This window comes from Syntrophotaleaceae bacterium, assembly GCA_041390365.1.
Lineage (GTDB): Bacteria > Desulfobacterota > Desulfuromonadia > Desulfuromonadales > Syntrophotaleaceae > JAWKQB01.
In genome coordinates this window covers 672,162-787,504 of record JAWKQB010000002.1, presented here as the reverse complement: position 1 = coordinate 787,504, position 115,343 = coordinate 672,162, and the positions used below count along the sequence as shown (strand labels likewise).

Sequence of the window (115,343 nt, the reverse complement as noted above, 5' to 3'; positions counted from 1 at the left end):
CCTTGGCAAAATCAATATTTCTATGATCGCTTGAAGACATGCAATCTTAATACGCACAAAGATATTAGCAAGGCTCATACCAAACCCCATTTCACCGTTCCTCCGGGGGGTTTTCTATTGGCGAGCTAAAATATTTCGCCTCGAAACAGGGGAAAGTGTTTCCAATAGATACATAAGGGCCTTCAATGGTGTTTCCAAAGGATACAGTTGGAATAAGATGGCTAATTTCCGGATGAAGATTGTTTCCGATGGGGACAGAGCAAGGTGTGAGGAATTAAGGTCGGTAACGAGTTGCTATGGTAAGCAGGGGGTTATGCTTCAACCACATCAACCAGCAACAAGCCCCTAACATCCACCCTTAAGGCGTTTGTAGAGGGCTTTGCGGGACATGCCCAGCATGCGGGCAGCCATGGATTTGTTGCCGTTGCAGTTTTCGAGGGCGTCGCGGACCGCCTGGGCTTCGATTTCCTTCAAAGAGGAAAAACTTGCCCTCTTTTTGAGAGGTATTTTCCGGGCACCCAACTCCTCGGGGAGTTCCCGTTCGGAGATTTCCTTGCCCCGTGCGAGAACCACGGCACGCTCAAGAACGTTGCGCAACTGACGGACATTGCCGGGCCAGTCATATCCCTCCAGAATTCTCAGCACTTCCGGCGAAAGGGACAGTATTTTGTTTTCCCGGGCACAAAACTCCCGTAGAAAAGCATGGGCGAGCAGGGAAATATCGGACTTCCGTTCCCGCAGGGGAGGCACCACAATGCAAAAAACATTGATTCGGTAAAAGAGGTCCTCCCGAAAATGTCCCTTTCCGACCTCCGCAGGCAAATCCCGGTTGGTGGATGCGACCAGCCGGAAATCGACGCGGATCTTTCGGTTGCCGCCCAAACGCTCAAATTCTTTTTCCTGCAGCACCCTGAGCAGTTTGGCCTGCACGCCGATATCAAGTTCACCTATTTCATCCAGGAACAGCGTTCCCCCGGCGGTCTGTTCGACCTTGCCGATGCGCTGCTCACCGGCCCCGGTAAAGGCACCTTTTTCATAGCCGAACAGCTCGGACTCAATCAACTCCTTGGGCAGGGCAGCACAATTGACGGCCACGAACGGCCGGTCTTTCCGCACGCTCTCGAAATGCAGCGCCCGCGCTATGAGTTCCTTGCCCGTGCCGGTTTCTCCACAGATCAGGACGCTGCTTCCGGTATCCTTGACCGCCTCGACATTCTCCATGATCTTGCGGCTGGCCGTCGAGCCACCGACAAACGCCGGCTGTCCTTGGTCGTTGTGCCGATTGGAGATCTGCGCTTTGAGCAGACACACTTCCCGTTTGAGACGACGCTGCTCGACGGCACGGCAGAGAATCCCTTTGAGGCTGGCATAATCAGGCGGTTTGACAAAAAAATAGAAGGCCCCCCGGGTCATGGCTTTTACAGCCGATTCGACTGAACCGAAGGCCGTGAGAAAAATCACCGGGATGTCAGGGAATTCAAGACAGATATCCTCAAAGAGTTGCAATCCGTCTTCCCCAGGCATGCGGACATCTGTAATCACGGCATCGAGATCATGATCCTGCAAAAGCCGCTTGGCTTCGGCCGCACTGTAGGCCTTTTCCACCAGAAAACCATCTTCCTCGAGAATGGCGGAAAGGACCCTGACGGCATTTGGTTCATCGTCCACCAGCAAAATATTTCCTTTGCTCATCTGTCCGAATCTCCAATGCCTGAATCTGCGGCAGGCAGCATTAGACGGATGCGGGTTCCACTGCCTTCCTTGCTGTCGACTTCGAGAAAACCCCCGCAGGAATAGACAACTTCTCGGGTAATAAAGAGGCCAAAGCCACGATCCCGACTCCTATCGGGTTCGCTTTGGGGATTATACAGTGCTTCTATCTTTTCCTGGGGCATGCCGGGGCCGTTGTCGGCCACCTCCACGAAAATAAAATCCCGTTCATTCCTGCGGACCTTCCCACTCGAAAGCCTGATCCAGCCCCCTGGTTCAAGAACAGCAATAGCGTTGTTAAGAAGATTGAGAATCGCCTGTTCCATCTGGAAGGCATTGAACCGAAGAGGTACAACAGAGGCGCATTCGAGTGTAATTTCTACTCCTGCGGCCTGAGCCTGCAAGGAGGTGTAGACAACAATTTTTTTCAGCAGGTCGTTAATGTTGAGAAGAACCGGGGAATGGTCATGAAAGGAGGTAGCGAGAAAACCACTGATGAACCGCTCGAGCCGAGCAATCTCCTCCGTCATGATACCTGTGAATTCATCAAGTTCCGGATCGGAATGGTACCGGCTGCGAAGGTAGGTTACCGCTCCCTTGATGGCATTGAGAGGGTTGCGAACCCCGTGGCTAAGCATGATGACAAGTTTGTCCATCTCCTCCGACCGATGCAGTCGGCAGGGCTGCCCAGAGGATTTGCTGCCGTCATAGGCCAACATGCGGATACGGGCTCCGGCAAGGATGCCTTCCTTTTCAAATGGTTCAATTGCCAGATCCGCACACAAGGTCGAATCCGGCCATTCCAGGCGGACCCTTTCTAGGCATAATGCTGTCCGATGTGCCAGAGCCCAGCCGACAGCGTCCTGACTATGATAGATCAGCTGGGGAATAAACCGGGTGTAGGGGGCGCCTAACAAATCCTTTGAATCACCTGCATGAGCTTGACCCGCATGCTCTTGGCAACTGGTGATGCAAAGATTTTTGTCAACGCAGAATTCCAGAACGAGCATTTCGTATAATCAACTCAACCTGCCGGGGTTGGAAAAACCTGCAATTAATCCCTGCCATAAAATTGAACCGCAGAAAATGCGGCTGTCAAAGGTAAAAAAGTCAAAATTATGACTATTTAGAAATAACAAATACGGCTCTCAAAAGCAAATAGTTTCCAAAAATAGCACAAACCTGGACAAAAGCTGAAGTGCAGGCAATTGCGGGGTGGGCGCCCTCAGAGATAACTTCAAAAGGCGTGCCGAAGCTTGTGTGGGGAAGTTCCCGTATGATCCCAGAGCTGAAGCGGGTTGAGGAGGATTGAAGAAGAAGAGAACCCCAAAAACTCTTTTGAACAGGTTTGATCGAGTAGGGTGAGGCGAACTGATCAGGTTCGCCTCATCCCTCTCACAGAACCGTGCGTACGGGCCTCGTACACGGCTCCTGTCTTTTCTTTCTCTCAGTAGTCCTGAGGCAGGTATCCGGTTTGTACCGAAGCCATCTCAAAAAGACCCAATTCCCTTAAATAGCTGTTGGGAATGGCGTAGTTAGCCAGATTGCTGGCGGCATTGCACCAAGAGTTCATCTTTATTGCCTTGAACTCCCCCTGATAGCCAAGCTGTCTCAATCTGCGGTGCAGCCTTTGGGGCTTTTTCCACTGTCTCAACTGCTTGGCTCGCAGGCGCCTTCTGATCCACTGCATCAGCGCTCCAAACTCTTTGCGGCAGTTGGCCACTCGGAAGTAGTTGGCAAACCCGCGTATCACCGGATTCAGGTCGGCAATGACCTTGGCCAGGTTGACTGGCGAGTTGCGCTGGGTGATTTTCTTCACCTTGTCCTTGAACTCGCGCACCTTCTCTCGCTTGATCCGGGTGTACTTGGTGTGGATCGTGACGCCAAGATAGCTGACGCCCTCGAAGCTGGAGACGATGCGACTTTTTTGTTCATTGACGGTAAGGCGAAGCTCCTTTCCAGGTATTCTCTTGCCACCTTGAGGGCATGGTGTGCCGCGCTTTTCGAGCGGGTGAGGATCAGAATATCGTCCGCATAGCGGACGATTCGATACCCCGACTCTTCATGAACTGGTCGAAAGCATCGAGGTAGACGTTGGCGATGAAGGGGCTGATGACCCCGCCTTGGGACTGCCTTCTTCGCTCGCCTGCCACCCTTCCATGGTCATCACCCCACTTTGCAGAAACATCCGCAGCAGCCCCAGAATACTGCCATCGGCGATCTTCCGGCGAAAGCTCCGAAGGATGAGATCATGGTCCAGGGTGTCAAAGCACCGCGAAAGGTCCATGTCCGCCACCCACTTGAACTCATACCGCCGGATGAACAGGCTGGCCTTGGCGATCGCCTGGTGTGGGCTTCGCCCGGGCCGATAGCCGTAGCTCGATGGATGAAATTCCGGATCGAATAGCGGCTGCAGAATGTTCAGCAAGGCTTGCTGGACAACCCGGTCGCGAACCGCGGGAATGCCGAGCAACCGCTTCCTCCACCGGCTTTGGGGATTTCGACCCGCTTGACCGGTAAGGGGCGGTAGCTCTTCTGCCGCAGTTCGCGTACAAGCAGGGCGATCTCTTCGGGCAGATGCGCGGCAAAATCCTCCACGGACTGCCCGTCGATGCCGGGCTTGCCCTTGTTGGATTTGACCTTGGCATATGCCTGAAGCAGTCCCTTCTCATGCACCATGCGGTCATAGAGACTGTAGTATTTCTTCGCCATGCTTGTTCCTGCGTCTCCTTGCCCTGCCCCTTCCGCCGTGCCTCGCGCTCTTGGCCGGAAGACCGTCGCCTTTTATCCCTCATGGGCAATCTACGACAGCGTATCCCGGTTACTTCGCTGGACGACCATTACCGGCAGACCCTGTCACGGGCTACCGCCGTTAGCGTGTCCCACCCCGTCGGGCGGCTTGTGTCCGGCGTGACGTGAAAATGCAGTTTCCGAAGACCTTCGAGTAGACGTCATCCCTTCGCATTCCGCTCATGGCTTTTGGCACATGGCGGCCCCCGCCGACCAAGCAGCGGATCATCCCGGTTTTACCCTCCAGTCTGTTACCAGCTTTCACAGGCCGGGACTTCATCACTACTACGGAATCTTCTGCCACCTCGCACCGCATCGCTTGGCCTTGAGTCTCCTCTTGTGCCGCCCTTTTCCGGAAATCGACCGCCGATTTTCGGAACGATACGAGCTTCCCCAGTTACTACGAGTTCCCTGTGAGCTACGCCATCCTCAACCACGCCACGGGTCTGACCAGGTATCGGGCTTCGCGCTATTTAAGACGCTTGCCCACCCGCAGCGCCGAATCAGGTTCGCTTGCGCTATGTGCAGATCACTTCCTATCGCTTCCTTCAGACCCTGCCGTTGCCAGCAACGCCCTTGCGATTCGGATTGTCTTCCCCCTGGTCGGGGTGACGCCTGTTTCTTTCAACAGGCCGGGTTTGCCCGCTTCGCTGGGCAAACTAAAAAAGCCCCGCCGGAATGGCGGGGCTTGTCGATATTCTATTTGTCCGGCTAGGCAATATTCGCCCGGACTTGTTTCCAACAAGCCGTCATGCTTTTTTGCGGCACCGGATATAGCCCAAACCGGTCAAACCAGCTCCGAGCAGCAACAGGGTGCCCGGTTCGGGAACGGGAGCGGCAGCTTCAAACTGACGCTGCCTGCCATTGGAACCAGCGAAGTCAGCCACGCTATCGACATTATCGAGGACAAATTCGTAGTCTGCGCCCAAATAAATTCCCCTGTCCAAATTGGAAAGGTCGAACAGGGTGCTCCCCAACATAAAGGTCAGGTAATCGCCGCCTTGTCCCGAAACCGTAAAATCAAAACCGTCCCAATGCGGCCCCGCTTTAGCTTGGCCAAAGGTAATCATGTCTGAAAACATAATGGATGCACTGCCATCATTACCTTCCCAAAGGACCATATCGAGAGAATCAATGCCATCCACAGAGTAGGCGACATATCCCCTCCAGTCATAACGACCGTAGCTGCCGTCGATCTCCCTTCCGGTCCACCGCACAGACCAACTGGTGCGCGCAGCATTATTCGCCCAGATATAGTAGCCCGCCCCCTTGAAGTTGGGGTCATTAAAATCAGGGAAAGCCGAATTTCCGGTACCAAGGGGTGCATAAGGATTTCCCTGATAAATGGGCGTCGCCCATGCACTTCCTGCTATAAACAACAAGGCCAAGACAACGAAAGCAAACTTTTTCATATCCCTCTCCTTTTCAACGAATAATGGCCTTCTTCATTATTTGGATAGTAGTAAAAACCAAGTCTTTATCTACTCCCTTGCATCTCACATGCCAATCGTTAAAGCCATTGAATTTAAATGTTTTTTCTGCAAGGAACGCCCTGAAAACATACGCATGTAAATTATCTCGACAGCTGATACCTGATTGTACCTCTGATGGCATGCAACCATCTGTAATCATGCCCTTAAAAAGAAAAAACACCTCCAAGCACGGAGTAGGTGGGCACAAAAAATGAGATTGAAGTGGGTTTTGCACCAATGCACGAGTTACCCCAAAAAAAAGGCAGTAGACAAGCTACTGCCTTTTCCATATTGAAGACATCTCTGTAAAATTATTCGACAGTCAACCCCTGCTCTGAAAATTGGCCTGCACCCTTTCCAGAGCTGCCACAACCCGCGGGTCGTACTGGGAGCCCGCCCCCTGGCGAATTTGGGACAAGGCTTCTTTTGAGGTGAAGGCCTTCCGGTAGGGCCGGTCTTCGATCATGGCGCAGTAGCTGTCCACCACGGCCAGAACCCGGGAGATGAGAGGGATCTCATCGCCTTTCAGGCCATTGGGGTAGCCGCTGCCGTCGAAGTGTTCGTGATGGTGGAGAATGATACGCTTGACGTCTTCGCAGGGTTCGAAATCCTGCAGCAGTTCGAGCGTGCAGTAAGGATGGTTTTGCAGGGCGGTCATTTCCAGGCCGGAAAGATTGCGTTTCTTTTCCATCAGGCGGCGGTCCAGCAGGACCAGGCCTAGATCATAGATCAGGGCAATATAAAGGGCCTGTTCCCGATCCTTTTCCTCGGCCCTCAATTCCTTCATCAGGTTGCCGACCAGTTCCGGATAGCAGCTGCCCCGTTTTTCGTACCGGCTCCTGGCTGCAATCAGGCTGTCGAGAGAGGCTATGATGCCTCGATAGTCCTTTTGAACCTTGCCGGCCTGCCCCTTGAGATTTTCAATGAATTTGGAGATACGCTCGACCATGACCTGAGCTACATGAAGGTCAGTTTCTGTGAAAGGCTCATCCGTGTTCTTGTCGGTCAGATTCAGCACTCCGATCACTGCTCCCCGAATCTTCAGAGGAAGGGACAGCAGGGACCTCGAGCTGTACTGGTGGCTGAAATAGGAACTGCCGAACCGGGGATCACCCTCGATATCCTTCACAAGCAGTGGCTCTCCCTCGGCTGCAACCCAGCCGGCGAGCCGGTCGCCTAAGCGAAGCCGGGTACCGCGGACCACATCTTCGTCGAGCCCGCGAGCGGAGCGGATAACGAGGTCTCCGTTCAGGCGGTCGCAGAGCATCAGAGAGGAGGTATTGACACCGAGGGTTTCGGAAACGAATTCCAGCATTCGCCCCATGGTCATATCGAGAGCCGCATCTTCCATCTCGAGAACCAACCGGGGAATGAGGAGACGGCAGAAAAAACCATTGTCCCCATTAGCGGTTTCCAGCTTCCAGCCGTTTGCCTCAACGGCCTTTCTTGCCAGAAAAAGCTTGAGCTTCGGCGTTGATTCCTGGCGCCCAAAATCCTCATTGGCTTGAAACAGGGTGCGCAACCGCGCTGCCGGCAACTTCTCCCCGGCCGAAAGAATCAGCTCAATGACCTCGTTTTCATGGACCGAAATGTGTAAGACAGCCCCCCTGCTCACCTGTCCGGCCAGCCCCTGAATAAGGTTGACCAACATCTGGCCAAACTGTATCCGATCGGCGACGAGATCGGGCCTGTCGCTCTCCGGATCGAGCTCCAGCCTGATCTGGTACTGGTTTAGGGATGCTTTGACCAGATGACTTTCCTGAATGTCGGCCAACAGCTCACCCAGAGAGATAATGGTCTTGCGGCCGACGCGGTTTTCATTTTCAAGCCGGAGGTAATCGAACTGTTTTTCCAGAATGGCGGTCATTCGTTCCGCTTCGCTGCTGATGATCCCCAGGAACTCCTCTTTGCTGGTGCTGACCCGGGCCGGGGTATTCTTCAAATAATACACGGCACCCATGATGGAATTGAGGGGTGTGCGCAGTTCGTGGGAGAGGCGGGTCAGAAAATCGGTCTTGGCGAGATCGGATTCGATGAGTTTGCGGTTCAATTCTTCTGCATGTGCAGTCTTTTCCTTGTATTTCCCTAGAAGATAGGCGTTTTTCAGAGCCAGGGCGGCCTGGCTGGCCAAAACCCGGACAAGGGAAAATTCCTCCTCACTGAAGGGACCTCCGCCCTTTTTGTCGTTGATGTTGAGCACCCCTAACAGTTCGTCCTGGCCGATGATCGGGCAGGAAATAAAGGAACGTGTCTTGTAGCGATCGCGGCCGGTTCCCTTGAATCTTTCATCATGTTCGATATCGATCACCAGCACCGGCTCCTGGTCCCGGGCGACCCTGCCGGCAATGCCTTCGCCGATCCTGACGCGGTAACTGCGGCCGAAAGCGGCCTGGAAACCTCGGCAACTGTGGATATACAGCTCTCCCCGGTTGTCCAGCAGCATCAGAGTGCCTTTTTCGGCACCGGTGTAACCGATGGCCAGATCGAGAATATGCCCGGAAATAGTCGGCAGGTCATCGGCACGGATGATCGCACGGCATATTTCGTCGATGACCTCCATGCCGGAGCGATAGTTATCCTGCAGTTTCCTGACGCTTTTCATCTGCTCACCGTTGACCGAACATCTGCCATGCCTATGACTCATAATGCAAAAAACAAGCCCCCGGATCGGAAGCATAAAACCGGACTCCCCGCAACCCTTAATGCAAAAATCCGTCCTTTTTCAATTCATTAAAGAAATCGGAACTTTAACAGGGGCCACTGCGTCCTATCCCGCGACCTGTAAAAAAACCCGACAGATTTGAGCATGAATTATAGTTAATTCTATCATGAAATTCGGAGAAGATGACCTGTCCCTTATAAAAGCTCAGTAAACCTTCACTTGGCAGGGGATCGAAAGGATGGACATTCAAGCATGACCGCTGTCGCTCCAGCGTATTTCGTCGTCGATAAACGACACTACGAAAAAGGCCGGTCCCCCTTTTCGGAAGACCGGCCTTTTTCCCCTTTCATGCTCGGAACTCAGTGCTTGCCGCAACCGGTGCATTTGTGGCCGCCGCCGGTATCGCCGCATTCAGGGGGGTCGGATTTCAAGCCGGTGGCCGCGATTTCGATGTCGAAGATCAATGTTTTGCCGGCCATTGGGTGGTTGGCGTCCATCTTGACCGCCTCGTCGTTGATTTCGCTGACCACGGCCGGGACAGGATTGCCGTTGGGATCGCGGAGATGCAGGCGCATTCCGACCTCGATTTTCATGTCCTCAGGAATTTGGGCGCGGGGGATATCGATGACCATCCCTTCCTGGCGAACACCGTAGGCCTGCTCGGGAGGAAGGGTGACGGTGGTCTTGTCCCCCTCTTTCATACCGACTACCGCTTCATCGAAACCCTTGATCAACTGGCCCGATCCTACAGTGAATTTAAGGGGCTGTTTCCCCTCGGAGCTGTCGAAGACCGTGCCATCCTCGAATTTACCGGTGTAATTGACGGCAATGGTATCGCCTGCTTTGATTGCTTCAGACATGTCTACTCCTTTGTTTGGCCGACAGCTGATTTTTCAGCGCCGGGCGCCGGATGTCAATTCTTGCTCCGGCAGGGATTATAGGATCCGCAATACGCAAATCGTAATGCTTTGGAGGCAAACCCTGGATTTACCAGAGACATCTTAAGCATTTTGCCCTCAGGTCTTACATTCTTACTACCCTCTATCGAATAACTGTTGAGGAGTCAAATCGGTCTCGACGATTTCGATGTCGAAAACAAGTGTCTTGCCGGCCATGGGATGATTGGCATCCAGGCGGATCTTGTTATCGAAGACCTCAACGACGGTGGCAGGGACGGCCCTTCCCCCTTCCAGAGGCAGTTTGAGCTGCATTCCTTTGGTAATGGTCATCATATGGGGCATGCTTGCCTTCGGCAGGTCGATGACGTACTCCTTCTGACGAACGCCATAAGCCCGGGCCGGTGACAGGGTGATAGTTTTTTTGTCCCCGGCTTTCATCCCCACAACGGCTTCATCAAACCCCTTGACCACGTGCCCGGCACCAACAATGAATTTAAACGGTTCGCGTTCCCGGGTGGAATCGAACTCGACCCCGTCCTGGAACCGGCCGGAATAGTGCACACTGATGATATCGCCACCTTTTATTGATTCGGACATTCGAAGTCTCCTTTTGCTCCCCAAGTCAGTCAGCGGCATTTAGCCACTAAATTTTTCAATGCTATTTGGACGCTGATCAATTCTGCTGCTTCGCATACGCGGTTCAATCAAAAAACGTCATTTCCGAGAGGTTTTTATCGGGAATCCAGCCTGTAAAATCCAACATGGATGCCCGATAGAATCATTCGGGCATGACGAATCGGCCTTATACGCATTCATCAGTGTTTATCCGCGTCCCAAAATGTCTTTTGCCCTTTTCAATGCTGTTAAAGCCATCGCAAAATCCCTCCGGGCTGTCAACAGATCGAAAACCAGCCCGGGGTTCCGGAGCAATTCTTTCACCAGCACCGGGATTTTGAGACGACCCTCTTCATTCAGCATCCGAAACAGGGCCGGGTGCACCCGCCGACATGGTCCGTCGCAGACAGCGCGCAGGACCAGACAATTCAATCCTGCGTCGGCGGCAACCCGGGCGACTGCGGCGCTTTCCATATCCACCGCCAAGGCACCGGTTGTTTCATGCAGCCGCCGCTTTTCTTCCGTGTCCAGGACCGGTTCAGACACGGTCATGACCGGTCCGGTGACAGGGACCAGTCCGAGGCCGCGTAATGATTTCAGAAGCTCCCCGGTCCCCGTACAGGTGGCAACAGCGGAGCCCAATTCGTTCAAAACCGTATCAGCGACTATCAACTGTCCGCAATTCAATCCCGGAGCAAGGCCTCCGGAAACACCCAAGACGGCCAGGGAGGTGACCTTCTGCCTGATTAACCAGCGCGCGGCTTCCAAAGCGCGCTTTGCACCTACCCCGCTTTGAACCCAAAGCAGTTCCCGCCTCCCCTTCGTGGTCGATCGGCATACGGGGCGTCCGTCCTCCATCTGCCAGCGACGTCCGGCCAAGGCCTTGGCTTCCTGTGGCAGGGCCACCACCAGGCCGGGCCTGTTACCAACAGCAGCTTTCAACGAGGATACCCCATATATTCAATACAATGCAAATCTGGTTGCTGGTTGCTGAGTTAAAAAATCCAAGGATCGACCCGATACCGATACCGATACCGATACCGATACCGATACCGATTTTACTCCTCACTCCTCACTCCTCACCCCCTAACCATCTGCCGCATAAACACTGTCAGCCCTTTCCAGGGATGGAGGGCGGTGTCGAGGACTGCGGTTGGTTCGAAACCGGAGTGAACCATGCAGTCCCGGCAGCGGGTATCGGCTTCGGTGCCATACCGGGACCAGTCGGTCTCTTCCATCAGCTCACGGTAACTGGCCGCATAGCCGTCGTTGAGCAAGTAGCAAGGGCGCTGCCATCCGAAAATGTTGACCGTCGGATTCCCCCAGGGAGCGCAGGGGTACTTCTGATTGCCTGCCAGAAAATCGAGATAGAGGCCGCTGTGGTTGAAACACCAGCCCCGGCCCTTCCCCATTGCAAAGATTTTGCGGAACAGGGAGTAAGTGCCGTCCCGGCCAAGAAAATTGTCTTTCTCTTCGGCGGATTCATAGTTAAAGGCCGGTGCTACGGTCATTCCCTCGACGCCGAGGGAGGTGAGAAAATCGAGGAAGCGGGAAGCGCTTTCGGGCGTTTCGTCTCCGAAAAAGGTGGTGTTGGTGGTCACCCGGAAGCCGCGGGCCACGAGCAGACGGATGGCTTCAACAGCGCTTCGGAACACGCCTTTCCGGCAGACCAGGGCGTCGTGCTTCTCGCCGAATCCGTCAAGGTGGATATTGAAGGTCAGATAGGGGGAAGGAGCGAACTGGTCGATTCTTTTCTTGACCAGCAGCGCGTTGGTGCAGAGGTAGACAAAACGTTTGCGCTTGATCAACTCCATAGCGATCAGGTGAATCTCCGGATGCATCAGCGGCTCGCCTCCCGGAATGGAGACGATCGGCGCCCCGCATTCGTCGGAAGCCGCCACGCACTGCTCCACCGTCATCCGCTTGCGCATGATTTCAGGCGGATGGGCGATCTTGCCGCACCCCCTGCAGCGCAGATTGCACTGAAAAAGGGGCTCGAGCATGAGTACCAGAGGGAAACGACGATTACCTGACAGCAGTTGCTTGAAGATGTAGGCGCCAAGACGCGCCTTCTGAATAGCAGGAACCCCCAAAACTTACTCCTTCTCAAATAAATCGTGAGGGGAGAGGGGTAAGGGGTTAAAGGGCAATTGCGCCTCACTCCTCACTCCTCACTCCTCACTCCTCACTCCTCACTCCTCACTCCTCACTCCTCACCGAATCCGCCCGCACAAATCATGCTGCAGTTCCAGCGCCTTCAGCCAGTCGCCTTCCTTTTCAACTTGAGAAAAGCCTTGACGAAACAGTTCGTGCAATTCCCGGCAGGCTTCTGCCGGCTGTTCATCGGCCAGCAGGGCTTCCACCAACCCCAGGCGGTTGGGATTGTATGCCGGGGCAAGCTTGACTGCCCGGCGATAATGCTCGGTGGCCTGGGCAGGATCGCCAATACTGACCGGAAAACCCGGGGCTCGCAGATAGAGTTCACCGAGCATCCGTTCCGGCCCCCCCTGGTCGATGCCGGGATCCAGACGGGCGGCGAGCAGCGCCTCCCGCTCGATGACCGGCACCAGTTCGAGCCCCTGCAAAGGGGACCCCTCGGCGACCAGGCCAGTCAGATAGGCCAGCAGATAATGAGCGAGGCCGCTTTTCGGCCAGGCGTCCACGGCTGCGACAGCCAGCTGCCGACCTTTTCGGGCTGCAGCAAGCCTGTCCGGAGTATCCTTCTGCTCCTGCTCGGCGAGATAGATCCAGCAGGCCGCGCCGCGAAATGCGGCCGCGGGGTCATCGCCGGCCTGTTGCAGAAAATCCTTGGCTTCGGCAGGGGTACAGGCACGACCGAACTGCACGTCCGGCGCAGCTCCGATGCCTTTTTCGGGAACGCCGGCAGGTTCGCCTGCCGGTTTCACGGGGGCGCAGGCCCCGAGCCAGAAAGCCGCCAGCAGCATGTATCCGACGACCCTTTTCATAGCCGGTCCTCGATGCCTATTTTTTACCGTTGCCGACATAACTCCCCAGTCCCGGGTCGGGAGGTCCGAACCCGTCTGTCTGCAGCAGTTGCAGCAGGTTTTGGGCTGCGGGGTCCTGTTTCATCTGCTGAAGAATCTCGGATATCCTCCGCTCCCTTTCGCCCGGGGGCCCGAAAGAAACGACAGGAGCGGTCGGCAGGGGCTCAGACCGGGTGATGACTTCCAGATCCTTGAACAGAGGCAATGCCTGCAAGGCCTGGTATTGGGAATAGTCCAAAATAACTCCGGCTGCTTGTCCCCGGGCCACGTCACGCAGAGCCCGCAATGGGCTGGAGGTCCCTTCAAGGGCAAAGGGGAGTTTGTCCGGCTCGACCGCGAACATCAGGCGCGCGGCGCTTTGCGGCTGGTACAGCATGGTTCCCAGGACAGTTCCCGCCACCTGCTGCCAGGATTGCGGTCCTCCCCTGGCAACCAGCAGGTACCAGCGTTCATGGGATTTGCCTCCCGGACGGGTGGAGGCGATGGGGTACATGTCGAGGCGGGCTCCGTACTCGATGAAAAACCCGAGACTGACGATTCCCCAGGTCGGCACCTTGGGTTTCAGGGCTTCGAGGGCCTCCTCGGTCATGTTGAAGTAGGCGCCTTCCACCGCCGTTTCGCCTTTAAGCTGCCGTTCCAGGTAATCGGCCAGTGCGCTCATCACCGGCCGGGCCTCCTCGGCGCTCCCCGGCTGGCCGGGCTGAATAACGAAGAAATCGAGATCTCCGGGCGTGGCCGGGGACCATGCGGGCATCAGGAGCAGCAGAACGATCATGGTGATTTTCAGCATTCCCATGCGCGAAAACCCCCTTTCCAGGTTATTCAAGATAGCTTAATAGATTGAAGAAAAAATTCAAAGTATCCGAAAACGACTGAAAGTCCGTTATATCTCACAGGTTCGCAAAGAAGCTGTGGTTAAAATCCCATTTCGTTGTCGTAATCGTAGTCGTCACCAAGGGCCATTCGGGGTTTGGTCTCGATGACGATTACGACAACGACAACCGTTCCGCTAACGCTTCACTGACAACGAGGAAAACCTTTTCGAACGATTTATGAATCGCCCCTCCGATTCAGTTTGAGCACCGCAGGCAGCACCAGCAGACAGCTGAGCATGCAGCTCAGGGACCCGATCACCAGGATTCCGCCGAGACTCGCCAGTCCTCGATGGTGAGCCAGCAGCAGACCGCCGAAGCCGATGGCCGTGGTGGCAAAGCTCAGACTGACGGCCATCGGGGTGCTGGTGGAAAAAAGCCTGCCCCCGGGGAGTTCTTTCCAGCGAGCGAGAAAATGGACTCCTCCATCGACGCCGATGGCGATCAGGATCGGAATCCCGAAGAAATTGGCCAGATTGAACTCCAGTCCCAGCCAGCCCATCAGAGACAGCAGCCAGACCAGCCCTACCCCCAGCGGAAGCAGAGTCAGCAGAACCTCCCGCAGGGAGCGCGTGTTGACGGCAAGCAGGATCGTGACCAGCACCAGGGTCATTGCGGCCGCGTACAGGAAGGTTCGCCGCATCAGCTGCGCCGATTCAAGCACATTGATCGGCACTCCGCTGACCTCCGGATCGACCCGGCGCAGATCCTGAACGAACTCTTTCAGATTTTCAAACCCCCACACGTTTTCCTTGGGGATTATCTTGACCTGCATTCTGCCGTTCCGGCCGATATAAAGGTCCCTCAACGAGGCCGGCAAATCCCCGGGTTCAACCGGTGGGGTGGACAGCCATGAATGCAGGTCATCGAGCAGTTCTCCGACTTCCCTGCGGGTATTCTGCTGCAGTGAAGCCAGCCGGGCTGCGGAAGCGGGTTCGGCCGCCAGATTTTCGGCTATCTCGTCGATCGTGGCGAGGATATCCCCCAAAGCCGCCAGTTCATCCCCTGCCCCGGCTGCAAACAGCTTTTCTTCCAGATCTTCCAGAGCCGTTTCCAGCCGCCTGAGGGAGCCGGTCAGCGCATCGGCCCCGGGAGGAGGAATTTCCCCGATTTCGGCGGGAAGAGGCTGGATCGAATCCGCGGCCGCGGCAAACAGTTCCTGCTTTCGTGACTGGTCATCCGGCAGCAGATCGAGCAGGCTTTCGACCTCGCCGACAGTCGGCAGACTCAGATACCTCTGCCGCAGTTCAGCAGTCTTTTCGAGACTATCGGCAACCGAGACCGCAAACCAGGTCGATTCTCCGGAAGCCTCGATCAGCCGTTTTTCGTAATCCACCGACTCCAGGCCCTCAGCCTGAAGCTCCAGCAGGTTGTAGCTGAAACGGGTTTTGGTCAGACCGGGCGCCAAAGCCAGGGTGATTACCGCCAGCACGGCCAGCAGAAAAACCGGCCGGTCGGAAACTTTCTCCAGCCAGGGCAGGGCCGACAGGCGGGGGGCGGATTCCGGAAACAGTTTTTTGCGTCCCGCCATCAGCAGCAGGGCGGGAAGCACTGTCAGCATGACGAGCAGACAGTGCAGAATCCCGGTTCCCCCGATCAGACCCAGTTCGGCAAGCCCCGTGAAGTCGGACCCTAGGACAGCATAAAAGGCGCAGACAGATGTGACGGCGCCGACAATCACCCCTGGCCCGGTCTGAAGCAGCGCCGTACGCACGGATGATTCGACATCGTGGCCCTCCTTGCGTTCCTCCACATAGCGCAAAACAATGTGGACGCCGAAATCGACCCCGATACCGACCAGCACCAGGGCGAAGACGATGGAGAGCAGGTTGAGCGATCCCACTGTGACGGTGGTGAAACCGAATGTCCAGGCGATGGCCATACCGAGGCAGGCCATGACCAGTACAGGGCGGAGAATGCCGTGGAGCACGGCCACGAACAGAAGACCGACCACAACCGCGGAAATCAGGGAGGCCCGGGTCATATCGGTATTGGTGGTACGCATCTCATCCGCCTGCAGAACGGGACGTCCGGTGAGCCCGGCCTGGATCGAGGGAAACTCCTTGCGGGTTTCGTTCAGTGCCTCGCGAACCAGGGCCAGGGGCGCGGCGATCACGTCCATGGTGCCGAAGTCCTTGGCCGGCAACAGCTGCATGATCAGAAACCGGTTGTTCTCTGAAAAGAAATACCGGGTCCCCTCATCCGTGAGATCGAACCGCGGCCCTTCAGTCTCCTGACCGGAGCGAGCCTTTTCAACCTGCCGCAGAAAATCTCCCAGCTTGTCCAGTGTCGGGCCGAAAAGCGCCGGGTCCATTCCCCCGGCAGACTGTCCCTCCCCGCCGAACAGGCCGGCCATCAGCCCGAAAAGATCGGCGAGATCGCCCTCCTGGAGCCAGCCGGCAGCGGACGGTCCCAGCAGCCTGACGGCTTCCGCCAGCTCTTCCGCCTCCTTCACGCTCGTATAATAAAGAAGCTGGCGACCCAGATCTTCCGGTGTGATGCGATAATAAATGCTGCGAATCAGATCCCCATGGACCTGCAGGCGCTGCGCCAATCGGTCCGCGAACTGTTTCGCCAAATCATGTTGCTGCTCGGTCCCGTCGACCTCGATGACCACATACAGAAATTCCTGGTCGCCGAAATTCCGCAGGTTTTCCAGATAACGCCGTTGGAAGGGGAGTTCCGCCGAAACCAGTTTGTCCTGGTCGGCATCCAGATGAAGGAAAAATACGGCGGCCAGAGTGGCTACCAGGGTGAGCAGCAGCGCAGCCGCCACCAGGGAGCGGGGTCGCCCATGCACCAGCCGCCAGATGCCCTCGAGACATCTGTTCTGTAAGCGGGACAGGAAAGTCATGAGCGTTTGAAGGAGCGTACGGCGAGTTTGCTGGTGGTTTCCCAGGCGGAACCCGGGAACCGGTGAACGTCCTTGAGCACCGCCTCCATGGCGTCGAGAAAACAGTCGGCATCCGCCCGATCGATCATCAGCGGCGGCAGAATCTTGACCGTATCCAGCCCATGTCCGGCCACCTGGGACAGGATGTGATGCTTTTCCAGCAGAGGCATGGTAATCATCTGGCCGAAGAGATCCTCATTCATCTTATGCACCAGTTTCCAGCCGGTCTTCAGGGCCAGGGATTTGGGTTCGCCGAACTGCATGCCGATCATCAGCCCCTTACCGCGCACTTCTTGGAACAATTCGTAGCGGCCGACCTTTTCCCTCAGGCCGTCGATGATGTACTGGCCCAACTCTGCGGCACGGGCGGCCAGGTTTTCCTGCTCGAGAACGTGGAGGGTGGCCAGGCCCGCGGCCATGGCCAGATCGTTCTGACCGAAGGTGTTGGAATGGGCAAAGCAGCGATCCATGCTGTCGAATACCCTGGAATGGATCTCGCGACGGGCGATGACGGCTCCAACAGGGATAAACCCGCCCGACAGGGCCTTGGACAGGGTCATGATGTCGGGCACCACCCCCCAGTGATCGACGGCGAACATCCGTCCGGTGCGGCCGAAGCCGGTCTGCACCTCGTCGGCGATCATCAGGGTGCCGTACTTGTCGCACAGTTTCCGAGCCCCGGGCAGGTAATCGTCGTCCGGGACAAAAACCCCCTTGCCCTGGATCGGCTCGAAGATGAAGGCCGCCACGTCGCCACCGGAGAGGGCCTTCTCCAGGGCCGGCAGATCATTGAAAGGGATCTGGATGCAGCCGGGCAGGAGCGGCTCGTTCCGCTCCCGGAACTCGCGATTGCCGTTGACGGAGAGAGCTCCCAGGGTCAGCCCGTGGAAGGCGTGATCACAGTGGACCATCTTGTAGCGACGGGTCGCCTGGCGGGCGAACTTGAGAGCCCCTTCGACGCTCTCGGCTCCCGAGTTGGTGAAGAAAACCGCCTCCAGGTCTCCGGGGGTGATCTTCGCCAGCGCCTCGGCCAGCAACCCCGAGATGCCCCCGAGATCCATCTGCACCAGATTGGCAGGATTGCTGTCCAGCATCTCATGCAGCACCTGGGCGACGAAGGGATGATTGCGGCCGATGTTGAAAACGCCGAATCCGGCGAGAAAGTCGAGCACGTCCCGGCCATGGGCGTCGGTCAAACGCGCTCCCTTGGCGGTAGTGTAGTTACGGTTGAAACCGATGACTTCGAGTACGCGGACAAACTGGGGATTGATGTAGCGGCGATGCAGCTCGTAGGTTTCATTAAGCCGGGCTCTGACCAATGATTGGATGTCCATGGCAAGAAAACACTGCTCCATTGAGAGGGATTTGTTGGTCACGGCGGTCCAAATCTGTCGATTATACCTCCTGGTAGATCCGGTCACCGAGTCGGCCGCATTTTAGGCCACCCGGTCCCTTCTGTCTATTGAAAAGCGGTTGCACGTTGCTGGTTGCTCGTTGCTAGTAAAGAATTTATGCGCCACAAGCCACAAGCCACAAGCCACGAGCTACGAGCGTCTATCTCACCACCACCATTTTCTGCAGTGAAGCGGGAAGCAGATTCTTCATCTCCTGAGTGGGAACCCAGGCCGGGATGAACGGCGGCTGACCGTGTTTGTCGAGGATGGCTAGCCCCCCCTGGGGATCGATCAGGTAGGCCAGGAAGGCTTCCGCAGCTTCACGATTCGGCGCATTTTCAAGAAGGGCGATGCCGTAGGCGCAATATTCACCGATGCGATCCAGGTAGGTGCCCGGTTTTTCCCCGGTCACCCGGACAGTCGCCTGCCGATAAAAGGAATTGTTTTCGGGCACGGCCAGGTTGAGATGCTCATCGATGGAAATGAATTTCAGATTATGCTGGAGGGCGAGGGACCGGTAGGTCCAGATATAATCCATCTCTCCGTTCTGAAGCAGGGAGGTCAGACTGACCGCCTTGTCCCGCAGGTTTTGCTTGGGACGGTTGGCGAGAAGCTTTTCGTAGAGACCCGGCCGCCGGTAATATTTTTCGGCGAGCTGCATGGCCATGAGGGCCCGGTATCCGCCGGGATCGACATTGGGGTCGGAGTGCCCCCACACGACCCCCTTTCGGCCCAGGATGTCATACCAGGTGTCGGAACTGAATTCGCTGGCGTGGCGGCTCCGATCGTTATAGGCCAGCACCACCTCGTTTGTAGCAAAGCGGATGTTGATTCTGGCATGGCTGGGAATGAGGCTTTTGTCGATGACCTGATAGTCGGCCGCCGCCATCAGATCGGCCGGTTTGCCGACCTCTGAAATCAACCGGGCGATCCGTGTGCTTCCCCCCATCTCCCGCTGAATGTCGACCTTGGGAAAACGGGCCTCGAACTCCTTCTCCATTTCGGCGAAGGGGACGGTAAGACTGCCGGCGTGAAAGATAATCAGCTTCCCTGCCGGCTCGGCAAGAAGGGAGCCGGGAAAAAGAAAACCGATCAGCAGCAGGAAACAGATGAAAGACAAGCACCGATACATTGCAGAAGCCTCCCTTTTTAAAAATGGTTATCCACCAAGAAACTGGTTCTTTTCGTTGTCAGTCACGCGCTAGCGGAACGGTTGTCGTTGTCGTAATCGTAGTCGATGGTTTTGGGGACGATTACGATTACGACAACGACAACGATAAAAACAAGGGCCGCGAATACTTCTTAAAACAGATGCAGGTCCCCGGGATCGAAGCCGAGGTAAACCTTCTGTCCTTCAAGGAAACCCGATTGGAGCAGGTTCTTCCGATCGAGATAGGTTCTGAACTCACCCTCACCGCAACGCACGCTGACTTCGTGGACAAACCCCAGGTTGACGATCCGGCTGATCACTCCGGGGCAGGCCAGGTGATCGCTGGAAAAATCTTCGCCGATCCCGAGGGAAATGGCTTCCGGACGCAGGGCGGCGTGCCGGAATGCGGTAAGAGGGCCTGAAGGCATCGGAAAGCTGAGACCGCAGAATTCGATACGCTCCCCTGACATGCTGGCCGGGAAGATATTCTTCATGCCGACAAATCCTGCGGCGAAGGGGGTTTGGGGGCGATGGAAAATTTCCTCGGCGGTGCCGACCTGTTCCAGTTGTCCCTGGCGGATCAGGGCGACCCGGTCGGCCAGACAGAGGGTTTCTTCAAAATCATGGGTGACCATCAGAAAGGTCATTCCCAACTCCTGATGGAGTTTTTTCAGCATCTGGCGCAAGTCCTCCCGAAAACCCGGGTCCAGTGCCGAAAGGGGCTCGTCCAGCAGCACCACCGAAGGGTTGACGCTCAGGGCGCGGGCCAGGGCTACCCGCTGTTTTTCCCCCCCGCTGAGATGCAGGGGTTTACGCTGTCTGATCCGCTCCAGATCCAGCATCCCGATCAGCCGTTCCACTCTGGCCTCGCTGTCCTTCTCATCCTGTTGAAAGTAGCGCAATCCGAAACGGATATTGTCGATCACCGACAGATGGGGGAAAAGAGAGTAATCCTGGTAGACGATACCGATACGCCGCTTTTCGGGGGGCAGATGGGTCACCTCCCGGCCGGCCACCTGAACACGTCCGCTGGTCACCCGCACCAGTCCGGCAATCGCTTCAAGGATGATGCTCTTGCCGGCGCCGGTAGGTCCCAGCAGCGCGAAAAACTCGCCGGTCGCGATATGCAGAGAGATGTTCCGCACTGCGAACCCCGGAAAAACCACCGATACGTCCTCCAACCGGATCATGATCGATGCCTTTGCAGGAAAACCAGAAGGTCAGGGTGCGACGCGCTCATGATTCGGTCTCCCGTCGGGAAAGCGATACAAGCCTGAGTGACAGAAAAAGGGCCAGGCAGGCCAGGATCAGCCAGAACGCCACCGGCTGGGCGTACTTGAGTCCATAAGCGGTGAATCGCTCGAACATCAGGACCGGAGCGATCATGGGATGGTAGGCCACAATCACCACCGCTCCAAACTCGCTCACCGCCCGGGCGGCACACATGATCACGCCGCTGAGAATGTGCCGCCAGGTCAGCGGCAGGGTCACCCGGAAGAAGGTGGCGGCCCGGCCGGCACCGAGACTCCTGGACACATGCTCCAGGCGCACCGGCACGCTCTCGAAACCCGCCTTGGCGGCGTTGATATAAAATGGCAGACCGACAAAGGTCAGGACGGCGATGATTCCGGTCACGCTGCCCATGATCCGCAAACCCAGAGCGCCCATCAGCTGACCCAGGGGACGCTCCCGTCCCAGCAGGCTCAGGATGGCAATGCCGACCACGGGATGGGGTATCATGATAGGCAGATCGATGATGCTTTCCACCAGCTTCTTTCCGTAAAACCGGTGCCGGGCCAGGAGGTAAGCCAGGGGGGTGCCGAAAACAACGGAAATCAGCGCGGCGGCGGCGGCCGTATAGACGGAAAGCCAGATGGAGGCCAGCACTTCCGGATCGCGGATGGTCTCGATCAGACTGGCCAGGGAAGGCTGGGAGACCATCTGGTAGAGAGGCAGAACGATGAAAAGGAGGACCAGGGAGCTGGAGAAAAAAAGGAGGTAAAGAAAGGGGCTGCCGAAAGTAAATTTACCCTCACCACTCTTTCTCTCAGAATTTCCAAGACTTGAAGACGTTTCCGGCATAAGGTTCAAGACACTTAAGGCATGCGGATCCAGGGATCCTTTGCTGTCCATGGGGTCGGTATATCCTGGCGAATATAGCGAAGGAAAAGGATGATTGTCAAGCCGGGGAGGTTGCGAAAACCCTCGTATTCAACCCGGCAATGCTGAGCGTTCAGGGGTAGAATCTCCTTGCAAACGGAACGATTTGCTTTAAAATGTAGCGGTCATTTTTTCATTTGATTTCAAAACTCTCTATGAAAGGAAAAACTATGAAATCCGGACTGTTGGCCCTTATGTGCCTTGCCTTGGTGGCTACCGGCGCTCAGGCTCAGGAGGGTGCCGCTCCGAAAACCGAACAGCAAAAAGGCAGCTATAGCCTCGGCTACAAAATCGGACTCGATTTCCGCAATCAGATCGGCGACCTCGATGCCGACAATCTCGTCAACGGGATGAAGGCGGCGCTTGGGGGCAAAAAACCGGCCATGTCGGAAGATGAGATGCGTCAGGCGCTGACGAACCTGCAACAGAAGGTGGTGGCACGGCAGCAGGAACAGATCAAACAGTTGTCCGATAAGAACCTCCAGGAGGGCAAAACTTTTCTGCAGAAAAACCGCCAGGCAGCAGGCGTGAAAACAACCGCAAGCGGTCTGCAGTACAAGGTGCTGGAAAAAGGCACCGGCAAGAAGCCCGGTCCCGAGGATATGGTGACCGTGCACTACCGGGGCACCTTTATTAACGGCACCGAATTCGACAGCTCCTATAAGCGGAATGAACCGGCCACCTTCAAGGTCAACGGGGTGATTCCCGGCTGGACCCAGGCGCTGCAGATGATGCAGGAAGGCGCCAAGTGGAAGCTCTTCATCCCCTCGGATCTGGCCTACGGCGAACGGGGAGCCCCGGGCATCCCCCCCAATTCCACCCTGGTTTTCGACGTGGAACTGCAGAAGGTTGAGAAGAAGAAGTAAAGGTTCAAAAGCGTGAGGAGTGAGGGGTGAGGGGTGAGGAGTTAAACCTTGCTTCACCCCTCACGCCCTGCTGCCTTGGCTCTGCGGCGTCTGCCTTACGCCTTACGCCTTACGCCTTCTGCCCTCGGCCTTCTGCCTTCCGCCCCACCGCCTTAACCCCTCACTCCTCACTCCTCACTCCTCACTCCTCACCCCTCACCGCCTTTGCCCCACGGACACTCCTCCCCCGCACACTCCCGGTTGAGCTGCTGCTGGCTGCAGCGGGGAATCCCTTCCGCCTTTAAAGATATCGGCAGAAGTTCGCCGGACAGTTCGGCCGCCTTTTTCAGGGCCAGCCAGCAGTCCCGCTGACAGCAGCGGGCGCCGTGCAGGGCGGCGATCCCTTCCAGGACCTTCCAGGTGATCTGCTGCACCTGCCGGCGAACCTCTCCTTTGAGGGGATTGGCATCGAGCAGGAGGCTGAAGGCCACTCCGACCCCCGTTGCGGCTCCGCAAACTCCCCAGAAGGCGCAGCTGCCGCCCCCGACCCGGGATCCTCTCCGGATGGCGTTGCGGATGAGTTCGGCAGAGACTTCACCGCCAAGATTGCGATAGACGGCCAGGATCACCCCCGGAACCAGGGCGTGATATTCGGGGCCGTTGAGAGGGATCACGGGGTGGCGGCGAATGCGGTCGAAAAGGGCCAGCAGGTCTTTCTCCCGACTGGCGAGACAGAGGGTCTCGATCACCGCCAGAGCTTCTCCTGCATGGCAAGCATCACAGACGAAGTGTCCTTTTTCGCAAACGGCGTTGCCGTTGCAGGTTTTCTGGCAGTAGCTGCACACCTGAACCTCGTCTTGCGGCAGATAACGCAATGGCGCTCCGCAGACCATGCAGCCTGAATTGAAACGTTTTCCGGAGGAAGCCCTTCGATCCGATTCCCCTTTGGCCTCGGGAGGTAGGGCGCAGCAGCTTCCGGCGCCGAGGTCGAGGTTCGTGACGGCTCCATCCTCGTCCAGCAGGAACACCGCCTCGGCCAGCGATTCCGCGTCCTGACGATCTATCCGGTATATGGGGCCGGGCGCCAGCAAACCGCCCTCGTTGGTCATCAGACAGGCCGGACCACGGTTGACAACCGGAACTCGCGAACCCGGACAAGGTTTGAAGGCCTCGAAAGTCAGGGAGAAAAAGGGATGACCCCGGACGACCCTGTAGGGAAACCGTTTGATCAGGCGGATGTTGACAAACCCGGCCTCTTCGAGAATTCCTACCAGGTCCTTCTGCGACAGGGCCCCGGCGATGCACTCGCCCCGCAGCTGCTCGTCGTTGCGGATCGCCGCCCCCGGCTCCGAATCGCAAACCACATCGGAAATGACCAGTCGGCCTCCCCGGTCCAGAATCCGGAAAATTTCCCCGTAAGCCTTCCGTTTATGCGAGGAGAGGTTCATGACGCAATTGGACAGAACGACATCCACCGATCCGTCCTCCAGCGTCAGATCTTCCAAATAGGCGTGCTGAAAGCTGAGATTGTCATAGCCGAGCCGGGTCCGGACAGCTTCGGCCCCCTCCCCCGCCAGGGCCAGCATGTTGTCGAGCATGTCCACTCCCACGACGCGCCCGCCCGGCCCCACCTGTCTCGCGGCAATGAAACATTCGATACCCCGGCCGCACCCCAGGTCGACCACCCGCTCCCCGGCCCGCAAACGGGCATCCAGCACCGGACTGCCGCAGCCGTATCCCCGAAACCGGTACTTTTCGGGAATGTGGTCGACCAGCTCATCGTCATAACAGACCGGGTTGAGAATATCTTCCTGCACGGTTTCGGCAGCCGCCCGATAAAAATCCCCCACCACCGTGCGGCTGTCCCTGTGAGTCAGGGCGAGCAGACAGTTGGAATGAACCAGGGCGACAGAGCCGTGAGCGCCGCAGCTTTCCAGAATATCACCCATCTTCAGACGCAGCCGGGGCGGCCCGACCTCTTTCTGCCGGGACGCCTCCCGCAGGATCTGCCAGAGGGCTATTTTTTCATGGAGGGGCTGATAGGGATCGGCCCCGATGAACTCTTTGCTGGAGAGGTAACTGTGATCGAGGTCGCCTCCCCCGATCAGAAATCGCCAGGGGGAATCGAGCCCGCGGGCCGAGGTCTTGCGGATCTGCTGCAGAACCGGGCTGAATCTCCAGGCGGCGGTCAGTCCGCCTTCCAGAGCCGTCGCCAGGTCGGGGATTCCGACCAGAGCGGCCGACGGATAGAGTTTGCCGTCCGGACCGACCGCTGCCGATTCCCAGCCGCTGCTGCTGCCGTCGTGGATGGTTCCGCCCGGGGCGAAGATCCGGCTCCTCAGCGCATCGAGGTTGTCGATCTCCAGGCCGACACGCTCGGCCTTTTCACTCGTCTTCACCAGGGACTGGAATATGTCCGATGGATCGGCAAAAAGATCCCTCCCTCCCCGGCCCCGGACAAAATACCACATGAAATGCAGATTGCCCGCCCCTGTTTCAACAGCATAATCGACCAGTCCCGGCATATCGGTCAGATTGGAACTGGTGACGCACATGGACAGGGTGAAAGGGATCTTGCGGTCTTTGAGCCAGGCAAGCTCGGAGGTCAGCCGGTCGAAAGTTCCCCCGCCCCGAATGGCATCGTGGCGGAGTCCAAGTCCGTCGACGCTGATCTGCAGATGCAGCCGTTCGAAATCCCAATCCCCCCGGGAAAAGGTCTGTTTCAGCTGCATGCCGTTAGTCAGAACGACCAGCCGGGTTTCGGGAAACGCCAGCAATCCCCGGACCACGGCTGCAAACTCGCCATGCACCATCGGCTCCCCTCCGGTCAGCGCGAAGACACGGCAGCCGAGTTCCACCGCCTCCGCGGCCAGACTCAGCACGCGGTCCGCAGGCATTTCCAGAGCATCCCCGGGACCGGAAGCGAACATACAGTGGCGGCAGTGCAGATTACAGGCATTGGTCAGGTGAAACCAGAGTTCCCGCAGATGTTGGGCCTCGAGGATTGCCGACCGACCTGGATAATCCGACGGAAAGGTATCGGGAAGCCGGGCGAGAAACCTGGCCGCTGCCGGTGTCTGACAGATGTCGCGACCTTCGGCCAGGTCCCGCAGAATCCTGTCGCCAGCCTGATTGGGTACAAACCAGAGGGGCAGGTCACCCCGCAGATAGAGGGGAATGCCGCCTTCTTCAAAACGTTGCCAGTAATGGGGTTGAAAATTCATCCGTTTTAAATCCTGGAATCTGCTTGTACACTTTACTCAAGTTCAAGATATTCTCTGTCAAGGCAACCAGATCCTGCAACAGTTTAATCCGGCACTTCAGCCCGGTTCATTATACCCGAAATTCAACCATCTGGAATTTTGCCGTATAATGGACCAATCAGCCATGATTCGCCGATCACGTACAGGAAAACAGTATGATTGAAGTTATTGACATCCGCAGCCTTCATCTTCTGATGGAAGGGCTGTACAAGGCTTCGGGGATCCCCGTGGCCGTTTTCGATCTCGATGGAAACATGCTGGCTGGGGCAGGAAATCAGGAACTCTGCCAAATGTTCAAATTCAAAAAGGAGCATCCCGCCATCGTCCGCCTTTGTCCGGAGGGTTATTCCTCCTGCAGTTTCTCTGCAAAAACGAAGGTTCTGCAAGGCCGTGAAATTGTTGAACAACGCTGCCTGCATGGAGTTGCCGACATTTTCATGCCCATTATAATCGGGGAAAGGCACCAGGCAAACTTGTACCTCGGCAAATTTCTCTACGAAAAACCCGATGAAAGTTATCTTCGCGGTCAAGCCGGGCGGATCGGCATCGATGAAGAGGAATATATCCGGGCGATTGGTAAAATTCCGGTCCTGCCCCGGGAGCGGATCGAAAAGATCCTTGAGTTTCATGTCCATCTTATCGATCTGCTGGTTGAAATGGGAATAAAGACCCAGGAACAGAGGGCCTCCGAACAAAGGATGCGGGAAGCCATGGAGGATGCGGAAAAAGCCAGGGACCGAATTCAGGCCATCCTCCGCTCCGTGGCCGACGGGCTGATCGTGACCGGTATGAACCATAAGGTGATTCTGATCAACCCTTTGGCAGAACAGCTTCTTGGGCTCAGGTCCGAAGAAGTTATGGGGCTAAACCTGGAGGAGATCTGCCAGTGTGATACCCTGGCGAAGCATCTGGACAACCTGAGTCGGGGGGTTGCTGAAACAGCCATCGCAAATCTGGGCAATTGCCCAAGGTGCATCAGCTTGGGAAGAGCGGTTCAGGCACGCATCTCCACGATTCATACTCGGGAAGGGCAGAGAACTGGCTTGATCCTGCTACTGCGGGATGTCACCAGGGAACGGGATCTCGACCGCATGAAGAATGAATTTATTTCGACGGCCGCCCACGAGCTGCGTACCCCTCTGACATCGATTCTGGGCTTTTCCGAACTGCTGTTGCAGAAGAACGACTTTTCTCCCGAACTGTGTGAAGAATGCCTACAGCATATTCATAATAATGCCGAGGGCCTCCATGAGATCGTCGAAAACCTTTTCATTCTCACTCGTTTTCAAATCGGTGAAAAGGTCCCCATGGATAAGGCCCCCTGCGATCTGGCCGAAAACATCCATGCAATGATAGAGAGTTACCAGGAAAAATTCCCAAACCATCAGTTCGTTCTGGACCTTCCCAATCCAGTGCCCCAAATGGTCATCGATTGCGTCAAAGTCAATCAGGTTCTGGAAAATCTTCTCAGCAATGCCGTCAAATTTTCACCGGAAGGGGGGTTGGTACGGGTGGAAGGAGCTCTCGAAGACAATTGCCTGCGGATCTCCATAATTGACAAAGGCATCGGCATGACCGAGGAACAACTCGAGAGGGTTTTTGACAAATTTTACCGGGCCGACGCTTCCGATACCGCCGTCCCCGGGCTGGGATTGGGAATGGCCCTGGCCAAAAACATCATCGAAGCGCATGGAGGAGACATTCAGGCCATCAGCCGGAAAGGTGAAGGCACAAACATCACTTTTACCCTCCCCTGCAAATCATCGGGTTGATTCGTTACGATTACGATTACGATTACGATTACGACAACGACAACGACAATGGCAATGGCAATGGCAATGGCTGCTGTTATCCGCGAACCTCAGCAGCCGAAGGAACAATGGATGCATTTTTTCCTTTTTTCACCCTGGTTCCATTCAGGCAGCACCATGTCCCGCCCGATCAGTTCGACAATCTGCTGGACGTCCATCGGTCTGGCGAAGTAGTAACCCTGCATTTCACGGCAATCGAGGCTGCGCAGAAACTCCATCTGCTCCCGGCTCTCCACCCCTTCGGCAATGATCTGCAGCCTCAAGCTTTTGGCCATGGCGATGGTCGCCTCGACTATCGCCCTGTCGTTGGGGTCGGCCATAACATCCCGCACGAATACCTGTGCGATCTTGAGCCGGTCTATTGGAAAATTCTTCAGGTAGCTGAGCGAGGAATAACCGGTGCCGAAATCGTCGATGGCGATCTTTATGCCCCGCGCCTTCAGGTCGACCAGCACTTCGATGGCCTGGTCCAGGTTTTCCATGAACACGCTTTCGGTCAGTTCCAGTTCGAGAAGCTGAGGATCCAGCCCTGTCTCCTGGAGTACCTCCTCAATCTGGTCCACAAGGTCAGGCTGCTGAAATTGGCAGGCCGAAATATTGACCGCAACCCGGCAGGGGCCATTCCCCAACTGCTGCCACTGAGAGGCGTGAGAGCAGGCAGTGCGCAAAATCCAGTTTCCCAGCGGGCGGATCATACCGGTTTCCTCAGCGATAGGAATGAACTGGGCCGGAGATATCACCCCCTTATCCGGGTGCTGCCAGCGGACCAGTGCCTCCATCCCCACGATTCGGCCGCATTCGAGGTCGACCTGGGGCTGGTAGACCAGTGAAAACTGGTCCTCACGAAGCGCCTGTCGCAGACTCCCTTCCAAAGTGTGCCGCTCGATGATTTTTTGATGGAGGTTTTCGGAAAAAAAGTGATGGCTGTTGCCGCCGGTCCTCTTGGCCTCATACATGGCCGTATCGGCATGCTGCAGCAGAGTGTCCACATCCTGGCCGTCTCGGGGGTACATCGCGATGCCGATACTTCCGGTAACGAAAAATTGCCGTTCATTCAGTTTGAAAGACTGCTCGGTCAGTTGCTCAAGGATAAGTTTGGCGAAAGTGGCGGCATCCTCCTCCATCCTGGTGTTGGCCAGGATAAACACGAACTCGTCGCCGGCCCATCGGGAAAAGGTGTCCCCTCGACGGACCCGGGAGTTCAATCGCGCCGCAACAGCCTGGATGACTGCGTCCCCCTTGGCATGGCCGAGCGAATCGTTGACCTGTTTGAAATTGTCCAGATCCAGCAGCAGAACAGCCAGGCTTTCCTGTGACCGTCGGGCATGACCAATCGCTTGTTCCAGTTGATCGGCAAGCAGGATACGGTTGGGCAGCCCGGTCAGGGCATCGTAGTAGGCGAGTCTGCTGATCTGCTGTTCGGTTCTCTTTTTCTCCGTCACATCGGCGAAGTAGGCCGTCAGGCACACCGGCTCCCCTTCCGGGTTGCGGGTGAGATAGGCATGTGCCTCGACATCAAAGAGAGTCCCGTCCTTTTTTCTTCCGGCCAGGATGCCGCGCCAGCCGCCCTTGCTTCTGAGTTCCTCGATAACAGCCAGGGCATTCAGCGGGTTTCTCACAAATTGGAAAAGTTCTTTTCCCAGAATCTCCTCTCTGGTGGAAAACCCCCAAAGATCGAGACAGGCCTGGTTGACGTAGGTCAAACGGCCCTGAAGGTCCGCCATGCCGATAGGATTGATGGAGGAGTCGTTGGCCATTTTGGCAAGATGCAGTTCCTGCTGAGCTTTTCGCATTGCGGTGATTTCGCGGGATGTCTCCACCACGGCTGTTGCTCTCCCCTCAGCATCGGTTAGAGCCACCTTGGAAGAACAGAGAAAATAACGGGTGACTCCATTGGAGATGACCCGACGCTCGCCATGACGGGGCTGACCGTCGAAAAAGGACTGAACGGTCAGGCAAGGCTGAGGGTTGCAGGGTTTTGACCGCCCATGCAGGACTTCATAACATTTTCGGCCAAATGCATTTTCTCCGATCAAATTTTTGACGGTGTCGTTGCCCCAGATTATGTTCAGGTCCTTGTCTACCATGAAAATCGGGTCCTCGATGCCCTGCAGTATGGCATTGAGGGTATTCAGCGCTTTTCCCCGGCTTTCAGCCAATTTGCGGCGCCGGCGCAGCGAAATGCCCAGCCAGATGGAGAGCAACCCTTCCAGCCCTGCAAGACTGCCGACCATCCAGAGCGCCCCTGATCGCAGATACCCCTGCTCTGTTACACCGCCTGTTTCCGATGCCGGCACGATTCCTGGAACATGCAGCAGAAACATCAGAAAAAGTATCGCGACAAGGATCCTGTTATCCTTCATCGTTTGTCCCCCTCCCTCTCTTTTGTCGGCCTTTCTGCAAATACCACACCTAAGAACTGGCTTAATTTTTAGCTTTTCGAGGCGAATTTTACAGGGATTGAATTATAAATATCGCGGCATTTAAACCAAAAAACGAAAAAATGCTGCTACATAACTCTAATTTCCCGTCAATTCGGGTTAGGCGGTCGTCAACATTTTGTCTTTCGGGGCGGGGCGGGGTTGCCCCTGTTGCCGGTCGGACGATATAATTTTACTTGCATGCGTGGAGTAGTCGAAAATACCGTCTACAGCATTAAAAGAGGGGATTTGTTAAGGACAAAGGCAACCATGGAAGAGACCGCAACACTTCGCAAATTCGTAGCACCCGAGTATATTTTCGGTTCGGGCGCCCGGCATTACGCCGGAACCTACGCCAGGAATCTTGGAGGGCAGCGCGCTCTTCTGGTTTCCGATCCCGGCGTAGTCGCCGCGGGCTGGGCTCAACAGGTAAAGGAAGACCTTGAAAAAGCCGGATTGGCGGTTACGACCTTCACCGGCGTGTCCCCCAATCCCCGCGTTGAAGAGGTCATGGCCGGAGCCGAGGTCTTCAATTCAAACAATTGCAACATCCTGGTTGCCGTTGGAGGGGGAAGCCCCATGGATTGCGCCAAGGGGATCGGCATCGTCACCTCGAACCGGTTGCCGATTCTGAGCTTCGAAGGTGTGGACAAAGTGGTGGTGCCGATGCCTCCTTTGATCTGTATCCCAACGACCGGGGGGACATCGGCTGACGTCAGCCAATTCGCGATCATCACCGATCTTTTGGAACGGCGCAAGTTTGCCATTATCAGCAAATCGGTGGTGCCCGACCTTTCTCTGATCGATCCGGAAACGCTGACCACCATGGATCCTTTTTTGACCGCCTGCGCCGGACTTGACGCATTGACCCACGGCATTGAAGCCTTCGTTTCCAATGCCAGCTCGCCGATGACCGACCTCCACGCTCTGGAAGCGATTCGCCTGATCAATACCCATCTGGTCGATTCGATACGGAACCCCGACGATGTCGAGCTGCGGGCCAAGATCATGCTCGGCAGTCTCCAGGCGGGTCTGGCCTTTTCCAACGCTATTCTCGGCGCCAACCATGCCATGGCCCACAGCTTGGGAGGCGAGCGGGACGCCCCTCACGGTCAGTGCAACGCGATCCTTCTCGACCACGTCATGGCCTTCAATCTCCCCGCCTCGCCTGAGCGCTTCGACCGGATCGCCGCGGCCATGGACATCGATTTGCGCGGCTTGGATGAAAAAGCCAGGCGCCGCGCCCTGCTGCAGCACGTGAGAAAACTCAAGGTGGAGGCTGGTCTGAACCGAATTCTCAGTGATCTCGGGGTGACCCGCAGCGACCTTCCCGTCCTCAGTCGGAAGGCCTTGCGCGATCCCTGCCTGATCACCAATCCCCGCAAAGCGAGCCAGCGGGACCTTGAGGTCATTTATGAAGAATCGCTCTGATCCAGTCGAGGAGTCGGAAGAGCTCTGGGAGAAACTGATCGGGCTGGGGGAAACCTCGCATCACAAGTGCTACTATCCAGAGCTGCAGAAACGCCTGGAAGAGCTGGAGCGGTTCAAGGCTTTTCTGGATTACGCCAATGATGCCATTTTTCTGGTGGAAGTCCCCTCCGGCCTGATCGTCGATTTCAACCAGACCTCGATCAGCCAGTGCGGTTTCACTTCAGACGAACTGCGGCAGCTGTCGATTTTCGAGGTGACCGATATCGAGGACCATCAGGAAGCCTGTGTGCTGATCAGCGAAACAGGGAAGTCGAAACGACGGGAGATGGTGGAGACCCCGCTGCGCTGCAAGGACGGCAGCCGGATTCCCAGTGAACTGACGCTTGCCAGGATGCGGTTTCAGGACAAGGATTACGTCATTGTCGTTGCCAGGAACATCAGCAAACGCAAGGAGGCCGAGGAGGCCCTGCTGAAAAGCGAAAAGCGCCGGGTGCGACTCCAGACCCAGTTGGACTTCGCCGCAAAAGTCCAGGCCAGGCTGCTGCCCGACAGCCTGCCCGATCTCCCCGGATTCGAAGTGGCCGCGCGTTGTCAGCCTGCCTGGCAGGTGGGGGGGGACTTTTACGACCTCCAGCAGACCGGACCCGGCCGCTATGCCCTGACCCTGGGCGATGTCATGGGCAAGGGGTTGCCGGCCGCCATGCTGATGGCCACGGTCCGGGCTTCGCTGCGGGCGGTGGCCCGCATCCCCGAACCGGACGAAGCGCTACGTCAGGCGGAACCGGCTCTGCGCCAGGATCTGGACAATTCGGAGAGCTTCGTCACTCTTTTCCATGCCCGCCTCGAGCTTCCGACCCGGCGGCTGACCTACGTGGATTGCGGCCATGGACTGGTCTACATGCTGCGAGCCAACGGCAAGGTCGAGGAGCTGCTGCCCCGGGGACTGCCCCTTGGCGTCCCCTCCCCGGAACCCTTCCAGGCCGGATCCAAGGACTTTTACCCCGGGGATGCGCTGGTTCTGTTCAGCGACGGCCTGCTGGAAGTCATCCTGCAGCGGGAAATCGACGACGGCGCTCTCGGCAAAAAGCTGTGGTCCTGCCATGCACGGGAGATGGTCAATCGCCTGGTTCCCGAAAAACCTCCGGAAAACATCGAGGACGACATGACCCTGGTGGTCATCAAATGCACCGGGCCGGAAACCATCCCCCTCTTCAGGCACTGACCTCCTTCACCTTTTGGGCATCCACTGCAGATAAGCCCGGCCGCCAGCATCAGGACGATCGTTGAGCAGCAACAGCGCTCCGGTGACCTGATCCCCCTTTTCCACCAGGGCGAAATCGAGGATAAAGGCCTCTACTGCCGGGAAGGGTTCGGCCAGAACCAGACTCCGGCCATTCCAGCCAATGCCGGCCAGCGTGTCGCTTCCGCTCGGCTTGCTGACCAGCGGCAATCCCATGGTACGGCCCCGGCGCACGGTGTAAGCCGTGCCGTCCGCTCCCACCGAGACTCGTGGAGGCAGAGCAGTCCAGGTTTCCCGAACCACATCCTCTTTCGAGAAACCGGAGCGGAATTCGGGGACTTTCAGGGGAGCGGCGACGGAGACTCCCTGGAATTCACCCAGGTCGTGCAGCAAGGCGCCTCCCGGCACCTCCTTTCCGCTGGCGAGATCAACACCCTGCAGGCGGTTTTCCTCGGACCATTTCAGACCGATCTCTGCGTTCAGCGGCGTGACCTGAAACAGGTCGCCCTTGCCCCAGGCCACCGGTTTTCCTTCCTTCTTCCAGCCCTCCAGGGACAGCACCGGCCCGCTCCAGGGCTCGTAAATACCCTTTTTCTGCAACAGCACCCGCCCGCCGCTCAGACGTAGGAAGGCCTCGGGCCCCGCGACCGCCTCAAATCCGCCGCCAGACGGCTTCATCAGCCGCGTGATCGGCCGCGATTCGGTGCCCTGATAGATCCCCTTGACGTCTTCGGCCCAGACCGCAACCATTTTCCGTAGGCCGTCACCCTCCAGGTTGTCGCTGTCCAAATAAAGAGCTCGCAGGCCGGACCCCGCAGAAAAAGCCCCCTGCGGCTCGAGTACGTTCTCCCGCAGCAGGTATCGCTGCACCCCGGCATCGTCCTGCAGCGCAACGTCGAAGGTGTGGCCCTCGGACATTGTGACCAGCGCCAGACTGCGCGGCTTCAAAGGGAGGGGGATCGGCGCAGGCAACGCCGATGCCGGCAGCACATCTCTTCTGACCGGGGCAGCACTGGCCGTTTCCGGCTTGACGGCAACGGCCGGCGGAGGCTCGACCGCTGCTGCAGGCGGCGGAACCACCGTCTTGGCGGCCGGCCGCTGTTCGAACCCGATAATGGCGCCATCGGCCTGCCGCCGCAACAGCACCGTGGTGGCTCCTGTCTCCGAGGAACGCAGTTCGAGCAGCAGACCGGTTCCCGACTTGGGTGGAGCCTTCACGGGCAGTACGGCATAGCCCTGCTCGAGGGCCGCTGTCAACAGTTCCTGCGAAACGGGTGATGCGAGGGGATCATCCAGGTCCGTGACAAGGACCATCTCCTTCGGTCCCTGCCATTTTTCCAGAGCCGCCTCGATTTTCGGCCAGGCTCCCGCCCAGGCGGAAATGGCTGCCAGGGTGAGGATAAGAATGGAAACAACAGATGCAGATCTTTTCATCGCATGACTCCGGGTCACAGCAAAAAGGCCCGGCAGGCCGCGCCTTAAACGCAACCTGCCGGTACAATCGCTTGCCGAATCAGTAGGTCCATGACAGGGTTATGGCGTGGACGTAAGCATTGTCGTCGCCAAACTGATCCTCGATCCCCTCACCAGGAATGAAGGTCGAGAAGATGTAGTCGATGGCAAAGTTCTTGTTGAAGGCATAGGCCAGCTGCATATCGACGGTCGTTCCTGCGTAGTCGTCGACCTTTTGTCCGGGATTGGCCACATTCGTCAGGTTGTCGGTCTCATCGTACCAGATGAAAAAGGCCTGGGTCTTGTACATGAGGCCGGGCAGCAGGGCGGAAAGATCGCCGCGGCTGCCGACTGCGATCAGCTTCTGTCCGGGATTGTCACCGCTGCCGCGGTTGCTTATGCCGCCGTAAAGATTGGAACCGACAGCACGTTCGGGCGAATAGGAATAGAGAGTGGCTCCATAGCTCTGGCCCAGATCTTCCCCGAGAATATTGCCGTCCATGCCCATCAGAGGTGTAAAACGGCCGATATCGGTAATTCCGACCCAGCCCTCGACATCATCATCGCTCGCATCGTCGTCGCCCTGGGTGTAGCGAAAAGCAACATAGGGATTGAAAACCTTGCTCACAGTCATTTCGAGACCGCCAAACATGGCCCAGGATGAAATATCGTTACCGCTGTCGAAATCGCCGTCAGCGCCGACAATTTCAAAGGAGGGCTTGAACCAGCCTGCCTGTCCGGTCACTTCCAGGCCGAAGTAATGGACCTTCGCCTGCCGCGAATCGTTGTCGCTGTACGCATAGAACGGGCTGACCGAAAACTTCAGAATATCCCTCTCGGCTGCCGAGTTGCCGAAAAAAGAGGTTTTCGGTGCAACACCCTCACCGCCAAAATCCTGAATGAGCTTCAGGCTGTAGACTCGCCAGTCGTCCGCACTGGACCCCCGCCATTCTGGAGGACTGGCTGTGCTGAGCGGATAACGGTTCTGAACGGGGATGTAAAGAGCTTCGTACCGGGTTCCTTCGACAATTTTGCCGCGAAAACCCAGGAAGGGGTGATCATCACCGTACAAAAGACCGCCTGTTTGAATATCGAGAGCGCGGATATCCCATCCCGTCTCCAGTTCAAGACAGGGGAGAAAGCTGTACAACAGTTCGGCCCGCTCAATGCCAAACTCCGCGCCGGAATTCGGCAGACCTTCTTTTGAAGTCGTGTTATAGAACGAACGATCGACATTATCCTTTTCATAGATAATGTCGGCCTCGGCAATCATTTTCACCGACCACTTGTCTCCCTTGGCGCTCCAACCGAGCCGCAACTCCCCCCGGATATGCTCTCCGGCGGTAACACCGCCTTCATTGACGATGGGGCCATCGTTCTTAGAACTCTGAAAATCGAAATCATCATAAAAAGTCGGCTTGATCTTGGCCGTGCCGAAAAATTCGATCTCCGCCTGGGACGGGGCCGCCGGCAGCATCATCGCCGCGACCGCAAGCAAAACACCTAACCATCGCATTTTCATTTCCTCCTCCTCACTGATCATTAAGACATATGACAGGCTCTGCCGCTGGCCCCCCATTGGGCCAACCACCTCCTCTATCGAAAACGGCTGCGCCGCTCGATCTTCAAACCGGGTCCTGCCGCCTCAGTCGGATGAACGGGCTGGGTGCAAAAAAACCGGACAATCCTGATGATGAAGGAGCCGGACAGGGGGAAAGGGGAGCGGGCCTCGAAGGGTGGTAAGGTCAGCGGCTTATCGACTCGAAAGAGAATCAAACCCCGTATTACATTGCACTGCAAAGCAACCTTCTCGTTTCAGGAGAACGCATCATAACCCAGGATTAAATTCACGTCCAGCATCAAGAATGCTGAATATTTCATGACAGGGCGAAGATTGAAATCATAGCAAAACATTGTTTCGTAAAACCAAAATTTATTCACTGCCCTTTCAACTGCTTCAGCCGACTGCTCAACGCCTGGGGTGTGATACCGAGCAGGCTGGAGGCTTCCCGCTGGTTGCCCTTTGAGCGCCGCAGGGCCTCCTCGATCAGGATCCGGCCGGCTTCCTTGAGGGTAGGCAATCGATTCAGGTTTCGCAACAGATCCGGGAACACGTCCTGTTTGTTCTCCTGAAAAACTTCCGCAGGGCCGTTTGAATCGGTCCAGGTCAACTTTTCGGGGTCCAGAATATTCCCCTCTGCGGCTGCCACCATATCGAATACCAGAGCCCGCAACTCCCGAATATTGCCAGGAAAAGCGTAGCGGCTGAGTTTTTCCAGCAGCGACGGCGGCAACAAAGGGGAGGCTTTATCGCCGCCCTTGGCAGCCTGATTGAGGAAAAAGTCGATCAGCAGGGGCAGATCCTGTTTCCTCTCGCGCAGGGGGGGCAGATGGATATGGTGGGTTTTGATGCGAAAATAGAAATCCGGCCGGAAGAGTGCCGGATTCCGCAGGTGAGCAAGATCGCGGTTGGTCGCCACAACCAGTCGCGCCTTCAACGGTTTGGCGACATCGGAACCGAGGGGGAAAAATTCCCGTTCCTGCAGGACCCGCAGCAGGCGGATCTGGCTGGCCAGACTCATGTCGCCGATCTCGTCCAGGAAAAGCGTGCCGCCGGCGGCTTTCTCCAAAAAACCGGACCGGGGACGTTCAGCGCCGGTAAAGGCCCCCCGAACATGGCCGAACAGAGTGTCGGAAAAGGCCTGATCGTCGAGGGCGGCAATATTCAAGGCGACGAACTCCCCTGTCCTGCCGCTCAGGGCATGGGCGGCCCGGGCCATGAGCTCCTTGCCGGTGCCTGTTTCGCCGGTAATCAAAATCGGCTCCTGGCTCGAGGCAACGGCTTCGCAATAGCGAAACAGATTGAGCATCGCCGGATCGCGGGTGATGAGGTCCGCAAAGACTTCTGGATGGTCCAGGTGACCGGAAAGGAGCTTTTCCGTCAGTCGGGTATTTTCCCGCCGCAGCCGGCTGGTTTCCAGAGCGCGGCACAGGCAGGCCGCGAGATCCTCGTTCCGCACCGGCTTCAGCAGGTAGTCGTAGGCCCCCTTGCGGATGCAGGAGACCGCCATCTTCACGTCATCCACTCCGGTCACCATAATCACCGGTATGTCCGGCCGCCGCTCCTTGATCCGGATCAGCAGATTATCCCCGGAGAGGCCGGGCATGTGGATATCGAGCAGAACGGCCTCGTAGGTCTCCCGCTCCAGCAGGTTCACAACTTTTCGGGGGTCTCCCTCCAACCGCAGGTTGTTGAACCCCTCCGAGCAGAGGGCCATCTCCAGGCCCTCCAGGACAAGAGGCTCATCGTCCACAACCAGTACGGGATATTCCGGAAAAAGCTCCTGCATCAGCATCCTCCCCCTTCTGCGCCATCTCCGACCTCGACGGGAAGAACGACGGTCGCGATGGTCCCCCTCCCCTGCTCGGAGACGAAAAGAATTTCCCCACCATGCTTCTGCACGATCCGGTTGCTGATCGCCAGCCCCAGGCCGGTGCCTCCCATATCCCTTTTGGTGGTGTAAAAGGGATCGAAAATATTTTTGAGGACATCCAGAGGCATCCCCACCCCCTCGTCCCGGAATTCCACCAGGATATTCTTCGTGTCCGCATGAAAGGTCGTGGAGACCTCGATGGCTCGGTCGGGGGACGGCAACGCTTCGGCGGCATTGAGTATCAGATTGACGAATACCTGTTCCAGCTGGACCGGATTTCCCCGGATCCGGGGGAGGTTTTCCCCGTAAACCACCTGCAGGCGGTGGCAGCACTTTCGCAGTCTGCCCCCGACCAGCTTCAAAGTCTTCTCCAGCACCGGGTTGACATCCAGCTGCTCCCTGGCATCCTCGGCATCGAACCGGGCGAAGTCCTTCATGCCGTGAACGATATTTTTGATCCGCTCTGCGCTCTCCTCGATAGAGTCCAGGAGTTGAGCGAGCTTTTCCCGCATCCGTGAGTAGGGTAGCCCTGCCATCGGAAAATCCCCATGCTGCTCGGCATGGTCGTCGAGGATCGTACGGATCCCTTGCCAGGCTTTGCGGACGACCGGCGCATTGGACATGATCACCTGGGTAGGGTTGTTGATTTCATGGGCAACACCGGCGGTCAGGATGCCGAGGGAGATCATCTTGTCCGCCTGGAGGATCTGCTGCTCCCGTTTTTTGGCCTCGGCTGCCTCCTGGATCGATTCGGTGACGTCAAGGACCAGCCCAACAGTGCCGATCAACCTCCCCTCGCCGGAATAAATGGTGGATCTCTTGATACCGAAATCGAGATCCCTGTCCCCGATCCGGAAGCGCCGGACATGAAATTCTCGTTCCGGATTTTCCAGATGAGGCAGCGAGGAAAGCTCCGGGAAGTCCTGCAGGGACCTGCCGATCATCTCCTGCCTCGATTTCTCGAACAGCTTGGCCAGGGGCAGATTGACATCCAGAAAAATTCCGGCCGGGTCCAGGTAATAGAGGCCGGCCGGAATGCTGCTGAAAAGGGCTTCGAGAACGCCGCTTTTCTCAATAAGAGAGGCTCTGCTCGTCTGCAGGTCCTGATGACTTTTGCGGATTTCCGTCTCCAACCCTTGCTGGTACTCCTGCTCGATCTTGAGCAGATGGGCCCGCTCCAGGGACCTGGCAATGGCATGTTCCAGGAAATGGGGATCTTTTACAGGCTTCACCAGGTAATCCCAGGCACCCTGGCGCAGGGCTTCAATCGCATCGTTCATGAGACCCGCGCCGGATATGACCACGATAGGCAGACCAGGTTTCCGGGGGACAACCGTTTTCAGCACCTCAAGTCCATCCATTTCCGGCATGCGGAGGTCGCATAAGACAAGGTCCGGATCCTCGTCGAACACCTTCTCCACCCCCTGGCGTCCGTCGGCAGCTTCCGCCACCTCATACCCCAGGTCCAGCAGATACTCGCTGATCAAAAAACGGTGATCTGCATCGTCATCGATGATCAGGATTTTTGCCACGCCGTCCCCCTCACCCAAATCCCATGGTTTCGTTGTCGTACCGTACTGGTTATCGAAAAGATTCAGTAATTTCAGGTCCGAGTACGACAGGAAATTTTGACAAAAAATGCGACCACCTATCAAGAAAATTTTAAGTCCCTCCTCGGCCCGCTGATGGCTTGCCTTTGGAATCCGGGGGAAAGCTCGTAAATCCAGCAACCTTGCAAAAACAGTCCGAATCGATCGTTGTGCAGCTGGATCGGCATATATTTTTCATTCCCAGAACAGTAACCGCATTTTTGGGAGACCCTATGCAAGCAGTTGTCCAGCCGTTGATAACACAAGCCGCGAAAGCCCGAATTCTGGTCATTGATGACGAGGAGCCGGCCCGCATGATTATGATGGACTTTCTCGAGGACGCCGGTTACCAGGTGCTGGAAGCCGAAAACGGCCAGCAGGGGATCGAAATGCTGCAGCGGGAAAACCCCGACGCCGTACTCACCGATATCCGCATGCCGGTCATGGACGGGCTGAAGGTGGTCGAAGCGATGAAAAATATCGCTCCGCTCACCCCTGCCATCATCGTTTCAGGAACCGGATTGATGGAAAATGTCATCAGCGCCCTGCGTCTCGGCGCCTGGGACTACATCCTCAAGCCCGTCCAGGATCTGGAGATCCTCGACCATGTGGTCCGCAAGGCACTGGAAAAAGCCATCCTGCTCCAATCGGAGAAGGACTACCGGCAACAGCTGGAAAAGGAGGTCAGGGAAAAGACCTCGTACCTGGAAGCGGAGATAGAGGCCAGAAAACTGGTGCAGCAGCAGCTTGAACACGAAGCCCATCACGACGCCCTGACCCGGCTCGGAAACCGTCGTCTGTGCATGAGCGAGCTGGGGAACCTCGAAACCGGGCAGGGAAACAACCACTTCGGTTTCCTCCTCTTTGACATCAGCGGCCTGAGAAATCTCAACGACGCCTACGGCTACTCCCTCGGCGACCAGCTTCTGATTGCGGTCGGGAAAAGACTTGCGGAGTTTTCCGGGGAGAATACAAAAGTTTTTCGTATGGGAAGCGATGAATTCGCGGCTCTTCTGCAGGGTCGGGACCGAGAGGAGGTGGTCGCTTTTGCATCCGCTGTTGAGGAATCGATCAGACGTTCCTATCTGCTCGAAAAGGAATCCTTCAACGTCGGCTTCGTTTTCGGCCTCTCCCTTTTTTCAACACAAGATACGGCCTGGGAAAAACCGGTCAACGAAGCGACCTTCGCTCATCTACAAGCCAAAAAGAACCTCTGCAGCCAGATGGTCATTTACGACGACCTTCTTCATCAGGAGCACCTGCGGCGCCTGGCCCTGGAAAAGGAGATGCCGGAAGCTCTCGCCAAGGGGGAATTTTTCCTCGCCTTTCAACCCATCTTAAACCAGAAAACTGGAAAACTTTTCGGATTTGAAGGCCTGCTGCGCTGGAACAGCAAGCAGTACGGACCGATCTCGCCGGGGGAGTTCATCCCCATTGCCGAGGAGTGCGGATTCATCTCTGAACTGGGAGAATGGGCGCTGGAAACCGGTTGCCGCACCTGGTGCGAAAAAGGTCTTTGCCGAGAAAATCTGACCCTGTCGATGAATGTTTCCGGAAAACAGTTCTTCCAGCAGGCCCTGATCTCCCGATTCAAGGGAATCATCGAGCGCACCGGTTTTGATCCGACCCGGCTCTGCATCGAAATCACCGAAAGCGTACTCATGACCAATGTGGTGGAGACCACCAGGATACTTCATCAATACAAGGATCTAGGAGTCAGGATCAGCATCGACGATTTCGGCACCGGGTATTCCTCTCTCGAATACCTCAACAGATTTCCGGTGGACCATCTCAAGATCGACATGAGTTTCATCCACAAAATGGACAGGGATCCAAAAACTCATGAGCTGATCAAGGTCATGAAAAACATGGCTTCGGTTTTCGGTCTCGAGTTGGTGGCGGAGGGGGTGGAAACCGCCGTGCAAAAGGAGATGCTGAGCCAGCTCGGATGCCACCTCCATCAAGGCTTTTTCTATTCCCGACCGGTTCCGGGAGACGCGATTTCCGGATTCCTGATGACTCCCTGAGAGCCTGTGCTTTTCATCACCTGGAGATCTTTTTTGGAATCGGCAGACAGATGCGGAAGCGGGTCCATTCTCCCGCCTCCGATTCGACCGATATCTTCCCCCCGTGCCGCTGCACGATGATGTGGTAGGAAACGGAAAGGCCGAGTCCCGTCCCCTCGCCGACTTTTTTGGTGGTGAAGAAAGGATCGAAAATATTCTTTCTGACCTCCTCCTCGATCCCGCTGCCGTTGTCCTCGACCTCGATAAAAGCCCATTCCCCATCGTCCCAGCTTCGCAGCGCAATGGTCGGCACCTCTCTTTCCACCCCCTGGAAACTCTGGGCGCTGTTGCGCAGCAGATTGAGCAAGACCTGCTCCAGCTCCGAGGGAATGCAGGGGACAGGGGCTTCGAGGGAAAATTCGGTTTCGATGCGGATGTTCCTGAAATCGTATTTTTTCTTCAGGTCATAGTCGGTTCCGGCCAATTGAACCGATTTCTCCAGAATCCGGTTGAGATTGCAGGGAATTGGCATGGCATCGCTCCGCCGGCTGAATTCCAGCATGTTGGTGACGATGGCAGCCGACCTGTCCACGGCAGCCATGATCGCCTCCAGCGAGCGGAACACGTTTCTTCTGGTCAGATACAGGCCAAGCCCCTCGAAGGAGATTCCGCACTCCTTGGCCGTGGTGAGGTTGCCCGGCAGCTCCTGCCGTGTGCGGCGCAGCACGTTCTGCACCCCCTGTGAAATGATGCTGAGAGGATTGTTGATCTCATGGGCCATCCCCGCCGCCATGGTGCCCAGCGACATGATCTTTTCGGTCTGGATCATGAAATCCTGCATCTTCTTCTGTTCGGTCACGTCGCGGGCGACGCCGATCCAGCTGATGACCTCCCCGGCTTCGTTGCGCAGGGGCGAACCGCTGGAGGTGTGCCACAGCCAATGCCCCTCCTGATGCCGGACCCGGTACTCCACGCTTCCGGATGATTCCTCACCCTGCAGGACCTGGGCAAGATGATTACGCCAGAATTTCAGGTCATCAGTATGAATGTAATGCTCGAAAGAGCGACCTATGGCTTCATGGGCCGGTTCACCCAGAAAGTGTAACCAGTTCGGGGAAACGTAGGTCAGATTTCCTTTCGGATTCACGGAAAAAATAATGTCGTTGATGTTTTCGACAAAGGTGCGGAACCGGTGTTCGCTCTTTTTGAGGGCGTTTTCGTATTTTTTCCGCTCGGTAATGTTCCTGATGAAAACGATGATGCGCTCCCCTTCCGACCAGTAGGAAGTGCTGATCTCTACATCAATCCCCCGTCCGTCCGCCGTTCGGTGGCGGCTTTCGAAACGGGAATACCCCTGCTCGCAGATCTCCCGAATGCGATGCTCGATCTCTTCCAGGCTCTCCCCGTCGATCAATTCGCGGATATGGCGGCCCAGCATCTGTTCCCGGGGAAAGCCGACCATCCAGCAGTAGGCTTCATTGACCTCCAGCAGACGGCCCTCCCGATTGACGAGCCAGAAGCCGTCCTGGGAGGTTCGCAGGAGGGTGGCGTACTGGCTGGCCATGAGGCGAAGGGCTTCCTCGGTCTTTTTACGGGGAGTGATGACCTCGGTATAGACGATGATGCCGCCGATGGAACCGTCCGCTTCATGCCATGGCCGGCATTCCCAGCGGGTCCAGTCGATAAAACCGTCCTGCCGGACATAGGGGTCCTCCTCGGCGCTCGACACTTCCCCCTGCAGGGCCCGCTGGTGCACGTCCCGCCATTTCTGCGGAAGATCCGGGAAAACTTCGTAATGGTGCTTGCCGATGATATCCTGTTCCTTGACCCCGTACTGCTCGAGATACTGCCTGCTCACATAAATGTATTTCAGGTCCTTGTCGTGGACGGCTACGGCACTGCGGTCGTGTTCGATGATGTAGCTCATGAGATCGTGGGAATGGGCGAGCTTTTCCTCCGCGATCTTGCTCTGAGTGATGTCCCAGATCATGCCGTGCCAAAGGGTTCCGCCATCCTCCATCCGCATCGGCTTGGACCTGCAGCTGAGCCAGCGCAGCCCCTGCCCGGGGAGAAGGACCCGAAACTCGAACTGGAAAATCTCCAGGGAGCGGGCCGACTCGAAAATGGCGTCGAAGAGGGCATCCCGGTCTTCCGGATGCAACCTTTCGAAGACCGGTTCGGCACTTTCCCGCACCTCTTCGGGGGTCACCTCGAAGATATCGCTCATACCGGGGCTGGCATAGGGGAAGCAGGTGCGCCCGTTCGTAAAGAGCCGGGCTTGATAGATGACTCCCGGAACCTGCTCGGCGAGATTGGTGAGCAGGTCGTTGACCCGGCGCAGTTTTGTTTCCATTTCCCGCTGCTCCTCGATCCGCCTCTTTAATTCGGCCTGGCTGCGGCGCAACTCGTTTTCGGTGTTCTTGCGCTCGGTGATATCCTGGTTGCCGCCATGCATACCGATGGTCTTCCCCGCGTCATCCTGGACTCGGGAGTAACCGACCGAGATGTGTCCAACGGTCCCGTCCCCCCGGATAAGCCGGTGATCCACCCGTCGGAGAAAGTAATTTCCTTCCATTTCCAGCGCTTTACGGATTTCCTCCGCAACCAGGTGCCGGTCAGCGGGATGCACGAAGCGCCGGGCGTACTCCGCCGCAGACATGCGGTACCCCCCCACCTCTTCCGCCGTCACCCCGTAGATTCGATAAAACCTGTCGTTGAAGGTGAAGAGATCCTCGGCCACACTATATTCCCAGTGACCCATGCGGGCCATTTCCATGGCCCTTTGCGCCTCGGCATTGCTCGATAAAAGTGCAAGGTGGCTTTCAAGAAGATCCTTGAACTCCAACATCAGATCTTCAATATCCGGGGAAAAACGGTTTTCCTTGCTGTCGAGGATACAGAGCGTACCAAAAACCTGCCCGTCAGGCCTGAAAACAGGAAAGCCCAGGTAGGCGATGAGTCCGAATCTGATGTCGGGATTGCCCATCCACTGCGGATCGGCCAGAGCGTTGGGCACCAGCAGCCTGCCGCGGGTCCTGACGACTGTTTCGCAGTAGAGGCCCGAATCCCGCAGGAGTTCGCTGTCGCCCGCATGATACGGATTGTTCTTCCCAGAACTCGATGCGCATACCTCGATGTTGGGATGAGCAACGCGCATAACCAGGGCAACAGGGACATCGGCCATCCGACTCAGGAGGTCGGCCATGCGCTGCCACTTCTGCAGGACATGATCAGGTACTTGTATAGACATGGTTTTCATCACACAGCCTTTTATCCCTCTGTTCCTGTAATGGCCTCTTCAAGGTCCTCAGAGGCAATTTGATGCGGAATCTTGTCCAATGGCCCGGCTCCGAATCCATCGTCATTTCCCCGCGATGACGCTGGACGATAATCTGGAAGGACACCGACAACCCAAGGCCGGTCCCTTCTCCGACAGCCTTCGTGGTAAAAAACGGATCGAATATCTTGTTCCGGATATCCGGTTCGATGCCGGTGCCGTGTCCTGCCAATGCATGGGGAGACCTGAAGCAAGGTCAACAGGGTAATCCCGAAGATGAAGACAGGAGAATGCGAACCTGAATCTCTGCGGAGAAAGCATGAATAAACCGGGTCAAAAAAGTGGAAAAAAGTGGCGTCAAAAATGATTGTGCAACTCTTGTTCCACTTCAAGAAGGGAAAGGAGCACACAGTGCTTTCATCACTTAATGAAAGAGAGCAAAAACCAGTTGGCCGAACGAAGCGAAAGACCATTCTGTAAAAAAATTTTGACAAAAAAACTTGTTTTTATCAGGAATCATTTATCGTCAAATACCCCGAAAATCTAAAACAGATAAATCAAATGCTGCCCAGAATTTATTTGAATTTTAAAATCATCGTTTTATCAATAATTTGAGTGCTCTTTATTTTATCTCTTCAAAGCCTCCCCCATTTCACACTCCATTGGCATGACTATTCCAAATCCCGTCATAAACTTTTAAGTTTTTTGAACTGCAAATTTCGTCTGCATGCCCTTAAGACAGAACCAAAGGAGGAGTTTTATGGCTGAAGAGGAACAGTTGGAAACCCGTTTCCAGGAAGACACCCAAAAGGACAAGTATCTGACCTTTCGCCTTGCCGAGGAGAATTACGGTCTGGATATCGGGGATGTCATCGAAATCATCGGATTGCAAAAAATTACCCAGGTACCGGACATGCCGTCTTTCATCAAAGGGGTCATCAATCTGCGCGGTCAGGTCATCCCGGTCATGGATATGAGAGTCCGCTTCCATCTGCCCCAACGCGACTACGATGAGCGCACCTGCATCGTGGTGACGGAAGTCTCCGGCCAGACCATGGGGCTGGTGGTCGACCGGGTCAACGAAGTGATCGATATCCCTGAAACCCAGGTGGAACCCGCCGGCAGCCAATCGATACAAGCGGCCGGCAGTTATGTCAAGGGACTCGGCAAGGTGGGGGATAACATCCGGATCCTGCTCGATACACAAAAAATTCTGGCTGCCTGATTCTGATACCATCTTAACGAAAGGACACTTCCATGTTTGAGAATATGACCTTGAAGAAAAAGTTGACCTTCGGATTCAGCCTGGTCCTGGTCTTGCTTTTAGCGATCGGCGCTGTAGGTTTTCAGGCTCTGTTCGGCAGTACCGTGGGCTTCCAGGCTTACCGGGGTTTGGCCCGGGACACCAACCTGAGCGGCCAGGTGCAGGCCAACATGCTGATGGTGCGGATGAACGTCAAGGATTTCCTGATCACCGGCAGCGACCAGGACAAGCAGGAGTTTGCCGACTACTGGCAGAAGGTGTCCGGCTTCATGAAAGACGCCCAGTCCGAAATTCAAGATCCCGAGCGGGCAGCCCTGATCGACGATATCGACGCCAAGCTGGCGGACTATGAGAAAGGCTTTCAGGAGGTCGTAGCGCTTGTCACCAAAAGGAACCGGCAGGTGCTTGGAGTGCTGGACATGGTCGGACCCCAGATCGAGAAAAACCTGACGGAGATTCTCCTTTCCGCCCGTCAATCGGGCAACATGAATGCGGCCTATCAAACCTCCCTGGCCATGAGAAATCTGCTGCTGGCCCGTCTGTACGTCGTCAAGTTCCTGGAAAGCAATGAACAGTCAGCCATCGATCGGGTCGGGAAAGAATTCGCCGAGATGGAGAAGAGCCTCGGCGTTCTGCAGCAAGAGCTGAACAGTTCTGAAAATCGTCGCCTTCTGAATGAGATCAATGGGCAGATGGATTCCTATGCCGCCTCGTTTGCCGAGGTGACCCGCCTGATTCAGACCCGCAATCAAATCGTGGAAAACCGCCTGGACAAACTGGGTCCTGAAATTGCCGCCCATGTCGAAGAGGTGAAGCTGGACATCAAAGGCGAGCAGGACGCGCTCGGCCCGAAACTGCAGGCCGACAACCGCCGGGCGGAAATCCTGATTCTGGTCATCAGTGTCTTTGCCATCCTGCTCGGTATCGGGGTGGCCACCTATATCACCCGTAACATCCTCGGCCAGATGGGCGGTGATCCCGCCTACGTCATCGGCGTCGCCAGTCAGGTGGCCGCAGGCGACCTGGATCTCGACCTGCCGAAACAGGGCGAGAAGGCGGAAAGCCTTTATGCCGCCATCCGCAACATGGTCAACAAGCTCAAGGAAAAGGCCGAATTGGCCGAACGGATTGCCACCGGGGATTTGACCACGGAGATTTCTCTCGCCTCCGATAAGGATGCCCTTGGAAAATCCCTCAGCGCCATGGTTTCAAACCTCAATGAGATCCTGGGGCAGATCCAGGTGGCCGGCGAGCAGATCGCCTCCGGCTCCTCGCAGATCTCCGACGGCGCCCAAAGTCTCTCGCAGGGCGCCACCGAGTCCGCCGCCTCGGTGGAGGAAATCACCGCTTCAATGACCCAACTGGCCTCCCAGACCAGGCAGAACGCCGACAACGCCGGGCAGGCCAACAAACTGGTCAACCAGGCCAAATCCGCAGCCGAGCAGGGCAACCGGCAGATGCAGCAAATGGTCTCCGCCATGTTCGAGATCAACGAGGCGGGCCAGAATATTTCGAAGATCATCAAGGTCATCGACGAGATCGCCTTCCAAACCAATCTTCTCGCCCTGAATGCCGCGGTGGAAGCCGCCCGTGCCGGGCAGCACGGCAAGGGGTTTGCGGTGGTGGCCGAGGAGGTGCGCAACCTGGCGGCCCGCAGCGCCCAGGCAGCCAAGGAAACGGCCGAACTCATCGAGGGGTCGGTGCAGAAGACCAGCAACGGCACCGAGATTGCCAGCAACACCGAAAAGGCCCTGCAGGAGATCGTCGCCGGCGTGATCAAGGCCACCGACCTGGTCAGCGAAATCGCCGCCGCCTCCCAGGAACAGTCCGAAGGTTTTGCCCAGGTCAACCAGGGTCTGGGGCAGATCGACCAGGTCACCCAGCAGAATACCGCCAACGCCGAAGAGAGTGCCGCCGCGGCCGAAGAATTGTCAAGCCAGGCCGAACAGTTGCGGCAGATGCTTTCCCGATTCAAAATCAAGGGCCAGAATCAGGCGCAGCAGACCAGCAGTACCAAGGCAAGAATTTTGGCTCCGGGCACCCCGCCGGCCAAGAAGAAAGATGGCGGCTCTTCCAAACCGGTCATTGCCCTTGACGACAATGAATTCGGCAGATTCTGAAAGCAGTGAACGAGAGCCCCGCGAAAACCCGTCGCGGGGCTGCATAACAGATAAATCAATTGCCATGTTGGTACCTTTCGAACAAGTCTCCGCAGCGGCAGCAGGATCCTAGCGTTTTCACTCGCAGGCTCTCAATGAATTCACCATGTCCAGGACCGAAAAGTCCCTAGCCGGCCGAAAGGCATCCCTATAACATTTGACAGGAAGCTTCTACTTAAAAAGAAAATTTGACAATCAAAGATTTTGAGGCCGTTCAATATCAATTGGCTACAAGATCCTTCCCTGCATTAACCCCCATTCCAACTATTTCTTTCAATGAAATCAAAAATTTTCGATTCATCCCCCAAAATTCTTCAATTGCCGGTTTTCTGGGCATAAAAATTCCAATTGCGGTTTCATGAATTCGAATGGAAGGTGCATTCCTTGGAAGGTTACCGAAAAGACATTTATAAAATCTATGGAGTTATCGCCCTGAGCTGCTTTCTGCTGGCTCTCTGCTCCTATGTCTTCGGCTTCCGTCCCCTGGTTCGCCGGCTGGAAACAGCCAATGCCAAGGAAATTCAGTTTTATCTGGAAAGCGGCCACAAGCTCCTCCATGAAATTCTGGAAAGTCATCGCAACACCGCTCGTCAGATGGCGAGTCGCACCGCTATCCGCAATAAACAGATCCAGTTCCTCAAGGGGGAAATCGATCAGGCTGAATTGATCGCTTTTAGCCGGGACAAACTCGCCGACGGCATGGTTGCCCACCCTGAAATTGCGGGCATCACCCGTTTTGGCCCGGATGGGACGCGGCTCTACTCGGCCGGCCTCGCATTGCCTGCGGAACTGGAAACCCTCTTCGGGAACCGCTTCCCTCAATCCATCCAGGTCGCAGGTCCTGTTGCAATCGAAGGGCATAGCCGCCTGCTCTATATCTCCCCCATTCTGGATGGACCAGGCAGAGTTGGTTACGACGTCCTGATCTTTGATGATGTCCGGATGGAAAATATTTTGTCTTCCAACTGCAATCCCGCGAGCCATATGGCCATCGCCCGAGAAGCAACTATCCTTTATTGGCCTGCAGATTGCCCCCATTTGGAAGCCAGGGAAACCTTGAAGCTTTTTTTGCAGAACAGCAAGGCCACCGACCATTATGAACTTTCGTCGATCCCCCTAGCGGAGAGTGATTGGCTTGTTTATGCAGTCGTCGATACGAGATTGTTTTTCCGGGATCTTCATCGTCAGAAGCTGAGCCTCTTTGCGGCCATCACTACCGCCACGATACTGATCGTCATCGTCACCGTACTGGCCACGGGACCGTTGATTCGCCGGCTGCTAGTTAACCAGGCCCAGTTGGAGCGGGCCCGGCTTGATGGCTTGACCGGGCTTTATAACCGGACCTGGATGGCTTACATCCTTGAAAATGAATTGAAACGAGGTCAACGCTATCAGTATCCATTGTCTTTGATCATGTTCGACGTCGACCACTTCAAGGAGATCAACGACACCTGGGGCCATCTGAGCGGAGACCTGGTTCTGCAGCGCATTGCCTATGTTGTAAAGGAATTAGTCAGAGGCACTGATTTCGCCTTCCGTTACGGCGGAGACGAATTCCTCCTGGTGTCACCGGAAACTTCAAAGCAAGGCGCCATGACATTGGCTGAAAGATTGCGGCGGACAATAGAGAATGAACGCTTTGTTTTCAGGAACCAGACGGTTCAGATCACCATCAGCGTGGGGGTTTTGGAATATCTGGCCGACCAATGCGAAACCGATTGGAAACGTCTCTTGGAGCGGGTGGACCAGGCCCTTTATGCCAGCAAGGCCAAAGGTCGCAACAGGATCACAACCTGCACCTTCGATGACACCAAGGATATCACCCTCGGGAGTTGCAGCCACCCCAAATTTTGATTGCCATACTGGTCCAGAGATCAAAAACATGCAAAACTCGGCAGCATCTGCCGGCGAAGCTATCCCCTTGACAAGTGGCGCGCATTCGGTGACAATTGACGCATAATAATAAAAACCTACCGGAGGATGGCCGTGAAAAGTCTCGCTCTCGGGGAAACCCTTGGCATCCACAATAGTTTTGACAATCCACTGGTTTTGGTGGAAACCATACGGAAAGGGCTGCCGGCCAAGGCCATTGCTGCGCTGGCAAGTTGCTTGAACGTCCCGATTTCCGCGTTGGAGCACATTCTCCCGGTTTCTCATCGTACCCTTCAGCGATACGAGAAAGAACACAGGGCCCTGCCTCAAGACCTGTCCGACCATGTGGTCCAGGTGGCCAAAATCCTGATCCGAGCGGAAGAGGTCTTCGGGAGCCGAGAAAAAGCTGTCAAATGGCTGAAAGAGCCTTGCGTAGCTCTTGGTGGCAACGCCCCGATTGAAATGATGGACACCTTTTCCGGGGTCCGGATGATTGAAGACGAGCTGGGCCGCATCGAATACGGAGTCTACGCCTGATGAAAGCATTCCGTGTTGTTCCCTCCCCCCGAGCCAAGGACCTCAGCGGGGAGGGTGCCCGTCTGTTTGGTGGGCGTTGGAACTCGAAGGGGGTTCCGATGATCTACACCGCGGCAGCAGCCTCCTTGGCGGTATTGGAAACCTTGGTCCACATGAGCATGGACGTGTTTCCGGAGAACCTGGTTATGGTCACAATGGAAATACCGGATGAATTTATCGAGACGTTAGACCCAAGGCAGCTCCCTAAGAACTGGGCCACCTACCCCGCCTCGGCTGAAGTCAACGAAATCGGCGACGCCTGGGCAAAAAACGAAACCTCCCTGGGGCTCCTGGTCCCCTCTGCGATCCTTCCCCAGGAAAACAACCTCATCATAAACCCCAGACACCCGCAGGCCGGCACCATAAAAATTGTCGCTATTGATCCCTACCAGGTCGATCGGAGGTTACTGAAAAAACAATAGGGCACCAATCTGTGGTGCCTGTTTACCCCTCGCCACAATTCGATTTGAGAAAAATATTTTGTAAGTACCTGAAGAAAAAGGGACTTCATGACTTGAATCAATCACTGAAATCCCTTTCTATTTGTGGTGCCCGGGACGGGAATCGAACCCGTACAGCCTTGCGGCCGAGGGATTTTAAGTCCCTTGCGTCTGCCAGTTCCGCCACCCGGGCCTGTTATTTGAAATGGTGAACAATACTAGTTGATTGGAGAGTGACCGTCAACGCAAAAGCATGATCAGATGATTTCAGCTTCTTCAAAAAAACGCAATTCGGGCTTGCCGGGCAGCAACCGATGTTTTTCCGCCAGACGGAAAAAAAGCTCCAGGCCTTCTCTGTGGGCGGGCGAGAAGTCATAGGAAACGGCACGCCAGTATTCGGCCAGGTTTCTTTCCCCGAACCAGTTGTATCCCGAAACTTCGGATGCAGTCCTTGCCGGATCGCACAGGGTTCGTTCGAGGCTGGCCCGCAGTTGCTTCTGCAGAATCGCCAAGGCACGGTTTTTGGTTTCGGAGGCCCGGATGCCTATGATCCAGAGGGCAAAGACGAAGGGAAGGCCGGTAAAATCCTTCCACAATTCCCCCAGATCGAAAACGTAGGGAGCAATGGGAGACAGCGAGGCCCTCAGGGCGCGGTCGCCGATCAGAAGTCCATTGTCGCCGGCGGCAATGCTTTCTTCGACCGAGACTTGGGTTTGTAAAGACACTTCATCATGAAAGCCCAGGAACTCCTGCAGCAGGATGCGCAGCAGGTTGACGGAAGTCGCCGATTCGCCGGTCATGGCAATGGGCTTTTCCGCCAATCTTTTCAGGGGGACATGGCTGAACAGCAGCACGCTTCTGACGGCGCCGATGGAACTGATGGACAGATCGGGGAACAGGCAATACTCCGACCAGTTGCGGCCGTATTCGAAGGAGGAAGAAGGACTGATATCGAGTTCTCCGATTGCCAGCAGGCGATTGAGCTCGCTCGGTACCCCTGAAACGATCCGGCCGGAGAACCCGCTGGCGGCGAGATGGTGAAAAAAGGGGATGCAGTTGGCGTAGGCGATGTGACCGACCCGCAGGGTCATGGCATACCCAGCTGCAGCATTGACCGGGATTCATCCTCGAAATTTCCGGCGAAGCGCACTCCGGCTTCCTCCAGCAGGAGTCCGGTTACCTGATAATAGAGGGTGATGGCTTTGTTGTAATTGGCCCTGGCCGCTGTGAGGTCAGTCTTTGCTTCGGCCAGGTCCTCCTCCCCTTCCAGCACATCCCTGGTGGTGGCCAGTCCGACTTCCTGCCTTTTGAGCAGAATCCTCAGCTTTTCTTTCGCAAATTCCAGCCCGCTGGCACTCACATCAATCAGTTCAGCCGTCACCTCGATCTGACGGATGGCGGCTCGTATTTCCTGCAGGATTTCGTGTTTGAACTGCTGGACCCGGGCCCTTTCACCCTTCAGCAGAAACTGAATCCGTTTGTAATCGTACCGGGCCTCCCGGTTTCCCAGGGGATAGGAGAGGAGCAGACCGAGCTCCCAGCTCGGAAAATCGCCACTGCCGATATCCTCGAGGTCGCGACCGTAGCTCGATCCGAGTCCTGAGTGGCCGTAGCTGGCCGCAAGGTCGAGTTCCGGCAACAGATCGTTACGCCGGATGCGGCTTTCCAGTTCGAGTTTTTCAATCTGTCGGAGGCGGGCCTGAAGATCCGGACGCTTGACCAGAGCCGTAAGGAAGGCACGGTCCTGATCGACCACAATGTCCGGCTGCTCCAGGGCCGGCTGGGCAAGGGCGACAGGACCCGGGATTCCAAGCAGAACGGCCAAACGGTCAAGGCTGTCGAGCAGAGCCCGTTCGGCATCCAGCCTGTCCCGCTGACGCTGTTTAAGGCCGACTTCCGCTTCCAGGATATCGACCGGCGGCAGCGCACCGGCTTCGACCCTGGCCCGGGTTTCGGCCAGGATCCGGGCCGCAAGATCCACTGAGGTTTCCCTGTAATCCAGGTTTTCCCGCAGCCGGAGGGCTTCGAAATAGGTGTCGCGAACCTGTGCGAGCAGCTGCAGGGCCTGCTCCCGCAGGTTGTTGACCGACACTTCCCGATCCTTGACGGCGAACAGGATCTCCTGTTCGGTCACGGTGGAACCGAATCCCTGCAGAAGGGGCTGTACCAGACTGAGCCGTACCAGACTGCTATAGGCGGGATTGATTCCCGGAGCGGGATCCTGATCGGATCGAAGGTTTTGAAAGGAAAGATCCATTTGCGCCCCGGTGGGCAGATTCTGTGACAAAGAGATATTGAAAAGCCTGTATTTTTGGCTTACATCGGAGCCGAAAAACACCTCATTGAGCCGTTCCTGGCGTTCGCCAATGGCCAGATCGAACAACAGGCGGGGATCGTATAGGCCGTAGCCCCGTTGCACCAGAGCCTGGCTTGCCCTGGTGTCAAGCTCCTCGGCCTTCAGATTGAGATTGTTTTCCAGGGCGATGCGCACGGCCTGATGCAGGGTCAGCGGAAAAGGATCCGATTTTTGGGCAGGGAGCCGATGTTCCTCTGCCATTGCAGGCCAGGCAAGAAGGATAAGGAATATGACCAGCAGGAATTTATCCAACAAGGCAACAACTCCCCATGCGAACCTCTAAAGAACCTCACCAAACAGCCTCTGTGGCCTCTTTGGTACATGCTTTTGGATTCTGCCCTGTTAATCAGGGTTTGATAAAAAACGGGACCGGGTCTGCGTTCCCCAATCCCGTATTGGTTTTTCCTCTATGTTCCGTTTCCGGATTACAGTTGGCAAAGTCAGGTCAAAGAACCAGGTTTTCCATGAAGCCGGTATCGACGTTGCCTTCCTGGAACTCCTTGTTGTTCATGATTCTCTGATGCAGCATGATGGTGGTGCGGATGCCGCCGATAATGTATTCGTCCAGGGAGCGGGCCATGCGTTTGATCGCCTCTTCCCGGTTTTCGGCGTGCACGATCAGCTTGGCCACCATCGAATCGTAATGGGGCAGGACCGTATACTTGTCGTAAACAGCGCTGTCCACACGCACGCCAAGACCTCCCGGGGGATGGTACCCCTCGATGCGGCCGGGCGAAGGGGTGAACTTGAAGGGGTGTTCGGCGTTGATGCGGCATTCGATGGCATGGCCCGAGATCTTTATGTCGGACTGCTTGTAGCGCAGGGGCAGCCCGGCGGCGGAACGAATCTGTTCGCGGATGATATCCACGCCGGTGACCATTTCGGTAACAGGGTGTTCAACCTGGACGCGGGTGTTCATCTCCATGAAATAGAAGTTGTGATCGGCGTCGAGCAGAAATTCCATGGTGCCGACGCTGGAATAGTTGACCGCCTTGGCTGCGGCGACGGCGCAATCCCCCATCTTTTTCCGCAGTTGGGGGCTGAGTACCGGGCAGGGTGCCTCTTCCAGCAGTTTCTGATGGCGCCGCTGGATGGAACAGTCTCTTTCCCCGAGGTGGATGACGTTGCCGTGCTTGTCGGCCAGGATCTGCACCTCGACATGCCGGGGGTTCACGCAGTATTTCTCGATGTAGACGTCCGGATTGCCGAAACCCGCCTGGGCTTCGGAACGCGCGGCAGCAAAGGCATTGGGCAGGGACGCCGGGGAGTGGACCACTTTCATGCCGCGACCGCCGCCGCCGGCGGTGGCCTTGATGATGACCGGATAGCCGATTTCTGCGGCGATTTTCTTCGCCTGGTCGATGCTGTGCACCCCTTCGGTGGTTCCGGGCAGAATGGGAACTCCGGCCTTGGTGACGGTCTGACGCGCACTGATCTTGTCGCCCATCAGGCGCATGTTTTCAGGAGAAGGCCCGATGAACGTGATGCCGCAGTTCCCGCAGATTTCGGCGAACTCGGCATTTTCGGCCAGAAACCCGTAACCGGGATGGATGGCATCGGCGTCGGTGACCTCGGCTGCACTGATGATGGCGCGGATATTGAGATAACTCTTGCCGCTAGCCGCCGGACCGATACAGATGCTCTCGTCGGCCAGCTTGACGTGCAGGGATTCACTGTCGACATCGGAATGGACGGCGACGGTCTTGATGCCCAGCTCCTTGCAGGCACGAATGACACGCAAGGCGATTTCGCCCCGATTGGCAATCAGAATCTTGTGAAACATGAAGTCAATCTCCAAAATCGTTGCTGGTAGCTGGTGGCTGGTGGCTGGCAAAATCTGACCAGGCCGACCAACAACTATTAAAATTTAACCGGCAATCAGCCCTTAGCCCTTCACTAGCAACTAGCAACCAGTCACTAGCAACCGCCTTTCTACAGCCTCTCCACCAGAAACAGAGGTTCGCCGAACTCGACCGGCTGGGCATTCTCCTTGAGAATCTTGACGATTTTGCATTTAAATTCGGCTTCGATCTCGTTCATCAGCTTCATCGCCTCGACGATGCACAGCACCTGACCTTTGGCGACCTCTATCCCGGCATCCACATAGGGATCGGATTCGGGCGAGGGAGAGCGATAAAAAGTACCGACGATGGGCGAGAGGATTGTTTCCAACCCGGTCTCGGCCGCCGCTTCCTTCGGAGCAGGAGCTTCCGATGCCGTGACAGGCTGGGCGGGCTGGGCCGGGGCGGCGAAACCCTGGGCCGGAGTCACCGGAGCCGGTACTGCGGTGACGGTAACCTGAGGCGAAGGGCCGCCCCTGCGAATGATCACTTTTTCGCCTTCGCTCTCCACTTCGAATTCGGTGATATCCGTTTCCGTAACCATTTTAATCAGGGTTTTGAGATCTTTGATATCCATCAGGTATCCACTCCTTGTGTCATGTGAAGGTTACTTGGGCCAGGATGCGCCATTGCCGAAAACCGCTAAAAGATTTTACCCGGGAACGGTGAGAAAATCCTTTGCCAGCCGCGTAATCTTCCTGAAACCATTTTCTGTGATCAGCACCGTGTCCTCGATGCGGACGCCACCGCGTCCGGGGATATAGATGCCGGGTTCGATGGTGATGACCATGCCTGCCTCGGCCACGTCTTCGGAACGGGTTGAGACCGTGGGACTTTCATGAACTTCGAGGCCGACCCCGTGGCCGAGGCCGTGGCCGAAATACTGTCCGTAGCCCTGACTGGCTATGAACTCCCGCGCAATCCGGTCGAGTTCTTTCAAAGGGATTCCGGGACGAACCTGGTGCATCGCCCTGTCATGGGCTTCCAGCACAATCCCGTAAATGTCCCGTAGTTCCCCGCCCACCGGGCCGACGGCCAGGGTGATTGTTTCATCCGAATGATACCCTCGCCAGCGGGCGCCAAAATCGATGGTCACCAGCTCTCCGGCTCGGATCGGCTTATCGGAGGCCACCCCATGGGGCAGCGCTCCCCGCTCTCCCGAAGCGACGATGAAATCGAAGGATTTTTCCTCCGCGCCGCGGCGTTTCATGGCGAATTCGAGAGCCAGCGCGACATCCCGCTCCACGGCGCCCGGACGAATCAGCGGCAGAATCTCTTCGAAAGCTGTGGCGGCCAGGTCGGCGGCCTGCTCCAGAATCTCGATCTCGCAGGCATCCTTATGACAGCGCAGTTTGTGCAGGGGCTTGGAGAGCGGATGCCATTCGAGCTCTTTGCCGCCTTCCTCACGCAACTTCTCAACGGTGGCGAAAGGCAGGGTATCGGCCTCAAAGCCGACTTTTCCCATGCCCGATTCTTTTGCCTGCCGCACGATCCCTTCCAGCTTCGCCGAATACTCAACCCTGCGGTCGGCAGTGACCTCTGTCCGCGCCTGCTCGGTATACCGGGAATCGGTCAGAAAAACCGTTTCGCCGCGACCGACCAGAAGGGCGCCATCGGTGCCGGAAAACCCGCAGAGGTAGCGTAGATTCGGGCGATGAGTGATGAGGATGCCGTCCAGAGAGTGTTCATCAAGAAGGCCGGATAATTTCTGGGCTCTGTCTTTTACCATAAAGCCGGTTTCAGCTACAACCTGATTCCATGATTCCCAGGTGAGCACAGAGGCCCCTGAGGGCCAGAAGATAGCCTGCGGCACCAAAACCGCAGATCTGTCCCAGGGCGATGGGGGTAATGTAGGAGTGGTGGCGGAAGGCCTCGCGGGTGAAGATGTTGGACAGGTGAACTTCGACCACGGGCAAGGCCACCGCGGCCAGGGCGTCCCTCAAGGCGACGCTGGTATGGGTGAATCCGCCGGGGTTGATCAGGAGCCCGGCCACCCCTTCCTGTCGTGCGGCATGGATCCTGTCGATCAGCACGCCCTCGTGATTGGACTGCAGAATGTTGAGCTCCACCTGGAACATGGAGGCCAGGATGTGAAGCGCGGCATCGATATCGGCCAGGGTTTCGCGGCCGTAGATTTCCGGTTCGCGGGTGCCGAGCAGGTTCAGGTTGGGGCCGTGCAGAACCTGAATGCGAACTTTCATCGCAGCGCCTCGCACAACCGGCTGCTCTCGCGGAGCAGCAGGTACCGCCCCTTGCCCAGATTGCCATCCCTCGGCAGAGTCAGGGTGACGAAATACTCCTCGGTCAGGGCACGGATAATGACATGAAAGCGTTGAGTGCGGATGGCCATCTCCTCGAGGTCTCCGGTGTTCAGAAGAGAGACAGCATTTTTGACTTCCTTCAGAACATTGGCGTACTCCACAGCCACCAGGTTCAGGTCGATACCGTCACAAGGTCTGTCGACCTGGTCGACGGGGAGCCCGTCATAACCCATCAGTACCGCACTGACTCCATCGGCCTCCCTGAGAATACCCTGCAGGATGTCATGAAACATACAACTGCCTCCTTTGACGGATTCGTTCAAGCCAGCCCTGAAGAATGGTCAGGGGGTCCACACCGCTGGCCGGCCTTTTTTCAGGAGTCTCCTCCCTTTCCCGGAAAACCGGCTCGTCCTGCCCAGCCAGAAAACCTTCTAGTTCTTCAAGCTTTTTGCGGATGGTTTGATTGCCCGGCTCGGCCTGAAGGATGTCCCGATAAACCTGGCAGGCCTGCGGCAGCAGCCCCTGTTTGAGAAAAACTTCAGCGATGGTGACCGTTGCAATGGGCGGATCGCTCACGGCGACCTCGGAATCTTCAGCCTCTTCCTCCGGTTCTCCCGGCAGCAGGCTCAACAAGTGGCGAACGGAGCTGTTGTCGGGATAAACCTGGAGGGCGCGCTGCAGAACCTGGCGGGCGATTTCAGGGCGGTCTTTCTGGATATAGACGCCGGCCAGACCCTTGAGGGCGGCCAGGCTCTCTCCGTCGAGAGTCAAGGCCTTGTTGAAGGCCTCCTGGGCCTCGTTCAGTTTGCCGAGCTGGACCTGAATCTTCCCCAGAACGACGTGCCCAGGACAGAACCAGGGGAGGTTTTGAACCCCTTTGCGGGCGACCTGCAGGGCTTCGTCGAGCATGCCTGCACGACGGTAGGCGTCGCAGAGGGAAACAAAAACGGTGGAATGGGGATCTTTGGCAAGAATCTGGGAAAATCCGGCAATCAAGCTGTCGAGAGAAGGTTCCTGTGTCATGGTCATCGGCTCACCCCGAAAAGTTCGGTTGGAGAACATCGCTCAGCATCTGCCGCACGTTGGAAATCTCCTCGATCCGGCAGTCCCCGATGCCTTGATTGAAAACCATGCGCAAAACGCCCTTTTGGACTTTTTTGTCTCGCATCATGGCTTCGCGATAGGCTTCGGCACTATGAGGTGGAGGAACAGTGGGCAGACGGAACGAATTCAGCAGGCCTGTAATGGCCCTCACGTCCTCTTCATCACAGAAACCGAGACGGCGCGAGATGTCCGCGGCCACCACCATGCCGATGGCAACGGCTTCGCCGTGCCGGTATTCCCCGTAACCGGAGAGGGTTTCGACGGCATGGCCGAAGGTATGTCCGAAATTGAGAATGGCCCGTACCGAGCTCTCTTTTTCGTCCGTTTCTACAACATTCGCTTTAATTTGGCAAGATTTCTTTACCGCCGCAACCAGCGCCTCGGAGGACATCTGCAGGAGATCCTGCCGATGCTCCTCGAGCCATTGGAAGAATGCCGCATCGCGAATCACACCGTACTTGACCACCTCCGCCATGCCGGCACAGAACTCCCGGCCGGGCAGGGACTTCAGCGTGGCCACATCGATATGCACATGCCGGGGCTGGTAAAAAGCGCCAATCAGGTTCTTTCCCAGGGGATGATTGACGGCGGTTTTGCCTCCCACCGAACTGTCCACCTGGGCCAGCAGAGTCGTGGGAACCTGAACATAGGGGATGCCGCGCAGAAAGGTCGCCGCGGCGAAGCCGGCCATATCGCCGATGACGCCGCCGCCGAGGGCGATCAACCCGGACCCCCTGTCGAAACCCTGCCGAATGAGGGCATCGTAGATGGTCTCCAGGGTGGCCAGGTCCTTGTGTTCCTCCCCCTCGGGGACAAGGATGACGGCGACGGAAAAACCGGCCCCGGCCAAGGACCGCAGGACCGTTTCGCCGTAAAGATCGTGAACCGCAGGGTGACAGACAAGAGCTACTTTCTTTGGGAAATCGATATCTTTCAGGGCAGCATCCAGATCCTGCAGGATGCCCTCCCCGATCCAGATGGGATAAGCCCGATCCCCGAGCCCGACTCTGATACGTTCAACCATGCTCACATCCGTTTTCAATGCCCCGCCGGATCTCGTCGATCACTTCGGCAACGGTTTTGTTTTCGGTATCGACGATCAGATCGGCCTGTTCGTAAAGAGGCAGCCGGTTTTGCAACAGGGCGACGACCTCTTCTTCAGACCGATCACCGGACGCCAGCGGCCGGTTGGTGCAGGCACCGATGCGGGCCCGCAAGGTCGGCCACCCTGCTCGGAGGTAGACGATGGGCCCCAGAAGGCGCATCAGATCCCAGTTTTCCGGTCGACCAACAATCCCGCCGCCGGTGGCTACCACCAGCCCCCTTGTATCGGCCAGGGAACGCAGGGCCTCGGTCTCATAGCGCCGGAAGGCTTTCTCACCCTCTTCGGCAAAGATTTGGGGAATGGACCGGCCTCTGTTCTGAATGATCAGATCGTCGGTATCGACCAGCCGGAAGGAGGCTGCCGCTGCCAAAGCCCGGCCGACGGTGCTCTTGCCCGCTCCCATGAAGCCGATCAGGACGATGTTTCTAAAGTCAGAATTCCCGCACATGACGCAGATAGGCAGCCAGGTTCTCGCGCACCTCTTCCATGGCATCGCCCCCGAATTTTTCCAGCATGGCAACGGCCAGCTCGATGGCGACAACCGCTTCGGCAACCACCGCTGCGGCGGGAACGGCGCACACATCGGACCGTTCGACGGTCGCCGCATAGGGCTCCTTGGTGCCGATGTCGAATGTTCTCAACGGCTGATACAGGGTCGGGATCGGCTTCATCGCTCCCCGAACCACCAGGGGCGCTCCGTTGGTCATGCCGCCTTCCAGACCTCCCGCACGATTGGTGCGCCGCACGATGCGGCCCTGTTCGTAAAAGATCTCGTCGTGCACCCGGGACCCCGGCCGGCGGGCGGCCTCGAAACCGATGCCGATCTCCACCCCCTTGAAAGCCTGAATGCTCATCACGGCCCCGGCCAGTCGGCCGTCGAGCCGGCGGTCCCAGTGCACATGGCTGCCCAGCCCCAGAGGAAGCCCGAGCACCACCACCTCGACCACTCCACCCAGGGAATCCCCATCCCCTTTGGCCCGGTCGATGGCGGCGATCATCTCCTGTTCCGCCCGGGGGTCGAAGGTACGGCAGGGACTGTTCTCGCAGCGCTGAAACCGCTCCCGATAATCAGGCATCTCTTCATCGCTGAAAGCGGCCACTCCGCCGATTTCAGCAACATAGCCGAAGACCTCGATGCCAAGGTCCCGAAGAAACTTCGCACAAAGCGCTCCCACCGCCACCCGGGCAGCCGTTTCCCGAGCGCTGGAGCGCTCGAGAATATTCCGCGCATCCTCCTGCCGGTACTTGATGACCCCCGTCAGATCTGCATGGCCGGGCCGGGGATGGGTCACCGCCACCCCCTCCTGACGATTTTCCGCCAGAGGCGACATGGTCTTGTCCCAGTTTTCCCAGTCCCGGTTGCGGATCGAGAGGGTAATCGGCGAACCGAGGGTCCTGCCCCACCTCACCCCGGACAGTAAGGACACCTGATCCTTTTCGATCTTCATCCGGCCGCCCCGCCCATAACCCTCCTGGCGACGGCTCAGGTGACGGTTGATATCGTCTTCCGTCAATTCAAGATTGGCCGGAATTCCCTCGACGATGGCCGTAAGGCCAGGCCCATGGGATTCACCGGCGGTCAAATAACGCAACGTCATCTTCCCACTGCTGCCTTTCAACTGAGTTGCTTCCAGATCCTGAAAAAAAGGACAGGCGGCAACCTGTCCTTTTTTTCATCAACGGCTCAACAATAGCGGAAAAGACTCGCTTTTTCTACTCCAAAATACGGGGAGTGATGAAAATCAGCAGTTCACGGCGCTGCTCACTGACCGATCTGCTTTTGAACAGGTAACCGAGAACCGGAATGTTTTTCAGCCACGGTATCCCGGAAACACTTTCAGATTTGTCCTCGATGAAGATACCGCCTATAACTGTCGTCTCTCCGTCTTGAACCATGACCTTGGTTTCAGCCTTTTTGGTATCGATGGCTACAGCGAAACCCTCTATAGTCGGAACGGTTTCACCACGAGAATCATTACGGGCCGTTATGGACATGAAAATGGATCCATCAGGATTGATCTCTGGTTTGACCTTGAGGCTCAGTTCGGCTTTCTTGAACTCGGTTTTCGGGCCCTCATCGCTGATGGTCGTATAAGGGATCTCGGTACCCTGAGCAATCTCGGCCTCCTGACCGTTAAGAGTTGTAACACGCGGAGTGGAGATGATTCGCCCATCCCCGGTCTGTTCAAGGGCGGAAAGGCGAAGATCAAGAACCAGTTTGTCGACTGCCGTATTGCCAAATCTAACGGATGAGGCAAAACCACCGGCGCCAGCGGTGACCAATTCCGGAATCAGAGCAAAACTTCCGCCACCACCCGTTTGCCCTGTCAGGTTAGGAGTCGTGTTAATGCCAGGTTCACTATTGTAGGTTATCCCCCAATTGACCCCCAGGTCTCTGGAGAAGGTGGATCTCGCCTCGACAATCCGTGCTTCGATCAGCACCTGTCGTTCCGGCGTATCGACCAGAGCAACCATTTTTTTGATGGAGTCAACGACAGAGGGTATATCGGTCACGATCAAATTCTTGTTGCGGATGTCCTCGATAACCTTGCCTCGCTCGCTGAGATACTCCTTGCTCCGCTTGCCAACATCCTCAATATTGGAATAGTTGACGGTGACGACCTCGGTTACCAGGTCTTCGAGTTTCTCCAATTTCCTGGCTGCTGCAAATTGATCTTCCTGCATCTTATGGATCTGTTCCTTGGGCATGATTCGGACAACATTTCCATCGCGCAGCATGCCCAAGCCCTTGATGTCCATAATCAGTTCCAAAGCCTGGTCCCAGGGTACATCTACAAGACGCAGGGTGATGGTTCCCTTGACCTCGTCACCGGCAATGATATTAAGGTCGCTCACTTCAGCGATCAACTGCAGAATGTTACGGATGTTGGCATCATCGAATACCAGGGAAATTTTTTGGCCGGTATAAAATCTGTCCCCCCTTTGATCAAACGTCGTATCCACAGCAGCCATTTGAACATTTGGTGCAGTTGTTGTCTGGACGGCCTGGGCAAAGGTTTTTTTCGCGGGATGTGATGTCACTGGAACATCACGGGTTTCATAAGCAACCGGAACAGCTTCGGCAAAAGGACCGTCCTCCACGATAAACCGGATTCTACCATCTGCCTTTTCCAAGGAGTAGGGGACCGGGCCCTTCAGCTCAACTGCAAAACGCACATCCTGTGTTGTCCCGGAAAGAACTACATACGGAGTGATCAGCCGAATTGCACTCGGAAAGGATGAAGGATCGATAGCTCGTCGAAGGGCCCGACTGATATTGGCATTTTTTACTCCGAACCTCACTACATCCCCGTTGGCAACGGGTTCGATAATCCCCGCCGGCTCTGAAACAGCAACGGTCAGAATGGACCGTCCATTTTCGACTTGGAAGTCAATATTGCTGATTGTCGCCGGCACGCCGGAATGCGTGTTCGAAGGGTTTTTTTTCGCAGAAACCTTCTTTTCAGCAGTTTCCTGCCATTCAACCTTTACAATGTTTTCAGTGGAAGTAACCGAATAGTCCGGAAGACTGGTGGAAGCGGCATCAAAAACGAATCTTGTCTTATCCGGGTATGTTCCGACCCTGATCCTTTTGAATCCTGAATCCAGCGGAAAGGCGCGTTTGGTTAAATCAGGAGCCACTCCGTAAAGATCGACAACCAGCCGACTCGGTGCCCCCAACGGAAAATACTTGAATGTATTTATCTTGCCATCCGTCTGCAAAGAAACAGAGCCTTTTTCGGCATGCACAGCAACAACCTTTTTCGCCGGGACTTCCGTGCTCAAGGCCATGGAGCCATCCATTCGGGCCTCTTGCTCGGAGGTCTCCACCAAAACCTCGGTATTGGCAACAGGTTGTTCCTGGCTGATAGCCGCTGTTTCCTTATCCGTTTCCACTGCCCCCGTCAAAATCGGCTGAAAGACCAGCGCGAAGGTCATGACCCCCAAAAGCAAAAGCAGGGCATACGGCCGACTTTCTCTTTTTGACCTGAATGCAACCTCACCCATCTCATTACACTCCTTCCCGCTCAGGAAGCTCGATCTTCTGAATGCTTTTCCGAAACTCCCCGGAAAAATCATAGAACCGCTCTTCAACCAGGACACCATCCTTTTGAATATCCATTACCGTCCCGGCATTTTTGCCGATTTTCACGCCCTTTTTCAAAATATAGGACTTCCCTCCCGGGGCCATAACCATTGCCACAGGATCATCCTTTCCAACAATTATGCCGGCAAGCCGAAACTGACCCAGTTCGAATTCCTGCAGAGGGGTTCGTGGTTCATTCGCATCATCAACAGGCTTTCGGATCATCAACAAGGTTTCGAAGGGGTCACGTTTTCCGGCCGGATTGTAGACATAGACAGGAGGGGATTTTTCAACAGCTGGATCAACCGCTTCTGTAGCCTGTTTCGTGACCCTTGGAGAAGCAACTCGGGTTGCTGCTGAATTGGATGACACGTCACTTTTTTCATTCCAGCACCCTGCCAGAAGTAGACTAGCAGCCAGCAGCGTTAAAAGATTAGAAATCACCTTGGGGGTCATTGGTTCGTCCCTTTCTTGTTGCCTTGCTGCTCTTGGGGATTGTCAACAAAGCGAAAGGTGGTCGCAAGACATTCCACCGACAGCAGATTTCGACCACCATCTGCCTTGGCACCTCCCATCTGAAGATTGTTGATGTTCACAATCCGGGACATGTTCCCAATGTCGTTAAAAAACATTGCCACTTCATGATAGGAACCGACCAGCTTTAATTCCACTGGCACCTCGGCATAGAAACCCTGAGGTACTTCACTTCCAGGTTTGAATCGAAGAACATCGAGTCCATTATCTTTAGCCAACCCGGCGATATTCGTCAGAAGGGTCGGGATTTCCTTTTCGTTCGGTAATTCCGCCAGAGCCAGATCCAGGCGTTTTTTCATCTTCTCAAATTCCTCCCGAAATTTCGGGAGATTATCTGCGATCCGCTGGTCTTCCTCGAGTTTTGCCTCCAGTCTTTCCCGACGGTCCTTTAACCCGGAAAGCTCCTGGGATTGAGGCAGATAGATAAGGTAGATAAAACCTGCGGCTATGACCCCGACTATCCCTGCCAGCATCAAAACCCGCTGATACAGCGGAAGCTTTAGTAATTTTTCGATCGTGGGATTCATCCTTCCCCCTTCGCTAATTCGAGGCCGTAGCCGTAGGAGAGGCAGGCCTTTGAACCTGGCAGGTCAAATCGAATTTTTGCAACTTCAAACCGCTTTTTTCAGTTGTCTGCTCCGTGACCTGAAGCTCAACTCCCTGATAATAAGGGGAAGTCTCAAGATCTCTCATGAACCTGGCAACGGTAGCCTCATTCAGCCCGATTCCTTTGATGGATATGCTGCCGGCAGTTTCCTTGAAATCCTCCAGCCAGAGTTTTTCGGGAAGAACCCGGCTCAGCTCATCAAGCAGGTGAACAGGCCCGGTCTTTTTGTGCTTCAGCTCTTCAAGGACATCCAGCTTGGACTGATATTCCTTCTGCAGCTGCTTGATCGTGGCCACTTCCCCGATGACTTTCTTCAGGCTGTCGATTTCCTTTTCGATCCGGGTAATGTCCTTTTTCTGAGAGGAGATCCTGACTGCCATGGAGGCATACAACATGGCACAAACCACCCCTGTTGCAATTAATGCCAGACCAACCACAGCCAACTGTCCCTGCAGTCTGGCCTTTTTTTGCGCAGCTCTGACCGGCAGCAGATTGATTCGAATCATTTGTCGCCGAACCTCCTCATGGCAAGCCCCACTCCGACCGCAAAAAGAGGAGCAACCGCCTGGACATAGTCGCGATCAAGAATCTCCTCGTCAATTTCAATTTCGCGGAAGGGATCGAGCAGCTCGACCGGGACACCGATGCGTTGTTCCAGGACATCAACCATACCGGGAGTCCGCGACACCCCGCCACTGATGTAAATTCTGTCAACCTTGTCATCCGAGGAGGTGGCGGAAAAGTAGTCGAGAGAACGCTGAATTTCCTGAGCCAAACTCTCCGCCGACTCACTCATGACTTCAGTTACGGCGGTCCGATCGACACCTTCAACGTCCGCTCCGAGTTTGACCTGTTCGGCTTCCTCACTGTTGAGGCCGAGGCGCTTTTGAATCTCCTCGCTGAACATGTTCCCGCCGACCTGGATATCGCGGGTAAAAACAGAGCTGCCGCCCTTCAAAACATTGACGTTCATTTCACTGGCGCCGATATCGACCAGAGCAATGATTTTTTCCTCTTCTATGCCGTAATTGGCCTCGAAAGCATTCTGCAGAGCAAAACAATCGATATCCAACACGACCGGATTCAAACCGCATTCATTGAAAATAGAAAGTCCTTCATTGACAAAATCTTTTTTAGCGGCAACCAGCAGCACAGTCATCTGGGCAGAGTCATTGGGGTCGGGACCGATTATCTGGAAGTCGAGATTGACTTCGGAAATTTCGAAGGGGATAAACTGCTCGGCTTCCCATTCTATTGAATTCTGCACCTCTTCTTCCGTCATGACCGGCATGGTGATCTTTCGAATGATTACCGAGTGACCGGATACGGAAGTGGCGACATTTTTTGTCTTGATCTTCTGGTTTTCCACGAGATTTCGGATCCGGTCCACAACAGCTACCGAATCCATGACGGTATTGTCGACAATCGCCTCGGGCGGCAATTGGGCAACCCCGAGGTTCAGCAATCGATATCGGCCCTTTACCTCTTTCAACTGAACCAGCTTGATGGAACTCGACCCGACATCAATCCCTACGACATTTTTTTTTGCCCCTAATAGCCCAGGTAGCATCTGGAGTCCCCAATTATTGATGGATAAAAAATGGTAACTCGCTGAGAGTCAACTTCGACATGTCTTCCTCTACTCAGCAAAGGTCATGCCATCATGACAAGCCTTTTTTGCCTTTACCCTGACAATCCGTCGTACTTCAATGGAAGATAAAGACTTTCATAGCGGTCGGCCGGGAAAGAGCCAGCCTCATTATAGGGGAATCGAGTTCACTGTCAACAAGAATTAGAACAGTCCAAACCCATATTTTTTAAATGTAAACAGGATTTGAATTTACTGAAAGGTTTTCGAATGGAATTGCAGCCCCGACCCAAAGGAAATTTTTTTGAAATTTATTTGGGAGAGGCAACAACTGTAGAAAACATCCGGAGAAAGGAAGCAGCGGCTGATATATATTTGATGGAAGGGCAACCTTGATATCTGAATAAAAGCGTTCACTAACATTTTGCAAAAAATTAAAAATAAAATTCTTTCATTTTTCCTTTAAAGGCTTATCGAGTTCGTATTTATCTTACGAAAAGATTGAAATACCAGTCAATTAATTGACCTCCCCACAAAAGCCATACAATGCCGCCCAAAGCAAGAAAAGGCCCGAAGGGAATTGCAAGTTTGCCGCCGGAGCGCTTGGCGATCATCAATGGTATCCCAACCAGTGATCCCGCCAGAGAGCCGAGAAAGATCACCGGGAATACCGATTTCCAACCGAGAAAGGCCCCCATCATCGCCAGCAGCTTGACATCTCCGCCACCCATGCCTTCCTGGCCAGTGAATTTTTCATAAACCACCGCGACCAGATAAAGGCTGCCGCCACCAATCAGAATACCTAGCAGAGAATCAAGCCAGGAGAGCCAGGGAATAGCGAGCGCCGTCATGAATCCGACCACGATTCCAGGCAAACTGATGACATCCGGAATAATCTGATGATCAAGGTCTATGAAAGTAATCGCCACAAGAGAGGAGACAAAAACCCAATAAAGGGGGGTAGCGATCTGCCAGCCGAAGACCTGCCATACACAGAGGAACAGCGCCCCCGTCAATCCTTCGACCAACGGATAGCGAGGAGAGATTCGAGAGCCGCACTTCGCACACTGCCCTCGAAGAGCAAGATAGCTCAAAATGGGGAAATTCTGGTACCAGCGGATGGCTGCCCCGCATTGGGGGCATCGCGATGCAGGTGAAATGATCGATACACCGTTAGGGATGCGATGGATAACGACGTTGAGAAAAGATCCGATAATGGCCCCGAAAATAAAAATGGATGTATTGAAAATAAGTGGAGACATAATATTTTCTTATGAATTGTTAGTTAAAGGTTCAACATTCTGTGACAGAAGGAACGCAGGTTCGAGCGAAAAATGCAGTTCGAATTGCCGCCTCACAGGTTATCCATCTTCATCAATTTTCCTTTTTCCCTTGGCATAGGTCAGATCGCTGGTTGATTGAACCGAACCGTCGGGCGCCAGGTAAAAAGAACCTCCATAGGGGTCTTCAGGAATCGAGGGAATAATTTCGGCAACCAGCAGGTCCCGCACATCTTTTGGCGCCCTGCCGAAGCGCTGCCGATAAACAGCCGATGCCCGCTCCAGATAATAAATCTTTTCCAGAGCCTCCAGGCGAGTGCGATACAACTCACGAGTCTGCTCATCCTCGGTTCGACTTAAAATACCGCGTAAAAACACAATGGCGTTTTCGGTGCGATTTTCCTGATAAGTCAGGCGCGCGGCGAGAGTGGCCAACAGGGGCATGGCACCAGGACGACGGGCACCGATCATAAGGAACTCGGCCGCTTTCGCATTGTCTTCCAGATAATAGAAATGATTAAATCCAAGGAAAAAAGGCAGCATCCAATCCCAATCGCGCCGATGAAGTCCCTTTTCCAGCATGGCGTTGATTTTCGGAACCATGGCCGGATTTCGGCTGAGAGCCGCGTTGGCGAAATAATAAGGATCAAAGAAGTAGGGATCCAGATCGGTGCTGGCATCCATCAAGCGATAGACACGGTGCCAAGCCTGATGCTTTTCCTCTTTCCCAAGATCCTGTTCGAGAGTTCTGCCATAAGCTACCAGACCCTGCAAGAACAGAAAATCTGCTGCGATTCCACGAAACTCCCCGGCAATTAACCTGAGCAACGGCCCCGGCACGACAAGGCCATGGTCGCCAGGTACGGGCAGATCCCTTCTTGCCCTGCCGGCTTCATTAAGAAGCACCACATGCGCAGACACAAGGCAGATCAGCAACAGGCAGATGGTGCCGAATCTCCTCATGGAAATTCTCTTCTGGTAAAGATCAGTCCTGATAGTAGCACCGCCAGCGTGCAATAAACTATTCCGTATGCCATGGTGCCGACAAAGTAGGTCCAAGGAATCGGCAGATTGTGGGACGCCTGCACCTTTATATCGAAAAGGGAAAGATTGGGAAACAGATAGTATGCCAGATTAATCAGGCGCACAGTCGTCTTTGGAATTTCGATGCCGACCACCTCAGGAGCTTCCACCAATGCCTTGATGGCAGCAACGCCATTTCCAATCAGGTAGCTGATCACCGTGAGTATCAAAGTCACGAAGGAGCTGGTGGTAAAGGAAGCAAAAAGAAAGCTGAGAGCGGTCAGCAAGACCAGCATCACGAATATCAGGGCCAGAGCCATAATAACCGGCCCCCAGGCGAAACGGGAGAAATAATTGGGGAAAGTCAGCTTGACCGAATAGATAGACAGCACGGCGCAAGCGCCGAGGGAAGCCACCGTGGTCAAAATCAGCAGGACCATGCCGACGAACTTGCCCCATATGTACTGGCTGCGGGAGATGGGGCGGGCCAGTACCATGTAAATTGTTCGGCGGTCCAGATCCTTCGCCAGCAGATTGATGCCTACGAAAAGCACCAGCAGCAATCCGGAAAAAGAGACGGCTGAAAGAGCGATATCGACCGCTACCTTGCCGACTTCCTGCATGATCATTCCGCAAATCAGAAAATTGGCGGCAAAAAGCAGCAGAGCCAGCAGAAAGATGCCATAAATAGCCCGGTTGCGTATGCCTTCCTTATAGGTGATCACGGCCAGGGGCCATACAGTATTCATACCGGAACGCCCCCTTTTTCCCGGACGATTCTCATAAAGACTGCCTCCAGGTCGTCCCCTGCGGGCACGACCTCGGTCAAACCTCCGACCAGGCGTAAACGTCCGCCGGAAATAATGCCGATTCGGTCACTGAACCGCTCTATGTCATTGAGAATGTGGGAGGAAAAAAACACTGTCTTTCCCTCTGATTTCAAATCGAGAATCAAGTCCCCCACCATCTTGCGCCCTAAGGGATCGAGCCCACTCATCGGTTCATCAAGGATGACGACTTCTGGATCATGGATCAAAGCCAGGGCAAGCCCGGCACGTTGCACCATCCCCTTGGAGTAGGTGCGCAGATGGCGCTTTCGCGCGGCCAGCAGGCCTACGCGTTCCAACATGTGGTTGATCCGTTCCTTGAGGATATGGTGCTTGACTCCCGAAGCACACCCCCCGAACCACAGCAGTTCCTCAGCGGAAAGATAATCATAAAAATAGGGATTTTCCGGAAGATATCCGACAGCCTGACGCACTTTGGCATCTCTGACGTTTCTGCCAAGTATTGACACGTCTCCGACGTCGGGCCGGATCAGATTGAGCAGCAGTTTGATCGTGGTAGATTTGCCGGCGCCGTTGGGACCAAGAAATCCAAATACCTCGCCTTTTGGGATCTGAAGGGACAGATCGGTCAAAGCCTGAACTTTTTTACCGGAAAAGCCTGTCTTAAAGGCTTTGGAAACGGAATTGACCTCAATCATGGGGATCGATTCTTTCGGGGGAAATGCGGGTCGGTGATGGTTTTAATGCCATTTTATAACAAAAAACCCAGCCAAAAGAAAAGCCCTTCCTTGAATCCTAGAGGATATGGGAGCTAAAGCAGGGACCAGCTTGCGAAATCATTTACGTCGAGTATCGAAGGAACAGTCACCCCCGTCCCTGCCAGGCTGAGGTTCCCTGTGCTGGCTTGAAAAAAAGTAGCTGTTACATCGCTGTCCGCACCATAAATACGGGTCCCATGCAGGTGCTTTGCCAAAACGGTAAAAGATCCTCCCGAAACGGAGTCGGTGTTTGCCACGAGACTGACATTAGAGCTTATGCTGACCGGCAAGAAAAATCGCAGCCCGGCTATACCGTCCGTGCTGGACCCGGGCCCTTGCAGATGGATACCGTTCCCGTAAGCAAGAACCACAGCACCGCTATTGGTTGTCAACCCGAATTCCTGCCAATCAATGGCCAAGCTGCCCTCCGTCTGTTGCAGGCTGGTTAAATCAGACAGTGCAACGGCATTGAAAGCTCGTTGGCGATAGGAGGCGAATTGGGGAATGGCCAAGGAAGCGAGGATTCCTATTACCGCTAAAACAATGAGCAACTCAACCAGAGAAAATCCATTGCTTTTCCATTTTCTTCCGGACAACATTGTTGCATCGCCTCCCGTTCCTTCAGCAGCCTAAAACTCTCTGCGAACGAATCTAAAAAGGTAAAACTGCAAAAACGGAAAGAGCTCGTATTTCAATCCAGCATTCCAGATATCTGCGGGTTCTTGCGAAAAGGCCGGCGCAGGGCCGGCCTTTTCAGTTAACTTGATTGTAGCCCTTACAGATGAACAGCCTTACATTGCAGTCCAGGTAGCTGCGTACTCGTCAGCGCCGGAGACCGGTAAGATACAATGAGCAGCAGCCAACTGATCACCCGGGTCGGTGGTGGCATCTTCAAGAAAATAGGTAGCAGTGGTGTCGCTGTCCACCGCAAAGGCCCGGCTACCCTGATCATGCTTGGAGGCAGCATTGAAGGCATCGCCACCACCATTTGTGCTTGCAATGAGGCGGACGTTGTTGCTGAGGCCGATCTGCATGAACTGGGTGGCATCGGCGATACCATCGTTAGCAGTAGCAGGCCCATCCAGGGAAGTACCGGCACCCAAAGCTCCACCTGCTCCAGTATCAATTGATCTGCCAAAATTCTGCCAATCGGTAAAAAAGGCGGCCTGGGACTTCTGAATGTTGACAATGTCGTTGGTGGCAGCGGAGTTGAAGGCCCGCTGCCGGTAGGCGGCGAACTGCGGGATGGCGATGGCGGCCAGGATGCCGATGATCGCGACGACGATCAACAGTTCGATCAGGGTAAAACCTTTTTGGGACTTTCTGAACTTGTTCAACATGTGATTCTCCTTTTTCGAATGTTTGGATTCTTGATGCCGAGGCATCGACAGTGTACCCCAACCAATTGGGTTTCAATTGCTTGCATTATCGAGCAGATAAGAGCAAAACCCTTGCGTTTTGTTATCGGCAATCAAAAAATGCAACAAAAGTGCCAAACAGCAAAAATTCTATGAAATACCCAAAAGTCTTTGCTTTTTATAGAATTTTTTTCCCCTTTAGAAAAACCAGAGCGAGAGCTGGACATGGAGGTGTCAATTTCTGTCTGTCGCGGGGTGACAATAATTGTTGAGGGGGGTTAAAGGTCAGGGGCCGCATCCGGCTCTTGCCCGCCTCTAATCTTCTTCCCCATCCGCATCAATGCCGAACTTGGCCAAGCGGTAGCGGATGGAACGGAATGAGATGTTGAGCAGTTCGGCAGCGCGCTTGCGCACCCCACCTACTTTGTCGAGAGCCTTGAGCAGAATGTCCTTTTCGATTGAGCCGAGATAGGCATCGAGATCGAGGCCTTCGTCGGGTATTTCTTCCAGACTTCCGCTATTGCCTCCCTGTCGCTGGCTGCGGATATGGTCGGGGAGTCCCTCCTCCAAATCATCTCCGCTGCCCAGGACCACGCAACGCTCGACAGTGTTCTCCAGTTCGCGGATATTTCCCGGCCAAGAATAATCGAGCAAACGTCGCAGCAGGGTTTCAGAAACCGTTATCTCCTCCCTGCCGGTAAATTTGCGGAGGAAATGTTCGACCAGCAGCGGGATGTCTTCCCGCCGTTCTCTCAGCGGTGGCAGGTTGACACGAATGACATTGAGACGATAGAAAAGATCTTCGCGGAAATGCTCGTCGGTGACTTCCTGTTCGAGATCCTTGTTGGTGGCGGCGATGAGTCTCACATCCACCTTAAGGTTCCGTGTGCCGCCGACCCGACGGAACTCGTGTTCCTGCAGGACCCGCAGTAATTTGACCTGCATCATTGCCGGCAGCTCAGCGATTTCATCCAGAAAAATGGTGCCGCCGTCGGCGACCTCGAACAGACCGGCCTTTTGCTGGACGGCCCCGGTGAAGGAACCCTTTTCGTGGCCGAACAGTTCGCTCTCGAGGAGATTCTCGGGGATGGCTCCGCAGTTGATCGCTACGAAAGGCTGATCCTTCCGGTTGCTGTTGTAGTGGATCGCCTTCGCGACAACTTCCTTGCCGGTACCGCTTTCGCCGGTAATTAAAATGGTCGCCTTGCTGTCGGCGACTTTTTCGATGAATTGATAGACCTCCTGCATGCGCCGGCTTTTGCCGACAAGATTGGCGAAGGAATAACGCTGGCCCAGTTCCTTTTTGAGTTCCAGGTTTTCCTGACGGAGGGCTTTTCGTTCCAGGGCATTTTTGACGATCAGGCGAATTTCTTCGTTGTTGAAAGGTTTGGTGATGTAATCGTAGGCCCCTTTTTTCATGGCCTCCACCGCCTGCTCGGTAGTGGAGAAGGCCGTAATCATGATTACCGCGGTCTCCGGGGCCATCTCGAGGGCGTAGTCGAGAACACCGAAGCCATCAACCCGGGGCATCTTGATGTCGGTAATAATCAGATCGTAGACATGCTCCTTCAACTGAGCAATGGCCTGGGCGCCATCGGCAGCCGCATCGGCCTGATACCCTTCACGGTGGAGCATGATAGAAAGAAATTCACGCATGCTCTCTTCGTCGTCAACGACAAGGATTTTGTGCCTGTCCTGGGTCATCTTCGCCCTCTTACGAATTATAGAATCGGATGGCATTTCCACCATCGCCCCCCCTCCCTAAACCCTCAACCTCCTGGTAAGGGAAATCAACTCTTTCCCCCAACGGGGGAAGCTTGAGAGGGGGGTCTCCTGGCAAATCGCACCGCAAACCGCGCTCCTCCACCCTCTGCGTTTCCGACCTCGAGCTTTCCTCCGTGAGCTTCGACTATGGCGTAGACGTTGGGCAGGCCCAAGCCGGTACCATGATCCTTGGTGGTGAAGAAGGGGTCGAAAATCTGATTGCGGATTTCTTCCGGAATGCCCCGTCCGCTGTCTTCGACATAGATGATGGATTGCATACGGTCAACGCCCAAGCGCAATACCCCCCCCTGAGGCATGGCTTCGGCCCCGTTCACCAGCAGATTCCACAACGCCTGGCGAATCTGCGCCCGGTCGCACCAGAGTTCGAATCCCCACCGGTAATCTTTTCTCAGTTCAATGTTTGCAAATCGCCCATCAGTTTGCAGCATTTCGCTCAACTCGTCCAGCAGCTCGGAAATATCGACAACCGTACACTTGGGTGCAGGCGGTCTGGCAAATAACAGGAAATCGGTCAGTAATTGGTTGAGGCGATGTGCTTCCCTGACAACAATACCCATCAAACGCCGGTCTTCCTCGCGTATCTCGGCCCCTTCCATAAGAAGTTGCACCGAGCCGCTGATAGATGCCAATGGATTGCGAATTTCATGGGCCATGCCTGCCGCCAGTTGTCCGACTGCCGCAAGACGATCGGCCCGTTTGAGCTGTTCTTCCATCTCTTTCAGCCTGGAAAGGTCCTGAAAGGTAATGAGTAGCCCAAGAATGGACTCGCCGGCATCCCGAACCAAGGAAGAGGTAAATCCAACCGGCCTGAGATTTCCCGCCTTGTCCTTCAAAACCGTTTCCCCACGCTGGATCGTAATAAACTGTCCCTCTGCGAAGACCTCGAGTTCAGGGAAGAGCGCTGCGACTTCACGGTCGTAGATTTCCTCGAGAAGGTAACCGGTAATTTGTGTGGACCCGGCGTTAATCAATCGGATCCGCCCTGAGGGATTGATAATGGCCAGACCGCTGGGGATGTTGGACAGGATGGTTCGATTAAGAATTTCCAGCTCTTCGTAATCGATTTGTTTTTTGTGTCTGGCCTCTTCGCTCAGCCTGAGGTTTTCCACCAGTTGACTGCTCAAAAAGGCGACAAGCATAAAGCCGGTTATATTGACGAAAACGGTAACGAGAGCCTCACGCCCCGCGTTTTCCATAAGAGCAGGATGTCCCGGCAACACCGGGAGAATCCCATAAAATTGAAGATTGATAAGGCTGCCATAGAGAAAGGCAGCTGCGGAGGCAATGACAAAAACTTTTCGGGACGACAGGAAGAAACTGGCGCTGAAGATGATCAGTATGTATAGAAAGGAAAACTGGCTGACAAGCCCGCCGGTCAGGTAGATAAGACAGCTGGCAAAAAGCAGATCCCAGCCTATCTGGGCCTGAAACAGAATTCGCCAACCTCGTTGTCGGACAAACAGCAGAAGGAAGACCAGAGATTGGCCATAGGCGGCGGCTACCAGCAGATAGAGCCAGGAAAGGTGCTCATTATCCGGGCCGGCTCCCCGCAACTGGCTGACGAACGTTCCACCGAGAAACAGGGTAATAACAAAGATGCGAACCGCCAGGTACCAGTTGAGAAATCGCCGCGTCGGACTAGCGCTGAAAGTACCTTCCATACTGGCCTTAAAATGATTACTCAACCGCCCACCGTTCCTGCAATCTTGAAAATGGGCAGGTACATAGCGATAACAAGTCCCCCAACGGTGGTTCCAAGAAACAGCATCAGCATCGGCTCCAACATGGCGGTCAGGTTGCTGACGGCATCATCAACCTCGTCGTCGTAGAAATCGGCGATTTTGTTGAGCATGGTGTCGATCGAGCCAGACTGTTCGCCGACGGCAATCATTTGACAAACCATGGGAGGGAAAACGCCCGCTTTCTCCAAAGGTTCTGCAATAGTTTTCCCTTCGCTGATGCTCTGCTTGACCCGGTAAATGGCGTTTTCAATTGTCCGGTTACCGGCGGTTTTTGCGACGATCTCCAGGCCATCCAGGATCGGTACACCGCTGGAAATCATTGTTCCGAGGGTGCGCGTAAACTTGGCGACGGCCACCTTTCGAATGAGAATCCCGAATACAGGAGCCTTGAGGGCGTTGCGGTCGATGAATTCCCGCCCTTTTTTGGTTCGATAGGTCCGCTTGATTGCATAGACAAGAATAGCGGTGACAAAAATGATTGCAATGATATATTTCTGGATGAAATTGCTTAGATTGATTACGATTTGAGTCGGAATCGGCAAGGCACTGCCGAAATCGGCAAACATTTTTTCAAAGGCAGGGATAACGAATAACAGAATGACTGCGATGACGACAAGCGCGATCCCGACAACGGTCGCCGGGTAAGTCATGGCGCTTTTCACTTTCTTCTTCAGCTTCTGGGCTTTCTCCAGGTAGGCCGCCAGACGGTTGAGAATCACATCGAGAATCCCCCCCACCTCGCCTGCCGCCACCAGATTGACGAACAGATCATCAAAAGCCTTGGGGTGCTTGCGCAGCGAATCGGCAAATGTCTGTCCGGCCTCCACGCTCTCCTTGACCTCGACCAGGATTTTTTTGAAGACATCCTTGTCCATCTGCCGGCCCAGAATGTCGAGACACTGTACCAGGGGCAGACCGGCATCGATCATGGTGGCGAACTGGCGTGTGAAAATGACCAGGTCCTTGGTGGTCACCTTGCCGCCGAATCCGGGGATTTTCAGATCCTTATCAAGGCCCTTGCCCCGTTCCTTGATCTTTCCGGGCATGATCCCCTGACGACGCAGCTGGGCCGCTACAGCAGCCTCGCTGGGCGCCTCCATCTCTCCCTTCTGCGCCTGCCCGCCGCGGGTTCTTCCCTCCCAAGCGAATTTGGCCATTTCATACCTCGTTGCTCGTTGCTTTAAAATCAGCTGCTAGTTCAAAGTTGCTGGTTTTCTGGCCCCCAGCCACCAACTACCAGCTATTAGCCTCTGCCATTAAGCCTTCTGCACCCCGACATTGACCTGTCGTCGCAAAACTGCTGCAGGATTGGCAATCATCTGCTTCAGTTCGTCCGGATCAGAGGAGCGGGACATGGCGGTATCCAGACTGATCAGTTTTTTGTGGTACAGAGTGAACAGCGACTGATTCATCGTCTGCATGCCGAACTTTTCCTGCCCCATCTGCATCTGGGAATAGATCTGGTGGACCTTGTCGTCCCGTATCAGGGAGCGTATGGCCATATTCGGCACCATGACCTCGAGAGCCAACACCCTTCCCCGCCCTTGGCCCTTGGGCAGAAGATTTTGTGAAAGAACCCCTTCGAGAACGAAAGACAATTGCGTGCGTACCTGGGTCTGCTGGTTGGTGGGAAATACGTCGACAATGCGGTTGATGGTCTGAACGCAGCTGTTGGTGTGCAGGGTCGCGAAACAGAGATGCCCGGTTTCCGCAATGGTCAGGGCAGCTTCGATGGTTTCGAGGTCACGCAATTCGCCCAACAAAACCACGTCAGGATCCTGCCGCAAAATATACTTGAGTGCCTTTTTGAAGGACTGGGTATCCGCCCCCACCTCCCGTTGGTTCACCAGGCACTTTTTATGGGGATGGATATACTCGATGGGGTCTTCGATGGTGATGATGTGCTCGTGGCGTTCGCTGTTGATGAAATCGATAATTGAAGCAAGGGTTGTCGACTTCCCGCTGCCGGTAGGACCAGTGACCAGAACCAGTCCGCGGGGTTTCCGGGCCAGCTCTCTGACCACCGGCGGCAGTCCCAATTCCTCGAAGGAGAGAAATTTGTAGGGGATCAGCCGGAATGCGCCCGCCAGCGCGCCTCTCTGCAGGTAAATGTTGCCGCGAAATCGCGCCAGACCCTTGACACCGAATGACAGGTCCAGCTCGTTTTCTTCTTCGAACTTCCGCTTCTGGGCGTCGGTCAGAATGCTGTAGCAGAGCTGCTTGGTCTCGGCAGGCTGCAGGGGTTCATGCTGCAAAGCCTTGATCTGACCGTCTATTCTGATCTGAGGGGGTGCCCCCGAGGTGATATGCAGATCGGAAGCCCCCATATCGACCATGGCCTTGAGCAGTTCTCGAATTCCAACCATTGAGTTTCACCCCCTTGAAAACCAAAAACGATCCAGAACATTGGGACAAATTAGCAAAATTTGGGCCAAGCTTGGTCGTGGCTCGTGGCTCGTTGAGTCACAAGCTACGAGCAACCAGTCACCGCTTTTCAATCATCCCCCACGGTGCTGCGCAGGACCTCTTCAAAGGAGGTTATTCCCTGCTTCAGCTTGGCGAGGGCCGCCTGGCGCATGGTCTTTACCCCGAGACGCATCGATTCCCGTTTAATTTCGGCCGTATTGCCCCCGGCCAGGATTAATTCCCTGATCTCCTCGAACATGGGCATGACCTGATAGAAGCCCACCCGGCCTTTATAGCCGGTGTTGTTGCACTTGGCGCAGCCTTCGCCGCGATGGCAGACAAACTCGTCGACCTCCTCGGGAGGAACACCGGCATCCAGCAGAGCCTGTTTGGGAATCTCTTCGACCACCTTGCACTCAGAGCAGACCCGGCGGCCGAGGCGTTGCGCCGTGATCAGGTTGACTGCGGAGGCAACCAGGAAGGGTTCGATGCCCATGTTGAGAAGACGGCTGATGGTGCTCGGCGCGTCGTTGGTGTGCAGGGTCGACAGCACGAGATGTCCCGTGAGGGCTGCCTTGACCCCGATTTCGGCGGTTTCGAAGTCCCGAATCTCGCCGATCATGATGATGTCTGGGTCTTGGCGCAGAAAGGATCTCAGGGCGTTGGCGAAATTAAGGCCGATCTCTTCATGCATATGGACCTGATTGATCCCCGCGAAGTTGAATTCAACCGGGTCTTCAGCCGTCGAGATATTCAAGGAACTGTCATTGAGTTCAGCCAGTGCGCTGTAGAGGGAAACGGTCTTTCCCGAACCTGTCGGACCGGTCACCAGAACCATGCCGAAAGGTTTGTGAATGGCTTCCTTGAACCATTTCAGGGGTTGCTCCTCATACCCAAGCTTGGTCATGTCGAGCTGCAGGTTCGACTTGTCCAGCAAACGCAGAACAATCTTTTCACCGAAAAGGGTCGGCAGGCAACTGACCCGGTAATCCATGTCTTTTCCGCCAGGCAATTTAATCTTGATGCGGCCGTCCTGGGGGAGGCGACGCTCGGCGATGTCCATCTCCGACATGATCTTGATGCGGGAGGTTATGGCCGCCCTCAGTTTCATGGGCGGTTTCATCACTTCATAAAGAACCCCATCGATCCGGTACCGAACCCGAAAGGATTTTTCATAAGGCTCGATGTGAATGTCGGAGGCTTTCTTTTTGATGGCGTCGGTCAGAATCAGGTTGACCAGCTTGACGACGGGGGCGTCTTCGGTCGCTTTTGCCAAAGCGCCGACATCGACATCGTCCTGGTCTTCCACAACCTCGAGGTCGATATCCTCGAGGTCCCCCATGACGTCGGCCAGGCTGGCGCTCTGATCATAATACTTGTCTATCGCATGCTTGATGGATGACTCGGTCGCCACCACGACTTCCACATTGAAGCCGGTCATGAACTTGATATCGTCGATGGCAAAAATATTCGACGGATCGTTCATGGCAACGATCAAGGTCGAACCGGCCCGATTAATGGGGACGATCTGATATCTCTGGGCAATTTCTGCAGGTATCTGCCGAATGACTTCGAGGTCGACATCGAATTCGGCCAGATTGATGGATGGGACACCGTACTGCTTGGAAAGAAAGGCGGATAATTCTTCTTCCTTGACGAAGCCAAGCTTGATCAGGCTGGATCCCAAGCGGCCCCCGTGGGCCTTCTGATCGGTCAAGGCATCCGTAAGCTGTTTGCTGCTGATCAGCTGATTGCGGACCAGTAATTCTCCCAACCTGTTGCTCGTCATATAAGAACCATTTTTCCCCTGTTTAGATAGAGTCGGAACAGGCTCACCGGCGGCATCTTATAGAGACCCCTACAGGCTGTCAAGAATTTGGCTCAGGAAACGTTCATTTTTTCGTCCAGAGCCGTTTTCATGACCCCATCTGGAGATTTGCGGCCGGTCCAGATTGAAAATGCCTCCTCACCCTGGCACACCAGCATGCCCTGTCCCCCAACGGCCCGAAGACCTTTTTCCAGGGCTGCTCGAACCAGCGGCGTTCCTTGCAAAGCGTAAACCATATCATAGACGGCCACTTCCGGCCCAAAAGACTGCCAGGGGAGCGCGGTGAACGCCTCGCCCTTCAACCCGACGGCGGAAGAATTCACCACCAGATCCAAATCCTTGGCCGCCACCCGTAATGCATCACTGTCGAGACCAGAGTAGTCCAGCCGGGTTTTTTGAAAAACCGCGGCGAATTCCTGAACAAGAGCTTCGGCCCGTTCCGGGGTTCGGTTGGCGACATGTATGTGTCGAGCGCCTTCCTGACCCAGGGCAACCAGAGCCGCCCGGCAGGCACCGCCGGCCCCGAGCAGCAGGATTTTCTTGCTGCAGGGATCAAAATTCAGATCCTGTCGAAGGGATCGAAGGAATCCGGTCGCATCAGTATTGAAGCCGACCAGCCTTCCATTCCTGTTAGCGATGGTGTTGACGGCGCCGATCAGGCGGGCCTCAGCATCGACCTCATCCAGCCATTCACAAACCGCCTCCTTGTGAGGCACGGTAACATTGACGCCCCAGATATTCAGTACCCGAAGGGCACGTACGGCATCACCCAGCTCTTCGGCTTTGACATGAAAGGGAACGTAAACGGCATCAATGCCTGTCTGCCGCAGGGCGGCATTCTGCATCAGCGGCGACAGGGTATGAGCAACCGGGTCTCCAAAGATACCCAAAATCCTGGTGGTCCCGCTCAACGTCATCCCGCTTCCCCTCCATTCGCTTTGAATTCAAGGGGCAGCGCGGTGCCGCAATCGAGATAATCCTGGTACCGGATAATACGTGTATTTGCGAGGATTTCCCGTGCCTTGCGAATGTCCTGCTGGATAGCATGCACAAGTCGCGCCGAGTTTTCGAACCTCATCTCGTCACGCAGCCTCTGAATAAAATAAATCCTTAAATTTTCGCCATAAATCTGTTCGGAAAAATCAAAAAGATGCACTTCGATAAATTGTCCGGCAGCCTCAAAAGTCGGATTATTGCCGATATTCAAAACACCATCCAGAATTCTGTCGTTCCATTTGACTTTGACTGCATAGACCCCGATCTTCGGCAGCAATTCCTTGTCGGTCTTCAGATTGGCGGTCGGGAAACCCAGCTTTACCCCCCGCTTGAACCCGTGAACAACCGTGCCTTCGAAGTTGAAATGTCTCCCCAGAAGCCCGGTCACCTCCTTGACTTCTCCTTGCAGGATCATATCCCGGATACGGGTCGAACTGAACGCCTCCCCCCCTTCGGTCATGGGCGCCAGCACCTCGACACTGAAATTCAGGTGTTCCCCCATCCGGCGCAGCAGTTCGGCATTGCCTTCGCGGCCCTTGCCGAACAGGTAGTCGTATCCGATTACCAGATGACGAACCCCGATCTTTTCCACAAGCACATCGCGCACGAAAAGGTGCGCGGGCATTTCTGCCATTTTCCTGTCAAAGGGAGCACAGACCAGGACATCGATACAGGACGCTTCAATGAGAATTTCCTTTTCCCTGTAGGTGCTGATCAGGGGTGGTGCATGCCGGGGTTTTATCACTCGAAGTGGGTGGGGAACAAAGGTGTATACGACTGAAGTGCCGCCAAGCTCCCGGGATCTGGCAACCACCTTTCGAAAAATTTCCCGATGGCCGAGGTGGACGCCGTCAAAGTTGCCTATGGTCACGACCGCGTTAGGCAAAGGTTCCGTCAGTTCATCCAGATTTCTTATGATGCGCATTGTAATATCAGTTGCTGGTTGCTGTTTTTATCCACGACTGTCGGTCACCAATTCAAAATCCATCTCCCGCCGGTCGATATCGACTTTGGAGAGACGGACGTCTACCTGTTCTCCGACCTTAAATTCACGGCGGCGGTTCTGGCCTGTAAGGCGGTGCAGTATTTCATCGTACTGGTAATAGTCGTCTTTCAATGTGGCTACATGAACGAGACCCTCGACGAAGACGTCCCTGAGTTCGACAAAGAAACCGAAGGGCTGGACTCCCGAAATGAATCCCGGGAACTCCTCCCCCACCTTGTCGCGCATGAACTGGCATTTTTTCAGATCGATGACATCCCGTTCGGCCTCCATGGCCCGCCTTTCGTTTCGGGAAGTATGCTCGGCGATGCCAGGCAGGCGGCGCCCCCAGAAGGCTGTACGCTTTTCCGGCAACCCCTGGCTTTTCAAAGCCTCGCGCAGAAGACGGTGGACCACCAGGTCGGGATAGCGCCTTATCGGTGACGTAAAATGGCAATACAGGTCCGCCGCAAGGCCGAAATGACCTGCGTTATCAGGGGAATAGCGGGCCTGCTTCATGCTCCTTAGCAGGACGTGGTGAACCACCCTCTCTTCCGGGGTCCCTTCCACTTCATCGAGCAGTTTCTGCAATCGGTCAGGTTCGACGCCATCCTCCCCCAGGTTCAAACCGTAATTCAGATGAGCCATGAACTCCTGAAAATCTTGCATTTTCTCAAGATCCGGCGACTCATGGATCCGATAGAGCAAAGGGAGCTTTTTTTCCGTGAGCCAGGTCGCTACCGCCTCATTGGCCGCCAGCATGAATTCCTCAATGATCCGATGGGCGATGTTTCGTTCCGCCCGGACGATATCCTCCGGCCGGCCTCGAAGGTCGAGCACGATCTCCGCCTCCGGCAGGTCGAAGTCCAGACTGCCCCGTTGGCGGCGCATGGCCATCAACCGCAGGGCGAGTTCTTCCATGATCAGCACCTGCGGGAAGATATCCGGATACCGATCGATGATTTGCTGATCCCCACTGACCACCATATCCCGCACCTCGGTGTAGGTCAGACGGGCCCGGCTGCGGATGAGGGCCGGGTAGAAGCGTGCCGATTCCCGGTGGCCGTTTGCATCGAACAACAGTTCGGCGGTCATGGCCAGCCGGTCCTGGTCCGGCTTCAGCGAACAGAGCTCGTTGCTGAGAGCCTCGGGCAGCATCGGAATGCAGAAGCCGGGGAAATAGACGCTGGTGGCCCGCTCATAGGCCTCCCGATCGATGGCGCCGTTCAAAGCGACGTAATGGGATACGTCGGCGATTGCCACCCAAAGTCGAATGCGGCCGCCCGTTTCGCGCCGCACCGCCACGGCGTCGTCGAAATCCCTGGCCGTTTCTCCATCGATGGTCACCAAAGGCAGATCCCGCAGATCTTCCCTGCCGACGTGGTCCTCCTCGACGACTTTTTCGGGCATTTCGGCTGCGGCCTGCACAACCTCTTCAGGAAATATCCAGGGCAGGTCGAATTTGTGGGCAATGACCCGTATCTCCACCCGGGGATCCTCCGGATCTCCGAGCACTTCCACGACATGCCCCCGGGCAAGGCGATTTTCGGCGGGATAAGTATCGATCTTCAGAACAACAATCTGTCCCGGCCGCGTTGATGAGGGAGGAGGGTCGACCAGCAGCGGACGGCTGATCCGGGGATCGGCGGGAAAAACCAGACATTGGCGGTGCTGGATTTCGAACCGCCCGACCACAGTTTTGTGGGCACGCTCCAAAACCTGTAAAACTTGACCTTCAGGCCGGCCAGACCGTCCCCGGCGGTCGCTCCGCACAGCGACCCGGTCGCCATCCATGGCTCCCCCGAGATAGCGGGCCGGGACAAAAAGATCTCCCTCTTCCTTGTCCAAGCTGACAAAGCCGTACCCGTCGCGATGAAGCGATATTCTTCCTTCCCGCAAATCACGACGCCGGATAGGGATCAACCGCCGGCCCTTTTGGCCCAGCAGACCCTCCTCCACCATTTTTTCCAGCAGACGCAGAGCTTCTTGCCGTTCTTTTCTGGAAAGATTGAAAGCGGCCAGAATCTCCCGGGCGGTCATCGCCCGGCCGGGCCGACGATGCAGAAATTGGAGAAGATCATCCGGAGAAAGGGGCATATCAAGGAAATCCTTGAAAAACTCGTATGTTCAATACTGCCATGGTACCCGACAGAACCACTCAGGCATGACGTCGGGGGAGAAGGGGAAAATCAATCAGCCCGCCTCTTCCACATTTCCCCCTTCCACTATTTTATTGAACACCAGCCCCGTCAGCAATTTCGGATAGAAATAAGTGGATTTTTGCGGCATTTTTTCACCGGCGTTGGCGACATCGCGAACCTCGCTCATCCGGGTGGCATTCATCAGGAAAGCCAGCTGTGCCTGGTTGTTGGCGACCGCCAGGAAAGGCTCGTCGAAATTCTTCACATATTTTAGATTGGTCTGCCGCTCCTGAGCGTCGGCCGTTATGCCGAGCAGGTGTTCGAGGATCAGCCGGTGCAGTACGGAAACGTCGAGGCTCCGCAAAGCTTTGGAGGCTTTTTCATCAAAGAAGCGATCCATTGTTTTTTTATCCCTAAGGGTAAGGTAATAGATCGACTTACCTCCCGCATAAAGAGCCAGAGTCGAGTTTCTGTTCCCCTTTTTCTGCAGGATCGTTCGCACCTCGGCCCGGGAAACCGGGTCCTCCGGGTTGATGTCACTGGCTTCGACCTGGAAAAACTCGCCCAAGGCAGACAAAAACGGTTTCAGACCAAATTCCGTCAGTCCGTGGATCAGGCGATGTGTCGGGAAGATCTGCATCCCCTGATCTTCCATATTGGCAAAATACATCAGGACATAGTTGAACAGTTCCTTGCCGGTATATTTCCCGACCTTCTCACGCATGAAGTCCCGGTAGTTCAACGCCGTCTCGTAACGATGATGACCGTCGGCAATGAACAGCGGCTTGTTGTCCAGCAGTTCCTTCGCCTTGTCGATGATAGCCGGATCGGTCACCTGCCAGAGCCGGTGTACCACCCCGTCGTCATCCTTCACTTCAAGGTCAGGTCGATTGGAACGAATACCGCGGGTCAAGGCTTCCAATACGCAGCAGGGATCGGCATAAAGTCCGAAGATCGGGCTGAAATTGGCACCACAGGCTTTGGTAAGATTCAACCGGTCGGCCTTCGGTCCGGAAAGGGTTTTTTCATGGGGTTTGACCACCCCGGAGGCAAAATCCTCGAGACGGGTCAGAGCAAGGAAACCCTTGCGCACCACTGTTCCGATACCCTCGGCCGCATATTCCTCATCGTAAAGGTAAATGGAAGGGGTTTCATCACGCACCAGAATCTGCTGTTCCTGCCACTCGCTGAAATCCGCAGCCGCTCGAGTGTAGCGGTTATCTGTTTCGTCATCGGTTTCCTCGATTTTACCGAGAATCAACCGCACCACATTGACAGGGCTACGCCGGTAAAGGTCGTCCTGCAGTTCCGGAGAGATGACATCATACGGAGGAGCCATCGCACTTGCGGGATCCTGTATTTTTTCAATATTATAGCGAACGGCTCTGAACGGCGCGATCTTTGCCATGCCTTGATACTCCTGCGATTCTTGTTTAATAGAATTTCAAAGGCTTCACTATACGCAAGGGACAAACTACGTGGCAAGGGAAAATCTTCCCCATCCTCGCGGTCTGTATCAAACTCGGATATTTCCAGAAACAAAAAAGACCCGGCAACGCACTCGTCACCGGGTAATGGGTATTTGTTCCACGACTGCCAAGTTTAACCAGCAGCCGTGAACGAGGACATATTCATTATTTTTTAATCATTACCAACACTCTGCCTGATTTGCTCCCCGAGCGCCGGTTGCATTGACGGTAAGAGTGCCACATGGATCATCGTTCTGGCCCGCCTGAGGTACCGCCTGCAGCTGAAAAGTCGTTGCAGTTACCCCCGCCGCAGTAAAACTGAACTGATATCCATGGGATTCCATAACATCGGGGGGCGCGACAGGATCGAGTCCCGTTGCAAGATCCTCCACATCGATTCCCACATAAGTGTTATTCCTTGTGTAATGCCGCTCCATGCGCTGGGCCATTTCCATCAGTACAGCTTTGGCATTGGCGCGGTTGGAACGCAGAATGTGTTGGCGGTAAATAGGCACGGCAATCGCCGTCAGGATGCCCATAATCGCCAGGGCTACCAGCAGTTCGATCAGAGAAAATCCTTTTTTATCAAAACACTGCATAATTCCTCGCATAGTTGCATCTATCGATTCGACAAATTTTATTATCTTATCTGGCGCCAGGATGAGCGGCCGGCACCACTATTGGATCCGGTCCCGGTGCCGATGATCCCCAAATCGCCTGAAGACCCGCTGGAAATCACATAGTTTTTCGTCCCGGCTCCAAGTATATTAGGTGATGTGAGAATGCCGATGCCAAGGTCGAGACCACTTGAGGCTACTTTCGTCTCTTTCCCGTCAATTATCACCGTCACGTAATCTCCTTCATCGAACAGTCCATCCCCGTTCAGATCAAATACCGAATAGGACAAACGCCCACCGGTGAGAGGATCGGTAATCATCAACCAGCTATCGCCTCCCGCTTTACAGGGGCTTCCGGATGGAATCATGGTCACGTAAAACAGGACCCCATTACTCAACACGGGTGCTTCCACGACACGCTCGCCTTCAGCACCATTCACCGGGGAAATCAAATCCAGATACCATCCCATTTGACCACTCGCATAGGAAAAGGTGTTGTTGGACAAGACCCGATTATGTTCCCCATGCTCGTTATTTTCCAGGATGATGGCTTGAGCGACCAGCGAACTGCGGTCGATCTCGCCGGTGGCGCTTTCCCGAGTATCGAGTATTCCATACATGGTCTGCACGTCAGGGTTTGCGTTCACCAGATTATCCCCTACAGCAAAAAACCGTCCGGTACCGAAAAAGACCATGACCTGATCGGTCGTTCCATCCGGCCCCGTCGAAACCTCAGGTGCCGAGGTGATCGGCTGAACTTCACCGGATGGCCCTCGGGCGGTAAACAGCGGCAAATATGTTGTCTGGCCGCTGACTTTCTTGCTGAATGCGATATCCCATTTGCTTTCCAGGGAATCGCTGAGATCGAATTTCCACAGGTTGCCGCGCAGATCCCCGGCGTAAACGGCATCGACAATGCCATCGCCATTGTAATCAACCGGGGTCGGTGCTGATAAACCGTTGGGTTCGGCCTCGGAACCGACACCGGTATTGATCGTTCTCATCACGGTGCCGTCCTGCATGTTCACGATGAACAATGCGGCCTGGTTGCTTGTGCTGTTGTAACCGTTGGCGAAAATAGCTCCCCATTCACCATTGGCGAGGCGCACACACCAGGCATCATCGATCCCTTCTCCCAGCAGATCAAGCTCGGCTGCAGAAATGCCAGGATCGGAAGCGGGAAACTCCCAGAGTACGTCAGAAGCGTTGAAACTATCCGGAGCTGTCACATCGAGCGCGAATACCGTGCGGCCCCCGGCTCCCAGAGAGCCCAGCAACACAGTACGCCACTGCTTGAATCCACCAACCTCAAGGTAGGCATCGTACGCATGGGAAGGCCCGTTCACGTAATAGTTATGCCCGTAGGTCGGCTGAGTCAATAAAGTAAGGTTTGTGGAAACGCCAAGAGGGACGTAAGCGAATTTTTCTACCCCTGTTTTGGCATCGAGAGCATGCAGCATGCCATCGTTGGCTCCGACATACAACATTGCTGAGCGGTTCTTATACGGGTCGGAAGCGCGATAAGCCTTGTAGTCCGAACCTTCCGTCCCTGCCAAAACTTCGTACCCATCGTCCTGATCGTAAACGAATTGTGGATCGGAGTGTACGATATCTCCCAGAAGCCTCTTGCGGTTCCGATATGCCCCTCCATTTGCCTGCTCGTTACTGCTGTCCCCGCGCAGGTAATTCACCTGATCTTCGTTCAATCCAAATGGCGAGGCTCCCCAGACGGCGGTCAGATTGGTCCAGTTGAATATCATGCCGGCCGAACCCGAGTAAGTAAACAGTTTGCGCTCTGTCCAGTTGGGAATCGAAAGGCCGGCATCCCAGATGCTGTTCCCGATATTGCCATTCAAATCGATGGGATAAGCCAGCAACTCGCCGGTCCAGTCTTCACTGTTGAAACGGGCCTGGTAAATGAGTGTATCGGTATTCAACTGTACCGAGTTGGTTGATGTCGCTGCGGCGGAAGAGCTGAGACCGAGAATCTGGGAGAAAGCATCAGACAGCTGATCCTTGAGCGTCAAGGCATTGGTCACCAGGAAATAATTATCCGGTTTGCCGTCCTTATCGGTATCCCATTCGTCGGCATCGGGCAAACCATTTTTGTTGATATCCTTGAATTTTCCATATTTGGCTGCATACCAGAGGGGATTCCGTAAAAAACCGGCGTTCGCACTGCCTGTAGGCGTGAACACCCGCGTATTGGACAATGGCAGGGCTCTGTTGTCATCCCATCCCACCCCGGGCAAAGCAGCATAAGGGGTATCCAGAAAATAATCGGGATCACTGCTTTCAGCAGTATCACTATCGCGGACTTCCAGGTAGGTCCCGTCCGCGGAAGTGCCCGAAATCACATAGCCGATATGCTGAATAATACTACCTGCAGCGTAGATTGAATTCAGGGTAACACTTAAAGTACCGTCCTCCCGTACTTCATAGATATACTCAACAATGGCGTCCATGTCATGGTCCGCGCCCTGTTCGACATCCTCGAAATTAATTCTGAACTTCCCGTAATTTTCACTCAACTGATCAACATAGTAATCGACGATACTGTTGGTCGGTTGAAATGACCCCTGGGCAGGGTTGATGGAGTATCCGCCGACTGACTTCGCAAAAGGGACCAGAGTGACGACATGATTGCCGACGGGTATCCTGATTTCCGGCAGCGGCGAGGCCAGTGCAACGGCAAAGGTGGTCATGGTCTGTTCGTCGGAGACGGGATTCAGGTCATTTTGATGACCGAACAGGCTCAAGGCGGCGCTGTAGTAGCCCCCGCGCTTGGTGGGTTCCTCCGGTGCCAGGCCACGGATGTTTCCAAAACTGTCCACACTTTTAGGCGAGGGACTGCCATCGTAGTTGGAGCCGGATTGGCCGATGAAGTAGTTCAGAACGGAGCCCTGCTCGTTATCCCAGATCGTCTGCCCCAGGTTCGCTACATTGAGGCCATTGATATCGCCTGAAAAACTGCCGAAATATGAGCCAGGCAATTGATCGGTATCGAAGGATGGATTGATATCACTGATCACCAACTGAAATGGTTTGGCGCAATATTCGTTGTTGCCTGTTGCATAGGGATCATCCCAACTCGCCAAAGGCAATCCAAGAGTAGCATCATCGTTGCTGCTGGAAGATATCTGGAAATCAGAGGTAGGGCTGCCTTGGCCGGAGAAATACCGCATCCCCTCATACATCATCTCGGCGACGGGATTGCCCCACATCCGGCACTCACCTTCGTTTATGGGACGGGTGGTTATCCAGCCACAATTGCTTTGGTGGGTATAAGATCCGCCAAATCCGACAACTTTCAGACGGTCGATGGTTTTGACGATACCGTTCACAGCGGTAAACTGTCCCGTGTCGGCATTCACCTCGTCCGAAAAACTGCCGACTTTCTTACGCAGAACGCCGCCGGAGGTGTTCTTTGCATAGGAACCGGTCAACAGCCCGAACATCATCGTGTCATCTTCACCATATTCCTGCAACAAACCGGCCGGTTTGTAATAACCGCTGGGATACTGCTTGCAATTGGTCTCCGGGAAAGAATCGTTACAGACCTCAACCCGAACCTGGTAATCGGTCATGGTTGACGCCGCGACAGGATTATTCCAATAAAGATGGTAGCTATCCCCACCGGTGTATTCCTGGTGGCGGAATTCCAGGGTATGTTCGCCGGCGGTCAAATACACGCTCCCATCATAGGATTGGCAATTGCATCGGCCGTGCCCGTTATACCATCCCGCAACCCAGTTACCATCGATCAGGAGTTCGATAGCGTCGTCGCCGTCCACCGCGAAGGTATAAGTCCCCGTCTGGGCTATCACCAGCGTTCCTGTAAAAACCGTCAGGTAATTGTCATCGCTGCCAAAAGGATTGCCGCTGCCGTTGATGGTGCTGGCCGATCCTTGTCCGAACATTTTAGGTTCCGTGGCGTAATTGCTGATCAGGGAGTCAAAACCGCTGTGATCGGCCGGATACGTGTTGTAACCGGAAGTATCGTAGGTAGTCTGCGTCAGGTCCTGCAGCATTGTGGATGGGACGATCTGCCAATCGCTGCCTGTTGAATTAGCACATGAGGTTCGCCCGGAGCCATCATTACATTGATCTCCAGCCACCGGTTGTTCAATTGAAACCCATTCCCATATCCGATAGGCAGAGTTGACCAGAACTCGCAATCTGGGATGTGAACTCGAGTCATTAAGCAAGGTGGTATTGGCAAACAGGTGGCGGGTGCCCGTGGAAGGCAGATTTAGAGGTGTATAGTTACGAATATCGTAACCATCTACGGCGATACTTGTATACTCCTTGCCCCAACTGTGCGCATCCTGGGGAATATGGCTGCGTTCCAGCACCGTTTTGGTTTGATCATCGACCCGGCGATAGCCTCCATAGAGCACCTTGCGCAGGGCATCGATACGGGCGGTGGTCAGATAATTGAGAAAATCGCCGCTCCACTCAGCAGAACCTGAACAGGTCTTGTTGGCAGTTACACTCGTGGGTTCAAAGCGGGCGGGGCTTTCAGAGCTGTCATATGTATAACATTTGAAAGAATCGAAGTAGCCATAGTATTCGATGGTCGGATCGTAGCGAATATCCAGTTTCCCATCTCCATTGAGATCGGAAGCGTCGTTATAGGCCTCATAATAAAGCTTGTGATCACGACCGAGAACGAGGAGGTTGAGAGGGGGGACATCCTGGGTCAAAAACAAGGGCAATTGGGACATGTCGATTCCAAAAGCGGCAGTTCCCCAATACGTTGAAATCAGCAACAGCCCTAAAACCACTCCTGCTATTTTAAACCGACGGCTGAGTTGAATTCGATTTTTCATAAATCCTCCCTATTCATGGAAGAACATAATAAAGCGCATAATAGAAAATTTTTGCGACTTTAGATAAGACATTCTTAGCAAAGACCGATAAAGAGATTATTTTATATAGGTACTTTGTAAAATGACCACAGCTGAACCATCTCCCCCAACTCCGCGTGCAGTTATACGGTAAGCTTTCGATTTACTGGGATTTCCGCGTCGGGTCGGTTTCAACGATTTTGGTCCGGATGAGGTGACCTCAGCAAGTTCCTCTATAATATAGCGAGGCGGGGAAGCCACTCCATCTATAGTGTTTTCTCCTGAAATAGTCCGTGAATCAATGCCGCTCCAATTGATTGTCTCCCAGCGGGGGGTGCCGCCGACGGTTGGAACAGGGTAAAGGCCGTTGGTCCCGTCGAATGTCGGCAGAGTAATACTTTCCAGATAATACTCGGCATCGCGCAAGGCGGCTTCCGCGGCCTGAAAGGCCAGATTCCGGTTGCTCATGTTGCCGGCCATGCGCTCCTCCAGGATACTTGACCGCATGCTAACCAATCCCAACAAGGACAATACCAATAAAAAGAGCAGGCTGGTGATCAGAGCCGCTCCCCGCTCAGCAAGATCCCGGCGGCAGCTCACAACCTTCGCCAATCTGCCATACCCATTCATCATTCCTGCCCTCCACAACAGACCTGAGTTATTCCAATCGATTACGGATCGCCACAGTCGTTACAAAGACGTAACGCAGACGACGATCATTAGCCGCAGCAACTGCTACTCCGTTAACGTTACGAGCGGCGTTGTCAATTTCGGCCCGGGGAATTTCATCCAAACTGGCAATGAGCAGGCCGATGCGCACCGCGAGCACATCGTTCCAATCGGCCACGCCACCTGCCACCACGTAACTGTCGATGGCGCCGTCATCACTTGTATCCACTCCATAGGTGATCTGCATATTTTCAACGCCCCCGACGATTTCCTCATTCGTCCCTCCCCGGCGTTGGAAAAGACCCGGCCTACCGGTTGCGCCATTGAGGCCGACAAAGTAGATTTGCGTCTCCATTACAGATATTTCGGCGCCCTCATCATAGGAATGATGCAGTTCTTTCTGAAAATTGCCCGGGCTAGACGTCCCGGTATTGTGGACCATATTCGCGTCGGCCCCACTTGTGGGATAGTTTGCGTGGGTCACCTGGAAAACCGTGCTCGCCTGGCAGTCGGTGATCATGACGATATCATCGGTCTTAATCGGCTCTGAAGGATTGTTGCTGATCGTCAAATCTGCCGAAGTATCAGGCATTTTTTTTGTAATCTGTACCGCGTTGTCACTTATCTGTCTGCGCAGGACAAGTACATCGGTACCGGCCACGGGTGCAATCGCCGAAAGGTCGGTAGGTGGCGGACTGGTCATGTTGTCATAGCCCACGATCGCCTGACCGAAATTGTAAAGGAAGTCGCTACCGTTATTGAGGGTGCTGAAGATTTCGGCATTGCGCCCGGCACAACCCCGGTAGCCGGCCATCCTGATGTCCCGCGTCAAAAACTCAAGGGTGAAACGTCCATTTTCCTGCAGATTGGACATTTCCGATTCAAAATCGTATCCTGTCGAACTGCTGATGAAGAGCCGATACATGCCGCCCAGGAGAATCAGGCTGACAAGCATGGCGATCATCATTTCCACCAGGGATATCCCGGTGACATTTCCTAGAAGACATCTGTTCTTTGACATGATGCTGATCTTTCGGTTCATATGATAGTCTCGATTGTTATCTGCTGCTGATCCCCTTTTTCGTTCCAGCGCACCTGAATCGTAACTTTCACCCTGCCGCTTCCCAGATTTTCCATGGTTATGGCCCCCTGCCCTTCAGGCAGGTCTTGTAATGCCGCCAGCCAACCGTTCAAATCATCCTGCACCAGGGCTGGGAGTGAACTTGAAACTGGACCGGCCTCCGAATCCATCTGGTATGGCCAACTGGACTGGCGCGCCGTCTCGCGATTTGCACGCATTCGCTCCACGATGTCATAAGCATAAAGGGTGGCTTGAGAGCGCTGCAGGGCACTGTAGTTGGTAGAAACCCCGCGGTTCTGCAAGCCCGCCAGGCCCAACAGCCCGACAGCCAGAATCAGTAAGGCCACCAGTACTTCGACCAGCGAAAAGCCTCTCTGGCTACCCGCTGAATTTCGGCAATAAAGCCTGGAATCCTCTCCCTTTATGGACATGATGCCGCTCCCCTATCTACACGCACGCGACCGACATTATTGATCATGATTGAAAAACCCAGAGTGGTGCCGCGCTCGTTGCACAGCCTGAAAGTATCATTGGAACCGCCCGTACCCTGACTTTGACCGTTAGGCAGATAACTAAGAAACTGGTTGAACCGTGCACCGGTACGTACGGTTGTCTGACCACCATAAGCTTCCCTGACCAAAAGCAAGGTATCACCAGCATCGAAATTTCCATTTCCATTCGGATCTGCGAACTGGATCCAGCCTTGCTCCCAGCGACCGTCAGCGGCACAACTGGTCCCGTTGGCACTGGGACACATGGAAACCCGCAAACCGCGCTTGATTGCCTCGCTGCGCGTCAGGTTGATGGCACGGGCCGTTTCATGGGTCAGGGTCATCAACCGGTTTCCAAGGATCATGCCACGGAAAGCAGGCACAGCCACAACCAGTAAAATGCCGAAGACAGCAATGGCGACCAGCAATTCTATCAACGTAAATCCATGATATCGGCATGTTTGATCATCATAATGTTCTTGATACAAAACGTACCTCCCATTCAGCCTCCGAGGACATCCGTTACAGATTTTAATTCTCTCCAATTTTCATGCCACTTTTTTCAATTATCAAAAATATACTAAAATCAATAACTTAGTGAGACGGATCAGCCCTTTCGGAAGATTTTTGAAATGCAATTTTTGCATGGTTGCGCAAAATGCGCCTCCGGCTGGGTCATTTTTCCGACGTTGGAATTCACCGACCCGTCGTAGGCGAATGCTGGCATGGCTGTTCGGTCCGGTTCAGAGAATATTTCGACTCGATTGTTTCTTTGGCTCAAAAAAACCCCCTTGAGGGGGCACAGCTACAGCTGATATCGATTTATTCCAACTGGTACTCCTTTATCTTGTACAAAAGGTTCCGCAGGCTGATTTCAAGCAGCTTAGCCGCTTGAGTCCTGTTTCCTTCCGTTTCGGAAAGGGCTTTTCGAATATACTCCCTTTCGAGGCGGGTCGAAGCTTTTTTAAGAGAATATTCCTCCAGAGGTTCCCGATTCTTCCGACGCATTTCTCCCGGAAAAACTTCCAGATCAATGGTTGATCCGCGGTTAAAAATCATGGTTCTTTCCATGAAATTGGCCAGTTCTCTGACATTGCCCGGCCATGAATACCGGCTCAAAATCTGCTCGGCCTCGCCACTCAGCTTCGGAGCTGTCCGTCCTTCCCTGGAAGCTATTGCAGAGATGAAATACTCCGCGAGCAAACCGATATCCTCCGGACGCTCCCGAAGCGGTGGGATATGGATCTCAACCACTGCCAGGCGAAAAAACAGGTCATCCCGGAATGCTGCGTCCTCAACGGCTTTCCGCAGATCACGGGCGGTGGCCGCCAAAATCCGCACATCGACTTTACGGGAACGGTTTTCCCCAATTCTGCGCACTTCTCCTTCCTGCAGCACCCTCAACAGTTTAGGCTGCAGTTCCAAAGGCAGTTCGCCGATTTCATCGAGAAAAAGGGTTCCGCCCTCGGCTGACTCAAAAAGGCCGGGCTTCTGATGGACGGCTCCGGTAAAAGCTCCGCGCGCGTGGCCGAAGAGTTCGCTTTCTATAAGGCTCGGGGCAATGGCTCCGCAGTTGACCGCGACAAAAGGCTTTTGACAACGAACGCTTTTTCGGTGCAATTCCCTGGCGAACAATTCCTTGCCGGTGCCGGTCTCACCGGTAATCAAAACAGGAGCACTCACCTCGGCCACCCTTGCAGCCAGATCAAGAACCCGTTCCATGACAGCACTGCGATAGATTATCTGTCGTTCGCCATGTTGCTGGCGATTCAATTCACGACGGAGTCGTATGTTTTCCTGCTGCAGGCGGAGTTTCTCCTCGGCCTTGCGAAGGGTCAGCTTGACCTCATCCGGCTTGAACGGTTTTGAAATGTAATCGTAAGCTCCGGCCTTGAGGCATTCGACAGCGGTATCGACGGTGCCATAGGCGCTCATCATAATCACCGTTCCTTCGATGTTCCTCTCCTTGACGGCCTGCAGAAAAGCCAGACCGTCCATGCCTGGCATGCGAATATCGCACAGAATCGTTGAAAAGTTCTCTTTCTGCAGAAGGGCCAGGGCTTCTTCTCCGCCGCCGGCCTCGCTCACCCGATACCCCTCTTTTTCCAGCACCAGACGGAGCATGTGCCGCATCGACGCTTCATCGTCTATAGTCAGGATTTTCCGGTCATCAACCGCCATATACTCCTCCTTCAGCTCGGCTGGCCACCGGCAAACAGACGGTGAAACGGCTTCCTCTGCCAACATCCGATTGCACTTCTATGGCTCCTCCCGCCTGATCCACCACCCGGTGACAGACTGAAAGGCCCAAACCGCGCCCTTTTCCCGGGGGTTTGGTAGTAAAAAAGGGATCAAAAACATGACCAAGATTGTCTTTCGAAATACCTTCTCCTTCATCCGTCACCGCAAGCCAGACGAACTGTCCTGAAACACCGCCTTCAACGATAATTTCGCCTCCTTTCCGGGAAGCATCGCAGGCATTGAGCAGCAGGTTGACGAATACCTGCAGCAACTGGTGGCGGACCATCCTGACCATCGGCAGTGATAAGGGAATTTTTCGCACCAGCTCCAACTTGTTGAACATTCCCTGATTGACCAGAAGGTCCAAAGCTTCCTCCATGACCTTTGCGGGATCAAAGGTTTCCGATCGGGCTTGCCCTGGAGCTGCGTAATCGAGAAGGTCCCGAACCAGCAGGTCGATGCGCCCGACCTCTTCAGCAGCACAGGCGGCAATCTCCAGGTGGCGCCCTTCTGGCAATTCGGATTTGAGCAGTTCCAGATAACCCACCACCGCGCCTAATGGATTGCCAATTTCGTGAGCCATGCCTGCTGCCAAATGGCCGATTGAAGCTATTTTTTCTGATCGGATCAGTTCGGCTCGGGTTTGACGCAAATCCTCGTTGGCCCTTTGCAGGTGATCTATCGTTTTCTCGGTATCCTGGCGACTTTTTCTTAAAGCCGCCACCATAGAATTAAAAGACCGTGCCAGGGAGGAAATTTCCCGAGGTCCCTTTTCGGGTAACACCTGATCGAGGTGGCCCTCGGCGATCCTTCGAGTGGTCGCCATAAGGCGATTTATAGGCCGAAGTACATTGCGGTTGAGCAGATACATGCCAAACAGGAAAAGAACGCCGCCGTACAGAAGTACATAGAGCAACATAAATTTCAAACTGGTCTGAACTCTCCGGGAGACGTCATTTAAAGAAAAGCGGGCTTGAAGAATGCCACGAAGGTTACCGGTAGTACTACCCAGGGGAACCAGAACCTCCAGACAGGAATTTTCTTCCCGGCCAGGAAAGGAAAAAGCTCCGGAATAGGAGAGGGAAATTTTAGTTTGAGTCAAAAAAGGGAATATTCGGGGGCCAAAATGCCCTTCTGGGGGTTTTCCCGTTTGACTTGAATACAAAAGGACGTATTGCCCGTTTCTCAATCTCCAGACATTGACGGAATCAACGCCGGGCAAGAGATGAAGCAATTGCGCTGAGGGCAGATGGCTTGCCTCATCCGATCCACCCCGATCCATTGAAGTGCTTAGTGCCCGGCCGACAATCTCCATAGTCGAGGTGAGATTGTCGACCCGCTGATCGAGCAGCTGGCGTTCGGCCAGTTTCAGCAACAGGACCCCCCCGCAAAGCAGGGCTGCCCCAAGAAGAAAGGTGACATGAAAAATAATTTCGGTACGCAGTCCGACCGGTTTGGCCATCGTATAGTCACTCACAAAGGAGATCGGGAACGGCGAGAGTTTCAGGGGCCGAAAAGGGCCGTCAGCAACATAACACAGGCGACAATAATGATGAAAAAGAATTCAGGAGCTGGTGTATCGTGCCTTAAACTGGTATATTTTCCGCCTGTTGCATCCAGCCCAACCTCTGCAAAAACCTGACTGTGCGGGAACTTTATGCCCCTTTCGAACAACATCAGCAAACTCTATGCCTTTTCGGTCCTCAAGATGACGCTGTTTCCCATGGCGATCATCACCCTTTTCTGGAAAAACCAGATCGGGCTGAGCCTGACCCAGATCATGACATTGCAAGCCATTTTTTCCGTGGCCAGCATACTCATGGAGTATCCCTCGGGTTATCTCAGCGATCGACTCGGCTACCGCACCGCCCTGATTATGGCTTCGGTGCTGGCGATTGCGGGGTGGAGTCTGTACACGGTGGCCGACTCCTTCAATGGGGTGCTGCTGGCGGAAATCGTGCTCGGCGGGGCCTGGGCTTTCATCAGCGGTTCCGACAGCGCCCTGCTGTTCGAAACCCTTCGAGCCCAGCACCAAGAGGGTCAGTATTCCCGGTTTGATGGGCGCATGACGGGCGCCGCCCAGACCGGAGAAGCGTCAGGGGCTCTCTTTGCGGGGGTCATGTATGCTGCATGGCCCCTCATGCCTTTTCTGTTTCAGATCGGCATCTGGATCATCTGCCTGTTGCTCTGCATTTCCATGAAGGAACCGCCTCAGGAAAGCGAAGCCGCCATACAGTCCCATCTGGCCGAAGCGCTGCGGACCTGCAAATATGCCTTTTGCGACAATCCCCATGTACGGGCGACCATCCTCTTCGGCACGCTGCTCGGCATCGCCTCCTTTTACACGGTCTGGCTGATCCAGCCCTATATGCAGGAAACGGGCGTACCGCTGGCCTGGTTCGGACCGGCCTGGGCCGGTGCCAATCTGACAGTGGCCCTCTTCTCGCTGCTCAGTCACCGCCTGCATTTCGGCCTCGGCCATGCCAGGACCGCTGTGCTTTTTATGGCACTGATCGTGGCCGGATATGCGGGGCTGGGACTGACCTCAGCCGTCGGCAGCTTTCTTTTCTACTATCTGCTGACCGCCATGCGCGGAATGCAGGGGCCGATCATGCGCAACCACCTGCAGCAGGCCAGCCGACGAAGCAACCGGGCCAGCATCCTCTCCCTGCACAGTCTCGCCTTCAGGGTTCTGTTCGTCGCCACCGGCCCCCTGGTCGGCCTGGCCGCCGACCGTATCGGTCTGCGACCGACCTTCGGTTGGCTGGCGGTCCTTTTCGGCGCCGCGCTGCTGCCTGCGGCTTGGTTGTTTTTGCGCACACTGCCCAGGGAAGCGGAAATTGGCTAGGGGCTTACCGATGGGTTGGCGGCGCTGACCGGACCGATCGCTCGGATCCGACGAATCGGCCTGATCGGTCGCCAGCCGGTTGCAGTCTGGACAGCCGACCGAGTAGAATTGCATCAACCATTATGCTACGCAACCTGGAGAGCATCGTTGAACCCCATCGCCCTGATCGAAAAATATTATCCCCCCGGAAGCGATGCCCATCGCATCCTGCTGAAACACAGCGAGCTGGTTGCCGCCAAGGCGACAGGCATCGCCCGGGCGCTGCAGGCGGATGCCGTTTTCGTGCACGAGGCCGCCCTGCTGCATGACATCGGCATTCGCTTCACGGCGGTACCGCAGATCGGCTGCGAAGGGATACTACCCTACCTGTGCCACGGCATCAAAGGCCGCGAACTGCTGGACGCGGAAGGTTTCCCCCGGCACGCCCTGGTTTGCGAGCGGCATATCGGTGTCGGTCTGACCGCCGCTGAAATTTCCGACCGCAGATTGCCGCTGCCGGCAAGAGACATGGTTCCGATCACATTGGAAGAACGCATCGTTACCTATGCGGATCTCTTTTTTTCAAAGGATCCGGCCAAGGCGGACCGGGAGAAAAGCGTGGGCCAGGTGCGCCAGTCGCTGGCCCGTTTCGGAGCGGACAAGGTAGCGGTGTTCGAGGAGTGGCATTGTAAATTCAGTTGCTAGTTGCTGGTTGCTCGGGGCTCGTAAATTCTAAAACCAACCCAAGACCAGCCATCAGCAACCAGCAACCAGCACCTAGCAACTGCCTTCCAAATCAAACTGCAAGCCGCGGTAAATCTCTTCAGCCCGGGGCGCTATCTTATCCTCGAACAGTTGAAAATATTCGTCCAGGGTCGGAATTCTTCCCAGTACGGCCACCATTGCCGCCAGTTCCGCCGACCCCAGGTAGACCTGGGCATCTTTGCCCATGCGGTTGTCGAAATTGCGGGTCGAGGTGGAGAAAACTCTGGCACGGTCCGGGACGCGGGCCTGATTCCCCATGCAGAGTGAGCAGCCGGCTGTTTCGATCCTCCCGCCGACATCGCTGAAAATGCTGAACAGCCCCTCGTCCCGGAGTTGTTTCTGGTCCATCCGTGTCGGAGGGCAGAGCCAGGTGCGAACCGAGCCGTTGTAGGGCCGCCCCTGCCAGATTGCGGCAGCGGCGCGGAAGTGACCGATGTTGGACATGCAGGAACCGAGGAAGACATCGTCGATGCCCGCTCCCGCAATTTCGGAGAGGGGCCGGACATCATCCGGATCGTTGGGACAGCAGATCAGCGGCTCCCGAATCTGGTCCAGATCGATTTCGATGACGGCCGCATATTCGGCGTGGGGGTCAGCCCTGAGCAACTGCGGTTTTTGCAACCACTGCGCAGCGGCGTCGATACGGGCCTGCAGGGTGGCGGCATCCTGGTAGCCGTCGGCGATCATCTGCTGCATGAGGGCGATATTGGAGCGGAGGAAACGGGCCACACTGGCCTCCGAAAGGTCGATGCAGGTCGCGGCGGCGCTCCGTTCGGCAGCGGCGCAGGTCAACTCGAAAGCCTCATCGACGTTGAGGTCGGGCAAACCCTCCATTTCCAGAATGCGGCCGTTGAAAATATTCTTTTTGTTCTTCTTCGGCACGGTCAGCAACCCCTGCCGGGTCGCCGCGAAAGGGATGGCATTGACCAGGTCGCGCAGGGTGATGCCCGGCCGCAGACGCCCTTTGAAACGCACGAGGACCGACTCGGGCATGTCCAGGGGCATGAAGCCGAGTGCACCGGCAAAGGCCACCAGCCCCGAGCCTGCGGGAAAGGAGATGCCGATGGGGAAACGGGTGTGGGAATCTCCGCCCGTGCCGACCGTATCCGGCAGCAGAAGCCGGTTCAGCCAGCAGTGGATGACGCCGTCCGCCGGGCGCAGGGCTACCCCGCCCCGTTCACTGATGAATTGGGGGAGATTTTTTTGCATTTTCACATCGGCGGACTTGGGATATGCGGCGGTATGGCAGAAAGACTGCATGACCATGGGAGCCTGAAACCGCAAACAGGCCAGTTCCTTCAGTTCGTCAGCCGTCATCGGTCCGGTGGTATCCTGGGAACCGAGGGTGGTCATGCGGGGCTCGCAGGCGGTTCCGGGAAGCACTCCCGGCAGACCGCAGGCTTTGCCGACCATCTTCTGGGCCAGGGTATACCCCTGATTTTCTTTCGGTTCGGGATTGGTTGGCTGGGCAAACAGCTCACAGGGACTCATTCCCAGAGCCTGACGGGCCCGCTCGGTCAACGCGCGGCCGATGATCAGGGGAATGCGCCCGCCGGCCCGGTATTCATCGCGCAAGGTATCGGGGCGTATACCAAACCGGGTCAGGACCTCGCCCGCCTCATCGCGAATCTCTCCCGATCGGGTATCGATAACCACGACATCACCATGCTGCAGGGCATCGACCTCCGCCTCCAGCGGCAGGGCACCCGAGTCCTGGGCTGTATTGAAAAAGATCGGCGCAATGACCCCGCCGAGAATAACGCCGCCGCGGCGCTTGTTCGGGACTCCCGGAATGTCCCCGCCGATATGCCACAGCAGGCTGTTGCAGGCCGACTTGCGCGAAGAGCCGGTGCCCACCACATCGCCCACAAACGCCACGCGATGCCCTTCGGCACGCCAGGCGGCAATGGTCTCGATGCCTCCGGGAAAACGATTTTTGCCCATGGACAGGGCATGCAAAGGAATGTCCGGCCGGCTCCAGGCATCGCCGGCCGGGGAAAAGTCGTCCGTATTGATTTCCCCTTCAACCTTGAAAATGCGGACGCGAATCTCGACGGGAAGCTCCGGCGCCGACGTGAACCAGTCGGCCGCTGCCCAGGATTCGATCACCTGCTTGGCCGCGGAATTGGTTTCACTCCGTGCCAGCACGTTGTCAAAAGCGTCGTAGACTAGGGTGATGGACCCGAGTGCCCTGGCCGCTTCGGCAGCCAGCTTCGGGTCATCCAGCGCGGCCACCAGATGGGGCACGTTGAACCCGCCCGTCATGGCGCCCAGCAGGTCGATAGCCTGGCGCTTTGTCAAAAGAGGACAGTCCGCTTCATCCCGGAGAATCCGTCCAAGGAAATCGGCCTTGACCCCGGCCGCCTCATCGACGCCGGGCGAAACCCGTTCCGCCAGCAGTTTCAGCAACATGTTTTCCCGGCCGGCCGGCGGATCGAGCAGAAGTTCGCACAAGCTTGCCGTCTGCTCTGCGGACAGGGGCAAGGGGGGAATACCGCGAGCTTCACGTTCGGCCTTATGTTTCAAATACTCTTGCAGCATAAAAATCTCCCATAAATATAAAATCCTGGACCAGGAAGGGGCACAAGGACACGAAGGGAAAATATAGAAAAAACGGAGTGTTTTAGGAATTATTTTCGTGCCGTGTTCTTCGTGGTGAATCAATTTAAATAACTTAGGCCATTCAGGTCAAGGAGAGAGAAAGGGATCGGGTAGGAGGCGGGGTCACCCCCGCCGTCCTCCCACACCACCGTGCGTACGGTTCCGTACACGGCGGTTCACAAAGCACTCTGAAAGCGTCTGAGACTGTCTACCAAGCAGATCAGCCCCAGTTTATCGAAGAAGGATTTTCGAAACGCATCGTGCATGTGCGAGGCTCCTGCATTCCACCAGGGGCCTCGCCCGTTTTGAGCCGACCTCCATGCTCTGAGTTCCGACAATCCCCGCCGCATCAAATTCCTGGCCCGCGTAAAAGAGCGCTTCCACTGCCGCCACAGAATGCAGCGTAGTTTCCGCCTGACCCAGCTATCCAGTTCTTCGAAGATGCCTTTGACTTCCGCCAGCCGAAAGTAGACGATCCATCCCCGCAGTTTCGGGGTGGACTCTTCGATGACCCGTTTGAGGCTGTGTCCCCTTCCCCGACGAAAGAGCTCTCTGAGGTTGGCCTTGAACCGTTTCACAGAGCCTTCAGCCACCTTGAGCCGCGGTTTCTTGTGAAAGGTCATCCTGTAACCCAGAAAGGTTCTCTCCCAGGGGCGGCCAACGGCGCTTTTGACGCGGTTGACCTTGAGTTTCAGCCGCTGTTCGAGAAACTGGATCAGCGAAGCCATGACCCGCTCCGCCGATTGCCGACTGCGCACGTAAATGTTGCAATCATCGGCATAACGGCAGAAGGCGTGGCCGCGCCTCTCCAGTTCCTTGTCGAACTCGTCAAGCAGGATGTTCGACAACAGCGGCGAGAGCGGGCCGCCTTGCGGCGTCCCTTCCACCCGTGGCGAGACGATCCCCCCTTCGAGCACTCCGGCCCTCAGGTATCTGCGGATCAGTCGCAGTACACGGGGGTCTTTGACCTTGCGGGCCACTCGTGCCATAAGCACGTCGTGTCCGACCCGGTCGAAGAACTTCTCCAGGTCGATATCGACCACCCACCGCCGCCCTTCGGCCACATGCTTGCGGGCTGCTTGTACCGCCTGGTGGGCGCTCCGTCCGGGTCGAAACCCGTAGGAGCTCTTGGAGAAGTCTGGATCGAACAGCCGCATCAGCTCCTGATGCAGCGCCTGCTGAATGAGCCGGTCCAGCACCGTGGGGATGCCGAGCATGCGCATCCCGCCGCCGGGCTTGGGTATCTCGACCTTCCGCACCGGTTGGGGCTGGTAGCTTCCGTTCAGCAGGTCCTCCTTGATGCGCGGCCATTCCTTGACCAGGTAGCCTTTCAGCTCACCCACCTGCATCCCGTCGATGCCGGGGGCTCCCTTGTTGCCAACCACCCGGTCGTAGGCCGCCATCATGTTGCCGCGACTGACAACCTCTTCCATCAGCCGCGTCTCCGCTTCCGTCCAGGACGGTTCCCGGCATGCCGTGACGTTTGACGCACCTGTGCCATACTCTTGCGACTTCCGGTCGCTACCCTCGGGCGCGGCCCCTGATATCTCAACCAGGGCTTCTGCTTCTTCGATCGTCATCGAAATTCGAGTCTCCTGAATGGCGCCTCGTGTTCGGCCCTTCACCGGGATGGTCAACCCCGGCTACTATGGCCTCTGCTGACTTCTGCCGACCCGTCCCGACGCCTCTCGACGCCGGTAGCACGAGGCAGATCGGCAGATCTCCCAGGGTAATGCGCGTGACCTTCCTCCCATATACCCGCCGCATCTACAGCCCCACCCTCCCGGATGGCTATGGGGCTTTGAAGATGTTGGCCTTCTCGCCCGGATGGAACTGCCTCGTATGCGATTTCTGTTCGTCGGGCCGGGAGTTTGCCTGCGGCTTCCTTCAGATCCCACCTCGCGGTGGACACCCTTGCCGTTCGGCTAGTGGTTCCCGCCATCAGGGTCCACAGGGGACTTACACCCCCAAGTCATCCGGTTATCACCACAACAACCGGAACAGCGCCAGTCAAGGCGCTACGCGCCATGCCTGGCGCACCAAAGAAAAGCCCGCCCTGCAAAAGCGGGGCGGGCCAGTTCTGCTTTACGATTCAACAGGCAGAGAATCAGTAGCCGGGCTGCTGCTGATACTGCTGCTGTTGCTGGGGAGTGATGGTGATGGCCACCCGGCGGTTCATCTGACGGCCGGATTCGGTGGCGTTACTGGCAATCGGCTTCATCTCGCCGTAGCCGATGGTCGTCATGCGCATCGGCGCAACACCGTAGTTGACCAGCTGGTTTTTCACCGCCGCCGCACGGCGTTCGGAAAGATCCTGGTTATAGGCTTCACTGCCGGTGCTGTCAGTGTGGCCGGCGATCAGGATATTGGTCTGCGGATAATTGGTGAGAACCTGGGCGACCCGCTGCAATTCATCAAAGCCACCGGGTTTTACGGCATAGGAATTGACATCGAACAGGACATCAGATCGGAAGGTGACAGCCAGCACTTCCGCATCACGCTGGATACTGGCTCCTTCGACTCCCGCCAACTGCTGGCGCATGGCCATCTCCTGCTTTTCCATGTAATTGGCGAAGAAGCCGCCCGCGGTACCGCCCAGGGCAGCTCCGATACCGGCTCCAATCAAGGTCCCCTCCGTATCGCCACCGATCAGCTGACCAAGACCGGCCCCCACGGCCGCTCCCGTTCCGGCGCCGACCGCCACCCCTTTCTGGGTACGGGTCATCGGCTGGGCGCAACCCGCCAAAACTACGGAAACCAAAGCAATGCATGTCAACGCTTTTTTCATGACGAGCTCCTTATGTACACGTTTTCTGTATCTTTTTGAAACCTTCCGGACCGACCGGAAACTGCCACTATTTTTAGCATGACCTCAAGAAAAAGCAAACTCTAATTCCTGAACACTCCCTGAACATGACCTTTCTGTCGTAAAGACGGGGAAGCGGCAAAAACGTTTACTTCCTTGTTTTTTTCCCTGTGGAATAGTTCAAGGCCCTGCGAACGCGGGCAAGCAGGCGCTGAAAATTGAAGGGTTTGGCGACGAAATCGAAAAAGCCCATATCGAGAAGTTGCGCCTCCTCCTCGGGATAGTCGCGGGTCGACATGGCGATGACCGGAATTTTGGCGGTCAGGCTGTTGCTCTGCAGGGTTCCGAAAACCATTTTGCCGTTCATGGACTGCAGGGTCGTTTCCAGCAGAATCAGTTGGGGCTGTCCCGCCAGTACCTTTTTCAATGCCTCGGCACCGGTTACGGCCTGAATGACCCGGTACCCCTCCTTTTCCAGGCGAACGGCCAGAGTCCTTCGATAGAGGTCGTGATCATCGACCACCAGGATCGTGCTCCCCTCCTGTGTCCCGGGAAGAGGTTCATGCAGATAGAAGCGCTTGATTGCCTGGGTAATTTCCGAAGGGATGGCCAAAAAGGGAACGACATTCAACCCGGTACGGAAAGCGAGATCGTCAAGGGTGGAAAAATCGAGAGGGTTGCTGGTGGCAAGATACAGCGTGTTGTTTTTTATCCCCAGGGGGAAAACCATTTTGGCCAGTGCCGTGGAGGAATCGATGACTTCCAGAGCACTTTCCGGCACCGGAGGCCGGTTGATTTCCTCAACTCTTTTGAGGTTGAACTGGCGGGCGAGAATCCGCAGAATGTCCTTCTCGCAGATAACCCCCAATTCCTCGAAAATCTGGCCAAGGGGTTGTTTGGATACTTTCTGCCGCGCCAAAGCCTTATCCAGGTCCTCTTGGTTGATGACCCCCATTTCGAGCAAGATTTCACCGAACTTTTTCCGCTTCTGCATTTCTGAATTCTTTCGTAAGCCGGTTAGGTTTTTTACGGAACTGGAAGGCCAAAACCCTACAACAAAACTTTGTGATGGACAAGAGAAACCAGATTTGCAACATTCGCTCCAAAAACCGGCGAGCAACAAATGCATCTCCCGGCGGGTGTCTCGACAAATCCGGCCTTAACTCTTGAACAGGTGCTCTTTAACGTGGTATTTTCACTTTTTTCGAATTGATAGCCATAAGGAGCATTTAGCCAATGAAAATATCTCGAGAGCAGGTGGAACATGTCGCCCGCCTGGCACGGCTGGCCCTGAAAGACCAGGAACTGGAAAACCTCACGGCGGACATGGATGCCATCCTCGGCTACGTGGATAAACTCAATGAACTGGAGACCGACCATATCATCCCCACTGCACATGCCGTACCGATCGAAAATGCGTTCAGGCGGGATGCCGTACGCCCCTCGATAGGAGTGGAAAAGGCTTTGCAGAATGCTCCCGCTGCCAAGGAGGGATGTTTCCTCGTCCCCCGGGTCATCGAGTGATCGCTTCACCCTTTCTGCGCAATTTCCGGAGTGACTTCAATGGATCTGACAGAACTGACAATACATGAAATGCATGATCTGCTGCGGGCAGGGAAGGTTACCGCACAGGATCTGGTCTCCGCTTTCCTCGACCGGATCGACGCGACCGATGAGCGCATCAATGCCTTCATCACGGTCAACAGGCAGCAGGCCCTGCAGGACGCCGCTGCAGCCGATGAGCGTCTTGCCGCCGGCAATGGAAACATCCTGACCGGCATTCCGCTGGCTCTCAAGGACATTTTTGTCACCGAGGGGCTGCTGACCACCTGCGCTTCCCAGATTCTGGCCAACTTCGTCCCGCCCTATGACGGCACCGCGGTGCGCAGGCTCCGGGAACAGGGTGCGGTGATGGTCGGAAAGCTGAACATGGACGAATTCGCCATGGGCAGCTCCAACGAAAACAGCTCCTTCGGGCCTGTACGCAACCCCTGGAATACGGATTACGTACCCGGCGGCTCTTCGGGCGGATCCGCAGCCTGCGTCGCCGCCCGCCAGGCGGCCGGCGCCCTCGGCACCGACACCGGGGGATCGATCCGGCAGCCCGCGGCCCATTGCGGAGTGGTCGGCCTGAAACCGACCTACGGCAGGGTGTCGCGATACGGCGTCATTGCCTACGCCTCATCCCTTGACCAGGTCGGGCCCCTGACCAGGGACGTGGAAGATTGCGCGATTCTGTTTGGTGCCGTGGCCGGGCACGACCCGGCCGACTCCACCTCCGTCGACCTGCCCGTGCCCGACTACCGGGCAGCACTCCGGGAAGGGGTCAAAGGTCTCCGGATCGGCCTGCCCAGGGAATATTTCATCGAAGGGCTCGACCCTGAAGTCAAGAAGGCGATCGAAAACGCCGTCGAGACCCTGCGCGGACTGGGCGCCGAACCGGTCGAGGTCTCCCTGCCCCATACGGAATACGCCGTCGCCTGCTACTACCTGATCGCCACCGCCGAAGCCTCAAGCAACCTGGCCCGCTACGATGGCGTGAGATATGGGCGCCGGGTCGAGGAAAACCAGGGTTTGATCGACATGTACAACCAGACCCGAGCCGCCGGTTTCGGCCGTGAAGTCAAACGCCGCATCATGCTTGGCACCTACGCCCTCTCCTCCGGCTATTACGATGCCTACTATCTCAAGGCGCAGAAGGTGCGGACCCTGATCCGGCAGGACTTCCTCGACGCCTTCACCAAGGTCGATGTCATCCTGACCCCCGTCGCCCCGACCCCGGCGTTTCGCATCGGAGAGAAAACCGCCGACCCGCTGCAGATGTATCTTTCGGACATTTTCACCATTCCGGTAAACCTGGCTGGCACCTGCGGCATGAGCCTGCCCTGCGGCTTTTCCTCCGGCGGTCTGCCGATCGGCCTGCAGGTTATCGGCCGTCCCTTCGCCGAAGAAACCGTTCTGCGCACGGGGTACGCCTACGAACAGGCTACCGACTGGCATCAACGCCGTCCGGCACTGTAATCATTGGGAAGGAACCGATCATGCCATCCAAATACGAAGTCGTCATCGGACTGGAGGTCCATGTCCAGCTTACGACCGATACCAAGATCTTCTGCAACTGCTCCACCGCTTTCGGCAACCAGCCAAACTCCCAGACCTGTCCGGTCTGTCTCGGCCTGCCCGGGGCGCTGCCGGTCCTGAACGAAAAAGTGGTCGATTTTGCGATAAAGACCGGTCTGGCCACCCACTGCAGCATTGCCCCCCGGTCGATTTTCGCCCGCAAGAACTACTTCTATCCCGACCTGCCGAAGGGCTACCAGATCAGCCAGTTCGAGCTGCCGATCTGCGAACACGGGCGGCTCGACATCGAGACGGCGGATGGGGCAACCAAGTCGATCGGCATCACCCGCATTCATATGGAAGAGGACGCGGGCAAGCTGCTGCACGATGCGGGCAGCGACTCCTCGCGGGTCGATCTCAACCGGGCCTGCACGCCTCTGCTGGAGATCGTCTCCGAACCGGACATGCGCTCCTCGGACGAAGCCATCGCCTATCTGAAAAAACTCCACCAGATCGTGGTTTATCTCGGGGTCTGCGACGGCAACCTGGAGGAGGGCTCCTTCCGCTGCGATGCCAACGTATCGATCCGCCCCTGGGGACAGAAGACCTTCGGCACCCGGGCGGAACTCAAAAACATCAACTCCTTCCGGTTCATCAAACAGGCCATTGACTACGAAGTCGAGCGCCAGGCCGAAATCCTCGACGAGGGAGGCCGGGTCGTTCAGGAGACCCGGCTGTTCGATCCCGACACCGGACTGACCCGATCCATGCGCGGCAAGGAAGAAGCCCACGACTACCGCTATTTTCCCGACCCCGACCTGGTGCCGCTGCTGGTGTCCGAGGACCGCGTCGAGCAGGCCCGCCGCGAACTGCCGGAACTCCCCGAGGCCAAAATCGCCCGCTTCGTCAATACCCTGGGAATACCGCGGTATGATGCGGAAGTGCTGGCCGCCGATCGCGCCACCGCCGAATACTACGATGCCCTGGTGTCTCTCCAGGGCAACGGCAAACTCTGCTCCAACTGGGTCATGGGCGAGGTACAGCGGGCCCTGAAGGATGCCGGATTGACCATACCGGACTGTCCGGTCTCCCCCCAACTGCTGGCCGGCATGCTCAAACGGATCGAAGACAACACCATCTCAGGCAAGATTGCAAAGAAAGTCTTCGACGAAATGTGGCAAACCGCAAAGGATGCCGATACCATAATTGAGGAGCAGGGTCTCAAGCAGGTGACCGACGTCGGCGCCATCGAATCTCTGGTGGACGAGGTGCTGGCCGCCAACCCCGGGCAGGTTGAGGAATACCGTGCCGGAAAAGAGAAACTGCTCGGCTTCTTCGTCGGTCAGATCATGAAGGCCAGCAAGGGCAAAGCCAATCCGGCGGCACTGAATGAACTACTTGTGAAAAAACTGAAGGGGTAATGACTGGCGGCGATCTTCGCCAGCCAGCAACCAGCCACGAGCAACTAGCCACGAGCAACTGGGGTTCAAATGTCCATAAAACCGATCGAATACCGGGACGGCGTCTGTCGCATGATCGACCAGCGCCGTCTGCCGACGGAGGAAATCTGGCTGGAGTACCGGGACTGCGCCGGTGTCGCCGAGGCGATCCGCACCATGGTGGTGCGCGGCGCTCCGGCCATCGGCATTGCGGCGGCCTTCGGCGCGGCCTTCGGGGCCCGGGATATCGAGGCAGATACTTTTTCCGATTTTTATCGCCGCTTCGAGGAGGTCTGCGCCCTGCTGGCAGCGACCCGGCCGACGGCCGTCAACCTGTTCTGGGCTCTGGACCGGATGAAAAGGGTGGCGAAAGCCCACGAGGATCTGTCCATTGGGGAGATCAAGGAGCGTCTTCTGGCCGAGGCGCTGGAGATCGCGGCCGAGGACGACCGACTCAACCGTATCATGGGTGCCAACGGTGCCGGGCTGATTCCCGACAACGGCCGGATTCTCACCCATTGCAATGCCGGGGCCCTGGCCACGGGAGGGTACGGTACCGCTCTCGGCGTAATCCGGGCCGCCGTGGAATCGGGTAAAAAGGTGATGGTTTTCGCCGACGAAACCCGCCCCTTTCTGCAGGGTGCCCGCCTGACCGCCTGGGAACTGCACCGCGATGGCATCCCGGTGACCCTGATCTGCGACAACATGGCCGGCGCCCTGATGAACCAGGGGGAGATCGACTGCGTGATCGTCGGTGCCGACCGCATTGCCGCCAACGGCGACGTCGCCAACAAGATCGGCACCTATACGGTGGCCGTACTGGCTCGGGAACACGGCATCCCCTTCTACGTGGCCGCCCCTGTCTCCACCATCGATTCGGCCATACCGGACGGCAGCCATATCCCCATCGAGGAACGGGACAGCCGGGAGGTCACCCACACCGGACCGCAGCAACTGGCCCCCGCGGGGATCAGGGTCCGCAACCCGGCTTTTGATGTTACCCCCGCCAGACTGATCACCGCCATAATCACCGAGCGAGGGATTGCCCGGCCCGAATACCGGAAGTCCCTCGCCGAATTGCTGACAAAGAATTGAACGGGAGCCCATGGAGCCGGATTTGATCACCGAGGAATTCGCAGACTGCTGCCGCAGCGGCGACGAAGCGGCCCTGACCCGGCTGATCGACCGCCTGGGATTCTTAGACCCGAAAAAAAGCGCCACCAACCTTCTCCTGCTCCGGGAAAAAATCGATTCCGACCAACTGACGGAACTGGCTCTGGCCGCCCGCCACTGCTCCGATCCCGATCAGGCGCTGAATGCCATGGAACGGCTGGCCTCCTCCCGCAACGCCCCCGACCTCAGGCCGGTCCTGGCCGACAGCCGTCTCCGCGCAATCCTGCTGAACCTTCTCGGCGCTTCCCGGTTTCTTACCAATATCCTCTGCCGGCATCCGGACCTGCTGCCCCGGTTGTTCCGGCCCGGCGCCTTCGCGGCTCCCCGTCACGAGGAGGAGCTGCTGGACGATCTGCGCCGACGCATTCCGGCCGACTCCTCCTATGACGATCTGCTGCGTCAGCTGAGGGTGTTCAAGCAGCAGGAGATTCTGCGCATAGCAGCCCGTGATCTTTCCGGCCTGGCCGACCTGCCGACGACAACAGCCGAGCTGTCGGATCTGGCCTCCGCCTGCCTCCAGCTTGCCTACGAAATCTGCGACCGGCTGCTGCGATCGGAATATGGTGCCCCCCTGATCGGCGCCGACGGCGACGGGGAGCGGGAGGAGGCCCGATACACGGTGTTGGGCATGGGCAAGTTCGGGGGCAGGGAACTGAACTTCTCATCCGACATCGATCTCATTTACTGCTATTCCAGCGATGCGGGAGAAACCACGGGGATTCAAGACCCGGCAGGCCGCTGGAACCGAAAACTGCCGCTTCACCAGTATTTCGTAAAACTCTCCGAAGCGATCACCAAGGCCATGCACCAGGTCACCGAAGAGGGGTTCGTCTTCCGTGTGGATCTGAGGCTGAGACCCGAAGGGCGGTCTGGAGAGATCGCCATTTCCCAATCCGCAACCGAATTCTATTATGAAAACTGGGCCCAAAGCTGGGAGCGTTCCGCCATGCTGAAAGCCCGTGCGGTGGCTGGCGACCGGGAATTCGGCAACCGTCTGCTGAAAAATCTCGAGCCCTTCATTTTCCGCCGATACCTCGACTACACGATGATCGAGGACCTCAAGGTGATGAAACAGAAGATCGATCGCAACCTGACCCGCGAGCGGGAGGGCGAACTGAATCTCAAACTGGGCCGGGGCGGAATCCGCGAGATCGAGTTTTTTATCCAGGCGATGCAGTTGATCCATGCCGGTAAACATCCTGCCCTGCGGGAAAAGAATTCCCTGCGGGCGCTCTCCCTGCTGCAGGCCGAGGGCTTGATCGATGCGGAAACCTTCGTCATCCTGACCGAAGCCTACACCTTCCTGCGCAGGGTCGAGCATCGGATTCAGGTGGTGGAGGAACGCCAGACCCACAATCTGCCGACTGATGCCGTAGAGTTCGCCCGTCTTGGTCGTCGCTGCGGATTTCAGGACGAGGCGGTTTTCGGCAAGACCCTGGAGGATTTTCGCCAGGCCGTTTCCGCCATCTACCGTGACCTGTTCTATACGAGCGAAGAGGAAGCCCGGGAAGATGTGACCGGCGAAATAGCGGCGATGCTCGACGACGGGGCCGATCCCGACCTGGTCCGGGATCTTCTGCAGCAGAACGGTTTCGTTAGAGTTGACAGCGCCTACGAAAATCTTCTGATCCTCCGTCATGGGGCCGCCTATGGCCGTATCGGGCGTCAGGCCCGACGGCATCTGGACCGGATTTCGCCGCTGCTGTTGAAGGAAGTGATCGCCTCGCCGGCACCTGACAGGGCATTCGCCAACCTGGTGTCCTTTCTCGGCGCGCTTCGAGCCCGGACCACCTTTTTCGCCCTGCTTGCAGAGAACCGTTCGATCATCAAACTGCTGATAAGCTTGTTCGGCACCAGTCAGTTTTTGTCCCGGGAATTCATTCAGCACCCCGAAATGCTCGATTTTCTGGTCTACGGAGTCTCTTCCCCGATAGCAAGGGGCAGGGACATGCTGAGCCAAGACCTCGACCGCCAACTGGAAGAGGCCGCCGATATAGAAGGGCTGCTGGATCAACTGCGCGGTTTCCGGAACAAGGAATTTCTGCGGATTGCCCTGAATGATCTGCGCGGAGAAATCCAGCTTCGAAAAGGAGCCGAGCAGATCACCCTGCTGGCCGAGGTCTGCCTTGAAAAAGCCCTGGCCCTGGCCCGCGCCGACCTGGCACCCCGCTTCGGTCTCCCCGGATGCCCATCAGGTCATGGGCGCGAAGCGGCTTTCGCCATCATCGGCATGGGCACTCTCGGCGGCCGGGAACTCACCTATCACTCCGAACTCGACGTTATTTTCATATTCGAGGAAGACGGTCAGACCCGGCCTGCAAAGGAAAACTTTAGTACCTTCAGATCGATCAGCAACCAGGAATACTTTGCCCGCCTGGCGCAGAAAATCATCTCGGTCCTCTCCCTGACCACTCGTGAGGGCTACGTCTACAGAATCGATACCCGGCTTCGCCCTTCCGGCAACCGGGGGCCCCTGGTCACCAGTCTGGAAGCCTTTCGCGGCTATCATGAAAAATCGACCCGTATCTGGGAACGTCTGGCGCTGTTAAAAGCCAGGGCGGTGGTCGGTCCCTCCGAATTTACCGCCAGAATTCAGCAATTCATCGACAAGATCCTGTTTGAAAAACCCCTGTGTCCCGAACACCGTCTCGAAATCAAGGATCTTCGCGAGAGTTTGGAAAAGGGGCCGGACAGGCAGAAGGGACCGGAGGATGCATTCGACCTGAAAACCGGCCGGGGAGGCCTCCTGGATGTGGAATTTCTCGTCAAGTATCAGCAGCTTCGTTTCGGCGGCGGCGATCCCGGTCTTCGCACTCCCAACACCCTGGAAGCCCTCAAGGCATTGAGGCGAAAAAACTTGATAGAAAACAGCGAATACGTTGTCCTGGCCAATGGCTACCAGTATTTGCGAAGGCTGGAAAACAAGTTGCGGCTGATCCAGGACCAGTTTACCGATCGTCTCTCCGCCAACCCCTCCACCCTCACAGGACTGGCCCGCGCACTCGGCTACAAGGGGGAAAACCCCGGCGGGCAACTTCTCGACCATCACCATAAGATCACGGGAAAGATCCGCGAGGTTTTTGCTCGGTATCTGGGGGAGGAAACCGGGGAGTGAATCAGTGAGGAGTGAGGAGTGAGGGGTAAAGGCGGACCATCTCGTTGTCGTTGATTTACGCCTCACCCCTCACCCCTCACCCCTCACAGGCTGAGATCAGGCGTCTCCCCACCAATCAGTTTCAGGATTTTTTTCAGCCGGAAAAAGACCAGGAACCTGGGTCCGGGGGCCTTTTCCCCTTCCGGCACCGGGCACCGCCGGGACAGTTGCTGAATCAGTTTGGAATCCTTCTCTTCCCTGATTTTTTCCAGGAAAAGGCGGACCCCCTTATAGCCTCCGCCATCTTCGATAAAAAGATAGGCCGCATGGGGGTTGGTTTCAAGATTCTTGTGGGTGAGGCGATCGAGCATGATGAAGGCGATCGATCCGTCCTCCATGCAGTGAGGGCGGGCGTAGATTGCGGCATCGACATGGCCGCTTTCATCGGCGGTCGACAACACGCCGACGCCGGTCGTATTTTCGAAATAGTCCTTGAGGTACATATATGTTCTCCTGTATTGGCGTTACCGATTATCCAACGAGTTAACAAAGGGCGGTTCGAAAAAGTCTTATCGATATCGACCCCGATACAAACAAGCGACTCGGCACGCTCCATGCAAAATGGACCCATGAAGCCGGGAGGACTCTTATGAGCATCAAAAGCCTTTCCAACCATAACCTGCCCGCCAATACTTCCAGGCCCCGGCCGGATCGGACCGGCCCGCAAGCCGATGATTTCGCCTCTTCTCTCGGACGGATTCTTGCCGAACAGAGAGAGTCCCGGCTTTCACGGCCGGCTCTGGAGGCAAAGCTCCTGACCCTGAGCATGAGCCGCAGCGTGCTGGCGGACGAATCGGACAGTGTTCAGGATTATTTCCCCGGTCTGATGATGTCCAGTGATGCCAGAATGACGGGAGCGGTCCGCTCAACCTTTTCCTGTCACAATTATGGCAACTCGGTTCGATCTTTTGACCCGCCCCCATGTCTGTCCGAAGTCCCTCCCCTTGACGAGATCATAGATCGCGCCGCCAGCACCCACGGTGTCGACAGGCAGCTGATCCGGGCCGTGATCCGGACCGAAAGCAACTTCAATCCCCAGGCGACATCTCCGGCCGGAGCTCAGGGCCTGATGCAGCTCATGCCGCAAACAGCGCAGGAACTTGGGGTCACCGACCCTTTCAATTCCGAACAGAACGTGATGGCAGGCACCCGCTATCTCCGTCAGTTGCTGGATCGCTACGAGGGTGACCTCGACCGGGCGCTGGCGGCCTACAACTGGGGCATGGGCAACCTGGAGCGGAAAGGGATGGACCAGATGCCGCGGGAGACGCGGGATTATCTGGCAAGAGTCAAGGAAGCAAAAGGCCGCGCATGAAAACTTCGGCGCGGGTGAGCAGCGTACTCCAGTAAGGTCCGGGAGAAAAATGTCCCGAACGAACCGACCACCAAGCTAGGCCGGCACCGACCAGAAGCACCGACAGGAGCAGCAGGCGCATACGCCGCCGGAAACGTCTTGCAGCTGCAAGGGTTTCCGCTTCCTCGAGCCGAACCAGTTCCTCCTCCATGCGCCGATGATAGGAATCGAGCCGGTCCCGGTTCTGTTCGTCCCGGTCATAAACGCCATCCTGCTCGAAGTCTTCCAAACCTTTACGAAAAGCACGAAATTTTTCAGCCCGCTTCTTGGCTTCTTCCTTTTTCATCCCGCCGGTCATCTTCCCAAGATCCCCTTTCCGTCTACGTCCTCCTTTCCCTGTTGCAAATAGGTCGCCAAAGGTCGCGGATACTGTTACCGACTTCCGCGAAGGCCCTTATATAGGCGGACCATCGGCCAGGAGGGAGTAACGAGGATCTTGCCGGACTCAGGCAGATATCTGCTCTAGAGCATTTTTTTCACGGCCGCCAAAGCTTCCTGATAGTTCGGCTCGTCGGTGACTTCATTCACCAATTCCTTGTAAACGATGCGACCCTGGCTGTCGACGACGAGGACGGTCCGGGCCAGCAGCTTGAGCTCCTTGATCAGCAGACCGTAGTCCAGCCCGAAGGAACGTTCCTGATAGTCGGACAGCGTCTGGACACGATCGATTCCGGCATTGCCGCACCAGCGCTTCTGGGCAAAGGGCAGGTCGACGCTGACGGTATAGGCCACCACCTTGTCGGGCAATTGGGCCGCCTCCTGATTGAATCGCCGGGTCATGGTATCGCACACCCCGGTGTCCAGAGAAGGCACCACTGTAATCAAACGGATCTTCCCTGCCGAGTCGGCCAGTTTGACGGGCTGCAGCCCGTTATCCACCAGGACGAAATCGGGGGCCTGATCGCCGACCTTGATTTCGGGACCGAGCAGGGTCAGTGGATTTCCATGAAAAGTGACGATTCCGGTTCGTTCCTGGGCCATTTTGTCTCTCCTTGACAGTGGTCACGTGTAGATGAGGCATCGGTTTCGTTGGCATCGGGGCGTTGCGGAAGTCTCCGACCCCGATCACGACTTCGATTAAAACTTTACGGCATCTTACGAACCTGTCAAGAAAGACCCTCGTTCCCGCAGACTCCGCAGCGCCGGCAGCCCGGAGAACAGGGAGGCGACAACTCCCCCTTCAAGGCACGGCGATATTCGCGCCACAGATAATCCCGTGTCACCCCATTGTCGATCACCTCCCAGGGAAAGAGCTCCTCCTCACCCCTTTGCCGGGTTACGAAAAAATCCGGTTCAAGCCCATGCAACCGGCATGCAGACCGCAGGGTGTCCCCGCTGGCCAGAGCCGGCAGTATCCTTCCCGTGCGCCGGTCTCCACGGGAAAGCAGCGCCTGCAGTTCCGCCGAGCGCAATGATTCGAAGATGACTTCCGTATTCGCCATGCGCGCCACACCTGAACGCAGCATCCTGCAGCG

The 115,343-nt window shown here is 55.8% G+C and carries 90 protein-coding genes and 1 tRNA gene (1 of these 91 only partly in view); 18 read left to right on the top strand and 73 right to left on the bottom strand.

Features of this window, described 5'->3' with window-relative positions; genetic code table 11:
* Positions 1-345: 345 nt before the first annotated feature.
* The 18 genes from R2940_10815 to R2940_10730 all read right to left on the bottom strand — a co-directional run bounded on the left by R2940_10815 (position 346) and on the right by R2940_10730 (position 21,595).
* Positions 346-1,692: a sigma-54 dependent transcriptional regulator gene (locus R2940_10815; protein MEZ4600265.1), complete on the bottom strand. Its 1,347-nt coding sequence runs from the start codon at positions 1,690-1,692 to the stop codon at positions 346-348.
* Complete coding sequence (locus R2940_10810; protein ID MEZ4600264.1) at positions 1,689-2,495, bottom strand: HAMP domain-containing sensor histidine kinase; 807 nt, start codon at positions 2,493-2,495, stop codon at positions 1,689-1,691. The genes R2940_10815 and R2940_10810 overlap by 4 nt, the downstream gene beginning before the upstream one ends.
* 662 nt (positions 2,496-3,157) lie before the next feature.
* Positions 3,158-3,550: a group II intron maturase-specific domain-containing protein gene (locus R2940_10805; protein ID MEZ4600263.1), complete on the bottom strand. Its 393-nt coding sequence runs from the start codon at positions 3,548-3,550 to the stop codon at positions 3,158-3,160.
* A gap of 222 nt (positions 3,551-3,772) precedes the next feature.
* Positions 3,773-4,183, bottom strand: a complete 411-nt coding sequence (locus R2940_10800; protein MEZ4600262.1) for a reverse transcriptase domain-containing protein — start codon at positions 4,181-4,183, stop codon at positions 3,773-3,775.
* A complete protein-coding gene (locus tag R2940_10795; GenBank protein ID MEZ4600261.1) occupies positions 4,132-4,422 on the bottom strand; it encodes a hypothetical protein in 291 nt (96 codons plus the stop codon). Before R2940_10795 ends, R2940_10800 begins: the two co-directional genes overlap by 52 nt.
* A gap of 827 nt (positions 4,423-5,249) precedes the next feature.
* Positions 5,250-5,912: a PEP-CTERM sorting domain-containing protein gene (locus R2940_10790; protein MEZ4600260.1), complete on the bottom strand. Its 663-nt coding sequence runs from the start codon at positions 5,910-5,912 to the stop codon at positions 5,250-5,252.
* Positions 5,913-6,294: 382 nt separating this feature from the next.
* Complete coding sequence (locus R2940_10785; GenBank protein MEZ4600259.1) at positions 6,295-8,574, bottom strand: GAF domain-containing protein; 2,280 nt, start codon at positions 8,572-8,574, stop codon at positions 6,295-6,297.
* A 419-nt stretch (positions 8,575-8,993) separates the two neighbouring features.
* On the bottom strand, positions 8,994-9,494 hold the full coding sequence (locus R2940_10780; GenBank protein MEZ4600258.1) for a peptidylprolyl isomerase: 501 nt from the start codon (positions 9,492-9,494) through the stop codon (positions 8,994-8,996).
* 174 nt (positions 9,495-9,668) lie between these two features.
* On the bottom strand, positions 9,669-10,130 hold the full coding sequence (locus R2940_10775) for a peptidylprolyl isomerase (protein MEZ4600257.1): 462 nt from the start codon (positions 10,128-10,130) through the stop codon (positions 9,669-9,671).
* Positions 10,131-10,355: 225 nt separating this feature from the next.
* Positions 10,356-11,090 (bottom strand): hypothetical protein, encoded by a 735-nt coding sequence (locus R2940_10770; GenBank protein ID MEZ4600256.1) that lies wholly within the window; start codon positions 11,088-11,090, stop codon positions 10,356-10,358.
* Positions 11,091-11,227: 137 nt separating this feature from the next.
* Positions 11,228-12,241, bottom strand: coding sequence for an adenosyl-hopene transferase HpnH (gene hpnH, locus R2940_10765; protein ID MEZ4600255.1), 1,014 nt, complete (start codon positions 12,239-12,241; stop codon positions 11,228-11,230).
* A gap of 120 nt (positions 12,242-12,361) precedes the next feature.
* On the bottom strand, positions 12,362-13,114 hold the full coding sequence (locus R2940_10760; protein ID MEZ4600254.1) for a hypothetical protein: 753 nt from the start codon (positions 13,112-13,114) through the stop codon (positions 12,362-12,364).
* Positions 13,115-13,130: 16 nt separating this feature from the next.
* Positions 13,131-13,949 (bottom strand): PhnD/SsuA/transferrin family substrate-binding protein, encoded by an 819-nt coding sequence (locus tag R2940_10755; protein ID MEZ4600253.1) that lies wholly within the window; start codon positions 13,947-13,949, stop codon positions 13,131-13,133.
* Between the two features lie 254 nt (positions 13,950-14,203).
* Positions 14,204-16,879, bottom strand: coding sequence for an MMPL family transporter (locus R2940_10750; protein ID MEZ4600252.1), 2,676 nt, complete (start codon positions 16,877-16,879; stop codon positions 14,204-14,206).
* Positions 16,876-18,252: an aspartate aminotransferase family protein gene (locus R2940_10745; protein ID MEZ4600251.1), complete on the bottom strand. Its 1,377-nt coding sequence runs from the start codon at positions 18,250-18,252 to the stop codon at positions 16,876-16,878. The genes R2940_10750 and R2940_10745 overlap by 4 nt, the downstream gene beginning before the upstream one ends.
* Positions 18,253-18,472: 220 nt before the next feature.
* Positions 18,473-19,444, bottom strand: a complete 972-nt coding sequence (wtpA, locus tag R2940_10740; protein MEZ4600250.1) for a tungstate ABC transporter substrate-binding protein WtpA — start codon at positions 19,442-19,444, stop codon at positions 18,473-18,475.
* 170 nt (positions 19,445-19,614) lie between these two features.
* Positions 19,615-20,652, bottom strand: coding sequence for an ABC transporter ATP-binding protein (locus R2940_10735; protein MEZ4600249.1), 1,038 nt, complete (start codon positions 20,650-20,652; stop codon positions 19,615-19,617).
* Positions 20,653-20,698: 46 nt separating this feature from the next.
* Complete coding sequence (locus R2940_10730) at positions 20,699-21,595, bottom strand: ABC transporter permease (protein MEZ4600248.1); 897 nt, start codon at positions 21,593-21,595, stop codon at positions 20,699-20,701.
* Positions 21,596-21,792: 197 nt separating this feature from the next.
* On the opposite strand from R2940_10730, the gene R2940_10725 reads away from it, so the two are divergent.
* A complete protein-coding gene (locus tag R2940_10725; GenBank protein MEZ4600247.1) occupies positions 21,793-22,488 on the top strand; it encodes an FKBP-type peptidyl-prolyl cis-trans isomerase in 696 nt (231 codons plus the stop codon).
* Positions 22,489-22,676: 188 nt separating this feature from the next.
* On the opposite strand, the gene R2940_10720 is transcribed toward R2940_10725, so the two are convergent.
* A complete protein-coding gene (locus R2940_10720) occupies positions 22,677-25,691 on the bottom strand; it encodes a DUF5714 domain-containing protein (protein ID MEZ4600246.1) in 3,015 nt (1,004 codons plus the stop codon).
* Between the two features lie 194 nt (positions 25,692-25,885).
* On the opposite strand from R2940_10720, the gene R2940_10715 reads away from it, so the two are divergent.
* A complete protein-coding gene (locus R2940_10715; GenBank protein MEZ4600245.1) occupies positions 25,886-27,502 on the top strand; it encodes a PocR ligand-binding domain-containing protein in 1,617 nt (538 codons plus the stop codon).
* A gap of 89 nt (positions 27,503-27,591) precedes the next feature.
* On the opposite strand, the gene R2940_10710 is transcribed toward R2940_10715, so the two are convergent.
* The gene (locus tag R2940_10710; protein MEZ4600244.1) at positions 27,592-29,904 is read right to left on the bottom strand and encodes an EAL domain-containing protein; all 2,313 of its coding nucleotides are present in this window, start codon (positions 29,902-29,904) and stop codon (positions 27,592-27,594) included.
* Positions 29,905-30,231: 327 nt separating this feature from the next.
* Between R2940_10710 and ercA the strand changes: the two genes are divergently transcribed.
* A complete protein-coding gene (gene ercA, locus R2940_10705; GenBank protein ID MEZ4600243.1) occupies positions 30,232-31,392 on the top strand; it encodes an alcohol dehydrogenase-like regulatory protein ErcA in 1,161 nt (386 codons plus the stop codon).
* Positions 31,376-32,614: a SpoIIE family protein phosphatase gene (locus tag R2940_10700; protein MEZ4600242.1), complete on the top strand. Its 1,239-nt coding sequence runs from the start codon at positions 31,376-31,378 to the stop codon at positions 32,612-32,614. Before ercA ends, R2940_10700 begins: the two co-directional genes overlap by 17 nt.
* 6 nt (positions 32,615-32,620) lie before the next feature.
* On the opposite strand, the gene R2940_10695 is transcribed toward R2940_10700, so the two are convergent.
* From R2940_10695 to R2940_10680, 4 genes are all read right to left on the bottom strand, one after another.
* A complete protein-coding gene (locus R2940_10695; GenBank protein MEZ4600241.1) occupies positions 32,621-34,066 on the bottom strand; it encodes a hypothetical protein in 1,446 nt (481 codons plus the stop codon).
* Between the two features lie 79 nt (positions 34,067-34,145).
* Positions 34,146-35,606: a hypothetical protein gene (locus R2940_10690; protein ID MEZ4600240.1), complete on the bottom strand. Its 1,461-nt coding sequence runs from the start codon at positions 35,604-35,606 to the stop codon at positions 34,146-34,148.
* Positions 35,607-36,021: 415 nt separating this feature from the next.
* Positions 36,022-37,434, bottom strand: coding sequence for a sigma-54 dependent transcriptional regulator (locus R2940_10685; protein ID MEZ4600239.1), 1,413 nt, complete (start codon positions 37,432-37,434; stop codon positions 36,022-36,024).
* Positions 37,434-39,050, bottom strand: a complete 1,617-nt coding sequence (locus tag R2940_10680) for a response regulator (GenBank protein MEZ4600238.1) — start codon at positions 39,048-39,050, stop codon at positions 37,434-37,436. The genes R2940_10685 and R2940_10680 overlap by 1 nt, the downstream gene beginning before the upstream one ends.
* 290 nt (positions 39,051-39,340) lie before the next feature.
* On the opposite strand from R2940_10680, the gene R2940_10675 reads away from it, so the two are divergent.
* A complete protein-coding gene (locus tag R2940_10675) occupies positions 39,341-41,134 on the top strand; it encodes an EAL domain-containing protein (protein ID MEZ4600237.1) in 1,794 nt (597 codons plus the stop codon).
* Between the two features lie 16 nt (positions 41,135-41,150).
* Here R2940_10675 and R2940_10670 read toward each other — a convergent pair whose 3' ends face one another.
* A complete protein-coding gene (locus tag R2940_10670) occupies positions 41,151-44,363 on the bottom strand; it encodes a PAS domain S-box protein (GenBank protein ID MEZ4600236.1) in 3,213 nt (1,070 codons plus the stop codon).
* Between the two features lie 787 nt (positions 44,364-45,150).
* Here R2940_10670 and R2940_10665 point away from each other — a divergent pair.
* The 5 genes from R2940_10665 to R2940_10645 all read left to right on the top strand — a co-directional run bounded on the left by R2940_10665 (position 45,151) and on the right by R2940_10645 (position 50,683).
* Complete coding sequence (locus R2940_10665; protein ID MEZ4600235.1) at positions 45,151-45,615, top strand: chemotaxis protein CheW; 465 nt, start codon at positions 45,151-45,153, stop codon at positions 45,613-45,615.
* 32 nt (positions 45,616-45,647) lie between these two features.
* A complete protein-coding gene (locus tag R2940_10660) occupies positions 45,648-47,774 on the top strand; it encodes a methyl-accepting chemotaxis protein (GenBank protein MEZ4600234.1) in 2,127 nt (708 codons plus the stop codon).
* A gap of 423 nt (positions 47,775-48,197) precedes the next feature.
* The gene (locus R2940_10655; GenBank protein ID MEZ4600233.1) at positions 48,198-49,667 is read left to right on the top strand and encodes a GGDEF domain-containing protein; all 1,470 of its coding nucleotides are present in this window, start codon (positions 48,198-48,200) and stop codon (positions 49,665-49,667) included.
* Positions 49,668-49,799: 132 nt separating this feature from the next.
* Entirely contained in the window at positions 49,800-50,222 is a 423-nt protein-coding gene (locus R2940_10650; GenBank protein MEZ4600232.1) for an antitoxin Xre/MbcA/ParS toxin-binding domain-containing protein, read from the top strand.
* Entirely contained in the window at positions 50,222-50,683 is a 462-nt protein-coding gene (locus R2940_10645) for an RES family NAD+ phosphorylase (protein ID MEZ4600231.1), read from the top strand. Before R2940_10650 ends, R2940_10645 begins: the two co-directional genes overlap by 1 nt.
* Positions 50,684-50,807: 124 nt before the next feature.
* On the opposite strand, the gene R2940_10640 is transcribed toward R2940_10645, so the two are convergent.
* From R2940_10640 to R2940_10445, 40 genes are all read right to left on the bottom strand, one after another.
* A tRNA-Leu gene (locus R2940_10640) sits at positions 50,808-50,894 on the bottom strand.
* Between the two features lie 64 nt (positions 50,895-50,958).
* On the bottom strand, positions 50,959-51,792 hold the full coding sequence (locus tag R2940_10635; GenBank protein MEZ4600230.1) for a menaquinone biosynthesis protein: 834 nt from the start codon (positions 51,790-51,792) through the stop codon (positions 50,959-50,961).
* Positions 51,789-53,312: a TolC family protein gene (locus R2940_10630; GenBank protein MEZ4600229.1), complete on the bottom strand. Its 1,524-nt coding sequence runs from the start codon at positions 53,310-53,312 to the stop codon at positions 51,789-51,791. Before R2940_10630 ends, R2940_10635 begins: the two co-directional genes overlap by 4 nt.
* Positions 53,313-53,502: 190 nt before the next feature.
* Positions 53,503-54,840 (bottom strand): acetyl-CoA carboxylase biotin carboxylase subunit, encoded by a 1,338-nt coding sequence (accC, locus tag R2940_10625; GenBank protein MEZ4600228.1) that lies wholly within the window; start codon positions 54,838-54,840, stop codon positions 53,503-53,505.
* Positions 54,841-54,989: 149 nt separating this feature from the next.
* Positions 54,990-55,475: an acetyl-CoA carboxylase biotin carboxyl carrier protein gene (gene accB, locus R2940_10620; protein MEZ4600227.1), complete on the bottom strand. Its 486-nt coding sequence runs from the start codon at positions 55,473-55,475 to the stop codon at positions 54,990-54,992.
* Positions 55,476-55,550: 75 nt separating this feature from the next.
* Positions 55,551-56,627 carry a Xaa-Pro peptidase family protein gene (locus R2940_10615; GenBank protein ID MEZ4600226.1) on the bottom strand — a complete coding sequence of 359 codons (1,077 nt, stop codon included), beginning with the start codon at positions 56,625-56,627 and terminating at the stop codon, positions 55,551-55,553.
* A gap of 10 nt (positions 56,628-56,637) precedes the next feature.
* Entirely contained in the window at positions 56,638-57,099 is a 462-nt protein-coding gene (aroQ, locus tag R2940_10610; GenBank protein ID MEZ4600225.1) for a type II 3-dehydroquinate dehydratase, read from the bottom strand.
* Positions 57,096-57,452 carry a roadblock/LC7 domain-containing protein gene (locus R2940_10605; protein ID MEZ4600224.1) on the bottom strand — a complete coding sequence of 119 codons (357 nt, stop codon included), beginning with the start codon at positions 57,450-57,452 and terminating at the stop codon, positions 57,096-57,098. Before R2940_10605 ends, aroQ begins: the two co-directional genes overlap by 4 nt.
* Entirely contained in the window at positions 57,442-58,188 is a 747-nt protein-coding gene (locus tag R2940_10600; GenBank protein MEZ4600223.1) for a tetratricopeptide repeat protein, read from the bottom strand. The genes R2940_10605 and R2940_10600 overlap by 11 nt, the downstream gene beginning before the upstream one ends.
* Before the next feature lie 4 nt (positions 58,189-58,192).
* A complete protein-coding gene (gene aroB / locus R2940_10595) occupies positions 58,193-59,287 on the bottom strand; it encodes a 3-dehydroquinate synthase (GenBank protein ID MEZ4600222.1) in 1,095 nt (364 codons plus the stop codon).
* Positions 59,280-59,816 carry a shikimate kinase gene (locus tag R2940_10590; protein MEZ4600221.1) on the bottom strand — a complete coding sequence of 179 codons (537 nt, stop codon included), beginning with the start codon at positions 59,814-59,816 and terminating at the stop codon, positions 59,280-59,282. Before R2940_10590 ends, aroB begins: the two co-directional genes overlap by 8 nt.
* Positions 59,800-60,966 (bottom strand): chorismate synthase, encoded by a 1,167-nt coding sequence (gene aroC / locus R2940_10585; protein ID MEZ4600220.1) that lies wholly within the window; start codon positions 60,964-60,966, stop codon positions 59,800-59,802. Before aroC ends, R2940_10590 begins: the two co-directional genes overlap by 17 nt.
* Positions 60,967-61,081: 115 nt before the next feature.
* Positions 61,082-63,376 carry a type IV pilus secretin PilQ gene (pilQ, locus tag R2940_10580; protein MEZ4600219.1) on the bottom strand — a complete coding sequence of 765 codons (2,295 nt, stop codon included), beginning with the start codon at positions 63,374-63,376 and terminating at the stop codon, positions 61,082-61,084.
* Positions 63,377-63,380: 4 nt separating this feature from the next.
* The gene (locus tag R2940_10575) at positions 63,381-63,911 is read right to left on the bottom strand and encodes a pilus assembly protein PilP (GenBank protein MEZ4600218.1); all 531 of its coding nucleotides are present in this window, start codon (positions 63,909-63,911) and stop codon (positions 63,381-63,383) included.
* On the bottom strand, positions 63,908-64,516 hold the full coding sequence (locus R2940_10570) for a type 4a pilus biogenesis protein PilO (protein MEZ4600217.1): 609 nt from the start codon (positions 64,514-64,516) through the stop codon (positions 63,908-63,910). Before R2940_10570 ends, R2940_10575 begins: the two co-directional genes overlap by 4 nt.
* A gap of 13 nt (positions 64,517-64,529) precedes the next feature.
* Positions 64,530-65,102 carry a PilN domain-containing protein gene (locus tag R2940_10565; protein ID MEZ4600216.1) on the bottom strand — a complete coding sequence of 191 codons (573 nt, stop codon included), beginning with the start codon at positions 65,100-65,102 and terminating at the stop codon, positions 64,530-64,532.
* On the bottom strand, positions 65,099-66,166 hold the full coding sequence (gene pilM, locus R2940_10560) for a type IV pilus assembly protein PilM (GenBank protein MEZ4600215.1): 1,068 nt from the start codon (positions 66,164-66,166) through the stop codon (positions 65,099-65,101). Before pilM ends, R2940_10565 begins: the two co-directional genes overlap by 4 nt.
* A gap of 503 nt (positions 66,167-66,669) precedes the next feature.
* Positions 66,670-67,446, bottom strand: coding sequence for an A24 family peptidase (locus R2940_10555; protein ID MEZ4600214.1), 777 nt, complete (start codon positions 67,444-67,446; stop codon positions 66,670-66,672).
* Positions 67,447-67,545: 99 nt separating this feature from the next.
* Positions 67,546-68,400 (bottom strand): hypothetical protein, encoded by an 855-nt coding sequence (locus tag R2940_10550; protein MEZ4600213.1) that lies wholly within the window; start codon positions 68,398-68,400, stop codon positions 67,546-67,548.
* A gap of 23 nt (positions 68,401-68,423) precedes the next feature.
* Complete coding sequence (locus R2940_10545; GenBank protein MEZ4600212.1) at positions 68,424-69,236, bottom strand: ABC transporter permease subunit; 813 nt, start codon at positions 69,234-69,236, stop codon at positions 68,424-68,426.
* Positions 69,233-69,973 carry an ABC transporter ATP-binding protein gene (locus R2940_10540; GenBank protein MEZ4600211.1) on the bottom strand — a complete coding sequence of 247 codons (741 nt, stop codon included), beginning with the start codon at positions 69,971-69,973 and terminating at the stop codon, positions 69,233-69,235. The genes R2940_10545 and R2940_10540 overlap by 4 nt, the downstream gene beginning before the upstream one ends.
* A 113-nt stretch (positions 69,974-70,086) precedes the next feature.
* On the bottom strand, positions 70,087-70,632 hold the full coding sequence (locus tag R2940_10535; protein MEZ4600210.1) for a prepilin-type N-terminal cleavage/methylation domain-containing protein: 546 nt from the start codon (positions 70,630-70,632) through the stop codon (positions 70,087-70,089).
* Between the two features lie 192 nt (positions 70,633-70,824).
* Positions 70,825-71,373, bottom strand: coding sequence for a prepilin-type N-terminal cleavage/methylation domain-containing protein (locus R2940_10530; protein MEZ4600209.1), 549 nt, complete (start codon positions 71,371-71,373; stop codon positions 70,825-70,827).
* A 333-nt stretch (positions 71,374-71,706) separates the two neighbouring features.
* Positions 71,707-73,095 carry a sigma-54 dependent transcriptional regulator gene (locus R2940_10525; GenBank protein MEZ4600208.1) on the bottom strand — a complete coding sequence of 463 codons (1,389 nt, stop codon included), beginning with the start codon at positions 73,093-73,095 and terminating at the stop codon, positions 71,707-71,709.
* Positions 73,096-73,181: 86 nt separating this feature from the next.
* Positions 73,182-74,861, bottom strand: a complete 1,680-nt coding sequence (locus R2940_10520; GenBank protein ID MEZ4600207.1) for an ATP-binding protein — start codon at positions 74,859-74,861, stop codon at positions 73,182-73,184.
* Positions 74,858-76,075 carry a type II secretion system F family protein gene (locus tag R2940_10515; GenBank protein MEZ4600206.1) on the bottom strand — a complete coding sequence of 406 codons (1,218 nt, stop codon included), beginning with the start codon at positions 76,073-76,075 and terminating at the stop codon, positions 74,858-74,860. Before R2940_10515 ends, R2940_10520 begins: the two co-directional genes overlap by 4 nt.
* 99 nt (positions 76,076-76,174) lie before the next feature.
* The gene (locus tag R2940_10510; GenBank protein ID MEZ4600205.1) at positions 76,175-77,284 is read right to left on the bottom strand and encodes a type IV pilus twitching motility protein PilT; all 1,110 of its coding nucleotides are present in this window, start codon (positions 77,282-77,284) and stop codon (positions 76,175-76,177) included.
* 128 nt (positions 77,285-77,412) lie between these two features.
* On the bottom strand, positions 77,413-79,113 hold the full coding sequence (pilB, locus tag R2940_10505; GenBank protein ID MEZ4600204.1) for a type IV-A pilus assembly ATPase PilB: 1,701 nt from the start codon (positions 79,111-79,113) through the stop codon (positions 77,413-77,415).
* A gap of 92 nt (positions 79,114-79,205) precedes the next feature.
* Positions 79,206-80,069: a shikimate dehydrogenase gene (aroE, locus tag R2940_10500; protein ID MEZ4600203.1), complete on the bottom strand. Its 864-nt coding sequence runs from the start codon at positions 80,067-80,069 to the stop codon at positions 79,206-79,208.
* On the bottom strand, positions 80,066-81,073 hold the full coding sequence (locus R2940_10495) for a bifunctional riboflavin kinase/FAD synthetase (GenBank protein ID MEZ4600202.1): 1,008 nt from the start codon (positions 81,071-81,073) through the stop codon (positions 80,066-80,068). The genes aroE and R2940_10495 overlap by 4 nt, the downstream gene beginning before the upstream one ends.
* Before the next feature lie 27 nt (positions 81,074-81,100).
* Entirely contained in the window at positions 81,101-83,227 is a 2,127-nt protein-coding gene (gene rnr, locus R2940_10490; protein MEZ4600201.1) for a ribonuclease R, read from the bottom strand.
* 96 nt (positions 83,228-83,323) lie between these two features.
* The gene (locus R2940_10485) at positions 83,324-84,679 is read right to left on the bottom strand and encodes a DUF1015 domain-containing protein (GenBank protein MEZ4600200.1); all 1,356 of its coding nucleotides are present in this window, start codon (positions 84,677-84,679) and stop codon (positions 83,324-83,326) included.
* A 240-nt stretch (positions 84,680-84,919) separates the two neighbouring features.
* Positions 84,920-85,339, bottom strand: coding sequence for a type IV pilin protein (locus tag R2940_10480; protein ID MEZ4600199.1), 420 nt, complete (start codon positions 85,337-85,339; stop codon positions 84,920-84,922).
* Between the two features lie 41 nt (positions 85,340-85,380).
* The gene (locus R2940_10475) at positions 85,381-90,189 is read right to left on the bottom strand and encodes a PilC/PilY family type IV pilus protein (GenBank protein MEZ4600198.1); all 4,809 of its coding nucleotides are present in this window, start codon (positions 90,187-90,189) and stop codon (positions 85,381-85,383) included.
* A gap of 96 nt (positions 90,190-90,285) precedes the next feature.
* The gene (locus R2940_10470) at positions 90,286-90,840 is read right to left on the bottom strand and encodes a PilX N-terminal domain-containing pilus assembly protein (GenBank protein MEZ4600197.1); all 555 of its coding nucleotides are present in this window, start codon (positions 90,838-90,840) and stop codon (positions 90,286-90,288) included.
* A gap of 25 nt (positions 90,841-90,865) precedes the next feature.
* Entirely contained in the window at positions 90,866-91,918 is a 1,053-nt protein-coding gene (locus R2940_10465; protein ID MEZ4600196.1) for a PilW family protein, read from the bottom strand.
* A complete protein-coding gene (gene pilV, locus R2940_10460; GenBank protein ID MEZ4600195.1) occupies positions 91,915-92,388 on the bottom strand; it encodes a type IV pilus modification protein PilV in 474 nt (157 codons plus the stop codon). Before pilV ends, R2940_10465 begins: the two co-directional genes overlap by 4 nt.
* A complete protein-coding gene (locus R2940_10455) occupies positions 92,379-92,936 on the bottom strand; it encodes a Tfp pilus assembly protein FimT/FimU (protein MEZ4600194.1) in 558 nt (185 codons plus the stop codon). Before R2940_10455 ends, pilV begins: the two co-directional genes overlap by 10 nt.
* A gap of 334 nt (positions 92,937-93,270) precedes the next feature.
* The gene (locus tag R2940_10450; GenBank protein ID MEZ4600193.1) at positions 93,271-94,629 is read right to left on the bottom strand and encodes a sigma-54 dependent transcriptional regulator; all 1,359 of its coding nucleotides are present in this window, start codon (positions 94,627-94,629) and stop codon (positions 93,271-93,273) included.
* Positions 94,619-95,416, bottom strand: a complete 798-nt coding sequence (locus R2940_10445) for an ATP-binding protein (protein MEZ4600192.1) — start codon at positions 95,414-95,416, stop codon at positions 94,619-94,621. Before R2940_10445 ends, R2940_10450 begins: the two co-directional genes overlap by 11 nt.
* A gap of 930 nt (positions 95,417-96,346) precedes the next feature.
* On the opposite strand from R2940_10445, the gene R2940_10440 reads away from it, so the two are divergent.
* Both R2940_10440 and R2940_10435 read left to right on the top strand, forming a co-directional pair.
* On the top strand, positions 96,347-97,537 hold the full coding sequence (locus R2940_10440; protein MEZ4600191.1) for an MFS transporter: 1,191 nt from the start codon (positions 96,347-96,349) through the stop codon (positions 97,535-97,537).
* A 147-nt stretch (positions 97,538-97,684) separates the two neighbouring features.
* On the top strand, positions 97,685-98,221 hold the full coding sequence (locus R2940_10435; protein ID MEZ4600190.1) for an HDIG domain-containing protein: 537 nt from the start codon (positions 97,685-97,687) through the stop codon (positions 98,219-98,221).
* Between the two features lie 72 nt (positions 98,222-98,293).
* Here the strand turns inward: R2940_10435 and R2940_10430 are convergent, their stop codons facing one another.
* From R2940_10430 to R2940_10415, 4 genes are all read right to left on the bottom strand, one after another.
* Positions 98,294-100,822: a bifunctional aconitate hydratase 2/2-methylisocitrate dehydratase gene (locus tag R2940_10430; GenBank protein MEZ4600189.1), complete on the bottom strand. Its 2,529-nt coding sequence runs from the start codon at positions 100,820-100,822 to the stop codon at positions 98,294-98,296.
* 236 nt (positions 100,823-101,058) lie between these two features.
* A complete protein-coding gene (gene ltrA / locus R2940_10425) occupies positions 101,059-102,462 on the bottom strand; it encodes a group II intron reverse transcriptase/maturase (protein ID MEZ4600188.1) in 1,404 nt (467 codons plus the stop codon).
* 527 nt (positions 102,463-102,989) lie between these two features.
* The gene (locus R2940_10420; GenBank protein ID MEZ4600187.1) at positions 102,990-103,670 is read right to left on the bottom strand and encodes an OmpA family protein; all 681 of its coding nucleotides are present in this window, start codon (positions 103,668-103,670) and stop codon (positions 102,990-102,992) included.
* Between the two features lie 166 nt (positions 103,671-103,836).
* Positions 103,837-104,682: a response regulator gene (locus tag R2940_10415; GenBank protein ID MEZ4600186.1), complete on the bottom strand. Its 846-nt coding sequence runs from the start codon at positions 104,680-104,682 to the stop codon at positions 103,837-103,839.
* 242 nt (positions 104,683-104,924) lie between these two features.
* Here R2940_10415 and gatC point away from each other — a divergent pair, with 242 nt between their 5' ends.
* From gatC to glnE, 5 genes are all read left to right on the top strand, one after another.
* Positions 104,925-105,212: an Asp-tRNA(Asn)/Glu-tRNA(Gln) amidotransferase subunit GatC gene (gene gatC, locus R2940_10410; protein MEZ4600185.1), complete on the top strand. Its 288-nt coding sequence runs from the start codon at positions 104,925-104,927 to the stop codon at positions 105,210-105,212.
* Between the two features lie 39 nt (positions 105,213-105,251).
* Positions 105,252-106,709 carry an Asp-tRNA(Asn)/Glu-tRNA(Gln) amidotransferase subunit GatA gene (gene gatA / locus R2940_10405; GenBank protein ID MEZ4600184.1) on the top strand — a complete coding sequence of 486 codons (1,458 nt, stop codon included), beginning with the start codon at positions 105,252-105,254 and terminating at the stop codon, positions 106,707-106,709.
* A gap of 20 nt (positions 106,710-106,729) precedes the next feature.
* On the top strand, positions 106,730-108,169 hold the full coding sequence (gatB, locus tag R2940_10400) for an Asp-tRNA(Asn)/Glu-tRNA(Gln) amidotransferase subunit GatB (GenBank protein ID MEZ4600183.1): 1,440 nt from the start codon (positions 106,730-106,732) through the stop codon (positions 108,167-108,169).
* A gap of 69 nt (positions 108,170-108,238) precedes the next feature.
* Complete coding sequence (mtnA, locus tag R2940_10395; protein ID MEZ4600182.1) at positions 108,239-109,282, top strand: S-methyl-5-thioribose-1-phosphate isomerase; 1,044 nt, start codon at positions 108,239-108,241, stop codon at positions 109,280-109,282.
* Positions 109,283-109,292: 10 nt separating this feature from the next.
* Complete coding sequence (gene glnE, locus R2940_10390; GenBank protein ID MEZ4600181.1) at positions 109,293-112,475, top strand: bifunctional [glutamate--ammonia ligase]-adenylyl-L-tyrosine phosphorylase/[glutamate--ammonia-ligase] adenylyltransferase; 3,183 nt, start codon at positions 109,293-109,295, stop codon at positions 112,473-112,475.
* 83 nt (positions 112,476-112,558) lie between these two features.
* Here glnE and R2940_10385 read toward each other — a convergent pair whose 3' ends face one another.
* Positions 112,559-112,957: a pyridoxamine 5'-phosphate oxidase family protein gene (locus R2940_10385; GenBank protein ID MEZ4600180.1), complete on the bottom strand. Its 399-nt coding sequence runs from the start codon at positions 112,955-112,957 to the stop codon at positions 112,559-112,561.
* 146 nt (positions 112,958-113,103) lie between these two features.
* Here R2940_10385 and R2940_10380 point away from each other — a divergent pair, with 146 nt between their 5' ends.
* Positions 113,104-113,829 carry a lytic transglycosylase domain-containing protein gene (locus R2940_10380; GenBank protein MEZ4600179.1) on the top strand — a complete coding sequence of 242 codons (726 nt, stop codon included), beginning with the start codon at positions 113,104-113,106 and terminating at the stop codon, positions 113,827-113,829.
* Here R2940_10380 and R2940_10375 read toward each other — a convergent pair.
* The 3 genes from R2940_10375 to R2940_10365 form a co-directional block, all read right to left on the bottom strand.
* Positions 113,804-114,154, bottom strand: coding sequence for a hypothetical protein (locus R2940_10375; protein ID MEZ4600178.1), 351 nt, complete (start codon positions 114,152-114,154; stop codon positions 113,804-113,806). The two genes, R2940_10380 and R2940_10375, sit on opposite strands and share 26 nt — an antisense overlap.
* Positions 114,155-114,330: 176 nt before the next feature.
* On the bottom strand, positions 114,331-114,849 hold the full coding sequence (gene tpx, locus R2940_10370; protein MEZ4600177.1) for a thiol peroxidase: 519 nt from the start codon (positions 114,847-114,849) through the stop codon (positions 114,331-114,333).
* A 125-nt stretch (positions 114,850-114,974) separates the two neighbouring features.
* Positions 114,975-115,343: the final stretch of a radical SAM protein gene (locus R2940_10365; GenBank protein MEZ4600176.1), read on the bottom strand. Its footprint extends 1,371 nt past the window's final position; the window shows 369 of its 1,740 coding nt (coding positions 1,372-1,740); its start codon lies off the right edge, out of view — the gene reads right to left on this strand; the stop codon is at positions 114,975-114,977.

Excerpts from the sequence above, each read along its gene's own strand:
- pilV (MEZ4600195.1), bottom strand. The coding sequence starts at position 92,388 with ATGTCCATAAAGGGAGAGGATTCCAGGCTTTATTGCCGAAATTCAGCG.
- R2940_10480 (MEZ4600199.1), bottom strand. The coding sequence starts at position 85,339 with ATGCAGTGTTTTGATAAAAAAGGATTTTCTCTGATCGAACTGCTGGTA.
- R2940_10605 (MEZ4600224.1), bottom strand. The coding sequence starts at position 57,452 with ATGTTTCATGACATCCTGCAGGGTATTCTCAGGGAGGCCGATGGAGTC.
- R2940_10635 (MEZ4600230.1), bottom strand. The coding sequence starts at position 51,792 with ATGACCCTGCGGGTCGGTCACATCGCCTACGCCAACTGCATCCCCTTT.
- R2940_10600 (MEZ4600223.1), bottom strand. The coding sequence starts at position 58,188 with ATGACCATGACACAGGAACCTTCTCTCGACAGCTTGATTGCCGGATTT.
- R2940_10700 (MEZ4600242.1), top strand. The coding sequence starts at position 31,376 with ATGAAGAATCGCTCTGATCCAGTCGAGGAGTCGGAAGAGCTCTGGGAG.
- R2940_10725 (MEZ4600247.1), top strand. The coding sequence starts at position 21,793 with ATGAAATCCGGACTGTTGGCCCTTATGTGCCTTGCCTTGGTGGCTACC.
- aroE (MEZ4600203.1), bottom strand. The coding sequence starts at position 80,069 with ATGACGTTGAGCGGGACCACCAGGATTTTGGGTATCTTTGGAGACCCG.
- R2940_10660 (MEZ4600234.1), top strand. The coding sequence starts at position 45,648 with ATGTTTGAGAATATGACCTTGAAGAAAAAGTTGACCTTCGGATTCAGC.
- R2940_10470 (MEZ4600197.1), bottom strand. The coding sequence starts at position 90,840 with ATGATGAATGGGTATGGCAGATTGGCGAAGGTTGTGAGCTGCCGCCGG.
- R2940_10730 (MEZ4600248.1), bottom strand. The coding sequence starts at position 21,595 with ATGGACAGCAAAGGATCCCTGGATCCGCATGCCTTAAGTGTCTTGAAC.
- R2940_10775 (MEZ4600257.1), bottom strand. The coding sequence starts at position 10,130 with ATGTCCGAATCAATAAAAGGTGGCGATATCATCAGTGTGCACTATTCC.
- gatB (MEZ4600183.1), top strand. The coding sequence starts at position 106,730 with ATGCCATCCAAATACGAAGTCGTCATCGGACTGGAGGTCCATGTCCAG.
- glnE (MEZ4600181.1), top strand. The coding sequence starts at position 109,293 with ATGGAGCCGGATTTGATCACCGAGGAATTCGCAGACTGCTGCCGCAGC.
- R2940_10445 (MEZ4600192.1), bottom strand. The coding sequence starts at position 95,416 with ATGGTGGCGGCTTTAAGAAAAAGTCGCCAGGATACCGAGAAAACGATA.
- R2940_10645 (MEZ4600231.1), top strand. The coding sequence starts at position 50,222 with ATGAAAGCATTCCGTGTTGTTCCCTCCCCCCGAGCCAAGGACCTCAGC.
- R2940_10540 (MEZ4600211.1), bottom strand. The coding sequence starts at position 69,973 with ATGATTGAGGTCAATTCCGTTTCCAAAGCCTTTAAGACAGGCTTTTCC.
- R2940_10790 (MEZ4600260.1), bottom strand. The coding sequence starts at position 5,912 with ATGAAAAAGTTTGCTTTCGTTGTCTTGGCCTTGTTGTTTATAGCAGGA.
- R2940_10415 (MEZ4600186.1), bottom strand. The coding sequence starts at position 104,682 with ATGCAGAAGCGGAAAAAGTTCGGTGAAATCTTGCTCGAAATGGGGGTC.
- R2940_10575 (MEZ4600218.1), bottom strand. The coding sequence starts at position 63,911 with ATGACCCCCAAGGTGATTTCTAATCTTTTAACGCTGCTGGCTGCTAGT.
- R2940_10745 (MEZ4600251.1), bottom strand. The coding sequence starts at position 18,252 with ATGGACATCCAATCATTGGTCAGAGCCCGGCTTAATGAAACCTACGAG.
- R2940_10685 (MEZ4600239.1), bottom strand. The coding sequence starts at position 37,434 with ATGCAGGAGCTTTTTCCGGAATATCCCGTACTGGTTGTGGACGATGAG.
- R2940_10515 (MEZ4600206.1), bottom strand. The coding sequence starts at position 76,075 with ATGGCCAAATTCGCTTGGGAGGGAAGAACCCGCGGCGGGCAGGCGCAG.
- R2940_10440 (MEZ4600191.1), top strand. The coding sequence starts at position 96,347 with ATGCCCCTTTCGAACAACATCAGCAAACTCTATGCCTTTTCGGTCCTC.
- pilQ (MEZ4600219.1), bottom strand. The coding sequence starts at position 63,376 with ATGGGTGAGGTTGCATTCAGGTCAAAAAGAGAAAGTCGGCCGTATGCC.
- R2940_10565 (MEZ4600216.1), bottom strand. The coding sequence starts at position 65,102 with ATGATTCGAATCAATCTGCTGCCGGTCAGAGCTGCGCAAAAAAAGGCC.
- wtpA (MEZ4600250.1), bottom strand. The coding sequence starts at position 19,444 with ATGTATCGGTGCTTGTCTTTCATCTGTTTCCTGCTGCTGATCGGTTTT.
- R2940_10795 (MEZ4600261.1), bottom strand. The coding sequence starts at position 4,422 with ATGGCGAAGAAATACTACAGTCTCTATGACCGCATGGTGCATGAGAAG.
- R2940_10450 (MEZ4600193.1), bottom strand. The coding sequence starts at position 94,629 with ATGGCGGTTGATGACCGGAAAATCCTGACTATAGACGATGAAGCGTCG.
- R2940_10535 (MEZ4600210.1), bottom strand. The coding sequence starts at position 70,632 with ATGTTGTCCGGAAGAAAATGGAAAAGCAATGGATTTTCTCTGGTTGAG.
- accB (MEZ4600227.1), bottom strand. The coding sequence starts at position 55,475 with ATGGATATCAAAGATCTCAAAACCCTGATTAAAATGGTTACGGAAACG.
- R2940_10750 (MEZ4600252.1), bottom strand. The coding sequence starts at position 16,879 with ATGACTTTCCTGTCCCGCTTACAGAACAGATGTCTCGAGGGCATCTGG.
- R2940_10815 (MEZ4600265.1), bottom strand. The coding sequence starts at position 1,692 with ATGAGCAAAGGAAATATTTTGCTGGTGGACGATGAACCAAATGCCGTC.
- R2940_10530 (MEZ4600209.1), bottom strand. The coding sequence starts at position 71,373 with ATGTTGAACAAGTTCAGAAAGTCCCAAAAAGGTTTTACCCTGATCGAA.
- R2940_10510 (MEZ4600205.1), bottom strand. The coding sequence starts at position 77,284 with ATGGTTGGAATTCGAGAACTGCTCAAGGCCATGGTCGATATGGGGGCT.
- R2940_10755 (MEZ4600253.1), bottom strand. The coding sequence starts at position 13,949 with ATGGGAATGCTGAAAATCACCATGATCGTTCTGCTGCTCCTGATGCCC.
- aroC (MEZ4600220.1), bottom strand. The coding sequence starts at position 60,966 with ATGACGTTGCGTTATTTGACCGCCGGTGAATCCCATGGGCCTGGCCTT.
- R2940_10375 (MEZ4600178.1), bottom strand. The coding sequence starts at position 114,154 with ATGAAAAAGGAAGAAGCCAAGAAGCGGGCTGAAAAATTTCGTGCTTTT.
- R2940_10780 (MEZ4600258.1), bottom strand. The coding sequence starts at position 9,494 with ATGTCTGAAGCAATCAAAGCAGGCGATACCATTGCCGTCAATTACACC.
- R2940_10430 (MEZ4600189.1), bottom strand. The coding sequence starts at position 100,822 with ATGCTGCAAGAGTATTTGAAACATAAGGCCGAACGTGAAGCTCGCGGT.
- mtnA (MEZ4600182.1), top strand. The coding sequence starts at position 108,239 with ATGTCCATAAAACCGATCGAATACCGGGACGGCGTCTGTCGCATGATC.
- aroB (MEZ4600222.1), bottom strand. The coding sequence starts at position 59,287 with ATGGTTGAACGTATCAGAGTCGGGCTCGGGGATCGGGCTTATCCCATC.
- R2940_10420 (MEZ4600187.1), bottom strand. The coding sequence starts at position 103,670 with ATGAAAAAAGCGTTGACATGCATTGCTTTGGTTTCCGTAGTTTTGGCG.
- R2940_10590 (MEZ4600221.1), bottom strand. The coding sequence starts at position 59,816 with ATGTGCGGGAATTCTGACTTTAGAAACATCGTCCTGATCGGCTTCATG.
- R2940_10495 (MEZ4600202.1), bottom strand. The coding sequence starts at position 81,073 with ATGCGCATCATAAGAAATCTGGATGAACTGACGGAACCTTTGCCTAAC.
- R2940_10675 (MEZ4600237.1), top strand. The coding sequence starts at position 39,341 with ATGCAAGCAGTTGTCCAGCCGTTGATAACACAAGCCGCGAAAGCCCGA.
- R2940_10475 (MEZ4600198.1), bottom strand. The coding sequence starts at position 90,189 with ATGAAAAATCGAATTCAACTCAGCCGTCGGTTTAAAATAGCAGGAGTG.
- ercA (MEZ4600243.1), top strand. The coding sequence starts at position 30,232 with ATGGAAGAGACCGCAACACTTCGCAAATTCGTAGCACCCGAGTATATT.
- gatA (MEZ4600184.1), top strand. The coding sequence starts at position 105,252 with ATGGATCTGACAGAACTGACAATACATGAAATGCATGATCTGCTGCGG.
- tpx (MEZ4600177.1), bottom strand. The coding sequence starts at position 114,849 with ATGGCCCAGGAACGAACCGGAATCGTCACTTTTCATGGAAATCCACTG.
- R2940_10760 (MEZ4600254.1), bottom strand. The coding sequence starts at position 13,114 with ATGAAAAGGGTCGTCGGATACATGCTGCTGGCGGCTTTCTGGCTCGGG.
- R2940_10465 (MEZ4600196.1), bottom strand. The coding sequence starts at position 91,918 with ATGAACCGAAAGATCAGCATCATGTCAAAGAACAGATGTCTTCTAGGA.
- gatC (MEZ4600185.1), top strand. The coding sequence starts at position 104,925 with ATGAAAATATCTCGAGAGCAGGTGGAACATGTCGCCCGCCTGGCACGG.
- R2940_10735 (MEZ4600249.1), bottom strand. The coding sequence starts at position 20,652 with ATGATCCGGTTGGAGGACGTATCGGTGGTTTTTCCGGGGTTCGCAGTG.
- R2940_10570 (MEZ4600217.1), bottom strand. The coding sequence starts at position 64,516 with ATGAATCCCACGATCGAAAAATTACTAAAGCTTCCGCTGTATCAGCGG.
- R2940_10525 (MEZ4600208.1), bottom strand. The coding sequence starts at position 73,095 with ATGACCCAGGACAGGCACAAAATCCTTGTCGTTGACGACGAAGAGAGC.
- R2940_10710 (MEZ4600244.1), bottom strand. The coding sequence starts at position 29,904 with ATGAAGGATAACAGGATCCTTGTCGCGATACTTTTTCTGATGTTTCTG.
- R2940_10545 (MEZ4600212.1), bottom strand. The coding sequence starts at position 69,236 with ATGAATACTGTATGGCCCCTGGCCGTGATCACCTATAAGGAAGGCATA.
- R2940_10665 (MEZ4600235.1), top strand. The coding sequence starts at position 45,151 with ATGGCTGAAGAGGAACAGTTGGAAACCCGTTTCCAGGAAGACACCCAA.
- pilM (MEZ4600215.1), bottom strand. The coding sequence starts at position 66,166 with ATGCTACCTGGGCTATTAGGGGCAAAAAAAAATGTCGTAGGGATTGAT.
- R2940_10670 (MEZ4600236.1), bottom strand. The coding sequence starts at position 44,363 with ATGTCTATACAAGTACCTGATCATGTCCTGCAGAAGTGGCAGCGCATG.
- R2940_10720 (MEZ4600246.1), bottom strand. The coding sequence starts at position 25,691 with ATGAATTTTCAACCCCATTACTGGCAACGTTTTGAAGAAGGCGGCATT.
- R2940_10785 (MEZ4600259.1), bottom strand. The coding sequence starts at position 8,574 with ATGAAAAGCGTCAGGAAACTGCAGGATAACTATCGCTCCGGCATGGAG.
- R2940_10715 (MEZ4600245.1), top strand. The coding sequence starts at position 25,886 with ATGATTGAAGTTATTGACATCCGCAGCCTTCATCTTCTGATGGAAGGG.
- R2940_10385 (MEZ4600180.1), bottom strand. The coding sequence starts at position 112,957 with ATGTACCTCAAGGACTATTTCGAAAATACGACCGGCGTCGGCGTGTTG.
- R2940_10690 (MEZ4600240.1), bottom strand. The coding sequence starts at position 35,606 with ATGAAAATGCGATGGTTAGGTGTTTTGCTTGCGGTCGCGGCGATGATG.
- rnr (MEZ4600201.1), bottom strand. The coding sequence starts at position 83,227 with ATGCCCCTTTCTCCGGATGATCTTCTCCAATTTCTGCATCGTCGGCCC.
- ltrA (MEZ4600188.1), bottom strand. The coding sequence starts at position 102,462 with ATGACGATCGAAGAAGCAGAAGCCCTGGTTGAGATATCAGGGGCCGCG.
- R2940_10615 (MEZ4600226.1), bottom strand. The coding sequence starts at position 56,627 with ATGGTAAAAGACAGAGCCCAGAAATTATCCGGCCTTCTTGATGAACAC.
- R2940_10380 (MEZ4600179.1), top strand. The coding sequence starts at position 113,104 with ATGAGCATCAAAAGCCTTTCCAACCATAACCTGCCCGCCAATACTTCC.
- R2940_10555 (MEZ4600214.1), bottom strand. The coding sequence starts at position 67,446 with ATGTCTCCACTTATTTTCAATACATCCATTTTTATTTTCGGGGCCATT.
- accC (MEZ4600228.1), bottom strand. The coding sequence starts at position 54,840 with ATGTTTCACAAGATTCTGATTGCCAATCGGGGCGAAATCGCCTTGCGT.
- aroQ (MEZ4600225.1), bottom strand. The coding sequence starts at position 57,099 with ATGAAAGTTCGCATTCAGGTTCTGCACGGCCCCAACCTGAACCTGCTC.
- pilB (MEZ4600204.1), bottom strand. The coding sequence starts at position 79,113 with ATGACGAGCAACAGGTTGGGAGAATTACTGGTCCGCAATCAGCTGATC.
- R2940_10695 (MEZ4600241.1), bottom strand. The coding sequence starts at position 34,066 with ATGAAAAGATCTGCATCTGTTGTTTCCATTCTTATCCTCACCCTGGCA.
- R2940_10485 (MEZ4600200.1), bottom strand. The coding sequence starts at position 84,679 with ATGGCAAAGATCGCGCCGTTCAGAGCCGTTCGCTATAATATTGAAAAA.